Consider the following 101,566-nt stretch of genomic DNA (forward strand, 5'->3'; position numbering starts at 1 on the left):
GTCTGCTCCTGGAGGAAAAGAGCCAATTGTAGCGACATCCCAAATGAAAAGATCGCAGCCTGCGGCAGCTCCTACAGTGATCGTATTCACATTGCAGAAAAGTCCGCTCGCCGGTGAGGGCGAGCGGCGGTCTTACTGTGCAGCTTTCATTTTTTCAGCGATCTTGGCATCTACCGCAGCACGGATCTGGTCGATGCTGAAGCTCGCCGGTTTCTGGCTTGGCGGGTATTCGATGAACGTCTGCAGGAACCCGGCCGCTTTTTGTACGGCTTGGGCGGCCAGGTAGACGTTTTTGGTCTGCCAATCGTAATACTGATCGGAAACCACGTCGGCCCGTTCATACGGGTCCATCCTCAGGTTGAAGATTTTCGGTACGCGCAGGCACACGAACGGTTCGCTCCAGACTTTAAAACCGCCGGGCTCGCGTTGTTCGCAGAACACCACTTTCCAGTTACCGAAGCGCATCGACACCAGCACGCCGTCGTCGTTGAAGTAGTAGAACTCCTTGCGCTCGCCTTTAGGCTGTTGGCCGGTCAGGTAGGGCAGTTGGTTGAAACCGTCCAGGTGCACTTTGAAGTTGTTGCCACCCGAGGTCGGTGCCCAACCCTTGAGCAGCTTTTCCTTCACGTCGGTTTCGCCCGCGGCTGCCAGCAAGGTCGGGAACCAGTCCATGCCCGAGAATAGCTCGTTGGAGACTTCACCGGCCTTGATCTTGCCCGGCCAGCGCACAATGGCTGGCACGCGGTAGGCGCCTTCCCAGTTGGAGTTCTTCTCGTTACGGAACGGCGTGGTCGCCGCGTCCGGCCAGGAGAACTGGTTCGGGCCGTTGTCGGTGGTGTAGACGACGATGGTGTTGTCGGCGATTTTCAGGTCGTCGAGGGTCTTCAGCAGTTTGCCGACATCGCCGTCGTGTTCGAGCATGCCATCGGCGTAATCGTTGCCGGGCATGCCGCTCTGGCCCTTCATCGACTCGCGCACGTGGGTGAACAAGTGCATGCGCGTGGTGTTCATCCAGACGAAGAACGGTTTGTCGGCCTTCGCTTGTTTCTCGATGAACGCCTGCGCCGCCGCCGTGGTTTCGTCGTCGATGGTTTCCATGCGCTTGGTGGTCAGCGCGCCGGTGTCTTCGATCTTGCCGTCGGCGAAGCTGTGGATCACGCCACGCGGGGTGTTGGCCTTGACGAACTCGGCATCGTCTTTTGGCCAGTACGGACGCTCAGGTTCTTCTTCGGCGTTGAGGTGGTACAGGTTGCCGAAGAACTCGTCGAAACCGTGGTTGGTCGGCAGGTATTCATCCTTGTCGCCCAGGTGGTTCTTGCCGAACTGGCCGGTGGCGTAGCCCTGGGACTTGAGCGCCTGGGCGATGGTGATGTCACGCTTTTGCAGGCCCACCGGTGCGCCCGGGATGCCGACTTTCGACAGACCGGTACGCAAAGGCGTCTGGCCGGTGATGAACGACGAACGCCCGGCGGTGCAGCTGTTCTCCGCGTAATAGTCGGTGAACATCATGCCTTCTTTGGCAATGCGGTCGATGTTGGGCGTCTTGTAGCCGACCACGCCCATGGAATAGGCGCTGATGTTGGTCTGGCCAATATCGTCGCCGAAGATCACCAGAATGTTGGGTTTATCAGCGGCTCCGGCCGTTGCCGAAATCGCCATCACCGAGGCTGCCACCAGGGCGAGTTTCGGTAGCCACTTACCTATGCGAGTCATCTGACTGGCTCCTTTTCACTACGTCGCTGAATGCGACAAACGTTTATTGCGGTCCTGCATTACGTCTTTTTATTGCACTTGCTCGGGTGTGGCGGCGTCGTACGGATAGATCCGGCGCCATTCGGCCGCCATGTCGACGACCGTCCAGCCACGTTTGTTCGCTTCGTCCAGGGCCTTGTCCAGGCGACCGATCTGCGACTGTCGGTCGTAAGCCCATTCGCGTTTGGCGTCGGTGTGGTGCACCAACCCCATGAATCGTTTGCCGGGACCGGCGGCGGTCCACTGGAGCATTTGCAGGTCACCGTCGGAGTTGCCGAACGCTAGGATCGGTCGTTTGCCGATCACGGCATTGATGCTTTCCGGTTTGCCCGGGCCATCGTCGTTGTGGGCCAGTTTCGGCGTACGCAGGATCGACGCCTGGCCGTCCTTGTACTGGAACGCGGTGACGAAGGTGGTGCCGATCACCTGCTCCGGTGGAATGCCGTAGACCTTCTCGGCAAAGGCGCGCATGAACCCGGTGTCGCCACCGGAGACGATGTAGGTCTTGAAGGCGTTACCGCGCAGGTAGTCGAGCATCTCCAGCATCGGCTGGAAGATCATTTCGGTGTACAGCTTGCCGGTTTTCGGATGCCTGGCCTGACTCAGCCAGGACTTGGCGTAGTCATCGAACGCTTCGCTGGTCATGCCGGTGTGGGTCGCACCGAAGATCTTCATCATGCCTTCCAGGCCGCTGGCGGCCAGGGCCTTGTGATCGTTTTCCAGCACGGCCTGGAACGGCTGGGTGGTTTTCCATTCCGGGTGCTGCGCCGCGGTGCGCTTGACTTCTTCGAGGGCGAACAGCAATTCGAAGTACATCGGCTGCTCGCTCCACAAGGTGCCGTCGTTATCGAACACGGCAATGCGGTCTTCGGGTTTGACGAAGTCCTTGCTGTTTTGATCGGTCACGGCCTGCACGAACTCGATGATCTGCTTTTTCGACGGCCCATCGTTCCACGAGGGCAGGGGTTCGGCTGCCTGGACCAGCAGCGGCAGGCTCAAGGCCAGGGTCAGCAGGAAGCTGAATACGCGATGATGGTGCAACGATTTCGAATTGGTCATGGGAAACCCTTCTTGTGAACGGGGTTGAGCGGATGAAGAGCAGGAGAGACTGATTCTCTGTTGCACTCGGCCTGACTATGCAGCGTAGACAAGGATTCCCCGATTTGGCGCAGGGCCTGCTCTTTGTCCGTTTCGCGGCCGTAACAGGCCCGCAGGAAGCTTTGCAGGCGCGGGCCGAGACCGGTCAATTTCAGGCCCCGGTGGCTGCGCCGGGTCCACAGGTACAGGGCGCTCAATTGCGTCGGTTTGCTCTGCAGTTGTGCCGGAATCTGCTGCCACGCGTAGTCGGCGGACTCGAGCCAGGCGGCGTGTCGGGCGCGGCGGCGCGCCTGCCAGTTGAGGTGCGCGCGGCATACGAGCGGGCGACTGAACCAGCCCAGGGCGACCACCGCCAACGCCAGAGCCAAGAGTCCGAACCAGTGCCCGGAAAGGTGCAGGCGATTGTGCTGACCGAGTTTTTTCAGGTCTTCGGTGATTGAAAACACCGGCTTGTAGGCGCTGTTGGCCGCGGCGTCGAAGGTCACGCCAGGCACTGTGGCCGTGCGGGTTTGCCGGCTGCTGGCATCCCACCATTTCAGTTCGACGGCTGGCAGGCTGTAGTGGCCTTCGGTGTCGATTCGATACGTCACGCTGTCGATGCGCTGGCCGCCAATGAAGTTGCCGCGACCGTCATCCAGATTGCGGATTTGTGGGGCTTTCGGGTAGCGGCTCAGGCCCTTGATGGCGTCCAGCGTCGGTGTCGGCAGTGACATGGCCAGGGCACCGTCGGCCTGTAGCGTCAGTTCCCGGGTGATGCTGTCGCCGACCTTCAGCGGCGTGGCCGAATGGATGGTCTTTTGGGTAAACCGCAGCCCTTGAGCCACCAGCACCGCCTCCCCGGGCTGGAATCCCGGCGGCTGTGCGGCATTGAAGTGCAATGGCTGACTTTGGGCGCTGAGTTCGTGGCTGGCCTGGCCCGGTGTGGCTTGTACCGTCAGTGCCGGAATGTCGAAGCCTTGGGCCAGGTTCGGGGTGATCAGGTAGCTGTAGCGCATGCCGCTGAAGGATTTGCCGTCGATCGTCTGGTTCAGGTGTTCGGCATGGCCGTCCGGTGGCATCACCAGTGCGCCGGGCAGTTTCAGGTCGGGCAGGGTGGGGGCGCTGGTGAACCAGGTGTCGGTGAAGACATCGAGTTGCAGTTCGACCAGGCTGCCGACCATGACGGGGTCGGTGGGTTGCAGGGTGGCCTGGACTTTCAGTTGAGGGTCGGCGGCGAATGTGTTGAGGCTGATCAGACCGATGAGCAGGGCTCCGAGATTTGTGGTGAGTGGTCGGGCCCTTTCGCGAGCAGGCTCGCTCCCACAGGGGATTTGAGGTGCGCCTGGATCAAATGTGGGAGCGAGCCTGCTCGCGAAGGCTGCGACTCGGTCTTGAAGGCAGCTCATGGCTTGGCCCCCGCCTGATCCTGCAGGCTGAATTTCTGCTTGAGAAACTTCGCCGGCGATGTGGTCAGGTTCTGCAACCATTGCTCATCCGAGGCCGCTTGTTGGGTTTCCATCTTTTTGCTTTGCCCTTTACCCGGCGCCTTGTCCATCTTGATTTCGTCGGGTTTGACCTCTGGCGTGTTCTTCTCGGCGCTTTCGGTGTCTTTCTGCAAGGCGATGGCCAGGGCCAGGTTGGCCGTGGCTTCCGGGAACTGCGGTTGCAACTTCAGCGCCTGGTTATAGGCAGCGATGGCCTGATCGAACTTGAACCGGCGCACGTAGATATTGCCCAGGTAGAAATAGGCCTGCGGTGTATCGAGCCGCGCGAAGCTGGCCAGTGCCAGGTCGAAATCGGCCGCGTTGTAGGCGGCCACGCCTTTCCAGTACGGATCGACGAACAGCGCCGCCGCCTGAGGATAGTGCTGGTGTTCGAAGGCCCAGCGGCCTTGCTGGTCGCGGGTGAAAAAGGCGTCGGTCAGGGCGTTGGCCTTTGCCGGCGCCGGTTGCAGGCCCAGGCCCGCCGCCAGCAGCAGTCCAGCCATCCAGTTCACGCTCCAGCCCCTGCGTACGCTGAAGAAGGCGAACAGCAGCAGCGGCCAGCACAACCAGTAGCCGGCGTCTTTCCAGTGCAATTCACGCTGTTCGTCGCTGGCGGACTGGTAGTGCTGCTCGGCGTGCAGTTCGATCCAGTCCAGGTCGTCATCGTTGAGGGTCAGGCTGCCCAGCGGGGCATCCAGCGTTGAGGCAAGCTGCTTGAGGGCGTCCGGGTCGAAACTGCCGAGTTGCGGGCGACCATTGCTGTCGATGCGTGGCTGGCCGCTGGCATCGCGGATGATCCCGCCGTCGCTGCTGCCGGCCGCCAGAATCAGCACTTGCAATGCACTGTCCGCCAGTCGTTTGTCCAGCCCGGCCAATGTCGAGGTGTCGGCGCCATCGGTGATCAGCAGCAGGGTACCGGGTGTTTTCTCGGCGGTGAGCAGGCGCTTGGCCTGATCGATGACCGCGCCGACATCTTTCCCCGGTTTGTTGATCAGGTCGGTGCTCAGGGCCTGGATGAAGGTATCGAGCAGGGCCGGGTCGTCGGTGGCGGGCAACACCAGATGCGCGCTGCCGGCGTAGGCAATCAAGGCGTTGCGCGAACCGGCGCGGCGCTGGACCAGGTCGTGAAGCTTGTGCTTGACCGCTTCCAGGCGACTGGGTGGAACGTCGCTGGCGTCCATGGACGGCGACAGGTCGACGGCGATGATCAGCGGCGCGCGGTTTTCCAGAAAGTCCGGGCGATCCTGTTCCCAGGTCGGCCCGGCGGCGGCGAGGGCGCCCAGTACCAACAGCGCACACAGCAGATGCACGGGGCGCAGGCGGTGCCGGTCTTGCGGGGTGATGAGCAGATGCGGCAGCAGGTGCGCCGTGATATTGCTGCGCCAGCGCCGTTGCAAATCCTGGCTATGTCGCCACAGCACTGGCAGCAGTGCACCGAACACGGCGAGCAACAGCCACACAGGACGCAGGAAGTGGAAGTCGCCGAGGTTGATGTCCATCTCAGGTCTCCTGCCGTTGACGGGCGAGCATCAGCCGTGGAAGCAGCAGGGCGCCCAGGTGATACATCGCCAACAGCGCAATGGCCGCGCCCAGCGGCCACCAGAACAGATCGCGTTTGGGCTGGTGGCTGAGGGTTTTCACCTGATGTGGGGTGAGTTTGTCCAGGGTGCTGTAGACCTGATCCAGGGCGTTGCGGTCTTCGGCACGGAAGAAGCGTCCGCCGGTGGCCTGGGCAATGTCCTGCAGGCCTTGCAGGTTGACCTTGGCTTCGCCTTCGGCGTTCGGGTCGCCGATGCCGATGGTGTGGATCACCACCCCTTTGGCGGCCGCCATGGCGGCCGCATGATCCGGGGTGATGGCGCTGCTGGTGTCGTTGCCGTCGGTGAGCAGGATCAGCACTTTTTCCTGCTCATGGGCCTGATCCAGCAGTTTCAGGCTCAGGCCGATGGCGTCGCCGATGGCCGTGTTGGGGCCGGCCATGCCGATGCCGGTGTCGTCCAGCAGCAGTGACAGGCTGGCGTGATCGAGGGTCAAGGGTGCCTGCGGATAGGCGCCGGTGCCGAACACGATCAGTCCGATTCGATCATCCTTGCGCTTGTCGATGAACCCGTGCACCACGTCCTTGACCGCGGCCAGGCGATTGATTTTCTGGCCGTTGGCGTCGGTGAAGTCGGTGGTTTCCATCGACTGGGATATGTCGATGGCCAGCATCAGGTCACGCACCGGCTGCTGGCGCTCGATGGGCTTTTCCACCCACACCGGCCGGCTCGCCGCCACCAGCAACAGTGTCCAGACCAGCAGGTTCAGCAGCAGCTGCCAGCCGTTGCTGCGGGTACCGGCCTGGCTGGGTGCCTGGCCGACAGCACGGCTCATGGCGCCGAAAAACGGTACGCGCACGGCACTGCGCGCCTCGCGGTAATCGGGCAGGTAGCGATAACCCAACCATGGCAATGGCAGCAGGATCAGCAACCAGGGGTAATCAAGCTGCCACATGATGACGCTCCACCCAGGTTTTGCAGGTATTGAATAGTTGCTGTCGCTGTTCGCTGGGCATGTCGCGCAAGGCGGCATCCGGCGCATAGGCAAGCCGCGCCAGTTGCTGGCTGAAATCGGCCGGTAAGGGCTGTTTACTATGCCGCTGCAAAAACGCCTGCCATTCCTCTTTCCCCAACGCCGCAACCGTCCCCCTGTAGGAGCTGCCGAAGGCTGCGATCTTTTGATCTTCAGCGGTCTCGACGCCGCTAAAAGATCGCAGCCTTCGGCAGCTCCTACAGGGGGCATGGGGGCTAGGCATGGAGAGGGCCACGCGTTTGAGCAGCTCCGGAAGTTCGCGCAATGCATTCAGGTCATTGCTGCGTTGCTGCAACTCCGCCAACCGTGCCAGCGCCTCGCGCCGATAGCGATCACGCCGCCATTGCCAGTAACGTCGGGCACTGACCAGTAACAGGCTGAGCACCAACAATGTCAGCAACGCCCACCAACCCCACGTCTGCGGCGCATAGCTGACCGGTGCCGGCAAGGCCATTTCCTTGAGTTGGTCGATGCTCGGGATAGCGGGGTTCATCGGCGTCTCCCGGCGAGCTTGCCCAGTTCGGCGCGCAGTTGTTCGTGGGCTTCGGTGGCGGTGCTGAACATCATCAACGGCACCTGGCTACGGCGCAGCAAAGTGGCGACGTCCTTGAGCCGACCGCTGAGAAAATCCCCCAAGGGCTGATGCACCTGTTGCCGATCCACCGCCAATTCCACCTGCAATTGCCCCTGGGTGATCAGCACGCGGCCGTTTTTCGGCAGGTTCAGCGCCAGCGGGTCATAGATCTGCATGGCGATCACATCGTTATGGGCCGCCAGTTGCCGCATGAGCTGCAAGGTGCGTTCGCCAGCCCCGGCAAAATCACTGACGATGCAGATCAGGTGATCGTGACCGGCAACGGCCAGGCAATGCTGCAGGACCTTGTCGAGCTGGTCTGCGCCCTCGGAATCCGGGTTGCCCGCATTGAGTGCCTGGTTCTGCTTGGCAATGCGGCTGCACAGCGCCTCGATGCGTTTACGGCTGCGCAGCGGGGCGATGCTGTCGATGCGTTGATCGTTGAATACCAGCCCGCCGACGCGGTCGCCGGCGTTGAACACCATCCACGCCGCCAGGGCGCCGAGTTCGGCGGCGACGGCGGATTTGAAGCTGCGTTGCGAACCGAAGAACATCGACATGCGCTGGTCGACGAGGATCAGCGCCGGGCGATCGCGCTCTTCGGTGAATGTGCGTACCACCGGTTTGCCGGTGCGCAGGGAGGCGCGCCAGTCGAGATGACGCAAATCGTCCCCCGGCTGATAACGGCGCAGCTCATCGAAGTTCAGGCCGCGGCCACGCAAGCGTGACGCGTGATTGCCCGCGAGGATGCTGCCTTGAGGTTGGCGAGCGACAAAACTCAGGTCACGGGCCTTGAACTCCAGGGCCATCAACTGCGCCAGAGAGACATACACCAGGCCGTCGACGCTGTTCATGGGCATCAGGCCGGAATCGCCACTTTATCGAGCAGACGGTCGAGCACCTGGTCGGCGCTCACGCCATCGGCCACCGCGTCGTAGCTCAGTTGCAGGCGATGGCGCAGCACCGGGTGGACCACGGCGCGGACGTTGTCCGGAGACACGAAATCCTGGCCCTGCAACCAGGCGTCGGCCCGGGCACAACGGTCCAGGCCGATGCCGCCACGGGGGCTGGCGCCGATGCTGATCCAGCGCCCGAGATCGGCGTCGTAGTCGGCCGGATGGCGCGTGGCATTGATCAGGTCGATCAGGTAACGGTCGATGGCCGGGGACACGTGCACCGCACTGACTTCCCGGCGCGCGGCAAAGATCACGTCCTGGGCCAGGGCGAACCCCTGCACCGCAGCCGTTTTGGCGCCGAGTGCCTGTTCTTCTTCGCGCAGCAGACGCAGCACCTGGCTTTCGTTTTCCGCGCTCGGGTAGTCCAGCAGCACTTTCATCAGGAAGCGGTCCATCTGCGCTTCCGGCAGCGGGTACGTGCCTTCCTGTTCAATCGGGTTCTGGGTCGCCACCACGATGAACAGCTCCGGCAGCGCATGGCTGTTGCCGGCCACGGTGATTTGCCGTTCTTCCATGGCTTCGAGCAACGCGGCCTGGACCTTGGCCGGCGCACGGTTGATTTCGTCGGCCAGGATCAGGTTGCCGAACAGCGGGCCGGGCTGGAAGCGTATTTCGTTCTTGCCTTCGACCTGATGCAGCACCTCGGCGCCGGTGATGTCCGACGGCAGCAAGTCCGGGGTGAACTGGATGCGGCTCATCTTCGCGTCCAGGTGTTTGGCCAGTGCTTTCACCGTGCGGGTCTTGGCCAGGCCGGGCAGGCTTTCGAGCAGCAGATGCCCGTTGGCCAGCAGGCCGACGAGGATTTGCCGGATCACCTGGTCCTGACCGAGTACCGCTTCGGCGATACTGGCTTGCAGGGCGTTGAGGTCGTTGAGTGCGGTCATGAAAGGATCCTCGCTCAAAGCATGAAGGTCGGAATGACCGGAATGAATGACAGTCGGAAATTCCAGCGACTGCTGATGAGGTCGTCGGGGTGAATCGCCGAATACTGGATCTCCCCGGAAATGCGCACCGGCAGCTTGCCGAAGTTGAATATCCGCCCGGCGCCGAGGCCGACAGGGAAGGTCACTTTGTTGCCGCCTTCGGCTTTCCAGTTCACGGTGACGTTGGGTGTCATGCCGATCCGCCATTGCTCGGGGCCAGGAATGGCGCGCTGGATGAAGTACTGAATGTTGGTCAGGCTCACATCCTTGCGCTGGCTGTCGCCACCGACCGACCACCAGTGTTGCGGGAACAGGCCCAGGGTCCAGTCTTCGCCCAGGTACGCGGCGACGAACGCCGGGCCCAGGGAATATTTGCCGGTGCCCAGGACGTCTTTTTCCGCAGTGGGGAACATCGCGGTCGGGCCGAAGCCCCAGACCAGCTTGCCGCCCCCGGCGAAGCGCACCGGCTCCTTGGGCGAGAACACACCGACATAGGCCAGGTCGCCAAAACCGCTGGTGCGGTCGAACGGGTCTTGCACGACCGAGGCAAAGTCGCCACGGTCGCTGAGGATATCGCTGGGGCCCATGCCGATCAGATTGCCGGCCCGGTGGTTGATCGGGGCGCTGACGTAGCTAATGGGCAGGCGGTTGATCAGGTTCCAGTCTTCGCTGATGGAAATCGGGAAGGTCGGCATGAAGCTGTACTTGCCCAGCATGCGTGTGCCGTTGCTGTGCGGACCCTTGAGTGCGGTGTAGTCGAACTGGTTGAACAGCAACACCAGATTGCCCACCGGGTTATCCATCAACCTGGCGATTTGCTCGGTCGACGGATCGCAGCCGGCCGCCACGACTTTTTTCAGGTCAATGTCGAAGTCCTGTTGCAGCCGATGACAAGTCTCGGGGTCACCTTTGGCGGCGGCTTGAGCCGGCGTGCCAACAAGCGTGGGCAGGTCACCACTGGCGCAGGCGAAGCCGCTGAACAGGACACTGCAAAAGGTCAAGCGGACAATGATGGCCATCCCTGGCTACCTCCTAGAAAAATGCCAGGGTCAGGTTGACGCTGATGCCATTGCCTTCGGGCCGGTTCTTGGTGTCGAACTCCGGGACCCAACGGGCACTGATGTTGGCCTGGGCGTCGGCGAACTTGCCGCTCCAGCCTACCGTCGGGCCCGCACCCACCGAGCGCCCGCGAAAACCGCTGGTTGCGCCGGATCCGGAATCATCGGTGACCTGCTGGATATAACCTGCCACCAAGCCTGCGTTCCAGCCGTTGCCGAAGCCGTGGGTCCACAGGGCGTCGAGGGTGAAAATGTTGCCATTGCGATAATCCGTGGCGTCGTTCTCGGTGTAGAACTCCAGGCCGCTCGACAGGGTGAATTCGCCGCCCTTGCCGTCCAGGTGAGTGAACGCCACCGTCGGCATGAAGGTGTAAGTGTTCTGCCCGGGGTTGGCCAGGCGGTCGTCGTTGTAGGCACCGGTCGGCACGTAGATCGGCAGCGAGAACGCGATGTGGTTGAGTTCGTCGAAGTGATAGCCGGCGGCAATCGGCGTCACCAACATGTCGGCGAACTGGGTGCCAGTGTCCTCGGTACCCAGGGTCCTGCCGCGAGGGCCGGTGATGCTCGCGGTAATGTCGGTGTACTGCACCGGCACACCGATGGCCGAGGCGTAGTTCCAGCGACCCTTGCCGGTGTCCCAGACGTGAGTGAAGTTGGCCATGGTGTAAGACACTTTCATGTCCAGCCCGGTACTCAGGGCGCCCACGATCGGCACCTGGGCGCTGCCCTTGAGGTCGCCGTCGTACCAGATGCTGGTCAGGGACATGACCCATCCCGGCTCCGGGGGCACGATCCCGGCATCGGAAAACACTTGTTGCCCGGTGATCGGACGACCGACACCCCCTTCGGCCGCCAGGCTCAATGGACTGACGCTGACCATGCACAGCGCCAACAAGGGGCGCACTACCAAAGGCCTGATCATGAACGACTCCGCTTATTGTTGTGTGGTGGCTGGCGTCAGCAGCGGCAGTTTCCACTGGCCGTTGTTGACTTCCGGTTTTGGCAGGTACAGGCGCAGCACGCCGTAGAACGGACCATTCGGGGCCGGCAGCCAGTTGCTTTGCAATGCTTTGGCCGGCGCCTTGTGTTGCACGTAAAGGGTCAGGCCGCCATCGGCATCGAGCTTGAGGTCGGGCAACATCCGCGAATTGATCAAATAGCGATTGAGCGGGTTGGCCACCAGCAATTTGTTTTTGCCGTCGTACATGGTCAGGGACCAGAACGCATCGACCGGGGGCAGGGCGTCCTTGTCAAAATGCAGGGTGTAGTCGGTTTCCGATGCGTCGACCGGCTTTCCGTCCTTGTCGACGAAATAGCCGAAGTAGTTCGCCTCTTCGGCAGAGTTGCCGAAAATCCCCATGTTGGCGCCTGCATAGCGGTACAGGTAGTTGCCCTTGAGGTGGTCGCGACTGCCGAACAGGTCACCGCTGCTGACCTCGTGGGTGTCGACTTTGGTTTTCTTGAATTCGGCGAACTCGGCCCTGGCGTCACTGATGCCGTCTTCCAGTGCCTTGCGTTGTTCGGCGCTGAGGTCGCTGAGCTTGAACGGTTTGCCGGCCCCGACGCCGATTTTTGCGAAGCGCGCCAGCAGGTCTTTTTCCACATCCTGGGCCGGGGTGAATGCCAGCATGAAATTCAGGTAGCGAAACAGGTCCGGGGTCTCGCTCATGGTCGGCGTCGGTTTCGGCCAGTCGATTTTCGGCGCGGCAGCCGGGGCCTTCTGTTTGACGTAGTGACTCAGGGGGTCGACCTTGTAGCCCTTCTGGATCTGCTTGACCTTGGCCAGGTCTTTTTCATCGAACAATTGCGTGCGGTACAGCGCGTAAGCGATGTTGCTTTCACTGCGGACCATGCGGTCGATGTCGACCGGTTGCTGACCCTGCCAGTTCGGGCCGGCAATCATGTAGTGCCCCCCGTTGTTGCCCGTGCTGCGAGTACCCAGATAGCCAAAGTTCTGGGTATAGGCGTCGATCAGTTGCACCGAGTAGTAACGGTGTTCTTCGATGGGCGGCAGGGTCAGCACCAACGGCTCGGCGCGCAAATCCATCCAGACAAAGGAGTAGGGCGTGTCGGAATTCGGGGTGACGAACGCCGTGTCCTTCGCGGTAAACGCCTTGGCGGTATTGCCGATCTGGTTGAACGGTGCCTTGAAATTCGGGCTCTTCCTGTCCACGGCCTGGGTGTAGAGGGTCTTGTACATCTCCACCACCGGGAAACCGTACAGATAGGCCTCCTTGGCGATGGCCCGGGCTTCGTCCGGGGTGGCGGTGAAGTCGACACTGGCCCCTGCACCACAACTGACGAACATTGTCATCAGGCTGAAACCGGCTGCGCGAAGTGCACCGTGCATATAAAGGTCCTTATTTACCGAAGGTGACATTGATCCCGGCGAACACTGTGAATTGCGGCAAGCCATCGCCTTTTCGGTCAACAGTCCACTGTGGCTCGATAAAGGCATTGAGGATATTGGACCCGGACTTCCAGGCTTTGCCGCCCCCCAAACCGAGTGGGATGTAGTGAGTGTTGTTCTTCAGGTCGAACGTCCAGATGCCGGTCGAGCGCAGGTACCAGCCTTTTTCCAGGTTGTGGATGATGAACGGCTGGAAGGTGGCGGACTCGACGTGAGGGCGGTCGTGATCACCGGCGAACGAGCTCTGGTACTGCACCAGTGCGCCGAGGAGTCCGCGGGGCGAGGAGTCGATGGCGATGGCGGACAGTCCAGCCTGCCATTTGCCGGTCCCCAACTCATCTTGCTCGGCGGTCGGCGCAGTGATTTGCGGACCGACGCCCAACTGCACGCCTTCGGTCTTGAGCAGGAAAATATCGAACAGGTTCAGGTCACCGATGCCGGTGCTGTAGCCGTTGTGGGGATCCGGGCGGGTGCTGACGGGAAGGGTGACGCGCAACAGTTGCGGGACACCAATGAAATCATTCGGCGCCATGGGCAACGCGCCACGCAGCAGCGCGTCATTGGTATGAGCGTTGGTGTCGAACAATTTGGGTGTGTAGTAGTCCTGAAGGTTGACGCCGGGCGCCAGGTTCAGCGGGTTGTTGCTTTTGTTGGCCGTCTCGGCGTTATCGGCGTGAGCACAAAAAACAGGCGCCAGCGAAGTCACCCAGACGAAGGCGTACTTCCCCAATTTCTTTGACATCATTCCCCCGATTCCCTGGTGGCTGATTGGGCAGACGGTCTATAAGTCTGGCCGTAACTGCGTAATCCCTTTCCGATCAAGCCTGTAGGACTTATCGGATGAAGTTAGCAGTTAACCACGGGTTGGCCAATCCTATGGATTAATTCTTTCGTTTTGTGTGTGGATTCTCCTTATTTTTGTGTACTAAAAAGTTAATACGAAACAACAAGTTGGGAGTATTAACTGAAGGAGCCGTTGCGTTGAAAGTGGTTGCAAGCCATCAGATGGCTCATTGATCCCGTAGACCGACCGCATCCCATAAATATGTACCGCACCTGATCGCTGCGACGTAGACAAGCTGTGCCCTACAGACAAGGAGAGACTGTATGGCACAACGAACATTGCACGATGGATCAACAGGGGATGTGGTCATCAGGCCGGGGCCGCCGGCTACGGGTGGCGGCGGGGGTGGCGGCGGTTCGGGCGGTAACCGCGTCGGTGCGTCAGGGGCCTTTGGCGGTGTCAGTCAACGTACAAAAGACGCCAGAAGACGGGTCAAGCAAGAGTTTCTTGCCGCAGAGGCTCGCAAGCGCGCCGAGGCTGCAGCCGAGGCAGAACGGGCTCGGGAGCAGGCTCGCGTGCAAACGCGACAGCAATTGCTCGCAGGCTGGATACCTCGATACAACAGCGTCAGAGCAGCTATCGACCAACGCTTTTCTGCAAAAAACCTGCAACTGGCGCCCTCGCTTGAACAAGAAATCCTCGCGGCTCGACAGCGACTTGACAGTGGTTCGAGCAGCGAGCGTTGGCAGCTGTATTTAATCAGCAAAGAAAAAAGCGAAATAGACGGGCTGATCGCCCGCAAAGCAGCAGAACTGATTGAAAGGAACGCGGCTGCCCATTCATTCGATAGTCACGATGCGCTTTCGCGTTCGACGGATGATTACCTGGCGCGGCTGGATCAGTTTGGCGACGGGCTCGAGAGTGGTCATCAGATCTGGGAAAACGCCTACAACGCCGCCCACGAAGCGAGGTTGTTGTCGGCACAAATCAATGCGCTCTCGGAAAAGTCCAGCGTCCTGTCCAGGTACCATGCTGAACAGAGCATTGTCTGGCGGGAAAGGGAAGCCCTCTGGGAGCGTCAGCGTCAGTACGCCGAACTGCGTGAGGCGCGCGTTCGGTTCAAGCAGCAGGCTGATGCCGATGCACGGGTAGAGCGGGTCAATCAGGCTAATACCTTGCGGTTGCCGGCTACGGCGTCGATGACTGCTGCTTCGGTGCTGTTCAACCCCAATGGGGTATGGATTGCTGGAGCGGCTGATGCCTTGGCACTGGCGGTAACGCGGTCAACAGCTGCATTGGGCGGTGTCCTGGGGACGCTCACCGTTGGGCAAGTTGGCCTATTTATCGGGGGAATGGCCTACCCATCCGAGTTAGGGAATGGGGAGTTAACCCCCGAACAGCGGACTCGTTTGTTTCACGCCATCGCCGTTCCGGCGCAGGCTCTGGATCTGCACGATAGTCACGAGTTGCAAGCGGTGGCTGACGCGGGCGGCTCGGTAGAGGCGGAGTACCGGTTAAAGCCCGTACCGGTACCGGAAGGCACCGCGGTTATCGTCGTCGGCACCGGAGGCGAGATAGATCCTCGGGTTCCGGTGGTGAATGCGGAACTGGATCCCCTGACCGGTCAATACAGCGCAGAAATCCCCGGATCACCCACCAGGCACCTGCAGTTCGCGCCCGAGGCCATGCCTCAGGCAGCGACGGCCAATCCGGCTCGATTGGCAGTGACGGAGCCGCAGGTCCAGGACATTCCGGCGGGTGTCGATCTACGCATTCAGGATTGTATTGTCTGTGTGCCTGGCCTGGAGCCAATTTATCTGTCCTTCAGCGTGCCACCCATGGGTAGGGGCGTGGTCACCGGGACAGGGCAAGCGGCGCCGGTCGACTGGTGGAAAGCAGCCAGCCTGGCCAACGGTGTTGGCATCCCGACACAAGTCGGCGAGCAGTTCCGCGGGCGCGAATTCAAGTCGTTCGAGGCTTTCGACGAAGCGTTGTGGCGAACGATAGGAGAGCATCACCAACTTGTCTCGCCCTTCGATGAGGTGAATCAAAAGCGCATCGAACAAGGTTTCGCCCCCTACGCGCCGAAAAGCACGTGGGTGGGTGAAAACCGAGCGTTCGAACTGCGTTATCAGGAGCGGCCGGAGTTCTGGTCTGATCCTTTCAACCTCGACAACATCAGCATCAAGACGCCGCACGCTGCCGAAGGATGGCTCGGGATCGTCCCGGCGGTTGTTCCTTGGCCGATTCCTCCGGCCAGTAGCTGGAAACCCGTGGTGCCGCCAGGCAGCGAACACATCGGGTCGACGACATCGCCGATCACACCGACCGACCCGTTGATTTATCCCGGTAGCCCGGCCATCCCCGTCCTACCGGAAAACGAGACATTTCCTGCTGTTGATGAAGGGGAAATTGGTGCGAGTATTCCGGGGTATCCGGGGGATATGGATTTACCGTCATCAGGACTGGTTTTCGTTGGCCCGCCGGTTGTGCCGTTGGAGGTTGGGCCGTACAACGAGCTAAGTGGCCGGAGTAGGGGAGATGGGTTGGATATTGACCATATTCCTTCCAGGAAGGCGCTAGAGGTGTATATCCATCTCAATTTTCCAGAGATCGACTGGCATGAGCGGAGAATGATTTTGAGGAGGGCTCCAAGCATTGCAATACCGTCAGAGGTTCATCGCAAATTTAGCGAAACTTATGGCGGACGGAACCATCTATCCAAAAAAATGAAAGATGCGGCTGATTTGCGATTAGCAGTGGATAGTAATTTTGATGCGGTCAAAGCGGGTTTGCTCGAGCTCGGGGTTGGTGAATCTGACATCGAGAGAGCTCGCTCGAATTTACACGAACTACACACTGAACAAGGATGGTACCAATGAACGCGGAAAAAATCGAAAGCTGGATCAAGAAATTGGGTTTTAACTATGATGAATTAATCTCCCAAGGTGTTGTTTTTGATAATGTCCTGGAGGCACTTTATCCTGATGCTGACCTGCTGGATATGGATTTAGAAACGGGTGTCAGTCTCTCATTTTGGGCGGAAACCAAAAAGCTCGAAACGTTGTTCGTAACCCTGAAAAAGACGATGCCTGAAGTAATCGAATACACAGGAGCTCTACCACTACCTTTCGCCTTGGAAATGACGCAGTCTGAAGTCCATGCGATTTTTGGCGAGCCAGTGGAATCAAGAGGCCCAATCAGAATGCCTGAGCCAATGGGGCAGACGGGCGGATGGGAATCCTATCTGTTGGATTCTGCTGTTTATCCAGGCAAGAAAGTTACTTTTCAATATACCTCAGCAATGGAGGTGAAAACTTTGGTTTTTACCTTGATTGATAAGGGACACGACTAAGCTTGAAATTTAGAGCCTATGCTATAGGCGCAGTTGTTCATAGCCGGTAACTGCAAATTTGGTTGCCTTTTAAAGTCGTTCCTCGCAGGTCGGTCGGTTCGTTCGAGCTCTAGAGAGATGTTTCTGGCTGTTGATGAAGGGGATATGGAACTTCCCTCGCCTGACGCTTTGTTTCGTGACCGGCGGGACGATCCGGGGTTGCAACCGGGGTGGGGCAGGTGGTTTCGGGGGTATGGTTGGGTGAAGCTGCGCGAGGAGAGGGGGCGCCTATACCTTCGCGTATTGCGGATCGGTTGAGAGGGGTTGAGTTTGCCAATTTTCACCGGTTCAGGGAGGCGTTTTGGAAGGCTGTTGCGGCGGACGTATTACTTAGTGAGCAATTTAATAAAGGTAACCTCGAAAGAATGCGAAATGGTTCGGCTCCATTTCCCAAGGGGACTGATCAAGTCGGGGGGCGTAAGGCGTTCGAACTTCATCATCGAATTGAAATAGCAAAGGGTGGTGCTGTTTACGGCTTGGATGACTTGTTTGTAATGACCCCGAAGCGTCATATTCAACTGCATAAGGGACAACATTATGATTTTTTTTAAAGAGAAACTAGAGGACTACACCGAGGCGGAATTTCTGTCTTTTTTGGGTGAGTTCTTTAATCACCCAAGCGGTTTAAAAGGACGGGCGCTCGAAGAGTATTGGGACAGGCTCTTAGAGCATTTTGAGGCAGTCACTGAGCACCCGGGACGCTCAGACGTCATCTTTTACCCAAAGGAAGGCCAGGAAGACAGTCCGGAAGGCATCCTGAAAGAAGTCAAAGAATGGCGCGCAGCCAATAACAAGCCCGGCTTCAAACCAGAATAATCTTCTATCAACACTTGCCGGCACTTGCCCTGATCGAGCAAGTGCCCTTGTCTACGACAGCTTGCCCCAAGGGCTCAAGGAAGAACCAGGATGGAACTTAAGGCCACACTCAAGGATTACACCGAATCGGAATTTCAGGCGCTGGTCAACAAGATCTGGGCTGTGGATTTATCCAAGCAGGATCATGACAGGCTTATCAACCATTTCGACCAGATTGTCGGTCATCCCAAGGGGGCTGACCTGCTATTTTACCCGAATGAAAAATTCAACTCGAACAGCCCCGAATCGGTGGTGGATTACGTCAAGGACTGGCATCGCAATCAAGGAGGTACTGCGTTCAAAGAAGAATCAGTTTTCGTACCCGCACCATCGCCAGTGATGACACCTCTTGCACGCAGCTTTGCGCAAGTGCAAAAAATTGCTGCAGATGTGGCAGCGTCGGAAGTAGCCGTTGAAAAAACGTTTGGTCTGTTCGGGCAGGGTATCCAGCAACTGCGCGACCCGCTAAATGGCAGCAAGACGGTTTCTGATCAAGAAGCAGATATCCGCGCACTGGAACATGTTCAACATTCAGTGGTGATCGCGGTCAGGAAGTTCGAATTCTGGAAAATGACGGTGCAGTTCGCCAAAAATGATGCCCAGCGTAACCTGACCTATGCGCGGACCGAACAGGCGCAGTGGCAAAGTCTCGCTCAGCAGATCAACGCATTGCAGGATCGCTACGCCGGGCAATTGGCGGCTTTTAGCCAGCGTCATCGGTCTTTGCATGATGAGGCCGAGGCGTTGTTGATCAAGGCACAGGACCAATTGATTCGTTCCCGTCGGCTGGCCAGGGCCGAACCTGGTCAGCCGGGCTACATGATCACTGCTTCATTGGCCTTTGCCCACAAGCGCCCCGAGGTTTTACTGGAGGGTGGCCCATCCGGTTTGCAGTTGAGCCAACAGATTGACTTGCAGAAAGCCATTCGTTCGGTGGTTGCTGAATTTACCTGGAGGAACACTTCAGGCGAACCGAGCGATGAGAAACTGTGCGCCGCCGTGATGCAATTTGAGTTTTCCAGCCGCGCGGATACTCAGGTCTACGGGCTCTGTGTTCCGTTGGTCGAACTGACGCCGCTCGAGGGTCAGGATTGGCTTTCGTTGGCGATGAAAGAGTCCGAGTTTGATCTTCCTTTCCGAATCGGGACGACTACAGTGCCCGCAAGACCCGGAACGATGTTTCAGGGCTTGCGCGAGGTGAAAACACTGGCGCAGGTTTATATCACTCCGACCCCAAGCGCTAACGTGTCGGCCAAGGTCAGAGTGCGGGCGGCGCAGTTTGATCAGCAACGGGGCGCCTTTGGTTTCACCATTGATGGCACCCCTCCCGTCACTGTTTGCTGGTCTACCCCGGTCCCCCTTGAACGACAGACTCCCGCAGCACAGCCCCCCATGCGTCGCTTGGGATTTGTGCAATCTTTGACCGTACCGCATGTCGAGCCCATCACAGCCGAAGGAGCAACAGCCCGGTTCGCCGATTACATCGTGGTTTTCCCGGATGATTCAGGGTTTGATCCGCTGTACGTCATGCTCAGCACTTCTTGATTTGCCCGAGCAACCGCTCTTCCTGCTCACGTAGCTCGGGCGTGAGTTGCGCACCGAAGTCGTCCAGTTCGAACACCTGGCGAATCTCGATCTCGGCCTCGGTGCCCGGCATCGGGTTGGGGCAGCGCTTGACCCACTCGATGGCCTCTTCTTTGGACTTCACTTGCCACAACCAGAAACCGGCAATCAGTTCCTTGGTTTCGATGAAGGGGCCGTCGATCACCGTGCGTTGGTCACCTGAAAACTTTACACGAGCGCCCTTGCTGCTCGGGTGCAGGCCTTCGCCCGCGAGCATGATGCCGGCCTTGACCAGTTCTTCGTTGTAGTTGCCCATGGCGGTCAGCAGTTCCTGGCTGGGCATGACGCCGGCTTCGGAATCCTGGCTGGCCTTGATGATGATCATGAATCGCATGGTGTCGTCTCCGTTGCAGTTGAGTAGCTCGATTTATAGTCGAACGACGGTGGAGCAATTCGACAGAGCGTTAACAAAAGTTTTCGTCGATGTGCTGTCGCGTACCTTTCGTCATGTACATCGGGTAGCGGCGGGTGAGAGCGTACTCTGTACTTTTACCGATTTGTTTGGCTAACAAGCGAACCCTGTGGGAGCGAGCCTGCTCGCGATGGCGTCAGTTCGGTCACCCGTGAAGTTGCATGGCATTGCGCTTTCGTCGGAGCGCCGCCCGGAGCAAGCCCGCTCCCACAGGGTTATGGGTTGTATCCAGTTTTGTGTCCTGTTACATGACAATTTATGTTTGGCCATAGGTCACAGGACAATTTCGTGGTTAACTTCGGCCTCGTCAAAATTCTCCACCACAACGTTCAGAAGGACTCCGTTCATGGCTCAAGTCACTCTTAAAGGCAACCCGGTTCAAGTCAACGGCCAACTGCCACAAGCCGGTTCCAAGGCGCCAGCCTTTTCCCTGGTTGCCGGCAATCTGTCCGACGTTACCCTCAAAGACTTTGCCGGCAAGCGCAAAGTGCTGAACATCTTCCCAAGCGTTGATACCCCGACCTGCGCCACCTCGGTGCGCCAGTTCAACGCCAAGGCCAGCGACGTGGCCAACACCGTTGTGCTGTGCATCTCCGCTGACCTGCCGTTCGCCCAGGCCCGCTTCTGCGGCGCCGAAGGCCTGGAAAACGTACAGAACCTGTCGACCCTGCGCGGTGCCGAGTTCATCCAGAACTACGGCGTGGCCATCGCCGACGGTCCGCTGAAAGGCCTGACCGCCCGTGCCGTGGTGGTGCTGGACGAAAACGACAACGTGCTGCACAGCGAACTGGTTGGTGAAATCGCTGACGAGCCGAACTACGAAGCGGCACTTGCTGTTCTGAAATAAGCGTACCTTTACAATGTTTAACGGCCTGGCCCTGTCCAGGCCGTTTTCATTTGTGTTTCAGTGTCTTGGATAAAACTCCTGTTACGTAAGCCGAAAGTAAATTGCCGGTAAAGGCGCTTTGCTTAAAACCCGCCAGTGCTTATCGTTCAGCCTCATGTAAAAAAGCCCACGCGCCCAATGGTTGATCACTCAATGCAATCCTCCGCTTCCCGTAGTCCCCGTCGCTGGCTGTTCGGCCTGCTTGTCCTGTTGGTCATCGCCGCCCTGTGCTGGAAATTCTGGCCGGGCAGCGCTGCACCCAAAGAGGCGGCGGGGCAGAAAGCCGTTGCCGGGCATACCGGGCGATCGGGGGGCATGCGTCCGGGGTTCGGCGGTGCGTCAGGGCCGGTACCGGTGCGCGTGGCTGCGGCCGTCACCGGTGACTTCCCGCTGTATTTCAAGGCGCTGGGCACGGTCACGGCGCTGAACACCATCAACGTCCGCAGCCGCGTCGGCGGTGAGCTGGTCAAGATCTATTTCGAAGAAGGGCAGATGGTCAAGGCCGGCGACCTGCTGGCCGAAATCGACCCGCGCCCTTACCAGAACGCCTTGCTTCAGGCCGAAGGCACTTTGCTGCAGAATCAGGCGCAACTGAAAAACGCCCAGGTCGATGTCGAGCGCTATCGCGGCCTGTACCGCGAAGACAGTATTGCCAAGCAGACCCTGGACACCGCCGAAGCGCTGGTCGGTCAGTTCCAGGGCACGGTCAAGACCAATCAGGCAGCGGTCAACGATGCCAAACTCAACCTTGAATTCACCCGGATCCGCGCACCCATCACCGGTCGCGTGGGCCTGCGTCAACTGGACGTCGGCAATCTGGTGGCGGCCAACGACACCACCGCCTTGGCGATCATCACCCAGACCCAACCGATCAGCGTGGCCTTCACCCTCCCGGAAAACAGCCTCGACACCGTGCTCGCCCGTTATCGCAGCGGTGCGCAATTGCCGGCTGAAGCCTGGGATCGCGGCGATACCAAATTGCAGGCCACTGGCGTGCTGCAGAGCCTGGACAACCAGATCGACGTCACCACCGGCACCCTGAAATTCAAGGCCCGTTACGAGAACCGCGATCAGTCACTGTTCCCCAACCAGTTCGTCAATGTGCGCCTGCTGGCCGACACCCTCAAAAACGTGGTGCTCGCACCGTCCGCCGCGATCCAGTTCGGCACCAACGGCACGTTCGCCTATGTCCTGGACGGTGACAAGAAGGTCAAGATCCGTCAGTTGAAAGTCGGCGCCAGTGACGGCCTGAACACCGTGGTCACCGAAGGCCTGTCCGCGGGCGACCGGGTCGTACTGGAAGGCACTGACCGCCTGAAGGACGGCAGCGACGTGGAGGTGGTCAACGACAGCCAGGACGTGCCGACCACGCCAACCGAACACCTGCAGGGCAAGTCGGCAGTCAATGCGGCTGAGCCCGCGACCACCGACAAGGCGAAAAAGGGCGGCGCATGAATCTCTCGCGGCTGTTCATCCTTCGCCCGGTAGCCACCACGCTGAGCATGCTGGCGATTATCCTGGCCGGCGTGATTGCCTATCGGTTGCTGCCAGTGTCGGCGCTGCCCCAGGTCGATTACCCGACCATTCGCGTCATGACCCTGTACCCCGGCGCCAGCCCGGATGTCATGACCAGTGCGGTGACCGCGCCGCTGGAGCGGCAGTTCGGGCAAATGCCCGGCCTGACACAAATGGCCTCCACCAGTTCCGGCGGCGCGTCGGTACTGACGTTGCGGTTCAGCCTCGACATCAACATGGACGTGGCCGAGCAACAGGTGCAGGCAGCAATCAACGCCGCCACCAACCTGCTGCCCAAGGACTTGCCGGCACCGCCGGTGTACAACAAGGTCAACCCGGCCGACACGCCGGTGCTGACCCTGGCCATCACCTCCAAAACCATGTTGCTGCCCAAGCTCAACGATCTGGTCGATACGCGCATGGCGCAGAAAATCGCCCAGATCAGCGGCGTCGGCATGGTCAGCATTGCCGGTGGGCAACGCCAGGCCGTGCGGATCAAGGTCAACCCGGAGGCCCTGGCCGCCAACGGCTTGAACCTGTCGGACGTGCGCACCCTGATTGGCGCCTCCAACGTCAACCAGCCCAAGGGCAACTTCGACGGCCCGACCCGGGTCTCGATGCTCGATGCCAACGATCAACTGACCTCGCCCAAGGACTACGCCAACCTGATTCTGGCCTATGCCAACGGCGCGCCGCTGCGGCTCAAGGACGTCGCTGAAATCGTCGACGGCGCCGAGAACGAGCGTCTGGCCGCATGGGCCAACGAGAACCAGTCCGTGCTGCTGAACATCCAGCGTCAGCCCGGCGCCAACGTGATCGAGGTGGTAGACCGGATCAAGGCGCTGCTGCCGAGTATCACCGACAACCTGCCGGCCGGCCTCGACGTGGTGGTGCTGACCGACCGCACCCAGACCATCCGCGCCTCGGTCAAGGACGTGCAGCACGAATTGCTGATCGCCATCGCCCTGGTGGTCATGGTCACCTTCCTGTTCCTGCGTCGCGCCAGCGCCACGATCATTCCGTCGGTGGCCGTGCCGCTGTCGCTGATCGGCACGTTCGGCGTGATGTACCTGGCCGGGTTCTCGGTCAACAACCTGACCCTGATGGCCCTGACCATCGCCACCGGTTTCGTGGTGGACGATGCGATCGTCATGCTGGAGAACATTTCGCGCTTCATCGAGGAGGGCGACAGCCCGCTGAACGCGGCGCTCAAGGGCGCCAAGCAGATCGGTTTCACCCTGATCTCGCTGACGTTGTCGCTGATCGCCGTGCTGATCCCGCTGCTGTTCATGGCGGACGTGGTCGGACGGCTGTTCCGCGAGTTCGCCATTACGCTGGCGGTGGCGATCCTGATTTCCCTGGTGGTTTCCCTGACGCTGACGCCGATGATGTGCGCGCGACTGCTCAAGCGCGAACCCAAGGAAGCCGAGCAGGGGCGTTTCTATCGCGCCAGCGGTGCGTTCATCGACTGGATGATCGCCGCTTACGGGCGCAAGTTACAGTGGGTGCTCAAGCATCAGCCCCTGACCTTGATGGTGGCCATTGGCACTCTGGCGCTCACGGTATTCCTGTACATGGTGGTGCCCAAGGGCTTCTTCCCGGTGCAGGACACCGGGGTTATCCAGGGTATTTCCGAAGCGCCGCAATCGATTTCCTTCGCCGCCATGAGCGAGCGTCAGCAGGAGCTGGCCAAGGTGATTCTGGCCGACCCGGCGGTCGAGAGCCTGTCCTCCTACATCGGCGTGGACGGCGACAACTCGACCCTCAACAGCGGCCGTTTGCTGATCAACCTCAAGTCGCACCACGACCGTGACCTGAGTGCAACGCAAGTGATTGCCCGCCTGCAACCGGAGCTGGACAAGCTGGTCGGCATCCGCCTGTTCATGCAGCCGGTGCAGGACCTGACCATCGAGGACCGGGTCAGCCGCACGCAGTACCAGTTCAGCATGTCGTCACCGGATTCGGAACTGCTGAGCCTGTGGAGCGGGCGCCTGGTCGAAGCCTTGGCCGACCGCCCGGAATTGACCGACGTGGCCAGCGATCTGCAGGACAAGGGCTTGCAGGTCTATCTGGTAATCGACCGCGATGCGGCGTCGCGGGTCGGGGTGTCGGTGTCGAACATCACCGATGCGCTGTACGACGCCTTCGGTCAGCGGCAGATTTCCACGATCTACACCCAGGCGAGCCAGTACCGTGTGGTCCTGCAATCGCAGTCCGGCGAGAAGATCGGTCCGGATGCGTTGAACCAGATTCACGTCAAGACCACCGATGGCGGTCAGGTACGCCTGTCCAGCCTGGCGCATATCGAGGAGCGCCAGGCGCAACTGGCGATCACCCACATCGGCCAGTTCCCGGCGGTGATGATGTCCTTCAATCTCGCGCCCGGCGTGGCGCTGGGGCATGCGGTCGAGATCATCGAGCAGGTGCAGAAGGACATCGGCATGCCGATTGGCGTGCAGACCCAGTTCCAGGGCGCGGCGGAGGCTTTCCAGGCCTCGTTGTCGAGCACCTTGCTGCTGATCCTGGCGGCGGTGGTGACCATGTACATCGTGCTGGGCGTGCTCTATGAGAGCTACATCCACCCGATCACCATACTCTCGACCTTGCCGTCGGCGGCGGTGGGCGCCTTGCTGGCGTTGATCCTCAGCGGCAACGACCTGGGCATGATCGCGATCATCGGCATCATTCTGCTGATCGGCATCGTCAAGAAGAACGCGATCATGATGATCGACTTCGCCCTCGACGCCGAGCGCAACCAGGGCATGGACCCGCAAACGGCGATCTATCAGGCCGCCTTGCTGCGTTTTCGGCCGATCCTGATGACGACCCTGGCCGCGCTCTTCGGTGCCGTGCCGTTGATGCTGGCCACCGGTTCCGGCGCGGAACTGCGCCAGCCGCTGGGCCTGGTGATGGTCGGCGGCCTGTTGCTGAGCCAGGTTTTGACCCTGTTCACTACGCCTGTGATCTACCTGTATTTCGATCGGTTGGGACGCCGCTTTGGCAAGACCGGCGCTCAGGAGACGGCGGTATGAAGGCCTGCACAACCTGTGGGAGCGAGCCTGCTCGCGAAGAGGCCCGTACGTTCAACATCATTGCTGGTCGATACACCGCTATCGCGAGCAAGCCCGCTCCCACAGGGGGGCAGCAGGGCTCGTGGTTTGGTGCCGGGAGCAGTCATCGATGAATCTCTCGGGACCGTTCATCAAACGCCCCGTGGCAACCATGCTGCTTTCACTGGCCATCATGCTGCTGGGTGGCGTGAGCTTCGGTTTGCTGCCCGTGTCGCCGCTTCCGCAAATGGACTTTCCGGTGATCGTGGTCCAGGCCAGCCTGCCCGGCGCCAGCCCCGAGGTCATGGCGTCGACGGTGGCCACGCCGCTGGAGCGTTCTTTCGGCGCGATTGCCGGGGTCAATACCATGAGCAGCCGCTCCAGCCAGGGATCGACCCGGGTGATCCTGCAATTCGACCTCGACCGCGACATCAACGGTGCGGCGCGGGAAGTGCAAGCGGCCATCAACGCCTCGCGCAACCTGCTGCCCAGCGGGATGCGCAGCATGCCGACCTACAAGAAGGTCAACCCGTCCCAGGCGCCGATCATGGTGCTGTCGCTGACATCCGATGTGCTGGAAAAAGGCCAGCTCTATGACCTGGCCTCGACGATCCTGTCCCAGAGCCTGTCCCAGGTGCAGGGCGTCGGCGAGGTGCAGATCGGCGGCAGTTCGCTGCCGGCGGTGCGTATCGAACTCGAACCGCAGGCGCTGAACCAGTACGGCGTGGCCCTGGACGATGTGCGCAACACCATCGCCAATGCCAACGTGCGCCGGCCCAAGGGCTCGGTGGAAGACGATCAGCGGCTGTGGCAGGTCCAGGCCAACGACCAGTTGGAAAAGGCCAAGGACTACGAGTCGCTGATCATTCACTACAACGGCGGCGCGGCCCTGCGCCTGAAAGACGTGGCCAAGGTCAGCGACGGCGTCGAAGACCGCTACAACAGCGGTTTCTTCAACGACGACGCGGCGGTGCTGCTGGTGATCAACCGGCAGGCCGGCGCCAACATCATCGAGACGGTCAACGAGATCAAGGCGCAGTTGCCGGCGCTGCAGGCGGTGTTGCCGGCCAGCGTCAAGCTGAACCTGGCCATGGACCGCTCGCCGGTGATCAAGGCCACGCTGCATGAGGCGGAAATGACCCTGCTGATCGCCGTGGCGCTGGTGATCCTGGTGGTGTTCCTGTTCCTCGGTAACTTCCGCGCCTCGCTGATCCCGACCCTGGCGGTGCCGGTGTCGCTGGTCGGTACCTTTGCCGTGATGTACCTCTACGGGTTTTCGCTGAACAACCTGTCGCTGATGGCGCTGATCCTGGCCACCGGGCTGGTGGTGGACGATGCCATCGTGGTGCTGGAGAACATTTCCCGGCACATCGACGAAGGCGTGCGGCCGATGAAGGCGGCCTACCTCGGCGCCCAGGAAGTCGGCTTTACCTTGCTGTCGATGAACGTGTCGCTGGTGGCGGTGTTCCTGTCGATCCAGTTCATGGGCGGGATCATTGAAAGCCTGTTCCGCGAATTCTCCATCACCCTGGCGGCGGCCATCGTGGTTTCGCTGCTGGTGTCGTTGACCCTGACCCCGATGCTCTGCGCCCGCTGGCTCAAGCCGCACACGCCGGGGCAGGAGAACCGCCTGCAACGCTGGAGCCGGCGGGCCAACGACTGGATGGTCGGCAAATACGCCACCAGCCTCGACTGGGTGCTGCGCTACAAACGCCTGACGTTGCTCAGTCTGTTCGTGACAATCGGAGTGAACATTGCGCTGTATGTTGTTGTTCCTAAAACATTTTTACCTCAACAGGATACCGGTCAGCTGATCGGTTTCGTGCGCGGCGACGACGGCCTGTCCTTCAGCGTGATGCAGCCGAAGATGGAGATTTTTCGCCGTGCGGTGCTCAAGGATGAAGCGGTAGAAAGCGTCGCCGGTTTCATCGGCGGCAGTAACGGCACCAACAACGCCTTCATGCTGGTGCGCCTGAAACCGATCAAGGAGCGCAACATTTCCGCGCAGAAAGTCATCGAGCGTCTGCGCAAGGAAATGCCCAAGGTGCCCGGCGCACAGCTGATGCTCATGGCCGACCAGGACCTGCAGTTCGGCGGCGGCCGTGAGCAGACCACCTCGCAATACTCCTACATCCTGCAAAGCGGGGATCTCGGGGCGTTACGCGAGTGGTATCCGAAAGTCGTCACCGCGCTCAAGGCCTTGCCGGAACTGACGGCCATCGATGCGCGGGAAGGCCGGGGCGCCCGGCAAGTGACCCTGATCGTCGACCGCGACCAGGCCAAGCGCCTGGGTGTCGACATGGAGATGGTCACGGCGGTGCTGAACAACGCCTACAGCCAGCGGCAGATTTCGACCATCTACGACAGCCTCAACCAGTATCAGGTGGTGATGGAGGTCAACCCGAAATACGCCCAGGACCCGGTCACCCTCAAGCAGGTCCAGGTCATCACCGCCGATGGCGCGCGGATCCCGCTGTCGACCATCGCCCATTACGAAAACAGCCTGGAAAACGACCGGGTCAGCCACGAAGGCCAGTTCGCCTCGGAAAGCATTGCCTTCGACATGGCCGAAGGCGTGACCGTGGAGCAGGGTGGTGCCGCCATCGAGCGGGCGATTGCCAAGCTCGGGCTGCCGGAAGAGGTGATCGCGAAAATGGCCGGCACAGCCGACGCTTTCGCGGCGACCCAAAAGAGTCAGCCGTGGATGATTCTGGGGGCGTTGGTGGCGGTGTATCTGGTCTTGGGTGTGCTGTACGAAAGCTACATTCATCCGCTGACCATCCTGTCCACCCTGCCGTCCGCCGGGGTTGGCGCGTTGCTGTCGATCTATGCGCTGGGCGGCGAGTTCAGCCTGATTTCGTTGCTGGGGCTGTTTCTGCTGATCGGCGTGGTCAAGAAAAACGCGATTTTGATGATCGACCTGGCGTTGCAGCTGGAGCGGCATCAGGGCATGGCACCGCTGGAATCGATTCGCAGTGCCTGCCTGCAACGTTTGCGACCGATCCTGATGACCACCCTGGCGGCGATCCTCGGTGCCTTGCCATTGCTGCTGAGCCGCGCCGAAGGGGCGGAAATGCGCCAGCCACTGGGCCTGACCATCATCGGCGGGCTGATCTTCAGCCAGGTGTTGACGCTTTACACCACACCAGTGGTTTACCTCTATCTCGACAAACTGCGCCATCGCTTCAACAAATGGCGTGGAGTGCGTACCGATGCTGCTCTGGAAACTCCGCTATGACTGAACGTTCGCTTTTCAACCTGGCTGCACCGCTGATCACGGCTCGAGGCTCGCGTCTGCTGAGCCTGTCACTGTGCGTGGCGATGCTCAGCGCCTGCGCCGTCGGCCCGGATTACCAGCGCCCGCAAACCGCGGAACCTGCGCAGTACAAGGCCGCAGAAGGCTGGCGCCAGGCCAACCCGAGCGATGCCCTGGCGCGCGGCGCATGGTGGGAGCTGTATGGCGATCAACAGCTCAATGGCCTGATCGAGCAGCTCAACAGCGCCAACCAGACCGTCGCCCAGTCCGAAGCCCAGTACCGTCAGGCCCAGGCCTTGGTGCGCAGTGCACGCGGGGCGTTTTTCCCGACGGTCGACCTGAACGTCAGCAAGAACCGTTCAAGCCAGGGCACCGGCAGCAGCAACTCCAGCCTGAGCAGTTCGTCCAGCGGTATTCGCGACACGTATTCGGCCCAGGCGGGCGTCAGTTGGGAGGCGGATGTGTGGGGCAAGCTGCGCCGTGGCCTGGAAGCCGACACCGCGAATGCCCAGGCAAGCTTTGCCGATCTGGCGGCCATGCGCCTGAGCCAGCAGTCGGAACTGGTGCAGAATTACCTGCAATTACGCGTGATCGATGGCCAGAAGCGCCTGCTCCAGGACACGGTCGAGGCCTATCAGCGCTCCCTGAAGATGACCGAGAACCAGTACCGCGCGGGCGTATCCGGCAAGGACGCCGTGGCCCAGGCCCAGACGCAGCTCAAGAGCACTGAAGCGGACATGATCGATCTGATCTGGCAACGCGCGCAGTTCGAGAACGCCATCGCTGTGCTGATCGGCCTGCCGCCGGCGGAGTTCAGCCTGGCGGAAAGCCAGGACATTCCACAGTTGCCGCAAGTACCGCCAGCCCTGCCTTCGCAGCTGCTGGAGCGTCGCCCGGACATCGCATCCGCCGAACGCTCGGTAATGGCTGCCAACGCCAACATCGGTGTGGCCAAGGCTGCCTATTACCCGGACCTGACCCTGAGCTTGAACGGTGGTTACAGCAGCAGTACCTCGAAAGACTTGTTCAGCCTGCCGAACCGCTTCTGGTCGGTCGGGCCGCAATTGGCCATGACCCTGTTCGACGGCGGCCAGCGCTCGGCGGAAGTCGACCGCAGTGAAGCGGCCTATGACGAAACAGTGGCCAAGTACCGCCAGACCGTACTGGACGGGTTCCGCGAAGTGGAAAATTTCCTGGTGCAGCTCAAGGTGCTGCAGGATGAAGCCGTCGTGCGCCAACAGGCGCTGGACGCCGCCCGTGAATCGTTGCGCCTGACCCAGAACCAGTACAAGGCCGGCTTGATCGCGTACATCGATGTGGTGGTGACCCAGGCGGCGGCGCTGAGCAATGAGCGCAGTAACCTGGACCTGTTGCAAAGCCGCCTGATCGCCAGCGTGCAGTTGATTGCGGCATTGGGGGGTGGCTGGGATGGACAGCTTGAAGTGAGCGACAGCCAATAGCGCAATCTAACGGACACTGCAATCCCTGTGGGAGCGAGCTTGCTCGCGATAGCGGTGGTTCAGGCAACATTCATGCTGAATGTGACGCAGCCATCGCGAGCAAGCTCGCTCCCACAGGTTTTGTGGTGCCAGCAGCTTGACGCGAGTTAATGTAAAACCTTAAAACAGACGTTTCATCGGACTGATGGCCCTTTGCTAATTTTGTGAGTGCGTTCTCATTCGGAATCAGTACAATCGCCGCATTTTCCCCCGGCGAGAATCAATACCATTAACGGGGGCATTCGCGAGAAGTTCCCATGCTCATCGGTAGCTATTCCCCCACCCTGGTTATCATTTCGCTCTGTGTCGCGATTCTCGCCTCATATACCGCACTCGACCTGACCGGACGCATTGCCACTGCCAAAGGCCGCGCCGTGCATTTGTGGACCGCCGGCGGGGCCATTGCCATGGGCATCGGCATCTGGTCGATGCACTTTATCGGCATGCTCGCGTTCAAGCTGCCGATCGATCTGGGTTATGACGGCGCAATCACCCTGTTGTCGCTGTTGATCGGCGTGCTCTCCAGCGGTTTTGCGCTGTGGCTGGTCAGCCAGCCGCAACTGCCGGCCTGGCAACTGGCCTTTGGCGCACTGGTCATGGGCGCCGGCATCAGTGCGATGCACTACACCGGCATGGCCGCCATGCGCATGCAACCCGGCATCGACTATGACCCGACGCTGTTCGGCGCTTCGCTGATGATCGCAGTCGGTGCCTCGGGCGCGGCATTGTGGATCGCTTTCCGTTTGCGCCAACACACGCCGTATGTCCGTCTGATCCGTGGTGGTGCCGCCGTGATCATGGGCATCGCCATCGTCGGCATGCACTACACCGGGATGGCCGCTGCACGCTTTGCCGATGGCAGCTTTTGCGGGGCGGCGGTCGATGGGTTGAGCGGCAAGGGCCTGGACAACCTGGTGCTGATCACCACGCTGGCGGTGCTGAGCATCGCCTTGCTGACCTCGATCCTCGATGCACGTCTGGAGGCCCGCACCGCGAGCCTGGCCCAGTCGCTGACCGAAGCCAACCGTGAACTGACCCAACTGGCCCTGCATGACACTCTCACCGGGTTGCCGAACCGGACGTTGCTCGCCGACCGAATCGATCAGGCCATGTCGCGGGTTCGTGAAGAGGGTGGTTGCTTTGCCCTGATGTTCATCGACCTGGACGGCTTCAAACCCGTCAACGATGCTTTCGGCCACCACATGGGCGACTTGCTGTTGCGCGAAGTGGCCCTGCGCCTGCGCGAAGACTTGCGCAGCCAGGACACCCTGGCGCGGATCGGCGGCGATGAGTTCGTGTTGCTGGTGCAATTGAGCGAACAGAACGATGCCTTGAACCTCGCGGCCCGCCAGGTCGGGTTGATCGCGCAGGCGTTCCGGGTTGCCGAACATGATTTGCACATTTCCGCCAGTGTCGGCATCGCGCTCTATCCGGGTAACGGGCAGTCCGCCCACGAATTGCTGATGAACGCCGACGCGGCGATGTACCACGCCAAGGGCGCGGGTAAAAACGGCTACAGCTTTTTCGACGCCTCGATGAACAACAACGCGCGCAAGCAACTGCAATTGCTGCAGGACTTGCGCAATGCCTTGGAACATCAGCAATTCAGCCTGCATTACCAGCCCAAGTTCGATGCCGCCAATGGCCGACCGGTGGGCGCCGAGGCCCTGTTGCGCTGGGAGCATCCGACGCAGGGGTTGCTGTTGCCGGACAAATTCATCGAACTGGCGGAAAAAACCGGGCTGATCATTCCGATCGGCGAGTGGGTGCTCAACGAAGCGTGCCGCCAGATGCGCGAGTGGTACGTGCTGGGCTACACCGATTGGCGCATCGCCGTGAACCTGTCGGCCATCCAGTTTTGCCATGCCGGGCTGGTCCAGAGCGTCGCCAAGGCGCTGGCGACTCACCATCTGCCGGCCAACAGCCTGACCCTGGAAATCACTGAAACCACCGCCATGAGCGATGCCGACGCGAGCATGACGGTGCTTCAGGAACTCTCGGCAATGGGCGTCGACCTGTCCATCGACGATTTTGGCACCGGTTATTCGAGTTTGATGTACCTCAAGCGCCTGCCGGCCAACGAGCTGAAGATCGACCGCGGCTTTGTCCGCGACCTGGAGCGCGACAGCGATGACGCCGCCATCGTTTCGGCCATCGTGGCGCTCGGCCAGGCGCTGGGGTTGCGCATCGTTGCCGAAGGTGTGGAAACGGACTCGCAGCAGGACTTCCTGACGCAACTCGGCTGCGACTCGTTGCAGGGTTACCTGCTGGGGCATCCGCTGCCGGCCGCCGGCTTCATGGTGGAAATCCATCGCGGCGAGGCACTGGTTGCCAGTTGACCCGTTGCGAAGGAGCTTGTTGTGGCGAGGGAGCTTGCTCCCGCCGGGGCGCGAAGCGGCCCCCGATTTTCAGCCTATTGAGTCACCTGAAATCGCGACTGCTTCGCAGCCGAACGGGAGCAAGCTCCCTCGCCACAAAGCGCTGCCGAATTCATGCAAAAACCGCCAATGGCGGTTATTCTTGCCCCCGACCGCTTAAGCTTTGATTGGGGGAAGGCTCGCATGGACAAAGTCATCGTCATCACCGGCGGCAGCCGCGGCATTGGTGCCGCCACCGCACTGTTGGCCGCCGCGCAGGGCTATCGGATCTGCATCAACTACCAGGCTGATGAACAGGCTGCACTCGGCGTGCTCGAGCAAGTCCGCGCCCTCGGTGCGCAAGCCATTGCGGTACGGGCCGACGTCAGCATCGAAGACGAAGTCATCGCGTTGTTCCATCGGGTCGACAATGAACTGGGCCGGGTCACGGCGCTGGTCAACAACGCCGGCACCGTGGGGCAAAAGTCCCGTGTCGACGAAATGTCCGAATTCCGCATCCTCAAGATCATGAAAACCAACGTCCTGGCGCCGATCCTCTGCGCCAAGCACGCGATCCTGCGCATGTCGCCCAAGCACGGCGGGCAGGGCGGCAGCATCGTCAACGTGTCCTCGGTGGCCGCACGCTTGGGCGCGCCCAACGAATACGTCGATTACGCGGCGTCAAAAGGTGCGCTCGACACCTTCACCATCGGCCTGTCCAAGGAAGTGGCGGGAGAGGGGATTCGCGTCAACGCCGTGCGCCCGGGCTACATCTACACCGATTTCCATGCCTTGAGCGGCGATCCGGACCGGGTCAGCAAGCTTGAGTCGGCGATCCCGATGGCACGGGGCGGGCGTCCGGATGAAGTGGCGGAGGCGATTGTCTGGTTGCTGTCGGACAAGGCTTCCTATGCGACGGGGACATTTGTCGATCTCGGCGGTGGGCGTTAACACTTCAGTTTTGTGTTGTTGAATATGGCCTCTTCGCGAGCAGGCTCGCTCCCACAAGGGTTTATCGGTGTACACACTATATGTGAACACCGATAAACCCTTGTGGGAGCGAGCCTGCTCGCGAAGGCGATAGTACGGGCAACATCCAGCCATCAGAACGACCGCACAATCCGCCCCAACGTCTCCATCGCCTTCTCCGCCGCCTCATCCCACGGGCTCCCATAATTCAACCTAATACAATTCCTGAACCGCTGCGTCGGCGAAAAAATCGGCCCCGGCGCAATGCTGATCCCCTGCGCCAGCGCCATCTGAAACAACTTCAACGAATCCATCTGCTCCGGCAATTCCAGCCACAAAAAGTACCCGCCCGCCGGTTGGCTCACCCGGGTCTGCGCCGGGAAATAGCGGGCGATGGCGGCGAGCATGGCGGCTTGCTGGTCTTCCAGTGCATGGCGCAATTTACGCAGGTGCCGGTCGTAGCCGCCGTGCTGCAGGTAGTCGGCGATCGCCGCCTGTGCAGGCATGGACGCGCACAGCGAGGTCATGAGTTTCAGGCGTTCGATTTTCTGCGCGTAGCGCCCGGCGGCGACCCAGCCGATGCGGTAACCGGGGGCCAGGCTTTTGGCGAACGAGCCGCAATGCATCACCAGGCCTTCGGTATCGAATGCCTTGGCCGGTTTCGGCGCTTGTTGACCGTAATACAGTTCGGCGTAGACATCGTCTTCGATCAGCGGCACCTGGTGGCGGCGCAGCAGTTCCACGAGCTGCTGTTTCTTGGCCTCGGGCACGGTGGCGCCCATGGGGTTCTGGAAGCTGGTCATGCACCAGCAGGCCTTGATCGGATGGCGTTCAAGCGTTTGTTCGAGCACGCCGAGGTCGATGCCGTCGCGCGGATGCACGGGGATTTCCACGGCTTTGAGTTTCAGGCGTTCGAGCACTTGCAGACAGGCGTAGAACGCCGGGGCTTCGATGGCCACCAGGTCGCCAGGTTGCGTCACCGCTTGCAGGCACAGGTTGAGGGCTTCCAGGGCGCCGTTGGTGATCAGCAGTTCTTCCATGGGCAGCATCAGTCCGCCGACCATATAGCGCAGGGCGATTTGCCGGCGCAGCTGCGGGTTGCCCGGCGACATGTCGGTGACCACCATGCGCGGATCCATCTCGCGGGTGGCGCTGGCCAGGGAGCGGGACAAGCGTTGCAGGGGGAACAGCGTCGGGCTGGGGAATGCCGAGCCGAAGGCCACGGTGTTCGGGTCCTTGATCGAGTCGAGTACCGAAAACACCAGTTCGCTGACGTCGACTTCCGTGGATTCGTTGACCTGGCTGCTGATCACCGGCTCGGAAAACGGTCGCGGCGCATGGGCATTGACGAAATAGCCGGAGCGCGGACGGGCGCGGATCAGTCCACGACGTTCCAGCAGGTAGTAGGCCTGGAACACCGTCGACGGGCTGACGCCGTAGGTCTGGCTGGCGTAGCGCACTGACGGTACACGCTGGCCGGGTCCAAGGACGCCGGAGCGGATCAGTTCTGCGATGTCGTCGGCGAATTTTTCGTAGCGTTTCATCAAAATGCCCGGTTGGGTGTCTTTTGGAGAGGTGGACGGTGGTACCGCCAAGATCGCAGCCTTCGGCAGCTCCTACAATGGATCGGCTTGCGTGTGTAGGAGCTGCCGAAGGCTGCGATCTTCAAAGCTCTGCATCTTAAAGGCTCAGCGATTCAATGGCGCAACAAACCGGCTCTTCGCCACGCTGTAGACGCCAGGCTCATCGCTGTCGACCACTTCGAAGCTGATGCTCTGCGAACTGCTGGCCGGGCGCTCCGTGAGCATTGCCACCGACACCGGCACGTCGACAATCTCGCCCGGCGCCAGGTTCAACACGGTCTTGCCCTGCAACTCGAAATCATCGGCATCGACCAGGCGCAATTGGTAGTCCTGACGCTGCTGGGTCTTGTTGATCACCTTCAGGCTGTAGATGTTTTCGATCTGCCCCCGGCTGTTTTCGCGAAACAGACCCCGGTCCTTGCTGACGTCGAGCGAGACCATCGGCCGTTCCACCAATGCCACCACCAGCGCGGCGATCATCACCAGCAGCACGGCGGTGTAACCGATCAGGCGCGGGCGCAGCAGGTGCGTCTTGCCACCTTGCAACTGATGCTCGGAGGTATAGCTGATCAAACCCCGGGCGTAGCCCATTTTGTCCATGATCGAATCGCAGGCGTCGATGCACGCGGCGCAACCGATGCATTCCATCTGCAAGCCATCGCGGATGTCGATGCCGGTCGGGCAAACCTGTACGCAGAGCTGGCAATCGATGCAATCGCCCAAACCGACCTCGGCGGGTTTGACCTCGCGTTTGCGCGGGCCACGGTTTTCGCCACGGGCCACGTCGTAGGAAATGGTCAGGGTGTCTTTGTCGAACATCACGCTCTGGAACCGCGCGTAAGGGCACATGTGCATGCACACCGCTTCACGCAGCCAGCCGGCATTGATGTAGGTGGCACCGGTGAAAAACAGCACCCAGAACAGGCTGACGCCGCTCATTTGCAAAGTCAGCAGTTCTTCGGCCAGTGGCCGGATCGGGGTGAAGTAGCCGACGAAGGTCAGGCCGGTCAGCAGGCTGATGGCCAGCCACAAGGTGTGTTTGGCCGAGCGACGCATCAGTTTGTTGACGCCCCACGGCGCGGCTTGCAGCTTGATCCGTTGGTTGCGCTCACCCTCGGTGACTTTCTCGCACCACATGAAGATCCAGGTCCACGAGCTTTGTGGGCAGGTGTAGCCGCACCAGACCCGGCCGGCAAACACGGTGATCGCGAACAGGCCGAACGCGGCGATGATCAACAGCGCCGACAGCAGGATGAAGTCCTGCGGCCAGAAAGTCGCGCCGAAGATATGGAATTTACTTTCGGAAAGATCCCAGAGCACCGCCTGGCGGCCGCCCCAGTTCAACCACACGGTGCCGAAAAACAGCAAAAACAGAAAACCCGCGCCGCTGATGCGCAGGTTGCGGAACAGCCCGCTGAAGCTGCGGGTGTGGATCAGGTTGTCGCTGGTTCCGGCCTTCGTCTTTGGACGCGGAGGCTCGAATGTTTCTACGGTTCGGACGGGGATTCTATCGCTCATGGTCTTTCGCTCATCAGCCTCCATCAGGCATGAGCACTATGAGCGGCGATCTGTTTGCATAACAGACTCAGGTATTGCATTAAAAAGCGGATCAGATGGCCGTGTTCGCCCGGCCTGCGACAACTTGAAGCAGCCGTCGCACCAAGGTGCAACCGCCTAAGCACAACAGCTGCGACGGCTGTTGATCAACGTCAGTCAAATCACCGAATCACTGTCGCTGGCTTTCAGGTGCCGGCGTCCATCCACGGCGCCTGCGACGGTCAAGGCGTCGGCTTCCGCTTCGGTGATGTAGATGCGCTGGCCTTCGATGTCCACCGCCGACATGGCTTTGCGACCATCGGTGACGATGGTCACATCAGGACACAGACGAATCTGTTCGCCATTTTCGGTGGTGAAAAAGCAGGTCTGGTTCTCGATGCGCACGGTCATGGCGGAATCCTTTTTCAGGGGTATCTGAAGTTTCAGGCCGCAACCGCCGGTCATCGTTCTGTGCAACCGATTAATGGTCGCTGCGGTCCACTCTCCATGGCTCCTCACAAGGACAACACCATGAACGCCTGGTGGCACGAAGTCTGGGTGACCCTGCAAGCCGAGTTCGCCGATATCACCGATGCGTCGCAATTGACGCGGATGACCGTGCGTTTGTTGATGGCCGCCGTGCTGGGCGGAATTCTCGGGTTCGAACGTGAGCACCAGGGCAAGGCCGCTGGCGTGCGCACCCACATGCTGGTGGCGATGGGGGCGGCGCTGTTCGTGCTGGTGCCGCAGATGTCCGGTTCACAGGCCGATGCCATGAGTCGGGTCGTGCAGGGCGTGATTGCCGGTATCGGCTTTCTCGGGGCCGGCACCATCCTGAAAAACCGCGACGGCGACGAAAGCGACGTCAAGGGCCTGACCACCGCCGCCGGCCTGTGGATGACCGCCGCCATCGGCGTCGCCACCGGGCTGGGACGGGAGGCGACGGCAGTGCTCAGCACGCTGTTGGCGTTGGGGGTGTTCAGTGTGATGCCGAGGATTGTGAAGCTGATTGACAAGGATCAACCCTGAGTTCGTTCCCTGCCTGCATGCCCTGACTGTATGCCCTGATTGTATGGGAACGATCAACTGTCTTCATTCAGGATTCACAATCACCGGCGGCATCGTCGCTGGGGGTTCTTCCCTTGGCGGCGGGGTCGTGCCGGGCGGGTCCTGTTCGGGCACCGGTTGTGGTTCGCTGGGGGGGATCACCGGGTTGTCAATGTTTGGATCGGGGGTTTCAGCCGGGAATGGATTGTTCATTGGTCAGGCCTCCGGTGGCACATGGCGTGAGTCGTGCTTAAGTAGGTTGACTGCTGCGCGAACGATTTGATTCCGCAAATTGCTGATGAACTTTTCCCGGCAGCCATCGCTCGGAACCTAAGTGAGTCCGTCCCGGGGCGGATGGCCCAACGGGATGGCGACCCGACACAAGCGCGTCCATGGGGCGTAAGGAGAGAGGCTCGATGACGGCTGAAAAACCGACTGAGTTGAGCTACAACCCGCACATGCCGCTGTCGCAGGCGCTGTTGCTGCCGCGCATTGTCATGGAAAACATCATGCCGACCCTTGAAGGCGGGCAGTTCGCGGTCAAGGCGGTGGTTGGGCAGGATGTGGTGGTCACGGCCAAGGTCTTTGCCGACGGGCATGACAAGCTGGCGGTTCGCGTGCGCTGGCGGGCCGAGGACGAGGACGTCTGGCAAAGCGCTGTCATGCACGATCTGGGCAACAACGGTTGGCAGGGGCAGTTCCGGGTGAACAGTCAGGGCCGTTATCTTTACTGTATCGAAGCCTGGATCGATCAGTTCGCCAGTTTTCGCTACGAACTGGAAAAGAAGCATGTGGCAGCGGTGCCCGTCAGCCTCGAATTGCAGGAGGGGCGGATCCAGGTGCAGCAAGCGGCCGAGCGCAGTGAGGGGCAACTCAGCGAGCAATTGGCGGCATTGCACCATGAACTGGCAGGACTGCTCGAAACCGAGCAGGTCGCACTGTTTTTGCACCCGCGTAGCGCCGACCTCATGGCCCGTGTCGATCATCGTGCCTACCTGAGCCTGAGCCCGGAGTACCCGGTGGATGTGGAGCGCGAGCTGGCGCAGTTCGCCAGTTGGTATGAATTGTTTCCGCGTTCGATCACCGACAGTCCGGAACGCCACGGTACTTTCAACGACGTGCATTCGCGGCTGGCGATGATCCACGACATGGGCTTCGATGTGCTGTATTTCCCGCCGATCCACCCGATCGGGCGCAGCTACCGCAAAGGCCCGAACAACTCACTGACGGCAGGCCCCGATGATCCGGGCAGTCCCTATGCGATCGGTAGCGAGGAGGGCGGGCACGAGGCGATTCACAAACAGTTGGGGACTCGCGAAGACTTCCGCCGACTGGTGTCGGCCGCTGCGGCCCACGGCCTGGAAATCGCCCTCGACTTCGCCATCCAGTGCTCCCAGGACCACCCATGGCTCAAGCAGCACCCCGGCTGGTTCAATTGGCGGCCCGACGGCTCGATCAAATACGCGGAGAACCCGCCGAAGAAATACCAGGACATCGTCAACGTCGACTTCTATGCCCCCGAGGCGATTCCGAGCCTGTGGGTGGAGCTGCGCGACATCGTGGTGGGCTGGGTCGAGGAGGGCGTGAAGATCTTTCGCGTCGATAACCCGCACACCAAGCCGTTGCCGTTCTGGCAATGGCTGATCGCTGATGTACGGGCGCTGTACCCCGAAGTGATCTTCCTGGCCGAGGCCTTTACTACCCCGGCGATGATGGCGCGCCTGGGCAAGGTCGGTTACTCCCAGAGCTACACCTATTTCACCTGGCGCAACACCAAGGACGAACTGGCGACTTACTTCACTGAACTCAACGAATCGCCGTGGCGCGAGTGTTACCGGCCGAATTTCTTCGTCAATACCCCGGACATCAACCCGGCGTTCCTGCATGAGTCCGGGCGTCCCGGGTTCCTCATCCGCGCCGTGCTGGCGACCATGGGTTCGGGCCTGTGGGGCATGTATTCGGGTTTCGAGTTGTGCGAGTCGGCACCGGTGCCGGGCAAGGAGGAGTATCTCGACTCCGAGAAGTACGAGATCCGCCCCAGGGACTTCAATGCGCCGGGCAACATCATTGCCGAGATTGCCCAGCTCAACCGCATCCGTCGGCAGAACCCGGCGCTGCACACGCATCTGGGCCTGAAGGTCTACAACGCCTGGAACGACAATATCCTGTACTTCGGCAAACGCAGCTTTGACGGCAGCAACTTTATTCTGGTGGCGGTCAGTCTCGATCCGCACAACGTGCAGGAGGCGAATTTCGAGTTGCCGCTGTGGGAAATGGGCCTGCCCGACAACGCCAGCACCCAGGGCGAAGACCTGATGAATGGCCATCGCTGGACCTGGCATGGCAAGCATCAGTTCATGCGGATCGACCCGGCCTACCAGCCGTTCGGGATCTGGCGCATCACCGCCTCTTGAATGCGCCGCCCCCCCCTGTAGGAGCTGCCGAAGGCTGCGATCTTTTGCTTTAAAGAAAGCGAAGATCAAAAGATCGCAGCCTGCGGCAGCTCCTACAGGGGGCGTCTGAGAGCGGCCTTTATGAATTCACCAGGAGTTTCACATGGCGAAGAAACCCAAGGCAGCCACGTTCATCAAGGACCCGCTCTGGTACAAGGATGCGGTGATCTATCAAGTACACGTCAAATCGTATTTCGACTCCAACAACGATGGGATCGGCGACTTTCCCGGCCTCATCGCCAAGCTCGACTACATTGCCGACCTGGGCGTCAACACCATCTGGCTGTTGCCCTTCTATCCCTCGCCACGGCGCGACGACGGTTATGACATCGCCGAGTACCGCGGCGTGCACAGTGACTACGGGACCATGGCCGATGCCAGGCGATTCATTGCCGAGGCGCACAAACGCGGCCTGCGGGTGATCACCGAACTGGTCATCAACCACACCTCCGACCAGCACCCCTGGTTCCAGCGCGCACGCAAGGCCAAACCCGGATCGGCGGCGCGGGACTTCTACGTGTGGTCCGACGACGATCAGAAATACGACGGCACCCGCATCATCTTTCTCGACACCGAAAAGTCCAACTGGACCTGGGACCCGGTCGCCGGCCAATACTTCTGGCACCGTTTCTACTCCCACCAGCCGGACCTGAATTTCGATAACCCGCAGGTCATGAAAGCGGTGCTCTCGGTGATGCGTTACTGGCTCGACATGGGAATCGACGGCTTGCGCCTGGATGCGATTCCCTACTTGATCGAGCGCGACGGCACCAACAACGAAAACCTGCCCGAAACCCACGACGTCCTGAAACAGATCCGCGCCGAAATCGACGCCAATTACCCCGACCGCATGCTGCTGGCGGAGGCCAATCAGTGGCCGGAGGACACCCAACTGTACTTCGGCGACACCGACAAGAAGGGCCTGAACGGCGACGAATGCCACATGGCCTTTCACTTCCCGTTGATGCCGCGTATGTACATGGCGCTGGCCCAGGAAGATCGCTTCCCGATCACCGACATTCTGCGTCAGACCCCGGATATTCCCGCCAACTGCCAATGGGCGATCTTCCTGCGCAACCACGATGAACTGACCCTGGAGATGGTCACCGACAAGGAACGCGATTACCTGTGGAATTACTACGCCGCCGACCGTCGCGCGCGGATCAACCTGGGGATTCGCCGGCGCCTGGCGCCGCTGGTGGAGCGTGACCGACGCCGGGTCGAACTGCTCAACAGCCTGCTGCTGTCGATGCCCGGCACGCCGACCCTGTATTACGGCGACGAGATCGGCATGGGCGACAATATCTACCTCGGCGACCGCGATGGCGTGCGCACGCCGATGCAATGGTCCATCGACCGCAACGGCGGTTTCTCCCGCGCCGACCCGGCCAGCCTGGTACTGCCGCCGATCATGGACCCGCAATACGGCTATCTGTCGGTCAACGTCGAAACCCAGGCCGGCGACCCGCATTCACTGTTGAACTGGACCCGGCGCATGCTTGCCGTGCGTAAGCAATCCAAGGCCTTCGGGCGCGGTACATTGAAGATGCTGTCGCCGAGCAACCGGCGGATTCTGGCCTACACCCGTGAATACACCGGGGCGGACGGCAAACACGAAGTCATCCTGTGTGTGGCCAACGTGTCGCGCAGCGCCCAGGCCGCCGAGCTCGATCTGTCGGCCTACGTCGGCATGGTGCCGGTGGAGATGCTCGGGGGAAACGCGTTCCCGCCCATCGGCCAGCTGAATTTCCTCCTGACCCTCGCGCCCTACGGCTTTTACTGGTTCGGCCTCGCCGCGGAAAACCAGATGCCCAGTTGGCACGTGGAGCCGGCACAGAGCCTGCCGGACTTCACCACGCTGGTGCTGAAAAAACGCATGGAGGAACTGCTCGAAGCGCCGTCACGCCACACCCTTGAGCAAAGCATCCTGCCCAGCTGGTTACAGAATCGTCGCTGGTTCGCCGGCAAGGACGCCGCCATCGAGCAGGTCGATCTGGCCTACGGCGTACGCTTCGGCGATGCGCAACATCCGGTGCTGTTCAGTGAGATCAATGTCACCAGCGGTGGCCAGAGCAGTCGCTATCAGTTGCCGTTCGGCTTTATCTCCGAGGATCAGGTCGGTACGCCGCTACCACAGCAGCTGGCGCTGTCGCGGGTACGGCGCGGACGCCAGGTCGGCCTGATCACCGATGCCTTCAGCCTGGAATCCTTCGTGCATGCCGTATTGCAAGGGATTCAGGCCGGTACCGTATTGCCCTCCAGCGATGGCGACATTCGCTTCGAGTCCACCGCCGAACTGGAAAAACTCGGCCTCAATGCCGATTCGCCGGTGCGCTACCTGTCGGCGGAACAGTCCAACAGCTCGGTGGTGATCGGCAACAGCATGGTGCTCAAGCTGATCCGCAAGGTCGCCAGCGGCGTGCATCCTGAACTGGAAATGAGCGCCTGTCTGACCGCAGCCGGGTTCAGCAATATCTCGCCACTGCTGGGGGCCGTGGTGCGCCGGGACGGGGCGGGTGAAGACAACCTGCTGATGATCGCGCAGGGCTACCTGAACAATCAGGGCGATGCCTGGGAATGGACGCAAAACAACCTCGAACGGGCGTTGCGCGATGAACTGGCCGACGCCATGTCCGAGCAGGAGCAACACTACAACGCGCTCGGCGAACTGAAAGATTTTGCCGGTATGCTGGGCCGGCGCCTGGGGGAAATGCATCAAGTGCTGGCAGCGCCCAATGCCAATCCGGACTTCTTGCCGCAGGTCACCACGCAGAAGGACGCGCTGGCCTCGGCCAGGGATGTCGCAACGCAAATCGAGCACGCGCTGAACTTGCTCAAGCAGCATCAAAATCAACTGACCCCGGCGGACCAGACCCTGGTCAGCCGTTTACTGGACAACAAAAAAGCCATTCTCGGACATGTGCAAGCGTTGGGCAAAAAGACTGCGGGCGGCTTGCGCATTCGTGTGCATGGCGACCTGCATCTGGGCCAGGTGCTGGTGATCAAGGGCGATGCGTACTTGATCGACTTCGAGGGGGAACCGGCGCGGCCCTTGCATGAACGTCGGGGCAAACACAGCCCGTACAAGGATGTCAGTGGCGTGCTGCGTTCCTTCGACTATGCGGCGGCAATGGCGATCAACGTGCACAACGTCGATAACACGGCGGCGGCCGATGCCGCGCGTGTGCGGGTCACCGAGCGCTACTTGAGTGAAGCGCGAACAGCATTTGTCGACGCCTATCGGCTGGCGGCAGCTAGTCTTGCCCATGCATGGCAAGATCCCGAAGGCGAGGACGCTGCGCTTGCGTTGTTCGGTCTGGAGAAGGCGGCGTATGAAGTGGCCTATGAGGCGGAAAATCGCCCCACCTGGTTGCCCGTGCCGTTGCACGGTTTATATGGATTATTGAGTGGGCTTAAACCCTTTTCCGATCTTGGTGGAGAGTAGTCATGAGTGTCTCGAACAAGGAACAGGGTCATCACAAAGAAGCGCTGCTGCCCGGCGCACGGGATATCGATGCCTTGGTGCGTGCCGAGCATATCGATCCCTTTGCCATACTTGGCCCCCACGGTGATGGTGCCGGTGGACAGTTCATCCGCGCCTATCTGCCAGGCGCCCTGAGTGTAGAAGTTCTAGCCCGGGACTCGGGCGAAGCGCTTGGGAGTCTTCAAGCCACAGAGACGCCGGGGTTGTTTGTCGGGCATTTCGACCGCGCGCAAGCGTATCTGCTGCGCACCCGTTGGGCCGGCGGCGAACAGACGGCTGAAGACCCTTACAGCTTCGGCCCGTTGCTGGGCGACATGGATTTGTACCTGTTTGCCGAAGGCAATCACCGCGACCTCAGTGCGTGCCTCGGTGCCCAGCTCAAGACCGTGGACGGCGTCGACGGTGTGCGTTTCGCGGTGTGGGCGCCCAATGCCCGACGGGTGTCGGTGGTGGGTGATTTCAACGTCTGGGACGGGCGCCGCCATCCGATGCGCCTGCGGCATCCCACCGGTGTCTGGGAGTTGTTCATACCGCGCCTGCAAGCGGGGGACGCCTACAAGTACGAAATTCTCGGTGCCCACGGCATCCTGCCGCTGAAGGCCGACCCGATGGCGCTGGCCACCAGTCTGCCGCCGGACACCGCCTCGAAAGTCGCCTCACCTTTGAAAGTCGACTGGCAGGATCAGGACTGGATGCTGTCCCGTGGCGACCACCAGCGGGTGACGGCGCCCTTGTCGATCTACGAATTGCACGCCGGTTCGTGGCAATGCGAGCTGGACGACCTGGGTGAAGTGGCCCGCCAGTACATCTGGCCGGAACTGACCGAACGGCTGATTCCCTATGTCAAAGACCTGGGCTTCACCCACATCGAACTGATGCCGATCATGGAGCACCCGTTCGGCGGTTCGTGGGGTTATCAGTTGCTGTCGCAATTTGCGCCGAGTGCGCGTTATGGCACGCCGGACCAGTTCGCTGCGTTCGTCAACGCCTGCCACCAGGCCGGCATCGGGGTGATCCTCGACTGGGTGCCGGCGCATTTTCCGACCGATACCCACGGCCTCGCCCAGTTCGACGGCACGGCCCTGTACGAGTACGGCAACCCGCAGGAAGGTTTCCACCAGGATTGGGACACGCTGATCTACAACCTGGGGCGCACCGAAGTGCACGGCTACATGCTGGCGTCGGCGTTGCACTGGCTCAAGCATTTCCACGTCGATGGCCTGCGCGTCGATGCGGTGGCCTCGATGCTGTACCGCGACTACTCGCGCAAGGCCGGCGAATGGGTGCCGAACCGCCACGGCGGGCGCGAGAACCTGGAAGCCATCGACTTCCTGCGCCACCTCAACGATGTGGTCGCCCTGGAAGCACCCGGTGCGCTGGTGATCGCCGAGGAATCCACCGCATGGCCGGGCGTCAGCCAGGGCACCCAACAGGGCGGCCTGGGCTTTGCCTACAAATGGAACATGGGCTGGATGCACGATTCGCTGCATTACATCCAGCAGGACCCGGTGTACCGCGCCCATCACCACAACGAGCTGAGTTTTGGCCTGGTGTACGCCTGGTCCGAGCGCTTCATCCTGCCGATCTCCCACGACGAAGTGGTACACGGCAAACACTCGCTGATCGACAAAATGCCCGGCGACCGCTGGCAGAAATTCGCCAACCTGCGGGCCTACCTGAGTTTCATGTGGGCGCATCCGGGCAAGAAGCTGCTGTTCATGGGCTGCGAGTTCGGCCAATGGCGCGAGTGGAACCACGACCAGCAACTGGACTGGTACTTGCTGCAGTACTCCGAGCACAAGGGCGTACAGAAACTGGTCGGCGACCTCAATCGCCTGTACCGCGAAGAGCCGGCCCTGCATGAGCAGGACGATGTGCCGCAGGGTTTCCAGTGGCTGATCGGCGATGACGCGATCAACAGCGTTTATGCCTGGCTACGCTGGAGCAAGGACGGCCGGCCTGTGCTGGTGGTGGCCAACTTTACGCCGGTACCCCGTGAGGCGTATCGCGTCGGGGTGCCGTTTGCCGGGCAGTGGAACGAGGTGCTCAACAGCGATTCGTCGATCTATGCGGGGTCCAATTACGGCAACAGTGGCGGGGCGATGGCCGAGGAAACGCCGAGCCATGGGCAGGCGTTGTCGCTGGTGTTGAATTTGCCGCCGTTGGCGGTGTTGATGTTGCGGCCGGAGGGGTGATCCGGGACCGCATCGCTGCCTTCGCGAGCAGGCTCGCTCCCACAGGTTTCTTGTGATCCTGTGGGAGGCTCCATTTTGCAGGGAAATCCTGCAACCTCAAACTCGGCTGGTATTCACCTTTGTTTTCCTGAATCCTTAATGCGGCAACGGGCTTCGGGGACCTGTGTACCCCCGTTTTTCGTGAAGATGGATAATTCGGTTTGCCTTATCAACTTTTATAACATCAAAGTCTGCGTGTGGTGTAAATACAGATCCTTTTACTGCTGATGCAGAAGTTGCGCCGTTCATATTTGCGGCGCTAAAACCTTTAATTTTAAAGATGCCGCCTTCTGAGTCGGATCTGAACTCTTCCGCAACTGATTGATGAGTGGATGCTGAGAGAAAACTCATGGAATAAAGTACGGAGCCACTTTCTTTGGCAGCTTCGTAAGCATCCAATGCCTTGTCGGTTAATCTGCTTCCTCGAAAATAAGTTCGCGGTTCGGTGTTTTCTTGATGATATAGTTGGTAGCTTACACTTTTGGCATCCTCTAGATCGAAGACGCTAGCCGCTATTTCGATACGCTGTTTTAATTCTTTTCCGCTGCGTCCTTCAAATAGCTGGTCACCATGTCGATCTCGTATTTCGCGTATTACCTTTTTTTCACTTATTTTTATTTTTGATCCTTTTCTCATTGCATTGTTGATCGTGTCTGACCCATGGGTTGTTGTGTATATCGCGATAAAATTTTTTATATCATATTTGTTTTTTGGGGGGGTGATGTTTTTTTTAGAGGCGGTGATTGCCAATCTGCTTGTCTGTGGCGCTTCGGTTGTAGCGGTTGCTGCAAAGCCAAGTCCTGACATGATTGTTTCAGCATATTGTTTTGGGTCAGCACCTTTACTCTGCAAGTATTGATTAACAATATCAAGGACATCCTCTTGAGGAAGGTCGCCCATGTCTCGCTTAATGGTCTTTGTTATACTGTTGACTTGAGCAGTTGTCAGCTCTTCCCCTGCATGCCCTTCCAGATCTCCAAGATTGATGGGTCTGTTGCTCACCATCGCATACAAATTCATCCCATCCACATACCCCGAAGGATCCGGATTGATCCACCGCTGCAACCACGGCGCGTAATACCTGAAGCCATAGTAATAAAGCCCCGTCGCATCCCGTTCCTTGCCCGAATAACGCACTGTCTTGTACTTGGCTTCGGTGGCCGAACGGGCCGCGAAACACGCGGTGCCACCAAAGGGGTAATACCATTCCTGGCTGATCAGGTCGGCGTTTTGGTCCAGTTCCAGAGCGCTGGACAGCAAGTGGTCGTTGAGGCTGTATCGCACTTGATTGTTGGCGATGCCCTCGGGCTGTCCGGCGACCCAATGCAGCACCTGCAGGCTATTGCTGCCGGCGCTGGCAGTAATCACGTGAAGGATTTCACCCGTGCCGCCGTGACTGCGGATTTCCACACCGGGCAGGTAGCGCACTTCACTGATCAACGTACGGGCCTTGGTCTGGTTCGCGCGGAGCTTGCGCACGCGTTGTCCGCCGCCGTCATAGACATAGCGTTCGTAGTCGTCCTCAGCCTCTTCGCGCACCACCGGGCGCACGACGGTGAGTTGATTGCGCAAGTCCCATTCCATCGCCTGGCCGGCTTGCAGTTCCCGTAGATTGCCATTGGCATCGAAGCCGGCAGCGATTTCCGCTTCCGTCGGTGGCCGGCCGTTGCGCTCGGGCAGACAGCGGTTGCTGTATTTGGCGCGAGTCAAAATGCGGCCGTGGGCCTGGGCGCCGACGTGTACCAGGTTCAGCAGGTTGCCGCCGGCGTCGTAGTGGTAGGTCTGGGTGTAGTTGGCTACTTGGCTGGGGTCGAGGGGCAGGGGTTGCAGGTCGGGCAGGGCGGGGCCGCCGTGGCCGGTTTTGGCTTCCCAGCCGCTGGCTTCGATCAGTTGATCGAGGGTGTCGTAGCAGTAGCTCTTGATCGGTACGATGCGCTGGTTGTTGAAGTAGCGGATCGGTTGGGCGGCGTCTTCGAGACTTAGCACGTTGCCGCTGGCGTCGTAGCGGTAGCACAAGTCTTGAAGGGGTGTGCCATCGGCTTTGTGCGCGCTCAAGCCAATGAGGCGTCCGTCCGCGAGGTCGTATTGGTGGCGGGTGATGACGCGGTTGCCGGCGGTTTCCGATTCGATCTGGCCGGAGGCGTTGTAACGGAGATCGCTGACCAGCGTCATCTCGTCCTCACCGACCAAGGTCAACCGAGTGTCTTTCAATTCGCCGGCGACGGTGTAGGCAAAGCGCTGGCGGTTGCCCAACGCATCCGTTTGCTGGAGGGGTTCGGCGCCTGGCGAGTAGACATGGGAAGTGGTGGCGCCATCGCCGGTTTCGAGCAAGGCGTCGCGGGCGGCTTCGCTCGCAGGCCAATCCGGTGTATCGGCATCGCGCAAGAAGTGCCGGGTCTGTTGCAGCACCGCACCACCGAGCCCCAATTCCTTCAGGTGCAGCGTGCCGGCCGGATCGTCATGGCGAATCAACTGGCCGCACAGGTTGTGCTCAACGACGTCGTCATCAGTCCCCGCATAGGTAAACCGCTCAACGACCCGTTCCGCGCCAATGCCACCACGCTCTCGCACAGCCACGGGGCGCAACAGTGCATCGAACTCAGCCAGCGTGCGGCTACCACGACCGTCCCAGTGCTCAACGATTTGCCCGGCAGCACCCGGCAACGCGACCCGCCACCCGGCGTCAACGCTGTCACTCGCCAACGGCACGCCGGACAAACTGAACACTTGGCTGAGGTTGACCGGGACCGACACATCGGTCTGCGCCAAGGCGAACAGATGCGGATCACGACTGGCCACCGGTCGCCCGGCGGCGTCGAAGCGTTGATGCGTGACCCGCACGTCAACCGGATCGACCGCTTGCCGCCGGTGGTATTGAATGGCCCTGACCGCCAGCCCGCGCGAGTCAGAAACCGCAAGGGTGGGCGTGCCGTGATGCGCATGGTCCACAGACATCCGTGCCGGCCTCGATCAGGGTGACTTGCCCATTACAATGCACCGCCGCCAATGCTGTGGATACTGTAAGAAATACCAGTTTTACCAACGCATTCGCACACCCAGGCTGCCAATCAACCCATTCAAATCATTGTCGTCCACGTCGCTGCTGTAGTCGGCACTGACGTACAGGCTCACGGTCGGGGTGACCCTGGCGACCAGACCCAGGCCCAGTTCGACGGTCGAGGACTTGCGGCTGCTGCTGATCTTGTCGACCTGATCGAGGGTCACGGTATTGCCGGTGTACACGGTGTGCCACAAGTTGGTCCGCACGTAGGGTTCGACCGGCATTCCGCTGATGTCGTAACTGCCTTTCAAGTGCGCACCGACCCGTCCGCTCCACGACGTCAGGTCACTGGAAGACGCGTTGCCCGAGCCGGCATACGGGGTGTCCAGGGTGATGCGCTGATTGATCAATTGCGCCTGGGGTTCAATCACCCAGTTTTCACCCAGACCGATAGGGAAGCCGCCTTCCACCGACAGCGTCATCGCTCTGCCCTCGGTGGCTCTTCGCGTCCCTTGCTCATTGCGGCTGACGCCGCTGACCCGGCCACCGCTGGCGGTCAGGTCGACGTGCCAGCCTTGTGGGCCGGTCAGGCTCCAATAGGCGCCGAGGCTTTGCCCCTGGAGGTTCAGCGCGTCGTGGTCGGGGTTGGACATGGCCGGGGTGATCTGCGCGCCCTTGTTGTTGAGCTGGTACTGACTCGTGCCGCCGACCAGACCGACCCTTTGCGTATGGCCGCTGGCACTTTGCAGGGTGAGGATCGCCGGGCCTTTGAGTTCGTGGGTGCCGGGAACGGCCGGTCCCTGGGAAAGGTAATCGGCTTGTGCCTGGCGGGAGGGCTGGCCATAGAGTTGGTCCCAGGCCGTGGGCGCGGCGTCTTCGGTGGTCAGGCTGGAACTGCGCAGATCGGGATGAGCGCTGAATTGACCGGGCCAGGTGGCTGCAAGGGGACCGAGTGTCGGGATGTCCTGGCGATACCATGACGTTGTTTCCTGCTCGGCAGTGGCGGCGAGCAATTCAATGGAGGAACACAGCAGAAGTGAACTCGATACAGTGCAAAAAGTGACTTTGATTTCTTGCGAGGTGAGGGGGATGTTCATGGAGGCCTACCTTGCAGTTGCATGTGGTATCTCGCTCTGGCGTCTCTCCTACCCCGAATGAGGGGCGACCGAATGGATTAGGGCTCGCTATGGGCTGCCCGTTTTTACGGGGGGCTTGAGGCTGGTCCTGATGGTGATTCCGGGGGTAGTACGGTGAAGTCAAGAAGACCGAAACGGTCGCGTCAAGAAGATGATCGATAAGTGGTAACGGTCAAGTGATTGATTTATGGCGTGTCTATAAGTTGTTGTTTTCTCACAGAAACGTGAAAAAAGACCTCGGGGCAGGGCGCTTGTTCTCCGTCACCACTTCACCCGAACCCCCACGTTGCCAAACGTTCCCCGTTGTTGGTTGCTGTCGATATTGCTGGTGTAGTCAATTCCGGCGTACACGCTGACCGAGGCTGCAACGCTCAGCACCATCCCGATACCGAGGTCGGCAGACGAGGTTCGTTGTTGGGTTTCGATCTGATCGACATGGTCAAAGGTGACCGTATCGGTACCGGTGAAGGTGTGCCAGATATTGGCCCGCAGATAGGGTTCCAGTGGTCGGCCACTGACTTCATAGCGACCCTTGAGGCGTGCGCCGACGCGGCCGGTCCAGGCGCTGTCGGAGTCGAACGAGACATGGGAGATGCCGTCGTCCTGGCTGTCGAGTTTGACCTTCTGATAAATCGCCTGGGCCTGGGGTTCTACCACCCAGTTGCCAGCCACGGCGATCGGGTATCCGATTTCTGCCGACAACGTCGTGACGTGGCCGTCATTGTCGATCTTCAGTCCACTGTCGGAATGGTTGTCGCCGTTGAGCCGGGTGTACATGGCCACGGTATCGAAATAGGCGCCGGCAGGATCGGTGAGGGTCCAGTACACGCCAAGATTGTCACCTTTCAAATCCACCTTGCCAGAGCGATTGCCTTCAAAGCCCTGATTGAAACCGTCGACATCGCCTTGCAAGCGGCTGTGGCCGATAAAGAAGCCGCTGCGTTGAGTTTGCCCACTCGCTAGCTGCGAACCGTACAGGTCAGTGCCGACCTGAAAGCCATTGAGCGAGCCGTCCAGCCTTGGCGTGACGGTGCCGGCCCAGGTCTGCTCGAGGTTCTTGCCGTAGACCCGTCCCCAACCGGCACTCAAGGCACCAGTTTCCGTCAGCAGACGCTGATCGCCCTGACGATCATGGAATGTGCCCAATGCCGTCAGGCTCAGTTGCGCGGCGGCGGGTGGCATCACCGACCAGGTGGGAACGGCCTCGCGGTACAAGGGGATCGGTGTCGCGCCGGGTACAGCGGCCGGTAACACTGGGGCTTCGAGCGTCACGACGCCTCCAGGCCCTTGACCCGGTTGATCCGGTTGACTCGGTTGACTCGGTTGACTCGGTTGCCCCGGTTGCCCCGGTTGAACCCCGGTGACCACTACTACGGGCGCGGCGACCGGCACTGCCACGATGGGCACCAGCGTTGGCGGCAAGGCGGGATCAGGGTTGGCGACGGCGACCAATGGCGGTGCCACCACCGAGGAGCGCAAGTACCAACTGTTTTCGCTGCCTGGTGTAATACCGCCTTTGAACAGGCGGTAATCGAAGGCACCGACCGACACCGGGGCTTTGAGGGCGAACGCGGTGTTGTCGCTGGCTGCCGTGCCTTGGGCCTGTACCAGCTGGATGCCGTTTTGCCGGGTCAGGGCACCCGCGCCGCCAACGTTGGTGACGCTGATCAGGGTGCTGCCGGTCAGCGTTCCGTTGTTGACCACCAGCTTGTCGCTGGGGGAGCTGTCATCGCCCACTGCGCTTTGCAGGAGCAGTTGACCGCCGTTACCGACGTAATTGCCTTCAACCGTCAGGGTGTCGTTGGTACGCGAGTTACCGCCGGCGAGGTCGATGACCCCGCCGTTGTTCAAGGTGGCGAGTCGGCCCGTGGTCAATGGTCTGATGCTACCTTGGGCTGACGTCAGCGTACTGCTGCCGTCGATGTTGAATACGCCGGTGCCCGTGGTGCTGTCCCCCAATTGAAGATTGCCATCGAGATCAAGGCGCGAGCCCTTGACCAGATTGATGGTTTCCCAATTGATATACCGGGCAGCGCCCGATGACGTGGTGTGATCGAAGGTCAGGAGGTCATTACCATTGCCGCCATTGATGCTCGGGGCGAGGGCGAGGGTGCTTTCAGTCAGATTGCGCAAGGTGGCGCGGTCGTTGCCTGCCTCCAGCAGGACTTGCGAGCGGATGATCCCGCCGCCGTCCCACACCAACGTGTCATCGCCGTTGCCGGCGCGAATCTCGCCGATGATTTCTCCGCCGGTAATCGTGATGCTGTCGTTGCCGTTGCTGACACTGATGTTGCCGCCGATACGCCCCCCGGAAACGATGATGGTATCGGTGCCCAAACCGGTCACCAGGTTGCCGAGGATCTGCCCGCCCGACATGTCGAACAGGTTATTGTCGAGCTTCATGTCGACCCGGCCAATGGTACCGTCGGTCATCCTGGCCACGTCGCCATCTTCGAAGGCGCCGACGATGGTGCCGCCGGACATCAGGAAGGTATCGCGGCCGTCGCCTTGGGCCAGGGACTGAATGGTTCCGCCGGACATGATGAAGTTGTCGATGCCATTGCCCTGGCTGACCGCCCCGGTGACCTGCCCCGCGCTGACCGTAAAGCTGTCCGCTCCGTCGCCCAGATCCACGGCACCGGCTATGGTGCCCGAATTCATGGTCACGCTGTCAGCGCCGGCACCGAAGGTCACGTTGCCGTTGATCCTGCCGGTACCATTGACGGGGAAGGTCAGGTTGTTGTTACCCGACAAGTCGCTCAGCGGCCCGCTGGTGGCGCTGTCGCAGACAAAATTGTCGTTGCCGGCGGTGGGGGTGAGTGTGCAGGCTGCCTGGATGGAGGGAGACCAGCCAATGAATAACCAGATGGAAACGGCGCTGGCGCCGTAACGAAACCTGGTCCGATCGCTGACGAAGTTCATCCTTGTCTCCTGCGTTTGGATCGGTGCCGAAGCGCCAGTGGAGGTGAGTTGAGTATCTGTATTGTTAATCGAAACGGACGGGAGACACCGTAGCAGTGGGTTAGTCGTTGCGCTACTGTCAGAAATAACAGGTAGGGTGCTCTACAGATGCACTTCCACCGCCAACGGCAAATGGTCGGAAAGGTGCGTCCACGGCTTGTTCCCGAGTATCTGCGGCTCATGGCTGCTGGCATTGCGCAGGTAGACGCGATCCAGGCGCAACAGGGGGAACCGCGCGGGGTAGGTTTTGGCCGGGCGGCCATGGTGGCGCTCGAAGGCTTCGTGCAGGTAGTCGCGCCGGGCAAGGGCGGCGTTGCCTTGCATCTGCCAGTCGTTGAAGTCGCCGGCAATGATCACCGGCGCATCATCCGGCAGTGACTCGAGGAGCTGGCAGAGCAACTGCAATTGCAGCTGACGATGGCTTTCCAGCAGGCTGAGGTGCACGCAGATGGCATGCACTTCGCTGTGCCCAGGCACGTCCAGCACACAGTGCAGCAAGCCGCGGCGTTCCGGGCCGGTAATGGACACATCCAGGTTTCGGTATTCGCGGATCGGGTATTTCGACAGCAGGGCATTGCCATGGTGACCATCGGGATAGACGGCATTGCGTCCATAGGCGAAGTCACTCCACATGCTGTCGGCAAGGAATTCATATTGCGACGTCTGTGGCCAATCGTTGTAGCGGGAGGAATGGCGGTCGTGCTCGCCGACCACTTCCTGCAGAAACACCAGGTCCGCCGACGTACTGCGCACGGCTTCACGCAGCTCGGGGAGGATGAAGCGCCGGTTGAGTGCGGTAAATCCCTTGTGGGTGTTGACCGTCAGCACACGCAGTCGGTGGATGTCCGGGGGAGTACTCAACGGCACCGATTCAGCTGTTTGCCGCTTGGAATGACTGGCCACGTTCGCTCCTATGGTTCGGGGCTGCCTATGCATGCGACTGATGCATGGACGGGCAGTTCAGTTTGCCTTTAACGCCAACGCGCCAGATCTGACACTTTGCGTTTAACATCGGCGACCAATGCCCCCTGTAGGAGCGAGCTTGCTCGCGATAAACAGGAGAACACCGCGGGGCGCCTGCCAACCAGCGTTATCGTTGACGACCATCGCGAGCAAGCTCGCTCCTACAGAAAGCGCAGTGCGCTTAGACGAAGACGATTTCATAAGGCAAACGAATGCGCTCCAGCAGCGTGCGCGGCAGCAACGGCGCAAGGCCGATGGCGGGTTCACCGTCGAGCTGGCTGGCGTAGGCGTGGGTGGCGTGGCTCTTGCGCGCGACGGTCCACGCATCGAGACGCACCTTGCGCGCACGATGCCAAGGGATCAGCTCCCGGTCCCGCGCCGGCCAGTGCCAGGCCCGGAACGGCACGTCGTTGTAGGTGGCGCCAACACTGGCTGCCGCCCTGGCACTGGCGCGGCCGACGGTGTCGTGGTCGACGTTGCCGTCTTCGCACCAGGTGCTGAACACCACATCACCCGGGCGCAGGTAGCGCCCGATGAATTGGGCGATCCGTTCTTCGTGCTCCACCAGGGCGTTGTCGGTAAACCCGCCACGGATCCACTTCAAGCTGTGCATCGGCAACCCGAGTCGGCGGATGGCTTCCACGCTTTCCTGGGGACGAAATACACTGAGGCGTTTTTCCGACCACTGCCGAGAGCCGGGATGGCTGGCGCTGCCGTCGGTGATCGAGATCAATTGCAGCGGGTGGCCCAGGTTGCTGAGCAATTGCAGCAGGCCGCCGCAGGTCACGACTTCATCGCCGGGGTGCGGGGCAATGAGCACTGCGCGTGCACCGGCAGGCACCAGGGATTGGGTGCTGATGACCGCAATGCTGTCCAGTTGCGGGGCACTGTTCCAGATCTGGGAGGGCAGGCTGGCTTCGCTGAGGGAAACGGATTTCATGGGTATTACGTCCTTGTTCTGCTTCGCCTTCAGTCGTGCGCGAGACAAGCCCGGCCGACCCGTGAGGGCTGGTGGATAGCGAGGTGCGACAACCCCAACCCTGGATCGCCGCGAATCGAGTATTGCTCATGCAACGCTATTCGTCGCGTCGCGAACCCGGCCAAAATGATTTTTCCGCTCTGCGGCAGGCGCGCGCGGAGTGTCTGAACCTCGTTGTCACTCCTCTTCCTCATGCTGCAACTCGAACAGCAGCAACGAGCGGCCGGTAACCGAGTACTCGTGGCCGAACTTGAAGCGTTCCTGGCCACGGATCGACGGCTGGTTGGTGTCGATCATGCACGTCCAGAAACCGCCGTCAGGCACTTCCGGCAGGCGGAAATTGACGATGTCGTGATGCGCGTTGACCACCAGCATCAACGTCGCGTCGGCGCCTTTGCGGCGAATACCGGTTTCCTGGGCGCGGCCATCGAGCAGCATGCCCAGACAGCGGTTGTGCGCATCGTGCCAATGCTCGGTGGTCATTTCCGTGCCGTCCGGCGCCAGCCAGGTCACGTCCTTGACGCCGATGTCTTCGTTGTAGTTGCCCACCAGAAAACGCCCGCGGCGCAGGATCGGGTAGGTCAGGCGCAACTTGATCAGGCGTTTGACGAACTTGAGCAGGGCCTTGCCGTCTTCGCTGAGGTCCCAATTGACCCAGCCGATCTCGCTGTCCTGGCAATATGCATTGTTGTTGCCCTCCTGGGTGCGGGCGAACTCGTCGCCGGCCACCAGCATCGGCGTGCCCTGGGCCAGCAGCAGGGTGGCGAAGAAATTGCGCATCTGCCGATGGCGCAGTGCGTTGATCTCGGGATCATCGGTGGGGCCTTCGACGCCGTGGTTCCAGGACAGGTTGTTGTTGCTGCCGTCCTGATTGTTTTCATCATTGGCCTCGTTGTGCTTGTCGTTGTACGACACCAGGTCGTTGAGGGTGAAGCCGTCATGGGCGGTGACGAAGTTCAGCGATGAATAGGGGCGGCGACCCCGTTGATTGAACATTTCGCCCGAAGCAGTCAGACGGCTGGCGAAGTCCGCCAGTTGACCGTCGTCGCCCTTCCAGAACGCGCGCACGGTGTCGCGGAATTTGTCGTTCCACTCGACCCAGCCCGGCGGAAAATTGCCGACCTGATAACCGCCGGGGCCACAGTCCCAAGGTTCGGAGATCAGCTTGACCTGGCGCAGCACCGGGTCCTGGCGGCAGGCGACGAGGAAACTGTGGCGCTCATCGAAACCGTCGTGATAGCGCCCGAGTATGGTCGCCAGGTCGAAGCGGAAACCGTCCACGTGCATTTCCGAAGCCCAGTAGCGCAGGGAGTCGGTGACCATCTGCAGCACGCACGGATGACTCAGGTCCAGGGTGTTGCCGGTGCCGGAGTCGTTGATATAGAAACGCTTGTCATCGGGCTTGAGGCGGTAGTAGGACGCGTTGTCGATGCCGCGCATGGACAGGGTCGGGCCTTGCTCGTTGCCTTCGGCGGTGTGGTTGTAGACCACGTCGAGGATCACTTCCAGATTCGCTTCGTGCAGGTGCGCGACCATTTCCTTGAACTCGGCAATCTTGCCACTGGCCAGGTAACGCGGGTCGGGGGCGAAGAACGCGATGCTGTTGTAGCCCCAGTAGTTGGTCATGCCCTTGTGCAGCAAATGCTGGTCGTTGACGAACGCGTGGATCGGCAGCAACTCCACGGTCGACACGCCGAGCTTGCGGATGTGCTCCAACACGTCATCGACCATCAACCCGGCAAAGGTTCCGCGCAGGTTTTCCGGGACCGAGGGATGACGCATGCTGAAGCCGCGCACATGGGTTTCGTAAATGATCGTCTTGTCCCACGGTACGCTGACGCGGTGGTCGTGGCCCCAGGTGTGCGCCGGGTCGATGACCTTGCACTTGGGCACGAAGGGTGCGCTGTCACGTTCATCGAAGCTGAGGTCGGCGTCGGGGTGGCCGATGGTGTAGCCGAACAGCGCTTCGGACCATTTCAACTTGCCGACCAGTTGTTTGGCGTAGGGATCGATCAGCAGTTTGTTGGGATTGAAGCGATGACCGTTGGCCGGGTCGTACGGACCGTAGACGCGATAGCCGTAAATCAACCCGGGATGAGCGTCGGGCAGGTAGCCGTGGTAGATCTCGTCGGTGTATTCGGGCAGTTCGATGCGTTCGAGCTCCACCTCGCCGCTGTCGTCGAACAGGCACAGTTCAACCCGGGTGGCGTGGGCGGAAAACAGGGCGAAGTTGACTCCCAGTCCGTCCCAGGTGGCACCCAGCGGGAAGGGCAGGCCTTCACGGATTCGCGTGGCTTCAGCGCGGGGGGCTGGCGCGGGGGCATTCTTTGGGCTGGTCATAAGTGCTCCTGCAAACTCGAAATCTATGGCGACTGGCATGCCGTCATCGCGAGCAGGCTCGCTCCCACATTGATCGGGAACGGGCCACAAATTTTTGAACGACACAGATCCCATGTGGGAGCGAGCCTGCTCGCGATGAGGCCAGAAGGCTCAACATTCATGGTGACTCTTCACAAACACTGCCAGGACAGTCTCAAACCGCAGGCGGTTTGCGCGCCGCCCGGGGCTTTTTCTCGACGGCCTTTTCCCCCGGCGGAATCACCTTCGAAGCCGCCGCCGGTTTGGCCTTGGTTTTTGGCGCGGCGACCTTGGCATCACCAGCCTTGCCATTGGCCGTTTTGCTGACCGGGGTTTTGCTCGCCGCTGCTTTGGCAGGTTTCTTTGGTGCCAGGGCTTCGGCTTCCGCCAGTTTGCACGCCATCTCCCAGTGGCGGGCTTCCTGACCTTCGGGTTTTCCTTCGGACTCCCAGATCTGATAGGCGAATTCGCGGATGCGTTTATCGTCGGTACTCATCGCAATGCTCCTGAACTGAACTCAAGTGTGGTTAGTTTGAATAATGAGATTGACCGGGAAATCCCCCAGCGCGGCGCTGATCAGCAGCTCTCTGTGTTGTGTGACTGTGATGCCGGTAAAAAGTCCCTTCAGATGTTCGTCTGCAACGGTGAACGGCAATTTGACCCGGGTATCGCCCCACAGCGGCGCGTGGACCTCGGGGATGGCACTGTTTTCCAGCAGTTCGGCACAGCGTATCGGCACAATCACAATGGCGCGTTCTCCCTCCCGTTCGCGGACAAAAGCCAGCACTCGATGGGCCTCGCTGCCCAGCACCTCCAGGGTCTGGTAAGTGCCACGCCGAAACAGCTCGGCATGTTCGGCGCGCAGGCCCAGGGTACGCGCAACCAGGGCTTGCTTGATGCGCCCGTCCTGCCAGTTCGACAACAGGTCCGGCAGGTCTACCGCGTGCTGCAGTGCCTGCTGGCGGCTGGCGTAATCCACGGGGCGACGGTTATCCGGGTCGACCAGGCTGAAGTCCCAGAAATCGTTGCCCTGATACAAATCCGGCACGCCGGGCACAGTCATGCGCAGCAAGGTTTGCGCCAAACCGTTAAGGGCACCGGGGGCGGCAATCGAACGGGCCGCCCTGGCGAGGGCCGCACGCAGCAGCTCACCTTCGGGGCTGAGCAACAGGCGCTGGATAAAGTCCTCGGTCGCTTGCTCGTAAGCGTCATTGGGCGCGCTCCAGCTGCTTTGCAGCTTGGCTTCGCGCAGGGCCTTGCGCTGCCATTGCCAGAGGCGTTTTGCGTAGTCCTCCAGCGCCGGCGGATTATCGATAGCCAAACCCAGTGGCCAACTGCCGAGGATCGCCTGGTACAGTATCAACTCATCGCCCGCCGACGGCACTTGATCGTCTTGGCGCAAGGGCCGGGCGAGGGCGCGCCACAGGCCGATCTGCTCGCTGTACCAGCCGCTGCGCTCACTCAGTACCGCCAGCCGCGCGCGTGAGTCTTCGCCACGCTTGTGGTCGTGGGTGGCGCTGGCCAGCAGATTGTCCGGGAAGGTTTCCAGGCGCTCGATGCAGGCCCGATGAAAGTCGGCAACCGGCGCACTGAACTGCCCGGTGCTGAACCCCACGTCATTGCGCGAAAGCAGGACGGCCGAACGATAGAACGCGGTGTCTTCCACCGCTTTCGCCGCGGCTGGCGAGGTCAGTTGCTGGAAACGTACGCAGGCGTGCTTGAGGCGTTTGCGCTGGCGACCGGCCGGGCGTTGCCGCCAGGGCTCACCACCGAGCCAGTCGGCCAGGCAATCGAGCACCGGCCAGTCTGCCTCGCCCAGTGTCTGGCGGGCGCCGTCCATGGCCTGCTGGAAAAACACCTCGTCCTGGCTTGTCCGGCCGAGGGGGCTGATGTAGGTGCGGTACACCGGGAAATGCACGATCAGCGCCTGCAACGCCCGGCGAATGGCGCCGAGCGTCAGGTCACGGCTCATGAGATTGTCCCGGGCCACTTGCAGCAAGGCCTGGGCGACGCTTTCGAAATCGCCGGCCAGGGAACCGTTGAGGATTTGCTGGCGGGCCAGCTGTGTTTCCTGGGAGAAGTCAGCGGGCCGCTCACTGTGGCGCTGCCAGAGTTCGGCCAGTGCCTGCGCGCCCCGTGGGTCGTGTTGCAACAGTGACAGCTGGTTCATGAATTCATAACCGGTGGTGCCGTCCACCGACCAGTCGAGGTGCAGAGACTCGCCTTCGCCGAGGATTTTTTCGACAAAGATCGGCAGGTGGCGCCCTTTGGACAGGCTGTCGACCCGACGCCGCAGCTTTCGGCAGTAGCCTCGCGGGTCGGCGAGGCCGTCGATGTGGTCGATGCGCAACCCGTCGATCAGCCCCTCGGCCACCAGTTGGAAGATCTTCGCGTGGGTGGCTTCGAACACCGCGGGGCGCTCGACGCGCAGTCCGCCGAGTTCATTGATATCAAAGAAGCGCCGCCAGTTGATGTCATCGGCGGCCGTGCGCCAGCTGGCGAGGCGATAGCTCTGGCGCTCCAGCAGGTTGTGCAGGCGCTGGAAGCCTTCGTCGGTCAGTGAGTCGTAGTGCTTCAGGTGTTGCTCAATGGCTTGAGCAATAAGCGGATCGCTGACCAGATCGCGCAGTTCCGCCTTCAGCGGTATGGCCAGGCTGTGGGCGTCGGTCTGGTAGCTCAGGGTGCTGAAGCGATCGGCCAGGTTTTTCAGTTGTTCGGCCTGCTCGGTATCGAGCGCTGCATCGGTCTTGAGCAGTTCGCCGTAATCCCAGGGACAAATGGGAAAGCGATGTTCGTAGTGCTCGACATGGAAGCTGCCGTGCCAGGCATCGAAGCGCAGGGGCAGCGTGCCGTCCTGCAACGCCACGCCGTAATCGCTGCCCAGGAACGGCAGGAGCAGCTGGCCTTCCATCAACGGATCGGGAGAGTGCCACTGGATGTCGAAAAACTCGCCGTAGGGACTCAGGCGTCCCCACTCCAACAGGTCCAGCCACCAGGGATTGTCAGCGCCGCCGACCGCCATGTGGTTGGAGACAATGTCGAGGGTCAACCCCATGTCCTGCTCGTGCAAGGCGTTGACCAGGTTGCGCAGCGCCACTTCGCCACCCAGTTCCGGGTTGACCCTGGTCGGGTCCACCACGTCATAGCCATGCATCGATCCGGCTCGGGCACGCAGCAGCGGGGAGGCGTAGACATGGCTGATGCCCAGGCGTGCGAAATACGGCACCAGCGGCACCGCGTCTTCCAGCGTGAAGCCTTTATGAAATTGCAGGCGCAGCGTCGCGCGCAGCGGGCGGGTCGGTTGTGGAGTCATCGGTCACGCTCGGCCGCCTGCAGTCGCGCACAGGCAAGCAGTTCCAGGCGCCGCGCGGCATCCGGTCCATCGAGCAGGGCTTCGCTGTAACCCGGCAGGCGGCGCGACCAGTTCGGGTGGGTGTCGATGGTGCCGGGCAGGTTGGCCTGTTGTTCCACGCCAAGGGCATCTTCCAGCGGCAACAGCACCAAGGGGGCTCGGGTATGACCGAGAAAACGCACGCTGGCGTCGAGCACCTGGTCGGTTTCGTGGGACTCTTCGCGGAAGTTCTGTGGGTCCTGGCTCAATGCCCGGCGCAAGCCCTCGCGCTCGCGCTCGCGATGCTGGCGCCATTCGATCTCACCGCTGGCATCGACCATGCCGAGCCGGGCGTTCCAGTCGATGTCGCGGCCATGCCACCAGCCGTTGAGGGTCGGCAGGTCATGGGTGCTGGTGGTGGCCAGGGCGTTGTCCGGCCAGTCGAGGATCGGCTTGAAGTGCGTGTTGTCCTGCTCGAACAGCAGTACCCGCATGCCGAGCATCGAACGGGCGATGAGTTTTTCCCGCAGGCCGTCCGGCACGGTGCCGAGGTCTTCGCCGAGGACGATGGCCTGGTGCCGATGGGATTCCAGGGTCAACAAGCGCAACAGGTCGTCCACCGGGTAATACAGGTAGGCACCGTCGGCCGGTGGCGAGCCGTTGGGGATCACCCACAGACGCTGCAGTCCCATGACGTGATCGATACGCAAGCCACCGCAATGGGCGAAATTGGCCCGCAGCATTTCGATGAACGCCCGGAAACCATTGCGCACCAGGCCTTCAGGGGAGAACGCGGAAATCCCCCAGCCCTGGCCAGTGCGGTTGAGAATATCCGGTGGCGCACCGACGGTGAGGGACGCGAGCAGTTCGTCCTGACGGCTCCACGCCTGGCTGCCGCCGCCATCGGCACCGACGGCCAGGTCGGCGATCAGGCCGATGCTCATGCCGCTGGCGCGGGCGGCGGTTTGCGCGCGTTCCAGGCAGCGGGTAATCAGCCACTGGCAGAAGGCGAAGAAGCCGATGCGCCCGGCATTCTCTTCGGCGAATGCCGCCAGTTCGGCGCTGCGTGGGTTGCGCCAGGCTTCGGGCCATTGCCGCCAGTCGAGGCCTTCACCCCGGGCGGCGCGTGCTTCCTGTATGGCTTCAAAGCGACAGTGGTTTTCCAGCGCTTCGCCGGCGGCGTGACGAAAACTGCTGAAGTCTTCGTGCAAGGGATGTTCACCCTGGACGAAACCTTCGTACAGCGACTGCAACAGCCGATGCTTGGCTTCGGCGGCGGCCGGCCAGTCAATCAGCGGACGCTCCTCCAGCGCCTTGAGCTCAATGGCCAGCCCGGTGGCATCGATGGCGGTACGCAGGGCGCGCTCGCCGAGAATGGTGCCGGGGGCGCAGTAAAGGCTGTTGAGAAACAGACGGCTGGACGGCGAATACGGGCTGTAGCGTTGGGTGTCATTGGAAAACATCGCATGCAAGGGGCTGATCGCCAGGGCCTCGGCGCCACGTTCACCGGCCACCCGGGCGAGGTCCTCCAGCGCCTGAGTATCACCAAACCCGCCGTCGCCGGGGCGGCGCAAGCCATACAATTGCACGCTCAGGCCCCAGGCACGCGGGATCGGGTTATCCACGGCATCGGCGACGCTGTAACAACGCGATGGGGCCACCGCCAGGGTGAAGGTTTGTCCGTCGATGCTGACCTGTTGATAGCCGACCGGTACCAGCCCCGGCAGCACCGATTTGGCGTCCAGCTTGAGGTTGAGCCGCGAACCGTCTTCAAGGTGGATTTCACAAGGGGTTTGAGGCTCGAAATAACGCGCCAGATCCAGGCCGGTCCCGACATCGGCGGTGATCAATGGCGGCAAGTGATGGGTCTGTTGCACCGCTTGCAATTCCAGCAGGCTGGCGTCGATTTCCTGGGCACTGCCCGCCGGGTGACCCAGGCCGGTCAGCACATTGCGCAACACGGAAGGTGCGACTTTTTGCGGGCGGCCATTGGCGTCGATCCAGTCGACCGCGAGGCCGGCACGGCTGGCCAGAATTTCCAGTTGCGCATCACTCATGGACGCTCTCCATACGAAGTGGCATAGGGGCTGCGGCGGCGAGGCTGACGAGCGCGCAATACGGGGCAAGGGTGCCCTGGTCCAGCAGATCGGCGCTCTTTGGCGGGTATTCGAACAACCGCGCGGCACCGGTCTGTGAGGTGTGGACTACGGGCTTGTCGCTGAGGTTCAGGTCAATGCGCAACTCGCTGCCATCGCCCAGGCGCCAGGCGGCACTGACCGCGCCTTCGCCCAGCTCGTCAGCCCCCAGTGCCTGGGTGCCCGGCAAGCGGGGGATGAGGAGCCGGTGACGGATCTGCAACAGCCGGCAATACAGGTCGTGCATCTCAGTATGGCCGGTCGAAGGCAGGACAGGGCGGGACGCTGCAAATGTCTGCGGATCGTTCGGGTCAGGAATGTGCTCGCGCAGGAGTGGATCGGCAAACACGCTGAATGCCGCGAACTCGTTGCGCCGGCCGTCCCGTACCAACTTGGCCAACTCACCGTGATGGCTGGTGAAAAACAGGAAGGGTTGCTCGACGGCGAACTCTTCGCCCATGAACAGCAGCGGAATCATCGGCGACAACAGCAGCAACACCGTGGCGGCCTGCAGCGCTTGCGGGTGGGCGAGTTGATGCAGGCGCTCGCCGAAGGCCCGGTTGCCGATCTGGTCATGGTTCTGCAGGAACAGGATGAAGGCGCCGGGTGGCAAGTGCCCGCTGGGTTCACCGCGTGCCACGCCATGGCGATTGACATGACCCTGGAACACGAAACCCTGGCTCAGGCAGCGCGCCAGTTGTTCGGTGGGGTTGTGCGCGTAGTCGGCGTAATAGGCCTCGGTTTCGCCGGTCAGTAACACATGCAGGGCATTGTGGCCGTCATCGTTCCACTGCGCGTCGTAACCCTGCTCGAGCAGGCCGGCCTGGTTATGCTCGTTCTCCACCATCAGCCACACATGGCGCGCCGGTCCCGTCTGCTGGCGCACCCGTTGCGCCAGTTCCTGGAGGAAATCCGGATCTTCGATGGCGTGCACCGCGTCCAGACGCAAACCGTCGAAACGGTATTCGAGCAGCCACATCAAGGCGTTTTCGATGAAGAAGTCCCGTACTTCGCGACGGCGGAAGTCGATGGCCGCGCCCCACGGCGTCTGTTTGTCTTCACGAAAGAAGCCCTTGGCATAACGATGCAGGTAATTGCCGTCCGGACCGAAGTGGTTGTAGACCACGTCGAGAATCACCGCCAGGCCATGACCGTGGGCGGTGTCGATCAAGTGTTTGAGCTGCTCGGGTGATCCGTATGAAGCCTGGGGTGCGTAGGGCAGCACGCCGTCATAGCCCCAATTGCGCTCACCGGGAAACTGCGCGATGGGCATCAGTTCGATCGCGGTGACGCCCAGTTCGACCAGGCGCGCCAGATGCTGCTCGACGGCACTGAAGCCACCGAGGGCCCCGACATGCAGTTCGTAGATCACCGCTTCGTTCCACGGCCGTCCCGACCAGGCACTGTGCTGCCAGGCATAGGCCAGCGGATCGACCACCACGCTGTGCCGGTCGATATCGCCGTCCTGAGCACGGGAAGCCGGGTCGGGCACTTCCAGTTCGCCGTCGATGCTGTAGCGGTAACGCGTGCCCGCCGCGCATCGGGTGTTGCTCACGAACCAGCCGTCGGCCTGGGGCAGCAACGGCAAGGACTGTCCATGTTCCAGTTCGACACTGACGTAAAACGCATCTGGCGCCCACAACGCGAATTGCGTGTGCTCTGCGTCCAGCATGATTGCGCCGTGGGGCCAGGTCTCAAGGGTCCGTAACGGCATCTTGAAAGCCTCTTACTGTTTGTTCGATTTCCCCAACGCTTTTGCCACAAGCTGTTCATAGAGTTCGGCGTAGGGTTCGACCGCCTTGCACCAGTTGAACGGCGCTGCCATGGCCCGGCAGCGCATGGCGTGCAGCAGGTCGGGGAAGGCAAATACCTTGAACGCGCGGCTCAGGGCTTCCTGGTAGCTCTGCACAGTGGATTCATCGAACAGGAAGCCGGTCACGCCGTTTTCGATGGTGTCGGCCAGGCCACCGGTATTGCGCGCCACCGGCAATGAGCCGAAGCGCTGGGCGTACATCTGGCTCAGGCCGCAGGGTTCGTAACGCGAAGGCATCAGCAGGAAGTCGCTGCCGGCGAACATGCGCCGGGCATCGGTTTCGTTAAAGCCGATGCGCACGCCGATCTGCCCGGGGAAACGCAGGGCCAGTTCGCGCATCGACTGTTCTTCTTCCGGCTCGCCACGGCCGATGATCGCGATCTGGCCACCGGATTTGACGATGTACTCGGAGACCGCTTCGGTCAGGTCCAGGCCTTTCTGGTAGACCAGGCGCGACACCACGGCGAACAGCGGCCCTTCGGAGTCTTGCAGGCCGAACAGCTCGCGCACATGGGCGGCGTTCACCGCCTTGCCATCCCAGTCGCCGATTTCGAACGGGCAGAACAGGTGCGGGTCAGTGGCTGCATCCCAGCTTTCATCGATGCCGTTGGGAATCCCGCTGAGCAGGCCTTGCTGGGTCTTGGCGGCGAGAAAACCGTCGAGCCCGCAGCCGAAATCCGGGGTGGTGATTTCCTGGGCGTAGGTCGCGCTGACGGTGGTGATGTGGCTCGAATAGGCCATGCCGGCCTTGAGGAACGACATCTTGCCGTAGAATTCCATGCCTTCCTGTTGCAGCGCGTGATGGGGAATGCCCAGTTCGGGGCACGAGCCCAGGCTGGTCACGCCTTGATAGGCCAGGTTGTGAATGGTGAACAGCGTCGGCGTGCGCTGCCCACGCCAGTGCATGTAGGCCGGGGCCAGGCCGGCCGGCCAGTCGTGGGCGTGCACCAGGTCCGGGCACCAGTGGATTTGTGCGAGGTTGGCGGCGATATCGGCCGCCGCCAGGCCCAGGCGGGCGAAACGGATATGGTTGTCCGGCCAGTCGCGGCCGTTGTTGGCGCCGTAGGGTGAACCTTCGCGCTCGTAGAGTTCGGGGCAGATCAGTACGTAAATGACCAGACCATCGGGCATGTCCATGCGCCCGATCTTGCACGGTGGCAACGCGGCATGACCGCCGAGCTCGCCGATGATATGAATGGGGTTCTCGCTGTGCAGCACCTGCGGGTAACCCGGGATCAACACCCGCACATCGTGCAGATGGGCCATAGCCCGTGGCAGCGCCGCGGAAACGTCGCCCAGGCCACCGGTTTTCACCAGGTCGGCAATTTCCGAGGTCACGAACAACACTTTCTTACGGTTCGGATTCTGCTGGGCTGCCGGGGTCAGCGTCCTGGTGCCGGGCACGCTGACGGGTTGGGTGTTCGCGGCAGTTACGGCGCTCGATTCGCCGACCTGATGAGCACGTTCTCCCTGTATTTCCAAAGCCGTACTGATCATATGAATCTCCCGTGCTGTTGATCTAATTCTTAGGTCTGGCAAACGGTGTTTCATGGCCAATTCCCGTGGCCGGGCGCAAAAGCGCTGCGCATCAGTGAGCAAGCGCTGCCCGATGCTTCGAAGCAAAAGGGGTGAATGAGCCGTTGCAAAGATTGCACCAGTCGCAACGCACCTTCTTGTCAGAGGACCGATCGGGAATGGAAAAAGTTTCGACTGTTTTTCCACTTTGTGACCGACCGGTTTCACTTTGAGAAAATGAGTCTAGGCCAGAACTTAGAGCGGTAAAGGGCCAATGGCAAAATTGTTCGACAATCGGTTTGTAACGGTACGGACGTGCCTGATGAAGGTGCAAACGCCCCGACGAAGTGCATGTTTTTTTGCGTTTTTGCCGCAAAAAGTCACCGGGCGGTCACATGAATGTGCGACGTGATTGAGCGCTCGCGCACCAATAAGGTGCGTGCGCTCAGTCCCGGATTTGGCTGAACCGCTGCCTTACTGCCGGTCGCGATGCCTTGTTATAGTTCGGGCCTCGTTTTCTGCCCGCAAAAGGATCAATGGAATGTCTCAGTACAGCGCGTTCAACGTCGAACTGGTCGATAAAATCGCCCATGTGCAGATCAACCGGCCGGAGAAGATCAACTCGATGAACGCTGCGTTCTGGAGCGAGATCGTCGAGATCTTCCAGTGGATCGACGACACCGATGAAGTGCGCGTGGTGGTCCTCAGCGGTGCAGGCAAGCATTTCTCCTCGGGTATCGACCTGATGATGCTGGCCGGTGTGGCCAATGAGCTGGGCAAGGACGTCGGCCGCAATGCGCGCCTGTTGCGGCGCAAGATCCTTACCCTGCAAGCGTCGTTCAATGCCGTCGACAACTGCCGCAAACCGGTGCTTGCGGCGATTCAGGGCTACTGCCTGGGTGGCGCCATCGACCTGATTGCTGCGTGCGATATGCGTTATGCCGCCGAGGACGCACAGTTCTCGATCAAGGAAATCGACATCGGCATGGCCGCCGACGTGGGCACGCTGCAACGCTTGCCGCGGATCATCGGTGACGGCATGCTGCGCGAACTGGCTTACACTGGACGCACCTTTGGCGCCGACGAAGCGCGGAGCATGGGCCTGGTCAATCGCGTCTACAGCGACAACGACAGTCTGCTCGACGGCGTCATGGGCATTGCCTACGCAATCGCCGGCAAGTCGCCGATCGCCGTCACCGGCACCAAGGAGATGATCAGCTACATGCGTGACCATCGCATCGATGACGGCCTCGAATACATCGCCACCTGGAACGCCGCCATGCTGCAATCCACCGATCTGCGCGTGGCCATGGCCGCCCATATGAGCAAACAGAAACCCGAATTTCTGGATTGATTAACCATGATTCCTCGCTGGACCACCGCAGTACTGGACACCGACCAACCCGGCGGCTGGGCCGTCGCGCGCAGCCCCGAAGGCTTTCTGTTCGATGACAATGGCGCCCTGTTTCCACGGGAATGGTTGAAGCGTCAGGACCTGTCGATTCTCGCCGAACACGGTATCGGTCATCTCGATGGCGAGCCGGTCTATCTGCTGGAGCTGCGCAGTCACAGCGAGGTGCCGGGCTGCAACTGGAAGGGCTTGCGGGCGTTCATGCTCGAAGGCGATCACACGGTCTACAAGGTGCTCGGTTACGCCGCACAGATCGGCACCTGGGCCCGTGAGCACCGCTTTTGCGGTAACTGCGGTCAGGCCATGAACCAGGTACCGCGCGAACGGGCGATGTATTGCCAGCCATGTGATCTGCGCAGCTACCCACGGATTTCGCCGAGCATGATCGTACTGGTCACCCGAGGCGATGAAGTGCTGTTGGCACGCTCACCGCGTTTTGTCAGCGGTGTCTACAGCACATTGGCGGGGTTCGCCGAGCCGGGCGAATCGGCCGAGGACTGCCTGATTCGCGAGGTTCGTGAAGAGGTGAGCATCGAGGTCAGGAACATCCAGTACATGGGCAGCCAGTGCTGGCCGTTCCCGCACTCGATGATGCTCGGCTTTCATGCCGAATACGCCAGTGGCGAGATCGTCTGCCAGGAAGATGAAATCGAGGACGCCCAGTGGTTCAACGTACACGCGCTGCCGCCGTTGCCGGCGTCGCGCTCGATTGCCCGTTACCTGATCGATGTCTACGTGGCGCGGCGCTTAGGCCACGCTGAACCAGTGCTGCCAGGCTAGGCGCACGGTCAGGCCCAGTACCACGGTGATGAACACCGGACGAATGAATTTCGCGCCGCCGCTGATGGCGGTGCGGGCGCCGAAGAAGGCGCCGACCATCAACGACGAGCCCATGCACAGGCCGATGACCCAGTCCACCTGACCGGAAAAGATGAAGATCGACAGCGCCGCCGCGTTACTGACGAAGTTCATGCTGCGCGCCACGCCGCTGGCCTTCACCAGGTCGATGGGGTAGAGCAGCAGGCTGCTCACGGTCCAGAACGCACCCGTGCCGGGACCGGCGACGCCGTCATAGAAACCGAGGCTGAAGCCCTGGGTCGACTGCCACGTTTTTTTGATCGGTGCGTCGCTGTCCAGCGGCGCTTTCGGCGTGCCGCCAATCAATAGATAGACACCGCAGGCGAAGACGATCACCGGCAGCATTTTGTTCAGCCATTCCGCCGGCAGGTAATGCGCGACCACCGCACCGGTCAACGCTCCGACCAGGGTACCGACGATGGCGTGCACCCATTGCGCGGGGTGGAACAGCTTGCGTCGGTAGAAGGTGAAACTGGCAATCGCCGAGCCGAAGGTCGAACTGAGCTTGTTGGTGCCCAGCACCAGGTGCGGCGGCAGGCCGGCGGTCAACAGGGCCGGGGTGGTCAACAGCCCACCGCCACCGGCGATGGCGTCGATGAAACCGGCAACAAAAGCGACAAGGGCCAGGATGGCCAGGGTGGAGAGGTCAACACTGAGTTCGAAAGGCATGAGATCGGCTTATTCGGCGGGTGCAGAAAGAGGCTGCGGGGAAGGGCAGCATCTTAACCACCTGCACAACACAAAACCATTGTGGGAGCGAGCTTGCTCGCGAAGAGGCCGTCAGATCCAGCATAAATGTTGGCTGACACACCGCTATCGCGAGCAAGCTCGCTCCCACAGGTGATTAGTGTGGATTTAAATTACAGGCCCAGATCCGACAGGCTCGGATGATCGTCAGGACGACGTCCCAGCGGCCAGTGGAACTTGCGCTCGCTTTCCTTGATCGGCATGTCGTTGATGCAAGCGAAGCGACGGGCCATCAGGCCGTCCTCGTTGAACTCCCAGTTTTCGTTGCCGTAGGAGCGGAACCAGTTGCCCGAGTCGTCGTGCCATTCATAGGCATAACGCACGGCAATGCGGTTGTCGGTAAAGGCCCAGAGTTCCTTGATCAGTCGATAATCCAGCTCCTTGGCCCATTTGCGGGTCAGGAAGCCTTTGGCTTCTTCGCGGTTATAGGCGAACTCGGCGCGGTTTCGCCACCGGGTGTCCAGGGTGTAGGCCAGGGACACGCGCTCCGCATCACGGGAGTTCCAGCCATCCTCAGCCAGGCGAACTTTTTCAATGGCCGATTCACGGGTGAAAGGGGGCAATGGCGGACGAACTTCGGCATTAGACATTTCAAGTCTCCGTATCAAGTTAAAGTTAAAACAATTGTCGAGCTTGATCAGGTTGCTACAGGTCCAATAACTTCCGCGCCATGCATTGCGCATTATCGGCGGCACTGTGATCACCCGTTACAAGCGCCACGGTAATGGCACCATCGATCAGGATCAGCAGCTGTCTGGCCAGCCCCTGCGGATCCTCGGCACCATGTTCGGTACACAGCTCGCACACGTAGTCGAGCAGTTTCTGTTTATGTTCTTTGGCGACCAGTCGCACCGGGTCTTGCGGGTCGCCGGTTTCGCCACTGGTGTTGATGAAAGCGCAGCCACGGAAGCCTTCGGAGGCGAACCACGACTTGAGTACGGTAAACAAGTTGAGCAGCCGCCCGGCCGGGGTCTGGGCCTGGCCGACTTCGCTGCGGTACCAGTGCATCCAGCGCTGATCGCGGCGTTGCAGGGCGGCCACGACCAGTTCGTCCTTGTTGGCGAAGTAGCGGTAGATGCTTTTTCTCGAGACACCGGCGGTTTTCACCAGGAGATCCATGCCAGTGGCGGCAATGCCACTTTTGTAGATCAACTTTTCGGTGACATCCAGAATGATGTCGCGTGTGTCATTGCTATTGATTTCGTTCATGTGGCTAACAGTAGAACGATCGTTCTCCATGGTCAATCTATATTTTTGCGGTGCCTGAGAAATGGTTTTCGCGAGCAGGCTCGCTCCCACAGGGGAATGCATTTCAATGTGGGAGCGAGCCTGCTCGCGAAGGGGACATTACAGACGGTAACAAGACCCGAACCTTTGCATGGTGTAAGCTCTCAGGTTCTTCGGATTCGACCCATTGCGAGCCCTATGCCGTCGCTTTTCAAACGCTCCCTGCTGCCCAAGCTGCGCAGTTTTCCGCTGACGGCCGATGCCGTCGGCATCCTCTCCGGCGCTGCCGAATTCCGTCGTTGCCTGCTTGAGCAAATCGCCAGCGCGACCCGGCGCATTTACATCGTTGCGCTGTACCTGCAACAGGATGAAGCCGGCCAGGAAATTCTCGATGCCTTGCACGCGGCCAAACTGGCCCGTCCGGAACTGGACCTGGTGGTGGTCGTCGACTGGCTGCGCGCCCAGCGCGGCCTGATCGGTGCCGGCAAGCAACCGGGCAACTCGGCCTGGTACCAGGAGATGACCCGCACCCACGAAAGCGTTGTGCCGATCTATGGCGTCCCGGTACAAACCCGCGAACTGTTCGGTGTGTTGCACCTCAAAGGCTTCGTGATCGATGACTGCGTGATCTACAGCGGCGCGAGCCTGAACAACGTCTACCTGCACAAATTCGACAAGTACCGCTACGACCGCTATCACGTGCTGCACAATCGCGAACTGGCTGATTCGATGCAGCACCTGGTGCAGCACGGCCTGGTGGCCTCCAAAGCGGTGCACCGCCTCGACCTGCCGAACCTGCCGACCACCCGCAGCCTGCGCAATGACATCGGCGACCTGCGCAGCCGGCTCAAGCACGCGGCGTACGACACCACGCGAGGCTCTACCGACCGGACCGGTCTGTCCGTCAGCCCGTTGCTCGGCGTCGGCAAGAACAATCCGCTGAACCGGGTGATCTGCGAGCTGATCGCCAGCGCCCAGCAGCAACTGACCATTTGCACGCCGTACTTCAACCTGCCGCTGGCGATCATCCGCGAGATCAACCGCGCGCTGGCCCGTGGGGTGAAAATCGACATCGTGGTCGGCGACAAGACGGCCAATGACTTCTACATTCCGCCGAGCGAACCGTTCCGGGTCATTTCGGCGCTGCCGTACCTGTACGAAATCAGCTTGCGCCGGTTTGCCAAGCGTCATCAGCGCAATATCGACAGCGGTCAGTTGAACCTGCACCTGTGGCGTGATGGTGACAACACCTATCACCTCAAGGGCATGTGGATCGACCGGCGCTATACCTTGCTGACCGGCAACAACCTCAACCCGCGGGCGTTCCGGCTCGATCTGGAAAACGCCTTGTTGATCGATGATCCGCACGGTGAATGGCTGGAGCCGCGCCGTCAGGAACTGGCGGAGATCTTCCAGCACACCCGGCGAATCGAGCACTTCCAGAACCTGGAAACCCTCGCCGAATACCCGATGGGCGTGGCCAAGTTCCTCAAGCGCGTGAGTCGTGTGCGGATCGAGCGGCTGCTGTACCGGATTCTTTAAAGATTAAAATCAAAAGATCGCAGCCTGCGGCAGCTCCTACAGGGATTTTGTCCGTCCACGATATTGGCGGTGTACCCGGTCAATGTAGGAGCTGCCGCAGGCTGCGATCCTTTGATCTTGCTCGTTTGGCTTTTGATCTTCCTGCCCCCCCTCGAGAGGCTTCGTTTCGGTTCGGCATGGATGCCGGGTAAGCCGCCGCCGGCCATGGATGGCCGCGGGCTCTGTAGGAGCGAGCTTGCTCGCGAAAAACCAGAGGGCACCGCGGGGTGTCAGGCTCCCCGCATCATCGTTCACCTCCATCGCGAGCAAGCTCGCTCCTACAGGGGATCTGCGTTCAATGGGCGGTTTCAGCTAATATGCCCCCCACTCGAACAAGAACAGGGCTTGCCGCAATCCATGTCGGAAAAAGACACCATCTCCATCCAACTGGTGCGTGAAGCACTGTTGCAAAGCTGCGCGCCAGGCATCGACAAGGACGAGGTGTTGATCAAGGTTGGCATCGACCCGCAGCTGTTGGGCAATTCCGGCGGCCGGGTTCCAGCCACCGCTTATGCGCGCCTGTGGCGGCTGCTGGCACGGCGCGGGGACGATGAGTTTTTTGGCATGGACCCACGCAAACTCAAATCCGGCAGCTTCGCATTCCTGTGTCGCAGCGCCATGCTCCAACCCAACGTGGCGGCGGGGCTGGCTGGCGGCCTGGCGTTTCTGTCGTTGATCCTCGAACACCTGCCGGCGCAGTTGGTGCGTCAGCAAAGCCTGGCGGAAATCGTCCTGCTCGAAGACGATAAAGAGCCACGGCGGGCCTTCACCTATTTCACCTACTGGATGATCGTCCACGGCGTCGCCTGCTGGCTGGCAGGGCGGCGGATTCCGATTCTGGCCATTGAACTGCGCTGTTCGAAGCCGGATTTCTGCGATGACTATCAGGTGATGTTTTCCGAGAACCTGCGTTTCGACCGACCGCGTACGCGGATGATTTTCTCCGCCGATTGCCTGGATTTGCCGATCAAGCGCAGCCCCGAGGAACTCAAGCGATTCCTGGCCCACGCGCCGGCGAACATCCTGGTGAAATACCGTGATCCGCAGAGCCTGGCCAGTCGTATCAAGCACGATCTGCGTCACCTGCCGGCCGAGCAATGGCCGGAAACCGAGGCTCTGGCGCAACGCCTGTGCATGTCGGCATCGACCTTGCGCCGCCGGCTGGCCGAAGAAGGGCAAACCTATCAAGGACTCAAGGACAGCGTGCGCAAGGAGCTGGCGATCGTCTGGCTGGCCGAGCCGGCGATCAGCTTCAGTGAAATCGCCACGCGGCTCGGGTTTGCTGACGTCAGTTCGTTCTACAAGGCCTTTCGCAAGTGGTCGGGGTCAAATCCGGGGCATTACCGCAGCCTGATTCTCAATGACGTCGAGTAGATTCAGCGCCAGCCTGACCCTCTCTCGCTAGCGACTGCCAGTGGTCGACCCCGGCAGATTGAGGGTGCCGCTGTCGACGAAACGCATCGTGTTGAACAGCCCGCCCGAGAGCTTGCCGCGCAGGATATAAGGCATGTTGTTGAGGGTTTTCATCTGGCTGATGCCATAGGTCTGGCGGATGAACGAAAATGCCGAAACGCTGACCGGCACGCTCACGACCGTGTCGGAAAAACGCCCGATCTCGCCTCTCTCATCGGTGACGCCAGAGGCGAATGGCTGGCCGTTGATGTCCAGGTCCAGGGCGACGCCGCTGTAGGTGAGGTTGTAGTCATTGGGGTTCTGCACGCGGATTGTCACGGCAAAGCGTACTTCCATGCCCTCGCCTTGCAGGGGCTCGATACCCACGACGTTGATTTTCAGCGGGTCTCGATTGGGCAGCGAGGAGCAGGCGCCCAGGCAGAGCAGGAGGGAAATCAGGACCGCGTGAACGCTGCGCATGGACGTGCTCTCATCTGAAAAGGGCTGTGCCGCCACCGGCTCAGCCCCTGAGCCCGTCCGGCGGTTTTACGGTGCGACCACCGCAGCCTTTGCGGGTTCATCCCTGGTGGTCACATCGGGGTTCTGCATCACCTGAAGCACGGAGGCCTCCGGATCGAATTCGTCCTCTTCCAGCTCGATGAACTCCTCAGGCAGGAAGATATTAAGAACGATAGCGCACAGCGCGCCGACGGTGATGGGCGATTCGAAAATGTTGTGCAGGGCCTTGGGCAGTTCGCGCAAGACTTCCGGCACGGCGGCCACCCCCAGGCCCATGCCGATGGAAATCGCCACGATCAGCATGTTGCGCCGATGCAGGCCGGCCTCGGCGAGAATCTTGATCCCGGCCACGGCGACGGTGCCGAACATCACCAGCTCCGCGCCGCCCAGTACCGGTTTGGGCATCAATTGCAGTACCGCGCCGATCATCGGGAACAGGCCTAGCACCACCAGCAAACCGGCAATGAAAAACGCCACGTAGCGACTGGCCACGCCCGTGAGCTGGATCACCCCGTTGTTCTGGGCGAAGGTGACCATCGGCATGCTATTGAACACCGCCGCCATGGCCGAGTTGAGGCCATCGGCGAGCAGGCCGGACTTGATCCGGCGTATGTATACCGGGCCTTTGACCGGTTGCCGGGAAATCATCGAGTTGGCCGTGAGGTCACCGGCGGCCTCCAATGGCGAAACGAGGAAGATCACCGCCACCGGAATGAACGCCACCCAGTCAAAGGAAAAACCGTACTTGAAAGGCACCGGTACGCTCATCAGCGGGACGTCGGGCAGGCCATTGAAATCCACCTGGCCCATGAGCCAGGCCACCCCGTAACCGAGGGTCAGGCCGATGACAATCGCCCCCAGGCGCAGAAACGGCACGTCTACCCGGTTCAACACCACGATGGTTCCCAGCACCAGCGCCGCCAGGGCCAGGTGACTGGCAGCCCCCAGGTCCTGGGCGCCGAAACCGCCGGCGATGTCGGTCATGGCCACCTTGATCAGCGACAAACCCATCAGCGTGATGATCGTCCCGGTCACTACCGGGGTGATCAGCATGCGCAGTTTGCCGATGAACTGGCTCAACACCACTTCAATGAACGCGGCAAAAAAACACACGCCGAAGATGGTCGAGAGAATCTCGTCGGTGCCGCCGCCCCGGGCCTTGACCATGAAGCCGGCGCTGAGAATCACACTGATGAACGAGAAACTGGTGCCCTGCAGGCACAACAGGCCCGAGCCCACCGGGCCAAAGCGTCGCGCCTGGACGAAGGTACCCAGGCCCGAGACGAACAGCGCCATGCTGATCAGATAGGGAATTTCACTTTGCAGGCCCAGGGCGCTGCCCATGATCAGCGTCGGGGTGATGATGCCGACGAAACTCGCCAGCACGTGTTGCAGGGCGGCGAAGACGGTGGCGGTCAGGTGCGGACGGTCATCGAGGCCGTAGATCAGGTCATTGTTAGGTGGCGCGGGGGCTTTTTCGGAGGCGGTCATGGTGGTTTGCGTGCCAGAAGGCGGGCCGGGTCAGAAAATGGAGGCGCAGGATGCCAGAACCGCCCGGCCACGGCAAAAGATCCTCCAGAACAGTAATGCTGTTCACTTAAGGACGAACACTGTATCCGTGGCGAGGGAGCTTGTCGGATCGCCGCACCGTCCCGCTGGGGCGCGAAGCGGCCCTAAAAATGGGACTGCTGCGCAGTCCAGCGGGAGCAAGCTCCCTCGCCACAGCTTGGTTATTGTTCGCTCTATCTCTTAAGTGAACAGCATTGCACCAGATCAGGGGCTTACGGACGCGGGGCGAACACCTCGGCGACGCTGCGGCGTTTGGCGTGCAATTGGCTGGCCTGGATCAGCTGTTCGAGGTCCTCGGGCGTGACGTCATAGAAGGCTTCCATGTCCGCCAGCGCCAGTTTCAGGTCTTCGGCGGTGATGGCCTGACTGTCGACGGGCGGGTGATCGGCCGGGATCATGACGACCGGTTCGCTGCTGCCCTTGGGGTAACGAACGCGGGTCAGATTGTTGTAGGCAAGGGCGCACAGCAGCATCGTCGCTGCGCTGAGCATGACCGGCTCAATGGCTTTCCAGTCCATGGCAATGGTCACCGGGTCGGCCAGCACCAAGGTCAGGGCCAATGCCCCGGCCGGTGGATGCAGGCAGCGCAAGCAACACATCAGCAACACCGCCATGCCTGCCGCCAGACAGGCGCTCCCCAGGGTTCGGCCCAACACATGGGCCACCAGCAGCGCAATCACCCCGGCGCACAAGTAGCCACCCAGAATCGACCAGGGCTGTGCGAGCGCTCCCGAAGACACGGCAAACAACAGTACCGCCGAGGCCCCCAGCGGACCGATCAGGTGCTGGGCCACCTCAATGCCAAACACCTGGCTACAGAGCCAGACGCTGAGCAGCGTGCCCAGGGCCATGCCGATGGCGGCGCGGCTCCATTCGGTGGGGCGGGTGTTGATGGCAACGGGCAACCAGCGGGCAAGCATTCCGAGAAAACTCCGGCAGAAAAAATCGAGGTAAAAAAAGTTTTTCACGCAATCGCGGGAACTGTAGGAGCCAGCTTGCTGGCGATGGATTCAAGTGCGCCGCGTTTATCCAGTTCACACGCGTTATCGTTAACGACCATCGCTGGCAAGCTGGCTCCTACAAGGGACCGTGTGACAAGCCAGTGAAGAGCCTAAAAAAAGGGCTTAGCTGGGAAACCCAGAAAGCCCTTGAAGGTATTCCAACTGTTGGGGGAGGAACAGGCACAGTGTGCCGTTCAATCCAGCCACTGACAAATTCATATTAATGAGCTTTCAGTGCATTAATTTTGCTTTTAATTACCCCGTCGGCCACTCATGTAGCAGAGCAGGCCGCCCAGCGCTGCGAGTGCACTCAAGGCATAAAACATCGTCGGCGCCGGGGTGTGCATCAGCATGAAGCCGCAAATCACCGGGCTCACCGCGCCGCCAAGTGCCGCAAGGTTTTGCGCGCCGTAGTAACTGCCGCGCAGTTCTTCCGGAGCCAGGGTGTCGACAAAGAGAAACTCGGCCGGGTAAATGATGATTTCACCCAGTGTGAAGATGAACATTGCCACGCACCAGCTCACCAGGCTGTCCGCCAGGCTGAAACCGATCAGGCCGAGGATGAACAGGCCGGTGCCGGCCACAATCCACTGGCGCAATTGTTCACGTTTGAGAAAACGTCCGACCTGGTATTGCAACAGGATCACGCTGATGGCGTTGCAGGCGAGCAGGGCGGCCATGATTTCCATGGTGTGTTGGGGATTACTGGTCACCAGCAGGTATTGTGACAGGTAGAAGGTAAATCGCCCGTGCACCACGGTGCTGAGCAGGCAACCGGCGGTGAACATGATCAGGGTGCGGTCGTTTTTCAGGGTGATCAGGGTTTTCAGAAAACTCTGTGCCTGACCGGCAAGAGGCACCTTGGCCGGATCCGCGGGAATGCCGGTCATCAGGAAAATACTGAAAAAAGCGATGGCCGCCGCGATCAGGAATGGCGCACTGGCAAAGGCACCGGCAATCAGCACGCCAAGCATCGGCCCGACAGCGTAGCCAATGTTGGTCAGCGTATAGCTCAAGGAAAACGCCTTGGCCCGCTGGCCCACGGGCAGGTTGTCGCTGAGGATCGCTTTCGAACCGATCAGGAACAGCGCCGAGGCGGTTTCGGTGACGATCAGGGTGATCGTGGTCAGGTAGAGGTTTTCGGCAAAGGTCAGCAACACCAGGCCGACCGCGCTGGACGCCATCGACAGCACAAGCAAGCGGCGTTTTTCGAAGCGATCGATGATGTAGCCGCCGTAGAGGGAGAGCAGGGTGGCGACGAACACCGCAATGCCGAGCAGCAGACCAACGTCCTGTTGGTCGAGGCCAAGCTTGTCGCTGACGAACAGCGTGAGTAACGGGCTGGTGATGGCGCGGCTGACGACGATGGTCAGCGAGCAGATCAGCAGGCGGCGGATGAGGGGGGAGTAACGGGTCACGGTGTGAATGTCCTTATTCGATCGGGCCGGCATCAGTCCAATGGCCAGCGTTACTCTAGCAGTCGGACACCCGGTCGTTGCTACGGGATTTACTGGCGGTGCAGCAACACCCGGTCATTCCCGTCGAACCGCCCGCTACGCAGTATTGCAGCAAGCGCAAGGCCGGCCCGGCTTCCCGTGAGCCTGACAACGCAACGGCGCCAGGCACCGGCAGCGCCGATGCCAGCAATCGGAAGTCAAACAGCCGGGAACATGAGGTTTAAGCGACCACTGATTCGGCCAGCCATTGCTGGTAAGGCATCGGCAACTTGTGCGACTCACCCCGACCGATCGGGAAGTAGGTAAATCCGATGCGTGCCAGTCGGTCCGCGTCGTACAGGTTGCGGCCGTCGAAGATCACCGGTGCGTTGAGGCGTTGGCGGATAAACTCGAAGTCCGGTGCCTTGAACTGTTGCCATTCGGTGCAGATGATCAATGCATCGGCGCCGGACAAGACCGACTCGGGCGTCCCCATGAGCATCAGTTTCGATTCATCCGGATACAGCTTCTGGGTTTCCTGCATGGCTTCCGGATCGAACGCGCGGACATTCGCCCCGGCGGCCCACAACGATTCGAGCAACACCCGGCTCGGTGCATCGCGCATGTCGTCGGTATTGGGTTTGAAGGCCAGGCCCCAGACGGCAAAGGTCTTGCCACGCAAGTCGCCCTTGTAGAACGCGTTGATGCGCTCGAACAGCTTGTGCTTTTGCCGCTCGTTGATGGCTTCCACCGCTTGCAGCAGGTCACTCGAGCAATGGGCCTCTTCGGCGCTGTGGATCAGGGCGCGCATGTCCTTGGGGAAGCACGAGCCACCGTAGCCGCAACCGGGATAGATGAAGTGGTAGCCAATGCGCGAGTCGGCGCCAATGCCCAGGCGTACCGATTCGATATCGGCACCCAGGTGTTCGGCCAGTTCGGCGATCTGGTTGATGAAGCTGATCTTGGTCGCCAGCATGCAGTTGGCGGCGTATTTGGTCAGTTCGGCGCTACGCAGGTCCATGAACATGATGCGTTCGTGGTTGCGGTTGAAGGGTGAGTACAGGTCACGCATTACGTCACGCACCTCATCGCGTTCACAGCCGATGACGATACGGTCCGGGCGCCGGCAGTCGGCCACGGCCGAACCTTCTTTCAAGAACTCCGGGTTGGAGACGATATCGAACTGCAATACCCGTCCGACACTGAGCAGGCATTTGTCGATGTGTGCACGCAAGGCGTCGCCGGTGCCGACCGGGACGGTGGATTTCTCCACCAGGATCGCCGGTTGCTCGCGATGACGCGCCACGGCTTCGCCCACCGACATCACGTAGCGCAAGTCCGCCGAGCCGTCGTCCCGGGAGGGAGTACCGACTGCGATGAACAGGACCTGGCCGTGCTGGACGGCAAATTTTTCGTCGCAGGTGAACTGCAACCGCTTGGCGTCGAGGCCTTCGCGCACCAGGCTGGCCAGGCCGGGTTCGAAAATGCTCACGTGGCCCTGTTGGAGCAGTTCGACTTTTTTTTCGTCAACGTCCATGCAGATCACGTCGTGGCCGACTTCCGCCAGTACCGCGGCCTGCACCAGGCCAACATAACCGCTACCAAACACACTGATTTTCATGGGGCACTCCTTTGTTCGGGCGCACGAGCAGGTCGGGAATTGATGGTGATGACGCCGAGGATGACCAATGCCACGCCAAGGCTTTTTGTAAGGCTGAGCGCTTCGCTGAACAGCGGCAGGCTGGCGGCCAGCAGGTACACCAGCGCGTAGCTGATGCTCAGCAACGAGTAGGCACGACCCAGGGGCAGGTCCCGCAGGGCGGCGAGCCAGCAGAGCATCGACAAGGCGTAGGCGAGGATGGCCACGAGCACCACGGCAACGGCAGTCAGGTCGATGTGCGCGCCGAGCCACTGTTCTGGCGCTGGCAGGTGGCTCATGCTCCAGCGCATGCCCAATTGGGCGGCACTGACCAGCAACACACTGCCCAGTGCGAAAGTGATACCGCGCCTGCAGTTCATGCGTGTTGCCCCAACAGAGCCACGCCACCGATCACCAATGCCACACCGACCCAGTGGCGGCGGTCGATGGTTTCGTGGAACACGAAACGCGCAACAAGGGTGATCAGCACGAAGTTCAGGCTCAGCATCGGATAGGCAATCCCGACTTCCAGGCGTTGCAGCACCAGCAGCCATACCAGCAGGCCCAGGCCCAACGCAGCCAGAGCCAGCCAAAGCCAGGGCGAGCGCAGTTTGTCCATCCACCCGGAAGGTTTGCCGCGCCAGCTTTCCACCGCATACTTCTGGGCGACCTGGCCCAGGCAGGTCAGCAGGCAGGCGATCAGCAGCAATAGCAGGCTCATGGTGCCGCCTGAGGGATAATCAAAATCACCAGGTTGCCTTGTTCATAGCGCTTGCCCTCTTTGGGCAGCTGTTCGAGTTCACGCAGCTCTTCCTCACCCTTGACCCGCATGACCACACCGACCGAGCCTTGCTGGCGGGCATCGTGCATCCACTGCTGCACCTGGTCCGGGTTGACACGCTGCTCAAGCGAATCAGGATAGGCAAGGCCATATTTCAATTCGCCTATCGTGTTGAAAAAAGCCACGTGCGGCCGTTTCATCCGCCAGGACAGCGCCGAAGCGGCGCCCAGGTCGTTGCTCAGCAACCTGGCGCTCTGGCCGAGTTCCTGGGCGTGATCGAGGATGAACTGGTCGGGCGTTTTGTTGGCGACTACGGAATTGGGCAGGCCGGCAGGCATCAGACCGGCGAACAGCAGGCTGCCAAAGGCCGGGGCGGCCCAGCACTGTAATGGGCGGAAAGCTTGCAGCAGATTGGCCATGATCCAGCCGATCAAGCCGATGAACACCAACACCAGGTTGTGCAGCTCATGATCGTAGATCGGTTTTTTCAGTTGCACGTAAACCAGGGCCAGCAGGGTGACCACGCCCACCACCAGGTTCAGCAGGCCATTGATGCCAAGCACGCGGCCTTGTTCGAGCTTCAACCGGTCAGCCAGCGCATGGCCGAGCAACAAGGCCAGGGGTAACAGGCACGGCAGGATGTAGGCCGGCAGTTTGCCTTTGCTCAGGCTGAAGAAGACCAACGGCATCCATAGCCACAGCAGCAGGAACCCGATACCGGACTGGCGTCGGGTCTGCCAGGCTTGCTTGAGTGCGGGCGGCAGCAAGGCGACCCACGGCATGCTGAAAGCCACCAGCAACGGCAGGTAATACCACCAGGGCGCGTTATGCTGGGCGTCGTCCCCGGCAAAACGGCGGATGTGTTCGTGCCAGAAGAAGAACCGCCAGTAGTCGGGCTCCTGGGCGTGCACGGCGAGTGCCCACGGCAGGCTGACGGCGATGGCGACCACGACCGCCACCGGGCCGTAGACCAGTAATTCACGCCAGCGCTTTTGCCAGATCACCCAGGGCAGGGCGACCAACACGGGCAGCAACCAGGCCAGGAAGCCCTTGGTCAGGAAGCCCATGCCACAGGCCAGACCCAGCACCGCCCACGCTACCAGCCGTTGACGGCGACTGACGCTGTCCAGCGCAAACCACAAGGCGACCAGGCTGAGGTTGACCCAGAAGGTGAATTGCGGATCGAGGTTGGCGTACCCGGCCTGCCCGGCGATGACCGTAAAGCTCATGTAGAGCAAGGCGCAGGCAAAACTCTTGCGCGGTTCGTTCCACAGGCGGCGGGCGATCAGGTAGCACAGCAGCACGCTCAAACCGGTGCTAAGGGCCGAGGCGAAGCGCACCCCGAAAAGGTTCTGGCCGAACAGCGCCTGCCCGATGGCAATCATCCAGTAGCCGGCCGCCGGTTTTTCGAAATAGCGTACGTCCATGAAATGCGGCGATACCCAGTTGCCGCTCAGGAGCATGCCCTGGCTGATCTGGGCGTAGCGGCTTTCGTCGGGAATCCACAAGCCATGACTACCCAGTGGCAGCAGGTACGCCAGCGCCATCATGGCCAGCAATATCGGCAAAGCCCAGCGTTTACTCATGCGCCTTGCACTCCCAGCCAGCCTTCGCGACCTTCGAGTGCACCGCGTACCACACGGCCGATCGGCAGACTGTCAGGGGTTTCGGGCAACAAGTCGCCCAAGGGTTGAAAACAGATGTCCCGCTGACGCGCATCACTCAGCAGTTGACGGAAATCGTTGGCCATCAGAATCCCTTCTACCTCGGCATGGATCGTGTAGACGTTGAGTGTTTCCGGAGTGAACCGGTCCAGGATGAACCTGTTGAAGTCCTTGGCGGCGACGCTGGGGCCGACCACTTCGTCGAAGGTCGGCAGGTCCACCGGAATTTGTGGTGCGCCCAGGCAACCATTGGCCAATCGAGGCTGGAACAGGCTCTGGCCACGGCAATCGCTGTTGTAGCGAAAGCCGAACCCTTGCTTGGCCTCGATCACACGCTCGTCGGCACGCCAGCCGGCGGACGCCGAGCAGGTGATCTTTTCCCCGAGAATGTCGCTGAGGGTGTCCACGCCACGGCGTATCTGCTCGACCAGTCGTGCGTCACTCCAACGCCCGGCATTGGCTTGCCAGCCATGGTGGTCCCAGGCGTGCAGGCCGACTTCATGCCCCGCATCCCGGGCCTGACGCATCAAGTGCCCCAGGTCGCGGCCGATCGGTTTTCCAGGCCATGCGGTGCCGGCCAGCAGAATGTCCCAGCCATACAGGCCGGCTGCATTGGAACGGAGCATTTTCCAGAGAAACTGTGGACGGATGAGGCGCCACAAGTGGCGCCCCATGTTGTCCGGCCCGACACTGAAGAAGAACGTCGCCTTGATCTGTGCTTCGTCAAGGATTTCCAGCAACCTGGGCACCCCTTCACGGGTGCCTCGATAGGTGTCGACATCGATCCGCAGTCCTGCCTGCATCAGTGCTTGTCCGCGATTTCGAGCATGGCTTCACGCAGGAAGAAATCCAGGGTGTTGCCGATGGTTTCGCTCATCTCGACGGTCGGCGTCCAGTCCAGCAGGCGCTTGGCGTTGGCGATGCTCGGCTTGCGATGGGACACGTCCTGGTACCCGCTGCCGTAGAACGCCTTGCTCTCGATATCGCGGAAACCGGCGAACGGAGGGAAGTTGTGACGCAACGGGTGAGCCTCGAACTGGCGCAGCAGCTCTTCGCCCAACTGACGGATGCTGGCCTCGTTTTCCGGGTTGCCGATGTTGATGATCTGGCCGTTGCAGACGTCGTTGTCGTTGTCGATGATTCGTGCCAGGGCTTCAACGCCGTCGGCGATGTCGGTGAAGCAGCGTTTTTGCTCGCCACCGTCGAACAGGCGAATCGGCGTACCTTCCACCAGGTTCAGGATCAACTGGGTAATCGCCCGGGAGCTGCCGATACGGGCCGAATCCAGACGGTCGAGGCGCGGCCCCATCCAGTTGAACGGACGGAACAGGGTGAAGTTCAGGCCTTTCTGGCCGTAGGCCCAGATCACCCGGTCCAGCAGTTGCTTGGAGACCGAGTAGATCCAGCGCTGCTTGTTGATCGGACCGACCACCAGGTTGGAGTTGTCTTCGTCGAAGTTGTTGTCCTGGCACATGCCATAGACTTCCGACGTCGACGGGAAGATCACGCGTTTGTTGTACTTGACGCAGTAGCGAACCAGTTTCAGGTTCTCTTCGAAGTCCAGTTCGAATACGCGCAGCGGGTTGCGGGTGTATTCGATTGGCGTGGCGATGGCCACCAGCGGCAGCACCACGTCGCACTTCTTGATGTGGTATTCGATCCACTCGGAGTGGATGCTGATATCGCCTTCGACGAAGTGGAAGTACGGGTGGCTGCGCAGGCGCTCGATGGCGTCCGAACCGATATCCAGACCGTAGACTTCGTAGCGGTCGTCACGCAGCAGGCGCTCGGACAAGTGGTTGCCGATGAAGCCGTTGACGCCGAGGATCAGCACGCGGGTGCGACGCGGGGCACGACCGGATTCGGCACCGCGCAGCACGGAACCGTCCACCAGGCCCAGTTCGTTGGCCAGTTGCGGGCCGCTCAGGTACAGGCCGTTGTCGTTGCGCTGGCCGGCGTTGATGATCAGCGAGTCTTCACCGCAGGCGATGCGCAGCGGATCGACGCTGATCACGCGGCCCGGCGCCTGGCCTTCGTTGCCCTTGGCGACTTCGGCGCTCCAGACAATCAGCTTGTGCTCGCCCACCGCGCAGAAGGCGCCCGGGTACGGCTGGGTCACGGCGCGAACCAGGTTGAACAGTTCTTCGGCCGGCTTGGCCCAGACCAGTTTGCCGTCAGCCGGCGTGCGACGGCCAAACACCGTGGCCTTGGATTCGTCCTGGGGTGTTTCGCTGGTTTTGCCTTGCAGCAGGGCCGGCAAGGTATCGCGCAGCAGATCAGCGGCCGCCGTGCGCAGTTTGCCGTGCAGGCTCAGCGCGGTGTCACTGCGCTCGATCGCGACTTTCTGCTGGGCAACGATAGCGCCGGCATCGGCACGCTTGACCATGCGGTGCAGGGTCACGCCGGTTTCCGTTTCGCCGTTGACCAGCACCCAGTTGGCCGGTGCGCGACCACGGTAGCGCGGCAGCAGCGAACCGTGCAGATTGAACGCGCCTTTGCGCGCGGTGGCCAGCAGCGGCTCGCTCAGCAGGTTGCGGTAGTAGAACGAGAAAATGTAGTCGGGATCGAGCTTGGCGATACGTTCGATCCACAACGGATGGTTGGCGTCCTCCGGTGCATGCACGGCAATGCCGTGGCGAGCGCACAGCTGCGCGACGGAGCCGTAGAAGGCGTTCTCCTTCGGATCGTCGGCGTGGGTGAACACCGCAGCGATCTCGAAACCGCAGGAGAGCAGGGATTCGATGCCGGCACAGCCAATATCGTGATAGGCGAAGACAACAGCTTTTGCACTCATGAAGGAACCTGATCAGAAGACGTGGAAGTAAGGCCGTCGACGGTGACAACGGAAGCGGGGGAGGCGGGCTGGCTACGCAGAACCTTCTCGACGAAAAAGCGCGGACGTGCACGCACGTCGCTGTACATGCGGCCCAGGTATTCACCCAACAGGCCCATGCCGATGAATTGCCCACCGGTGAAGACGAACAGCACGGCGAACAGGACGAAGGTGCCGCCACCGGCCCAACCGGCCCCGAACACCAGGCGCAGCATGATCAAGGCGATGGCGAACAGCATGCCAAGGGCCGCCATGCCGACACCGACGATGCTCAGCAGTCGCAGAGGCGTGGTGGTCATGCAGGTGACCAGGTCGAACATCAGGTTGATCAGGCGCATCGGGCTGTACTTGGAGTCGCCGTGTTCACGCTCGGCGTGGGTCACGAGGATTTCCGTGGTGTGGCGGGCAAAACTGTTGGCCAGGATCGGAATGAAGGTGCTGCGTTCACGGCAGGCGAGCATGGCGTCGACGATGGTGCGTCGGTAGGCGCGCAGCATGCAGCCGTAGTCGCTCATGGCCACGCCGGTGGAGCGTTGCACGGCGAGGTTGATCAGCTTCGATGGCCAGCGGCGCAAGGCCGAGTCCTGGCGGTTGTTGCGCACGGTTGCGACCACGTCATAACCCAGCTCGGCCTGTTCGATCAGCCGCGGGATTTCTTCGGGCGGGTTTTGCAGGTCGGCATCGAGGGTGATGACGACATCGCCCTTGCATTGTTCGAAACCGGCCATGATCGCCGCATGCTGGCCGTAATTGCGGTTGAGGATGACGGCCACCACCGGGCTGCCTTCACGGGACGCGGCGTCCTCCAGAATCTGTGCGGAGTCATCGCGGCTGCCGTCGTCGACCAGCACGATTTCGTAGGCATGGTGCAACTGCTGGCAAGCCGCTTCGGTACGCCGGAGTAATTCAGGCAGGCTTTCCTGTTCGTTGTAGACCGGAATGACGATCGACACGAAGTTGATTGGGTAAGGTCTCAAAGGCTTCTATCCATGCAGTTTTCAATGGCACCGACGACGCGCTCGACATCATCGGTGGTCATGTCGGGGAATAACGGTATCGAACACAGCCGTGCCGAATTCCATTCGGTGTTGGGCAGGTACAGGTTGGGGTAACGCTGGCGGTAGTAGGTGTGCAGGTGCGTGGCAATGAAGTGAATGCCGGTGCCGATATTCTGCTCCTGCAGGGTTTTCATGAACGCTTCGCGATCCAGCCCACACTGCTCGGCATCGATACGCAGGATGAACAGATGCCAGGCGTGTTGCTGCGAATAAGCGGGGATGGCCAACGGTTGCACCGGCAAACCTTCCAGACGCTGCAAGTAGGTCTGGGCCAGTTGAGTTCGTTTGACGTTGATCTCGTCCAGGCGTTCCAGTTGCACCAGGGCGATGGCCGCGTTGATATCGGCCAGATTGTACTTGAAACCGGGTTCGACCACTTGCGCCTGTGGCTTGCGACCGTGGGTCATACGGTCGTAGGCATCGACCCCCAGCCCGTGAAACTTGAGCATGCGTACCCGCGAGGCCAGTGCCTCATCGTCGCTGACGAACATTGCACCTTCGGCGCAGGTCATGTTCTTGATCGCGTGGAACGAGAAGATCGCCGTGCCTTTGGCGCCGACGTGACGACCTTTGTAGCGCGTGCCCGCGGCGTGGGCGGCGTCTTCGACCACGGCAATGCCATGTTTGTCGGCGAGGGTGTAAAGCGGATCGAGATCGAAAGCCGCCCCGGCGTAATGCACCGGGATGATGGCTTTGGTGCGCGGCGTGATCGCAGCTTCGATTGTGCTCACATCGGTCATCAACGTGTTGCGGTCAACGTCGACGAACACGGGCGTGGCACCCAGCAGGGTGATCATGTTGGCGGTGGAAACCCAGGTCTGCGACGGCGTTATCACTTCATCGCCGGGACCGATGCCCAATGCCAGCAGGGTGATATGCATGCCGCCGGTGGCCGAGGAAAGTGCGACGGCATGTCGGCAACCGACGTAGTTGGCAAAGTGTTCTTCCAGTGCCTGGTTCTTCGGCCCGGTAGTGATCCACCCGGAACGCAATACTTGCTCGACGGCGGCGATTTCTTCGTCACCGATACCGGGACGGGAGAAAGGGAGAAACGCCTGACTCATGGGCACCTCAGGGGCTGTCAACGTAAATAGCCTTTGAGGCTAAAGGGATCCAGAAATCAGCTTAGACGCTAAATCAGAACCTGCATCAAATCAAATAGTTACCGGTCGGCGGTAAAAAACTGCATCGGTTGACTTTTTCCGCCATGGGCGGCAGGTTGGACGTCCATTCGGGTTGCGCCGACTTTATAGAAGGTTATGCCCGATTTTGTGAAAGGAACATGAAAAAACGGTTGGGGAATCGTTTTATCTGAAGGCTATTAAGCTGCTGTTCAGACTTCCCGCGTTTATGGCGTTTTTAGGAAAAGTCCTACAGGGCTAATGTCTTTTATATGATCGTTATTTCACTTCTTAGTTGCTTCATTGAACTGTTTACATTCAAGGCCGTTTCGTTTGATTGACTTACCTGTAACTGATGCTCGCATGCCCCTGACCAATCCGCTGACCCTGTATCTGGCGCGACTGGCACCCTCCAGCCAGCTGACCATGCGCTATGTGCTGCAGGACGCCGCCGACCGCCTGGGCTTCGAAGACTGCGATATCGAGGAGATACCCTGGCACAACCTGCAGCCTGAAGACGTAATCGCACTGGTGGCCGCATTGCGTTCAGACGGCTATGCGCCGAACACCTCTTCACTGTATGTCAACGCGGTGCGCGGGGTGATGAACGAAGCGTGGCGCATGAGCCTGATCTCGCAGGAGCACCTGTTGAAGATGCGCTCGGTGAAGGGCATCGCCGGTACACGGCTGTCCCAGGGACGCAACCTCAGGCGTACGCTGATCCAGGAACTGATGGCGGTCTGCGCCGCCGATCCACGGCCACAAGGCTTGCGGGATGCGGCGATCATCGGGATTTTGTACGGCTCGGGAATGCGCAAGTCCGAATCGGTGAACCTGGAGCTTAACCAGGTCGACTTCACCCAGCGCAGCCTGCAGGTGACCGCCAAGGGCAACAAACAGTTGATCAAGTACGCGCCGGCCTGGGCCTTCGCCAAACTGCAAGCCTGGCTTGAACTGCGCCGTTCCTTGCTCAAGGAAGGCGAACCGGACGATCCGTTCCTTTTCAACCGCATCCGCCGTGGCAGCCACATCACCCGTGAGCGCATCACCAAACATGCGATCTACTACATCGCCCGGCAGCGGGGCGCGCAGGTCGGGGTGAAAATCATGCCCCACGACTTCCGGCGTTCATTCATTACCCGGGTGATCGAGGAGCATGACTTGTCGATTGCGCAGAAACTGGCACACCACAGCAACATCCAGACCACGGCCAACTACGATGTGCGCGACGACAACGAGCGGCGTCGGGCAGTGGATCGTTTCGACCTGTGAACGATTACAGCTCGCTCAAGACGTGGGCGTGGCCAATGGTCGAGACCTGAACCGCGCTGCCGGCGGGTGGTGCGTACATGCCGGAACTGCGCACCAGCAGTGATCGGCCCGGTTGCTCGTGGCTGGTCGATGACTGGAGTTCGACTGTCAGCGTGCAAGTGTTGCCGCTGAAATCCCGATCGGTGACCACGGCCCGGCAACCACCGGCTTCCGGGTCGCTGGGGTGGACACTGGCCAATTGCAGCTGTTCGGGGCGCAGCATGATCTGCGCCGAATTGTTGTTGCGGTGGTTGTTGACCGGGATCCGCCCCAGGTCGCAATGGGCCCAACCGGCCTCGATACGTGCCGGCATCACCACCGCATCCCCCAGGAACAGGGCGGTCTGTTCGTCTTCGGGATAGCGGTAAAGGTCCAGCGGATGCCCTGACTGCACCAGTCGGCCATGGCGCATCACCGCCAACTGGTCGGCGAACGACAGCGCTTCACTCTGGTCATGGGTGACCAGAATGGTGGTGACGCCCGCGTCTTCCAGCAGCCGCGCGACCATCTTGCGCATCGCGGCGCGCAATCCGGTATCGAGCGCCGAGAACGGCTCGTCCAGCAGCATCAGCCGTGGCTGTTGCGCCAATGCCCGGGCCAGGGCCACGCGCTGTTGCTGGCCGCCGGACAATTCGTGAGGCCAGCGCTCGGCCATCTTCGCGTCCAGCGCCACGCTGTCCATCAGTTCGGCGACGCGCTGTTGTTTTTCAGCGCCCTTGGTCGACAAGCCGAAGCCGATGTTCGCCGCCACGGTCATGTGCGGAAACAGCGCGCCGTCCTGCGGCACGTAGCCGATCAGGCGTTGATGGGCCGGCACTTCGTGGGTGCCGTCGACCAGGGTCTGGCCATTGAGCGAAAGACGTCCGGAATCGGGGAATTCGAAGCCGGCAATCATTCGCAGCAAGGTGGTTTTGCCGGAGCCGGACGGGCCGACGATGACCGTGCGACTGCCGCTTGGCACCGACAGGCTGACGTTGTCCAGCGCGCAATGGGCGCCATAGGACTTGTAGAGGGCATTCAGTTCAAGAGTGTTCATCGGCCAGCCGTTTTTTTCGATTGGTGATAAAGAAGTCCGGTCAGCGGCAGCGACAGCACAACCATCAATAAGGCGTAGGGCGCCGCGGCGGCGTAATCGATTTCGCTGGTCATGGCCCAGAATCCGGTGGCCAGGGTGCGCGTGCCGTTCGGGGCCAGCAGCAGGGTGGCGGTCAATTCGTTGGTGATCGCCAGGAACACCAGCGCCGCGCCGGCGGCGGCTCCGGGGGCGGCCAGGCGCAAGGTGATCAGCCACAGTGCCCGGGCCGGCGAACGACCAAGGCTGCGGGCGATGTTCTCCAGTTCCACCGGCGCCTGGGCGATGCCGGCGCGCAGGCTGACCAGCGCGCGGGGCAGGAACATCAGCAGGTACGCCAGCAACACGGTGAAGGTGGTCTGGTAAATCGGCCGGGCAAAATGGATCGTGACGGTGACCAGGGCCAACGCCACGATAATTCCGGGCAAGGAACTGGTGATGTAGTTGCAGCTTTCCAGCACGCGTTGCATTCGGCCGGGGTATCGGATCGACAGCCAGGCAATCGGGATCGCCGCTAACGTTGTCAGCGCCGCACCGGCGACGCCGAGCAACAGGGTTTGCTCCAGGGCAGGCAACAACTCGGCCATGTCCCAGACTTCCACGCCGCCGGCGATCAGCCATTTGCCCAAGGTGATCAAGGGCACGCCCAGGGCCAGGGCACAGGTCACGATTTGCAGCGTCAACGAAAAGAGGGTGGATGCCGGTTTCAGGCACACGATCCGTTGCTCCCGGGCGCTCCCCGAACCGACGCGAGCGTAGCGTGCCGAACCCCTAGCGGCGGACTCGGCCGTCAACATGGCCAGGCAACACAGTGCCAGCACACTGGCCAGCATGTGCGCCGCTGCGCCGTTGAAGGTCGATTTGAACTGATCGAAGATCGCGGTGGTAAAGGTGTCGAAACGGATCATGGCGTACAGGCCATATTCGGCCAGCAGGTGCAGGCCGACCAACAACGCGCCGCCGCAGATCGCCAGGCGCAATTGCGGCAACACCACGCGGAAAAACACTTTCCAGGGTTTGAGCCCCATGGACTCGGCGACGTCTTCGATGGCCGGGTCGAGCCGGCGCAACGTGGCCGCCACCGGCAAATACAGGAACGGGAAGTAGGCGATGACCGAGACCAGGACACCGGCAAACAAGCCGTGAATCGGTGGCACCAGGCTGACCCAGGCGTAGCTGTGAACGAACGCAGGCACCGCCAGCGGTGCAGTGGCCAGCAACGACCACCAGCGCCGCCCCGGCAGATTCGTGCGTTCGGTCAGCCATGCCAGTGTCACCCCCAGTGCCACGCACAAGGGAATCGTCAGCAGCACCAGCAACACGGTGTTGACCAGCAGTTCACCGACCCGAGGGCGGAACACCAGGGTCACGACGGTTGACCAGCCTGTCTGCAGGGACACGCCAATAACGTAAGCGATCGGCAGCAGTGCCAGTAATGAAACCAGCACCGACAAACCGATCACCCATACACCGCCACGCCCGGCGAATATTCCGCGGGATCGTCGACGCAATTGTGCGGGAGTCGCCTCGGCGACTCCCGCAGGCAGGGTTTCAGGCATCAATTAGAGCAGTCCGGCCTGTGTCATCAGCTCCACGGCTTTTTTGCTGTCGAGTTTTGACGCATCGACAGTCGGCGCATCGAGCTGATTCAGAGGCACCAGTTTAGGGTTGGATTCAGCGCCTTTACCCACGGCGTACTCAAACGACTTGCCGTTCTTCAGCACAGCCTGGCCGTCCTTGCCGGTAATGTACTTGAGGAACGCCTGGGCTTGTTCCTTGTGTTGGCTGGAAGCGAGGACACCGCCGCCGGAGATGCTGACAAAAGCGCCCGGATCCTTGTGCTTGAAATAGTGCAGGGCGGTGTTCTTGCTGTTTTCCCCGGTCTTGGACTGATCCACCAGGCTGTAATAGTGGTAGATCACACCGCTTTCGATCTGCCCGGCATTCACCGCCTTGAGTACCGCGCTGTTGCCACGGTAGCTGGTGTAGTTGGTTTTCATCGCCTTGAGCCAGTCCAGCGTGGCGGCTTCGCCCTTTTGTTGCAGGATGGCCGCGACGATGGCCTGGAAGTCAGCACCGCCTGGCGACGCGGCCCAGCGGCCTTTCCAGCTTGGGTCGGCCAGGTCCATGATCGATTTCGGCAGGTTGGTTTCCGAGAGTTTGCTCGGGTTGTACACAAACACCGTGGAGCGTGCGGCGATCCCGACCCATTTGCCGTGGGCCGGACGGTAGGCCGGGTCAACCTGCTCCAGCGTGGCTTTATCGACAGGCGCGAACAGCCCGGCGTTGTCGACCAGCACCATGGCCGGGGAGTTTTCGGTCAGGAATACATCGGCCGGAGAGGCCGCGCCTTCCTGCACGATCTGATTGCCCATTTCGGTGTCATCGCCATTGCGCAAGGTGACCGGGATACCGGTTTCCTGGGTAAAGCCCTCGACCCAGGCCTTGGTCAGGCCTTCGTGTTGCGCGTTGTACACCACAAGGCCGACGGAGTCAGCGGCATAGGCCTGGCCAGCGCTCAGCAAAGCGGTGGCCAGCAGGGCTTTTTTCAAGAACGAAGGGATTTTGGGAATCATTCTGCGGGCTGCTCCTGGTGCATTTTTTGAAAGTCATGTGCATTGAAACGCCAGTTAACCAATGCGAATCATTTGCATATCTGGAATTGCAGGGAATGTAGAGATCCAAATGAGAAAATAACGTCAAAAAAACCGTTAATACATGTAATTTTCATTCAGATTAGCAGCAGTGTGCCCACTGTGGCTCGACTCGTCGATCAAACGATATCGTCGATGAGAATGTGACGCTGCCCCGACGGCCTTTTTTCACTCCCCTGAAGCCAGTTGCTGCTGGCTCCGCGTGGCGTTCATCGGGGTTGCGAAAGGATAGCTCGGTGATTGCCGGTGTGCCGGGGAACGGGGCCACCCGCTTCAACTCTTCGTCAACGGCCCAACCGGGGGGGCGTAGGGCGCAGGCCTTGTGGTGCTTTTTCTGGCCTGCCTGTCAGGGCTGGATTGGCGGGAAGATCAGGACCTGCAGGTTGCCACGCTGATAACGCGTGCCGTCGGCAGGTAGCGCCTCGACCTCCTGGACCTCATCGACGCTGTTGACCCGCATCACCACCCCGACCGAGCCTCTCTTGCGCGCCTCGGTCATCCATCGCCCGACATCTTGCAGGGTCACCTTGCGTTCGGCGACAGCGGGATCCTGCAGGCCGTATTTCATTTCACCGACGACGTTGTAGAGCGCAATCTCCGGTCGGCCGGTCAGCCACGACAGGGCCGAGGCTGCCCCCAGGTCGTTGCTCAGCAGCGTGGTGGTCTGGTTCAGGCTGTCCAGGTGTTCGGAGATAAACTGGTCGGGCATCTTGCTGTCGACGATCTGGCCCGGCATGGCGGCGGGTAGCAGTGCCACCAGCAGCCAGATGCCGAGGGCCGGCATCGCCCATAACGTCAATGGCCGCAGGATTTGCAGGGCATTGGCGATGATCCAGCCCAGCAGCACGATGAACGCCAGGGATAGACTGAACATCTCGGTGTTTTCGAATATTTCTTTGCTCAGTTGCAGGTACAGCAAGGCGATCAGGGCCGCGGTGGCAATGATGACGTTGAGCGATCCGTTGAAAACAATGGCCCGCGGTTTGGATTGTTCCAACAGGCTGGTCAGTGCATGGCCCATCAGCAGTGCCAGCGGCAACAGGCACGGCATGATGTAGGTTGGCAACTTGCCGCTGCTCATGCTGAAAATCGCCAATGGCAACAACAACCAGAGCAGGAGAAAACCACCGACAGGCTGGCGTTTGTTGTTCCAGGCCTGGATGAATGTTGTCGGCAACAACACAGCCCAGGGCAGGGCGGAAACAACCAGCATCGGCAGGTAGAACCACAACGGACGGGCGTGTTGCGCGTTGTCGGCGGCGAAGCGGCGTACGTGTTCGTTCCAGAAAAAGAAATTCCAGAAGTCCGGTTCTTGATGGTGGATGGCCAATGCCCAGGGCAGGCAGACAGCCGCGGCGACCACGACAGCCAGTGGCCCGTAACGTAACAGCTCGCCAATACGACGCTGCCAGAGCATGTAGGGCAGGGCGATCACCGCCGGCAGCAGCCAGGCAAGGAAGCCCTTGGTCATGAAGCCCATGCCGCAGGCGATGCCCAGGACCGCCCAGGCACCCATCCGGGCACGCGTGGTGCGGCTGTCGATGGCAAACCACAGGGAGACCAGGCTCAGGTTGACCCACAGGGTGAATTGCGGGTCGAGGTTGGCGTACCCGGCCTGACCGGCAATCAGCCCGAAGCTCATGTAAAACAGTGCGCAGGCAAAGCTTTTACGCGGATCGTCCCAGAACCGGCGGGCAATCAGCCAGGTCAGCCACACGCTCAGCCCGGTGCTCAGCGCCGACGCGATGCGCACCCCGAACAAGTTGTCGCCAAACACCGCCTGACCGATGGCAATCATCCAGTATCCGGCGATTGGTTTTTCGAAATAACGAAGGCCCATGAAGTGTGGCGAGATCCAGTTCCCGCTCTGCAGCATTTCCTGACTGATCTGCGCATAACGGGTTTCGTCGGGAATCCACAGGCCGTGGCTCATCAGCGGCAGCAAGTAGAACGTTATGAACGCCAGGAACAACGCGAACAGCATCCAGCGCTCATTGGCAGGTGTCGTTGGTGCGAGCAGGCGGGAAGGATGGCCGATAAAATCCGGCAGTGGCTGATTTGACGTCATGTCTCGACCTTGGCGCAGAAAGGGCTGATTGAACAAAGATATGCAAGTTGCAAGAGAGATAAACGGGATGATATTGAACGGCGAGAAGTTCATTCATGTTTCTCGCCGTTTGTTCAGCTGATATTCAGTCAACTTTGAAGTAACTTGTTGCCAAAGTTTTCGCTGAGTGATGACTCAGTCTTTTTCTTGGCGCAGAGTATTCCAGTCTTCGGTATTCACAATACCGAGCACTTGCAGTTGCCCATTACCATCGATGTGGACAAACAACGAGCTGCCGTACTCGGCGTCCTTCGCCGCATGCTTGAGGCCGGTCTGCTGTTCAAAGTCCGCGATGCAACCGCTGTGGGTCACCAGCACCAGGTTGCGATGGGCCACCTTGTGCGCCACGACATCGTTACGCAGGGTCGTGCCGCAGGTGGCCAGCCATTCCTGGGTCCGAGGGTCGCTGTTGAACATGTAATGCGCGGTCTGCACGGTGCGTGTAACGGGGCTGGTCAGGATGTCGGTCTGCGACAGGCCCAGGTGTGCCAGCCCTTGCCCGACAACGGCGGCCGCTTCACTGCCGACACGGGTAATGCCGTCAGCCGGGCCCAGGCAAGGATTGCTGGAACGGTCGCACCGCTCGGTATGGCGAACCAGCACCGCGATCTCGCCGGCATTCCATTGTTGCAGCAGTTGGGCCCGGGCTGGCGCACCTTCCTCGGCCAGATTGGTCGGGGATTTCGGCCACAGGACAAAGCCGGTGACCAGCGCGATGATAGTCAGAGCACCCAGGGCGACGAGTGATTTGGACAGGCGCGAAAACCGTTTACGCATGACAGAGTTGAACAAGTTTTTCCACCCGTTGGTGCGCCAGGGAATATGCGGTTAAACAAAACTTGAAACGGCACAATGAAAATTCGCCGAAGTCTGGTTCGGTGAATTAGTTGCATGCCAAGTTAAAGGTGCGCAGGTGTCGGAACGGTGAACGGAATGTGAAAGAATTGCAGAGGTGGTTGTGGCGGGTAATTACTCAACTACTGGGAATTATTATCTTTTGCTCTTGCGTCGGATGGCAGCGCTCAAATGAGGTTCTTCACGCAACCCCGGGAAACACCAATAACGCAACACCTGTAGGAGCCAGCTTGCTGGCGATGGACTCCAGTGCGCCGCGTTTATCCAGTTAACACGCGTAATCGTTAACGACCATCGCTGGCAAGCCAGCTCAAGGTATCGGGTGTGTTTGTAGGAGATGCCGCAGGCTGCGATCTTTTGATCTCAAGCCATTCCGAAACCGCCAAAAGATCGCAGGCTGCGCCAGCTCCTACAGGGTATCGGGTGTGTTTGTAGGAGATGCCGCAGGCTGCGATCCTTTGATCTCAAGCGATTCCGAAACCGCCAAAAGATCGCAGGCTGCGCCAGCTCCAAGGGGCCATGCCCACGCTGAACTGTAGGAGCCCGCTTGCTGGCGATGGATGGCCTTCAGGACGAAGGGCAACTCGCCTGGTGTCGGGTAGCCGCCTGGCTGATCAGCGCGGCCAGGCGTTTGATGTTGTTTTGGTGGGCAAGTACCAGTTCATCGACACTTGTGCCTGACGGCGTTTGCAAGGTGCTGCGGCAAATCACCTGTGTCTTGTCGCCTGGCTCGGCACTGCGCAGACGCCATATCACGTCCATCAGCGCGTATTGACCGGGAACAGAATCAAAACGCTGCACATCGACCCGCACCGAATACCTGCCCTGTACGGGACTGTTGCCCAGTTGATCGGCCAGCGCACTGCTCAATTCGTCCACGAGGGTTGCGCCCCACCAATGGGTTTCGAGGATCGCCAGGCCACTGTTGCCCTCGCGAATGACGATCTGCGCACGATCGACCTGGGGCGGCAAGCTTAGCGTCTCGATCTGAATCACCCCGACGGTGGTCCTGGAATGATCGCCCACCTGGGGCGGGGTCAGGGTGTGGAACTGAATCGGGTCACTGCGGCAAGCGGCGAGCAGCAACAACGCGGTGAACACTGTGAACTTCAGCGGAAAAGCCATGGGTGTTGCTCCTGTGCTCAATTGCGCGGTGGCCCTTGCAGATCCATGGGCGGGGCATTGTTCGGGCGGCCGCGAAGCAGCGATTCCGGATGCCGTCCCAGGTAATCCGACAGATCACGCAAGGATCTCGACGTGCGTCCCAGTTCATCCAGGGTCTGATCCAGTTTTTCCCGTTGCGGCGAGTCGGCGGCCAAGGTCGAACCGGCGGATTGCAAGGTCGTATTGGCGGTTTCCATCGTCTTGCTGAAGTCCGACAGAGTGGTTTGCACGCCAGGCAGGATCTTGCCGTTGAATTGCATCATGCCCTTGCGCAGCTCGACGAGATTGCCATCGAGATTGCCGGCGATTCGCTCGATCGGCAGTTTGTTGATCTTGTCGACCATGGCTTCGAGTTTTTCCTGCAATTGCTCGAGGCTGCCAGCAATGGTTGGAATCATGACCGGGCGCGCCGTTGCATCGAAAGCGACTTTTTCTGCCTTGGGGTAGAAGTCCAGGGCGATGTACAACTGGCCGGTCAGGAAGTTGCCCGTGCGCGCCTGGGCACGCAGGCCGTTGTCGATAAAGGTGCCGATCAGACGTACGCCACCCGCTTCGTCATTGGGGTCATGATTGAGCGCCTTGAGCATCTTGTCGTGCGCCCTGCCCAGGCGTTGCGGGTAAATCACGATGCCGACGTTGACCGGAAAGGAACGAAGCTTCTCGTCGTAATCCAGATTGACCGACACCACCTTGCCGATTTCCACACCGAGGAACTCCACCGGCGCATCGACCTTGAGCCCGCGCATTGCCTGGTCGAAGCGCATGGCCAGGTACTGCGGCTTGCCGTTTGGCGGGGCGAGGGCGGTTTGCTGGTCGTCAAACAGTTCGTAGGCGTACTCCGCAGCGGCCGGTTTATCGCCTGGGCTGTAGTCGGGAGCGCGGAAGGCAATGCCGCCCACCAGCAGGGAGGACAACGATTCGGTCTTGACCGCAAAGCCGTTGGCGCCGACGTTCACGTCAATGCCACTGGCATTCCAGAAACGCGTGTTTTCGGTAACGTACTTGTCGTTGGGGGCGTGGATGAACAGCTCAATGTTCACGCCTTTGCCATCCGGGTCCAGCGCGTAGGCCACCACCTGACCCACCGGGATCTTGCGGTAGTAGACCGGGGAGCCGATATCCAGTGACCCCAGGTCCTGGGTGAACAGGGTGAAACGCTTGCCCGGCTCGCCGTAGGTGATGGGCGGCGGGTTTTCCAGCCCCGTGAAGCGTTTTGCCCGGCCGTTGGCCTGGCCGATATCGGCACCGATGTAATCGCCCGACAACAGCGTATCGATACCGGACACGCCACCCGCGCCAATGCGCGGACGCACGACCCAGAACTGCGAATCCTCGCGGGTAAAGCTTTCGGCCTGCTTGGCCAGCTTGATGGTGGCGTTGACACTCTTCTGGTCATCGCTCAGTTCCACATCCGAGACTTGGCCAATCACCACATTACGGTACTTGACCTCGGTTTTATTCGCCGTCAGGCCGCTCCCTGTCTTGAAGGTGACAACGATGGTCGGGCCTTGCTGCAGAATGCTGTGAACCACCAGCGAAATACCCACCAGCACCGCGACGATCGGTACGATCCAGACCAGCGAAACGCTGAAACGGCGGGTCTTGATCGGTGCCTGCCCAGGGGCTTGCGGCCCGTCAGTGGCTTGCGACTTCATCCGTGACCTCCTCATTGTGTGGGTTTTCCCGCTCTTTATCCCAGATCATGCGTGGATCGAAACTCATTGCCGAAAGCATGGTGAACACCACAACCAGACCGAAAAACAGAATGCCCGGGCGCGGCTCGATGTCGGCCAGGGCCTGGAATTTCACCAGCGAGGCCACCAGGGCCACGACTATCACATCGAGCATCGACCAGTAGCCGATGACCTCGACGAAGCGGTACAGCGTCGAACGCTCTTTGCGTGCCCACTCGCTGTCGCGTTGCACGGTGATCAGCAGCAAGGTGATGGCGACGAACTTGATGCCCGGCACCGCGATACTGGCAATGAAAATGATCAGGGCGATATCCCAGGCCCCGGCCTCCCAGAACTCCAGCACGCCGCTCATGATCGTGCTGTCGGCACCATGGCCGACCATTTCGGTGTTCATCACCGGCAACAGGTTGGCCGGGATGTAAAACACCAGGGCCGCGATCATGTAGGCCCAGGTGCGGGTCAGCGAATTGGTTTTGCGCCGGTGCAGCGGTGCCCCGCAACGCTCGCATTCGTGAGGTTCGTCAGTCATGTCGCAAGCCAGGCCGCAGGTGTGACACAGGCACAGGTTGAGCTCGTCGGCGTACGGAGGCGTGCTCATACAATGTCCCATAGTTCGCGGATGTCGCGCCCGGCGATGCGGATCATCATCAGGCTCAACACGGCCAGGGCAAACAACCCGATACCGGGCAGCACATCAAGCAGTCCGGCGAGTTTGATCACGGCGACCATGGCCCCCAGCAGGCAGACTTCGAGCATGCTCCAGGGCCTCAGGGTTTCCAGCCAGCGCATGCAGAATTTGAAGCCGGGTGAACGTTGTCCGGAAAGTGCGAAGCCCAACACCCAGATCAGCAGCAACAACTGGAAGATCGGCGCGACGATCATGGCGATCGCCGCCACCATGGCGATGAAGGTGATAGGCCCCAGGCTCAGGGCCAGCACCGAGTCCCAGAGGGTGGCGCTGTGCTTCGAGCCTTTGAGGCTGATGCTCATCACGGGATAGAAATTGGCGAAAATCCACAGCATCAACGCGGTGAAGGTCAATGCCAGACGCTGTTCCACTGTCAGGCCGTTATAGCGCTGCAGCACGCCGCCGCAGCGCGTACACAGGGTTTTCTGATGTTTGGCGAGCGTGACTTTCTGGTAAACGCTGTCGCAGTGCTCGCAGATGATCAGCTGATCGGTAGTTGCCATGGGTCAAGCTCAACAAGAGGCAGGAAATTCAGAGCACCCCCTCAATATAGAAGTGCCTCGCGATTGAGCAAATCGAAAGTCGAAACAAGGGGATGGAGGGCGTACCGGATGTTGCCCAAAGCATTGTGGGAGCGAGCCTGCTCGCGAAAGCGGTGTGTCAGGTAGCCCATTCTCTGGATGCCAAACAGTCTTCGCGAGCAGGCTCGCTCCCACAGGGTGAATCTGCCTTTCAGGAGAATTGTTTCAGCCCAGCATTTCCCGCATCCGATACCAGAACATGCCCAGAGCCAGCAGTGGCGAGCGCAGGGCGCGTCCGCCGGGGAAGGTCATGTGCGGCACCGCGCTGAACACGTCGAAGCCTTTGCTGTGCCCGGCATGGATCGCTTCGCCCAACAACTTCGCGCACCAGTGGGTCACGTTCAGGCCATGGCCGGAGTAGCCCTGGGCGTAGAACACGTTCGGGTGCTGGCTCAGGCGTCCGACCTGCGGGAAGCGGTTGGCCGAGATGCCGATCATGCCGCCCCACTGATAGTCAATGCGCGTTTTGGCCAGTTGCGGGAACACCTTGAGCATCTGCGGGCGCATGTAGGCCGCGATGTCCGCCGGGTCGCGCCCGGAGTAATGACAGGCACCGCCGAACAACAGACGCCGGTCAGCCGAGAGCCGGTAGTAATCCAGTCCGACTTTTTGGTCGCACAGCGCGACATTGTGCGGGATCAGTTGCCTGGCGGCGTCTTCCGACAAGGGTTCGGTGGCGATGATGTAGCTGCCCGCCGGGAGCACCTTGCCGCTGAGCTTCGGTTCCAGCTCTTCCAGGTGGGCATTGCAAGCCAGCACCAGCGTGGCCGCACGCACGGTGCCACCGGCACAGCGCACCTGCACGGTGCTGCCGTGGATCAACTCCAGCACCGGGCTTTGCTCGAAGATCTGCACGCCACGGGACTCGGCGACTTGCGCTTCGCCCAGTGCCAGGTTCAGCGGATGCAGGTGGCCCGAGCCCATGTCGACCAGGCCGCCGGCGTAAACGCCGGAGTCCACCACGTGCTCGCGGATCTGGCCAGGTTCGATGAGGCGCGTTTCATGGGCGTAACCGGACTCGAGCAATTCGGCGTGTTCGGCCTTCAGCCCGGCAAAATGCGCCGGGGTGTTGGCCAGTTCACAGAAGCCCCAGCGCAGGTCGCAATCAATGCCGTGTTCGCGGATACGTTGGGCCACGACTTGCACCGATTCGACCCCGGCCTGTTCCAGGTACTGCACGCCTTCGGCGCCCACATGTCTGGCAAAGCCGCTGACGTCATGGCCGATGCCGCGTATCAACTGGCCGCCGTTGCGCCCGCTGGCGCCCCAGCCAATCCGCCGGGCCTCCAGCAAAACCACCGAGAGTCCACGCTGGGCCAGCTCGATGGCGGTGTTGATGCCGGTGAAACCCGCGCCGACCACACAGACATCGGCCACCAGGTCCGAGGTCAGCGCGGGACGCTGCCTCATGCCCCTGGCGGACGCCGCGTAATAGGAGTGGGTATGTTCCTGGGTGTACTGATTCATTTGTTGGACTTCACTTTGCTCCACGAACGGGTCATCAGGCGCATGATCGACTGTGGCGGCGTGGTGGAGATGTAGAGTTTGTCGAGGACCTCCTGGGGCGGATACACCTCGGGGTTGCTGACCAGTTCAGGGTCCATGTACTGCTTGGCGGCCGGGTTCGGGTTGGCGTAGCCGACCGACGCGCTGACCTTGGCAATCACTTGCGGGTCCAGCAGGTAGTTGATGAAGGCGTGGGCTTCTTTCGGATTGCTGGCGTCGGCGGGGATGGCCAGCAGGTCGAACCACAGGTTGGCGCCTTCCTTGGGAATGGCGTAGGCGATGTTCACGCCGTTGTTGGCTTCCTTGGCGCGGTTGGCGGCCTGGAACACGTCGCCCGAGTAACCGAACGCCACGCAGATGTCGCCGTTGGCCAGGTCCGACACATACTTGGAGGAGTGGAAGTAGGTGATGTAGGGACGGATTTGCAGCAGCTTGGCTTCGGCCTTCTTGAAGTCCTCAGGGTTTTCGCTGCGCGGGTCCATGCCCATGTAGTTGAGGACCGCCGGGAACACTTCGTCCGCGGAGTCCATCATCGACACGCCGCAGGCACTGAGCTTCTTGATGTTTTCCGGTTCGAACAGCACGGCCCAGGAGTCGATCTTGTCGATGCCCAGCACAGCCTTGACCTTGTCGACGTTGTAGCCGATGCCGTTGGTGCCCCACAGGTAGGGCACCGAGTGGGCATTGCCGGGATCGTTTTTCTCCAGCAGCGCCAGCAGTTTCGGGTCAAGGTTCTTGAAGTTCGGCAACTGCTCGCGATCCAGTTTGAGGAACGCGCCGGCCTTTACCTGGCGGGCGAGGAAGTGGTTCGACGGCACGACCACGTCATACCCGGTGCGACCGGCGAGCAGTTTGCCTTCCAGGGTTTCGTTGGAATCGAAAACGTCGTAGATCACCTTGATCCCGGTCTTGGCCTGGAAGTCGGCGAGGGTGGTTTCGCCGATGTAGTCGGTCCAGTTGTAGACACTGACCTGGGGTTGAGCCTGGGCAATGGCGCTGAACAGAACCGCCAGTGCGGCCGGGACCACGGATTTCAATAGACGCATATCGATACCTTCTTGGAATTATTGGATTCTTCAGGCGATTTTTTGGTGTTTGAGCGGCCGTCTTCGCGAGCAGGCTCGCTCCCACAGGGGAATGCATTCCAATTGTGGGAGCGAGCC

The 101,566-nt window shown here is 60.8% G+C and carries 75 protein-coding genes; 21 read left to right on the forward strand and 54 right to left on the reverse strand.

Features of this window, described 5'->3' with window-relative positions; genetic code table 11:
- Positions 1–132: 132 nt before the first annotated feature.
- The 12 genes from AC3WJW_RS24755 to AC3WJW_RS24810 form a co-directional block, all read right to left on the reverse strand.
- Positions 133–1,713, reverse strand: a complete 1,581-nt coding sequence (locus AC3WJW_RS24755) for an arylsulfatase (protein WP_493727773.1) — start codon at positions 1,711–1,713, stop codon at positions 133–135.
- A 69-nt stretch (positions 1,714–1,782) separates the two neighbouring features.
- The gene (locus AC3WJW_RS24760; protein WP_493727774.1) at positions 1,783–2,811 is read right to left on the reverse strand and encodes an HAD family hydrolase; all 1,029 of its coding nucleotides are present in this window, start codon (positions 2,809–2,811) and stop codon (positions 1,783–1,785) included.
- Positions 2,808–4,235 carry a BatD family protein gene (locus AC3WJW_RS24765; RefSeq protein ID WP_493727775.1) on the reverse strand — a complete coding sequence of 476 codons (1,428 nt, stop codon included), beginning with the start codon at positions 4,233–4,235 and terminating at the stop codon, positions 2,808–2,810. The genes AC3WJW_RS24760 and AC3WJW_RS24765 overlap by 4 nt, the downstream gene beginning before the upstream one ends.
- Positions 4,232–5,812 (reverse strand): VWA domain-containing protein, encoded by a 1,581-nt coding sequence (locus tag AC3WJW_RS24770; protein WP_493727776.1) that lies wholly within the window; start codon positions 5,810–5,812, stop codon positions 4,232–4,234. The genes AC3WJW_RS24765 and AC3WJW_RS24770 overlap by 4 nt, the downstream gene beginning before the upstream one ends.
- 1 nt (position 5,813) lies before the next feature.
- Positions 5,814–6,806: a vWA domain-containing protein gene (locus tag AC3WJW_RS24775; protein ID WP_493727777.1), complete on the reverse strand. Its 993-nt coding sequence runs from the start codon at positions 6,804–6,806 to the stop codon at positions 5,814–5,816.
- Positions 6,793–7,377 carry a DUF4381 domain-containing protein gene (locus AC3WJW_RS24780; RefSeq protein WP_493727778.1) on the reverse strand — a complete coding sequence of 195 codons (585 nt, stop codon included), beginning with the start codon at positions 7,375–7,377 and terminating at the stop codon, positions 6,793–6,795. The genes AC3WJW_RS24775 and AC3WJW_RS24780 overlap by 14 nt, the downstream gene beginning before the upstream one ends.
- Entirely contained in the window at positions 7,374–8,318 is a 945-nt protein-coding gene (locus AC3WJW_RS24785; RefSeq protein WP_493727779.1) for a DUF58 domain-containing protein, read from the reverse strand. The genes AC3WJW_RS24780 and AC3WJW_RS24785 overlap by 4 nt, the downstream gene beginning before the upstream one ends.
- Positions 8,318–9,298, reverse strand: a complete 981-nt coding sequence (locus AC3WJW_RS24790; protein ID WP_102673574.1) for an AAA family ATPase — start codon at positions 9,296–9,298, stop codon at positions 8,318–8,320. The genes AC3WJW_RS24785 and AC3WJW_RS24790 overlap by 1 nt, the downstream gene beginning before the upstream one ends.
- A gap of 14 nt (positions 9,299–9,312) precedes the next feature.
- The gene (locus tag AC3WJW_RS24795; protein WP_493727780.1) at positions 9,313–10,356 is read right to left on the reverse strand and encodes a hypothetical protein; all 1,044 of its coding nucleotides are present in this window, start codon (positions 10,354–10,356) and stop codon (positions 9,313–9,315) included.
- 13 nt (positions 10,357–10,369) lie between these two features.
- The gene (locus AC3WJW_RS24800) at positions 10,370–11,317 is read right to left on the reverse strand and encodes a SphA family protein (protein WP_493727781.1); all 948 of its coding nucleotides are present in this window, start codon (positions 11,315–11,317) and stop codon (positions 10,370–10,372) included.
- A gap of 12 nt (positions 11,318–11,329) precedes the next feature.
- Positions 11,330–12,745, reverse strand: a complete 1,416-nt coding sequence (locus AC3WJW_RS24805) for a DUF1254 domain-containing protein (RefSeq protein ID WP_493727782.1) — start codon at positions 12,743–12,745, stop codon at positions 11,330–11,332.
- A 10-nt stretch (positions 12,746–12,755) separates the two neighbouring features.
- On the reverse strand, positions 12,756–13,547 hold the full coding sequence (locus AC3WJW_RS24810; RefSeq protein WP_493727867.1) for a hypothetical protein: 792 nt from the start codon (positions 13,545–13,547) through the stop codon (positions 12,756–12,758).
- Between the two features lie 365 nt (positions 13,548–13,912).
- Here AC3WJW_RS24810 and AC3WJW_RS24815 point away from each other — a divergent pair, with 365 nt between their 5' ends.
- From AC3WJW_RS24815 to AC3WJW_RS24835, 5 genes are all read left to right on the forward strand, one after another.
- The gene (locus AC3WJW_RS24815) at positions 13,913–16,471 is read left to right on the forward strand and encodes a pyocin-S2/colicin E7-DNase domain-containing protein (protein WP_493727783.1); all 2,559 of its coding nucleotides are present in this window, start codon (positions 13,913–13,915) and stop codon (positions 16,469–16,471) included.
- Positions 16,468–16,944 carry a DUF6392 family protein gene (locus tag AC3WJW_RS24820; RefSeq protein WP_493727784.1) on the forward strand — a complete coding sequence of 159 codons (477 nt, stop codon included), beginning with the start codon at positions 16,468–16,470 and terminating at the stop codon, positions 16,942–16,944. Before AC3WJW_RS24815 ends, AC3WJW_RS24820 begins: the two co-directional genes overlap by 4 nt.
- 218 nt (positions 16,945–17,162) lie before the next feature.
- A complete protein-coding gene (locus AC3WJW_RS24825; RefSeq protein ID WP_493727868.1) occupies positions 17,163–17,534 on the forward strand; it encodes an HNH endonuclease signature motif containing protein in 372 nt (123 codons plus the stop codon).
- Entirely contained in the window at positions 17,524–17,799 is a 276-nt protein-coding gene (locus AC3WJW_RS24830; RefSeq protein ID WP_493727869.1) for a bacteriocin immunity protein, read from the forward strand. Before AC3WJW_RS24825 ends, AC3WJW_RS24830 begins: the two co-directional genes overlap by 11 nt.
- 90 nt (positions 17,800–17,889) lie before the next feature.
- A complete protein-coding gene (locus tag AC3WJW_RS24835; protein ID WP_493727785.1) occupies positions 17,890–19,383 on the forward strand; it encodes a bacteriocin immunity protein in 1,494 nt (497 codons plus the stop codon).
- Here the strand turns inward: AC3WJW_RS24835 and AC3WJW_RS24840 are convergent.
- Complete coding sequence (locus tag AC3WJW_RS24840) at positions 19,370–19,795, reverse strand: YciI family protein (RefSeq protein ID WP_493727786.1); 426 nt, start codon at positions 19,793–19,795, stop codon at positions 19,370–19,372. The two genes, AC3WJW_RS24835 and AC3WJW_RS24840, sit on opposite strands and share 14 nt — an antisense overlap.
- Before the next feature lie 424 nt (positions 19,796–20,219).
- Between AC3WJW_RS24840 and tpx the strand changes: the two genes are divergently transcribed.
- The 7 genes from tpx to AC3WJW_RS24875 all read left to right on the forward strand — a co-directional run bounded on the left by tpx (position 20,220) and on the right by AC3WJW_RS24875 (position 33,387).
- A complete protein-coding gene (tpx, locus tag AC3WJW_RS24845; RefSeq protein ID WP_103393591.1) occupies positions 20,220–20,720 on the forward strand; it encodes a thiol peroxidase in 501 nt (166 codons plus the stop codon).
- Positions 20,721–20,897: 177 nt separating this feature from the next.
- Positions 20,898–22,214 (forward strand): MdtA/MuxA family multidrug efflux RND transporter periplasmic adaptor subunit, encoded by a 1,317-nt coding sequence (locus AC3WJW_RS24850; protein WP_493727787.1) that lies wholly within the window; start codon positions 20,898–20,900, stop codon positions 22,212–22,214.
- Positions 22,211–25,306 carry an MdtB/MuxB family multidrug efflux RND transporter permease subunit gene (locus AC3WJW_RS24855; protein WP_493727788.1) on the forward strand — a complete coding sequence of 1,032 codons (3,096 nt, stop codon included), beginning with the start codon at positions 22,211–22,213 and terminating at the stop codon, positions 25,304–25,306. Before AC3WJW_RS24850 ends, AC3WJW_RS24855 begins: the two co-directional genes overlap by 4 nt.
- Before the next feature lie 148 nt (positions 25,307–25,454).
- Positions 25,455–28,562 carry an efflux RND transporter permease subunit gene (locus tag AC3WJW_RS24860; protein WP_493727789.1) on the forward strand — a complete coding sequence of 1,036 codons (3,108 nt, stop codon included), beginning with the start codon at positions 25,455–25,457 and terminating at the stop codon, positions 28,560–28,562.
- On the forward strand, positions 28,559–30,040 hold the full coding sequence (locus tag AC3WJW_RS24865; RefSeq protein WP_429382266.1) for an efflux transporter outer membrane subunit: 1,482 nt from the start codon (positions 28,559–28,561) through the stop codon (positions 30,038–30,040). Before AC3WJW_RS24860 ends, AC3WJW_RS24865 begins: the two co-directional genes overlap by 4 nt.
- Before the next feature lie 296 nt (positions 30,041–30,336).
- On the forward strand, positions 30,337–32,418 hold the full coding sequence (locus tag AC3WJW_RS24870; RefSeq protein WP_493727790.1) for a putative bifunctional diguanylate cyclase/phosphodiesterase: 2,082 nt from the start codon (positions 30,337–30,339) through the stop codon (positions 32,416–32,418).
- A 222-nt stretch (positions 32,419–32,640) separates the two neighbouring features.
- The gene (locus tag AC3WJW_RS24875) at positions 32,641–33,387 is read left to right on the forward strand and encodes an SDR family oxidoreductase (RefSeq protein ID WP_493727791.1); all 747 of its coding nucleotides are present in this window, start codon (positions 32,641–32,643) and stop codon (positions 33,385–33,387) included.
- A gap of 152 nt (positions 33,388–33,539) precedes the next feature.
- Here the strand turns inward: AC3WJW_RS24875 and mapR are convergent, their stop codons facing one another.
- The 3 genes from mapR to AC3WJW_RS24890 form a co-directional block, all read right to left on the reverse strand.
- The gene (mapR, locus tag AC3WJW_RS24880; RefSeq protein ID WP_102700036.1) at positions 33,540–34,949 is read right to left on the reverse strand and encodes a GntR family transcriptional regulator MpaR; all 1,410 of its coding nucleotides are present in this window, start codon (positions 34,947–34,949) and stop codon (positions 33,540–33,542) included.
- Between the two features lie 144 nt (positions 34,950–35,093).
- Positions 35,094–36,506, reverse strand: a complete 1,413-nt coding sequence (ccoG, locus tag AC3WJW_RS24885) for a cytochrome c oxidase accessory protein CcoG (RefSeq protein WP_493727792.1) — start codon at positions 36,504–36,506, stop codon at positions 35,094–35,096.
- Between the two features lie 195 nt (positions 36,507–36,701).
- Positions 36,702–36,935, reverse strand: a complete 234-nt coding sequence (locus AC3WJW_RS24890; protein ID WP_015095303.1) for a DUF3203 family protein — start codon at positions 36,933–36,935, stop codon at positions 36,702–36,704.
- Between the two features lie 120 nt (positions 36,936–37,055).
- On the opposite strand from AC3WJW_RS24890, the gene AC3WJW_RS24895 reads away from it, so the two are divergent.
- Positions 37,056–37,553 (forward strand): MgtC/SapB family protein, encoded by a 498-nt coding sequence (locus AC3WJW_RS24895; RefSeq protein WP_493727793.1) that lies wholly within the window; start codon positions 37,056–37,058, stop codon positions 37,551–37,553.
- A 63-nt stretch (positions 37,554–37,616) separates the two neighbouring features.
- Here the strand turns inward: AC3WJW_RS24895 and AC3WJW_RS24900 are convergent, their stop codons facing one another.
- Positions 37,617–37,784 carry a hypothetical protein gene (locus tag AC3WJW_RS24900; RefSeq protein WP_167399503.1) on the reverse strand — a complete coding sequence of 56 codons (168 nt, stop codon included), beginning with the start codon at positions 37,782–37,784 and terminating at the stop codon, positions 37,617–37,619.
- 203 nt (positions 37,785–37,987) lie between these two features.
- On the opposite strand from AC3WJW_RS24900, the gene AC3WJW_RS24905 reads away from it, so the two are divergent.
- The 3 genes from AC3WJW_RS24905 (at position 37,988) to glgB (ending at position 45,703) form a co-directional block, all read left to right on the forward strand.
- Positions 37,988–39,985 (forward strand): alpha-1,4-glucan--maltose-1-phosphate maltosyltransferase, encoded by a 1,998-nt coding sequence (locus tag AC3WJW_RS24905; RefSeq protein WP_493727794.1) that lies wholly within the window; start codon positions 37,988–37,990, stop codon positions 39,983–39,985.
- 142 nt (positions 39,986–40,127) lie between these two features.
- Entirely contained in the window at positions 40,128–43,469 is a 3,342-nt protein-coding gene (treS, locus tag AC3WJW_RS24910; RefSeq protein WP_493727795.1) for a maltose alpha-D-glucosyltransferase, read from the forward strand.
- Between the two features lie 2 nt (positions 43,470–43,471).
- A complete protein-coding gene (gene glgB, locus AC3WJW_RS24915; protein WP_493727796.1) occupies positions 43,472–45,703 on the forward strand; it encodes a 1,4-alpha-glucan branching protein GlgB in 2,232 nt (743 codons plus the stop codon).
- Positions 45,704–45,838: 135 nt separating this feature from the next.
- Here the strand turns inward: glgB and AC3WJW_RS24920 are convergent, their stop codons facing one another.
- The 11 genes from AC3WJW_RS24920 to glgA all read right to left on the reverse strand — a co-directional run bounded on the left by AC3WJW_RS24920 (position 45,839) and on the right by glgA (position 65,916).
- Positions 45,839–48,697 (reverse strand): RHS repeat-associated core domain-containing protein, encoded by a 2,859-nt coding sequence (locus AC3WJW_RS24920; RefSeq protein WP_493727797.1) that lies wholly within the window; start codon positions 48,695–48,697, stop codon positions 45,839–45,841.
- 81 nt (positions 48,698–48,778) lie between these two features.
- The gene (locus tag AC3WJW_RS24925; RefSeq protein ID WP_493727798.1) at positions 48,779–49,840 is read right to left on the reverse strand and encodes an autotransporter domain-containing protein; all 1,062 of its coding nucleotides are present in this window, start codon (positions 49,838–49,840) and stop codon (positions 48,779–48,781) included.
- Between the two features lie 300 nt (positions 49,841–50,140).
- Positions 50,141–52,801 (reverse strand): autotransporter family protein, encoded by a 2,661-nt coding sequence (locus AC3WJW_RS24930; RefSeq protein ID WP_493727799.1) that lies wholly within the window; start codon positions 52,799–52,801, stop codon positions 50,141–50,143.
- A gap of 141 nt (positions 52,802–52,942) precedes the next feature.
- Positions 52,943–53,743 (reverse strand): endonuclease/exonuclease/phosphatase family protein, encoded by an 801-nt coding sequence (locus tag AC3WJW_RS24935; protein WP_407801625.1) that lies wholly within the window; start codon positions 53,741–53,743, stop codon positions 52,943–52,945.
- 241 nt (positions 53,744–53,984) lie between these two features.
- Positions 53,985–54,743: a PIG-L deacetylase family protein gene (locus AC3WJW_RS24940; RefSeq protein WP_493727800.1), complete on the reverse strand. Its 759-nt coding sequence runs from the start codon at positions 54,741–54,743 to the stop codon at positions 53,985–53,987.
- 216 nt (positions 54,744–54,959) lie between these two features.
- The gene (gene glgX / locus AC3WJW_RS24945) at positions 54,960–57,122 is read right to left on the reverse strand and encodes a glycogen debranching protein GlgX (protein ID WP_493727801.1); all 2,163 of its coding nucleotides are present in this window, start codon (positions 57,120–57,122) and stop codon (positions 54,960–54,962) included.
- Positions 57,123–57,315: 193 nt separating this feature from the next.
- On the reverse strand, positions 57,316–57,636 hold the full coding sequence (locus AC3WJW_RS24950) for a DUF2934 domain-containing protein (protein WP_493727802.1): 321 nt from the start codon (positions 57,634–57,636) through the stop codon (positions 57,316–57,318).
- A 21-nt stretch (positions 57,637–57,657) separates the two neighbouring features.
- A complete protein-coding gene (locus AC3WJW_RS24955; protein WP_493727803.1) occupies positions 57,658–60,453 on the reverse strand; it encodes a malto-oligosyltrehalose synthase in 2,796 nt (931 codons plus the stop codon).
- A complete protein-coding gene (gene malQ, locus AC3WJW_RS24960; RefSeq protein WP_493727804.1) occupies positions 60,450–62,528 on the reverse strand; it encodes a 4-alpha-glucanotransferase in 2,079 nt (692 codons plus the stop codon). Before malQ ends, AC3WJW_RS24955 begins: the two co-directional genes overlap by 4 nt.
- Complete coding sequence (gene treZ / locus AC3WJW_RS24965) at positions 62,521–64,320, reverse strand: malto-oligosyltrehalose trehalohydrolase (RefSeq protein ID WP_493727805.1); 1,800 nt, start codon at positions 64,318–64,320, stop codon at positions 62,521–62,523. The genes malQ and treZ overlap by 8 nt, the downstream gene beginning before the upstream one ends.
- A 12-nt stretch (positions 64,321–64,332) precedes the next feature.
- On the reverse strand, positions 64,333–65,916 hold the full coding sequence (gene glgA / locus AC3WJW_RS24970; RefSeq protein WP_095967073.1) for a glycogen synthase GlgA: 1,584 nt from the start codon (positions 65,914–65,916) through the stop codon (positions 64,333–64,335).
- A 559-nt stretch (positions 65,917–66,475) separates the two neighbouring features.
- Here glgA and AC3WJW_RS24975 point away from each other — a divergent pair.
- Entirely contained in the window at positions 66,476–67,288 is an 813-nt protein-coding gene (locus tag AC3WJW_RS24975) for a crotonase/enoyl-CoA hydratase family protein (RefSeq protein WP_493727806.1), read from the forward strand.
- A gap of 6 nt (positions 67,289–67,294) precedes the next feature.
- Positions 67,295–68,125, forward strand: a complete 831-nt coding sequence (gene nudC / locus AC3WJW_RS24980; protein WP_493727807.1) for an NAD(+) diphosphatase — start codon at positions 67,295–67,297, stop codon at positions 68,123–68,125.
- On the opposite strand, the gene AC3WJW_RS24985 is transcribed toward nudC, so the two are convergent.
- The 3 genes from AC3WJW_RS24985 to AC3WJW_RS24995 form a co-directional block, all read right to left on the reverse strand.
- On the reverse strand, positions 68,093–68,872 hold the full coding sequence (locus AC3WJW_RS24985) for a TSUP family transporter (protein ID WP_493727808.1): 780 nt from the start codon (positions 68,870–68,872) through the stop codon (positions 68,093–68,095). The two genes, nudC and AC3WJW_RS24985, sit on opposite strands and share 33 nt — an antisense overlap.
- A 191-nt stretch (positions 68,873–69,063) precedes the next feature.
- Positions 69,064–69,540, reverse strand: coding sequence for a nuclear transport factor 2 family protein (locus AC3WJW_RS24990; RefSeq protein ID WP_493727809.1), 477 nt, complete (start codon positions 69,538–69,540; stop codon positions 69,064–69,066).
- Between the two features lie 55 nt (positions 69,541–69,595).
- The gene (locus AC3WJW_RS24995; protein ID WP_493727810.1) at positions 69,596–70,159 is read right to left on the reverse strand and encodes a TetR/AcrR family transcriptional regulator; all 564 of its coding nucleotides are present in this window, start codon (positions 70,157–70,159) and stop codon (positions 69,596–69,598) included.
- Between the two features lie 216 nt (positions 70,160–70,375).
- Here AC3WJW_RS24995 and pssA point away from each other — a divergent pair, with 216 nt between their 5' ends.
- Complete coding sequence (gene pssA / locus AC3WJW_RS25000; RefSeq protein WP_493727811.1) at positions 70,376–71,719, forward strand: CDP-diacylglycerol--serine O-phosphatidyltransferase; 1,344 nt, start codon at positions 70,376–70,378, stop codon at positions 71,717–71,719.
- 396 nt (positions 71,720–72,115) lie between these two features.
- Entirely contained in the window at positions 72,116–73,132 is a 1,017-nt protein-coding gene (locus AC3WJW_RS25005; RefSeq protein ID WP_493727870.1) for an AraC family transcriptional regulator, read from the forward strand.
- Between the two features lie 27 nt (positions 73,133–73,159).
- Here AC3WJW_RS25005 and AC3WJW_RS25010 read toward each other — a convergent pair whose 3' ends face one another.
- The 12 genes from AC3WJW_RS25010 to arnB form a co-directional block, all read right to left on the reverse strand.
- Positions 73,160–73,630 carry an LEA/WHy family protein gene (locus AC3WJW_RS25010; RefSeq protein ID WP_116579330.1) on the reverse strand — a complete coding sequence of 157 codons (471 nt, stop codon included), beginning with the start codon at positions 73,628–73,630 and terminating at the stop codon, positions 73,160–73,162.
- A gap of 66 nt (positions 73,631–73,696) precedes the next feature.
- Positions 73,697–75,160: a nucleobase:cation symporter-2 family protein gene (locus AC3WJW_RS25015; protein WP_493727812.1), complete on the reverse strand. Its 1,464-nt coding sequence runs from the start codon at positions 75,158–75,160 to the stop codon at positions 73,697–73,699.
- A 290-nt stretch (positions 75,161–75,450) separates the two neighbouring features.
- Complete coding sequence (locus AC3WJW_RS25020) at positions 75,451–76,158, reverse strand: HPP family protein (RefSeq protein ID WP_493727813.1); 708 nt, start codon at positions 76,156–76,158, stop codon at positions 75,451–75,453.
- Positions 76,159–76,490: 332 nt separating this feature from the next.
- Positions 76,491–77,690 (reverse strand): MFS transporter, encoded by a 1,200-nt coding sequence (locus tag AC3WJW_RS25025; protein WP_493727814.1) that lies wholly within the window; start codon positions 77,688–77,690, stop codon positions 76,491–76,493.
- A gap of 226 nt (positions 77,691–77,916) precedes the next feature.
- A complete protein-coding gene (locus AC3WJW_RS25030) occupies positions 77,917–79,296 on the reverse strand; it encodes a UDP-glucose dehydrogenase family protein (protein ID WP_493727815.1) in 1,380 nt (459 codons plus the stop codon).
- Positions 79,293–79,694: a 4-amino-4-deoxy-L-arabinose-phosphoundecaprenol flippase subunit ArnF gene (gene arnF, locus AC3WJW_RS25035; RefSeq protein ID WP_493727816.1), complete on the reverse strand. Its 402-nt coding sequence runs from the start codon at positions 79,692–79,694 to the stop codon at positions 79,293–79,295. The genes AC3WJW_RS25030 and arnF overlap by 4 nt, the downstream gene beginning before the upstream one ends.
- The gene (gene arnE, locus AC3WJW_RS25040) at positions 79,691–80,035 is read right to left on the reverse strand and encodes a 4-amino-4-deoxy-L-arabinose-phosphoundecaprenol flippase subunit ArnE (protein ID WP_493727817.1); all 345 of its coding nucleotides are present in this window, start codon (positions 80,033–80,035) and stop codon (positions 79,691–79,693) included. Before arnE ends, arnF begins: the two co-directional genes overlap by 4 nt.
- Positions 80,032–81,681, reverse strand: a complete 1,650-nt coding sequence (arnT, locus tag AC3WJW_RS25045) for a lipid IV(A) 4-amino-4-deoxy-L-arabinosyltransferase (RefSeq protein WP_493727818.1) — start codon at positions 81,679–81,681, stop codon at positions 80,032–80,034. Before arnT (AC3WJW_RS25045) ends, arnE begins: the two co-directional genes overlap by 4 nt.
- On the reverse strand, positions 81,678–82,562 hold the full coding sequence (arnD, locus tag AC3WJW_RS25050) for a 4-deoxy-4-formamido-L-arabinose-phosphoundecaprenol deformylase (RefSeq protein ID WP_493727819.1): 885 nt from the start codon (positions 82,560–82,562) through the stop codon (positions 81,678–81,680). The genes arnT (AC3WJW_RS25045) and arnD overlap by 4 nt, the downstream gene beginning before the upstream one ends.
- Positions 82,562–84,553, reverse strand: coding sequence for a bifunctional UDP-4-amino-4-deoxy-L-arabinose formyltransferase/UDP-glucuronic acid oxidase ArnA (gene arnA, locus AC3WJW_RS25055; RefSeq protein ID WP_493727820.1), 1,992 nt, complete (start codon positions 84,551–84,553; stop codon positions 82,562–82,564). Before arnA ends, arnD begins: the two co-directional genes overlap by 1 nt.
- Complete coding sequence (arnC, locus tag AC3WJW_RS25060) at positions 84,550–85,569, reverse strand: undecaprenyl-phosphate 4-deoxy-4-formamido-L-arabinose transferase (RefSeq protein WP_493727821.1); 1,020 nt, start codon at positions 85,567–85,569, stop codon at positions 84,550–84,552. The genes arnA and arnC overlap by 4 nt, the downstream gene beginning before the upstream one ends.
- Complete coding sequence (arnB, locus tag AC3WJW_RS25065; RefSeq protein WP_493727822.1) at positions 85,566–86,714, reverse strand: UDP-4-amino-4-deoxy-L-arabinose aminotransferase; 1,149 nt, start codon at positions 86,712–86,714, stop codon at positions 85,566–85,568. Before arnB ends, arnC begins: the two co-directional genes overlap by 4 nt.
- A gap of 390 nt (positions 86,715–87,104) precedes the next feature.
- Between arnB and AC3WJW_RS25070 the strand changes: the two genes are divergently transcribed.
- Entirely contained in the window at positions 87,105–88,043 is a 939-nt protein-coding gene (locus AC3WJW_RS25070; protein ID WP_493727823.1) for a site-specific integrase, read from the forward strand.
- A gap of 4 nt (positions 88,044–88,047) precedes the next feature.
- On the opposite strand, the gene AC3WJW_RS25075 is transcribed toward AC3WJW_RS25070, so the two are convergent.
- The 11 genes from AC3WJW_RS25075 to AC3WJW_RS25125 all read right to left on the reverse strand — a co-directional run bounded on the left by AC3WJW_RS25075 (position 88,048) and on the right by AC3WJW_RS25125 (position 101,449).
- Complete coding sequence (locus AC3WJW_RS25075) at positions 88,048–89,118, reverse strand: ABC transporter ATP-binding protein (protein WP_493727824.1); 1,071 nt, start codon at positions 89,116–89,118, stop codon at positions 88,048–88,050.
- Positions 89,115–90,713, reverse strand: a complete 1,599-nt coding sequence (locus AC3WJW_RS25080) for an ABC transporter permease (RefSeq protein ID WP_493727825.1) — start codon at positions 90,711–90,713, stop codon at positions 89,115–89,117. Before AC3WJW_RS25080 ends, AC3WJW_RS25075 begins: the two co-directional genes overlap by 4 nt.
- Before the next feature lie 3 nt (positions 90,714–90,716).
- Positions 90,717–91,730, reverse strand: coding sequence for an iron ABC transporter substrate-binding protein (locus AC3WJW_RS25085; RefSeq protein ID WP_493727826.1), 1,014 nt, complete (start codon positions 91,728–91,730; stop codon positions 90,717–90,719).
- A 424-nt stretch (positions 91,731–92,154) separates the two neighbouring features.
- Complete coding sequence (arnT, locus tag AC3WJW_RS25090) at positions 92,155–93,876, reverse strand: lipid IV(A) 4-amino-4-deoxy-L-arabinosyltransferase (RefSeq protein ID WP_493727827.1); 1,722 nt, start codon at positions 93,874–93,876, stop codon at positions 92,155–92,157.
- A gap of 174 nt (positions 93,877–94,050) precedes the next feature.
- On the reverse strand, positions 94,051–94,707 hold the full coding sequence (pmrG, locus tag AC3WJW_RS25095) for a lipopolysaccharide core heptose(II)-phosphate phosphatase PmrG (RefSeq protein WP_493727828.1): 657 nt from the start codon (positions 94,705–94,707) through the stop codon (positions 94,051–94,053).
- Between the two features lie 630 nt (positions 94,708–95,337).
- Positions 95,338–95,895 carry a PqiC family protein gene (locus tag AC3WJW_RS25100; protein ID WP_493727829.1) on the reverse strand — a complete coding sequence of 186 codons (558 nt, stop codon included), beginning with the start codon at positions 95,893–95,895 and terminating at the stop codon, positions 95,338–95,340.
- 17 nt (positions 95,896–95,912) lie between these two features.
- Positions 95,913–97,589 carry a PqiB family protein gene (locus tag AC3WJW_RS25105; protein ID WP_493727830.1) on the reverse strand — a complete coding sequence of 559 codons (1,677 nt, stop codon included), beginning with the start codon at positions 97,587–97,589 and terminating at the stop codon, positions 95,913–95,915.
- Entirely contained in the window at positions 97,570–98,226 is a 657-nt protein-coding gene (locus AC3WJW_RS25110) for a paraquat-inducible protein A (protein WP_095967088.1), read from the reverse strand. The genes AC3WJW_RS25105 and AC3WJW_RS25110 overlap by 20 nt, the downstream gene beginning before the upstream one ends.
- Positions 98,223–98,819: a paraquat-inducible protein A gene (locus tag AC3WJW_RS25115; RefSeq protein WP_493727831.1), complete on the reverse strand. Its 597-nt coding sequence runs from the start codon at positions 98,817–98,819 to the stop codon at positions 98,223–98,225. Before AC3WJW_RS25115 ends, AC3WJW_RS25110 begins: the two co-directional genes overlap by 4 nt.
- 243 nt (positions 98,820–99,062) lie before the next feature.
- Positions 99,063–100,364, reverse strand: coding sequence for an NAD(P)/FAD-dependent oxidoreductase (locus tag AC3WJW_RS25120; RefSeq protein ID WP_493727832.1), 1,302 nt, complete (start codon positions 100,362–100,364; stop codon positions 99,063–99,065).
- On the reverse strand, positions 100,361–101,449 hold the full coding sequence (locus AC3WJW_RS25125) for a polyamine ABC transporter substrate-binding protein (RefSeq protein WP_102700075.1): 1,089 nt from the start codon (positions 101,447–101,449) through the stop codon (positions 100,361–100,363). Before AC3WJW_RS25125 ends, AC3WJW_RS25120 begins: the two co-directional genes overlap by 4 nt.
- Between the last annotated feature and the right edge of the window lie 117 nt (positions 101,450–101,566).

It is taken from the genome of Pseudomonas sp. GW821-FHT07G06 (assembly GCF_058986625.1).

What these genes read in the sequence shown, in the direction of transcription:
- AC3WJW_RS24755 (WP_493727773.1), bottom strand. Translation starts at nt 1,713, where the DNA reads ATGACTCGCATAGGTAAGTGGCTACCGAAACTCGCCCTGGTGGCAGCC.
- AC3WJW_RS24760 (WP_493727774.1), bottom strand. Translation starts at nt 2,811, where the DNA reads ATGACCAATTCGAAATCGTTGCACCATCATCGCGTATTCAGCTTCCTG.
- AC3WJW_RS24765 (WP_493727775.1), bottom strand. Translation starts at nt 4,235, where the DNA reads ATGAGCTGCCTTCAAGACCGAGTCGCAGCCTTCGCGAGCAGGCTCGCT.
- AC3WJW_RS24770 (WP_493727776.1), bottom strand. Translation starts at nt 5,812, where the DNA reads ATGGACATCAACCTCGGCGACTTCCACTTCCTGCGTCCTGTGTGGCTG.
- AC3WJW_RS24775 (WP_493727777.1), bottom strand. Translation starts at nt 6,806, where the DNA reads ATGTGGCAGCTTGATTACCCCTGGTTGCTGATCCTGCTGCCATTGCCA.
- AC3WJW_RS24780 (WP_493727778.1), bottom strand. Translation starts at nt 7,377, where the DNA reads ATGAACCCCGCTATCCCGAGCATCGACCAACTCAAGGAAATGGCCTTG.
- AC3WJW_RS24785 (WP_493727779.1), bottom strand. Translation starts at nt 8,318, where the DNA reads ATGCCCATGAACAGCGTCGACGGCCTGGTGTATGTCTCTCTGGCGCAG.
- AC3WJW_RS24790 (WP_102673574.1), bottom strand. Translation starts at nt 9,298, where the DNA reads ATGACCGCACTCAACGACCTCAACGCCCTGCAAGCCAGTATCGCCGAA.
- AC3WJW_RS24795 (WP_493727780.1), bottom strand. Translation starts at nt 10,356, where the DNA reads ATGGCCATCATTGTCCGCTTGACCTTTTGCAGTGTCCTGTTCAGCGGC.
- AC3WJW_RS24800 (WP_493727781.1), bottom strand. Translation starts at nt 11,317, where the DNA reads ATGATCAGGCCTTTGGTAGTGCGCCCCTTGTTGGCGCTGTGCATGGTC.
- AC3WJW_RS24805 (WP_493727782.1), bottom strand. Translation starts at nt 12,745, where the DNA reads ATGCACGGTGCACTTCGCGCAGCCGGTTTCAGCCTGATGACAATGTTC.
- AC3WJW_RS24810 (WP_493727867.1), bottom strand. Translation starts at nt 13,547, where the DNA reads ATGTCAAAGAAATTGGGGAAGTACGCCTTCGTCTGGGTGACTTCGCTG.
- AC3WJW_RS24815 (WP_493727783.1), top strand. Translation starts at nt 13,913, where the DNA reads ATGGCACAACGAACATTGCACGATGGATCAACAGGGGATGTGGTCATC.
- AC3WJW_RS24820 (WP_493727784.1), top strand. Translation starts at nt 16,468, where the DNA reads ATGAACGCGGAAAAAATCGAAAGCTGGATCAAGAAATTGGGTTTTAAC.
- AC3WJW_RS24835 (WP_493727785.1), top strand. Translation starts at nt 17,890, where the DNA reads ATGGAACTTAAGGCCACACTCAAGGATTACACCGAATCGGAATTTCAG.
- AC3WJW_RS24840 (WP_493727786.1), bottom strand. Translation starts at nt 19,795, where the DNA reads ATGCGATTCATGATCATCATCAAGGCCAGCCAGGATTCCGAAGCCGGC.
- tpx (WP_103393591.1), top strand. Translation starts at nt 20,220, where the DNA reads ATGGCTCAAGTCACTCTTAAAGGCAACCCGGTTCAAGTCAACGGCCAA.
- AC3WJW_RS24850 (WP_493727787.1), top strand. Translation starts at nt 20,898, where the DNA reads ATGGTTGATCACTCAATGCAATCCTCCGCTTCCCGTAGTCCCCGTCGC.
- AC3WJW_RS24855 (WP_493727788.1), top strand. Translation starts at nt 22,211, where the DNA reads ATGAATCTCTCGCGGCTGTTCATCCTTCGCCCGGTAGCCACCACGCTG.
- AC3WJW_RS24860 (WP_493727789.1), top strand. Translation starts at nt 25,455, where the DNA reads ATGAATCTCTCGGGACCGTTCATCAAACGCCCCGTGGCAACCATGCTG.
- AC3WJW_RS24865 (WP_429382266.1), top strand. Translation starts at nt 28,559, where the DNA reads ATGACTGAACGTTCGCTTTTCAACCTGGCTGCACCGCTGATCACGGCT.
- AC3WJW_RS24870 (WP_493727790.1), top strand. Translation starts at nt 30,337, where the DNA reads ATGCTCATCGGTAGCTATTCCCCCACCCTGGTTATCATTTCGCTCTGT.
- AC3WJW_RS24875 (WP_493727791.1), top strand. Translation starts at nt 32,641, where the DNA reads ATGGACAAAGTCATCGTCATCACCGGCGGCAGCCGCGGCATTGGTGCC.
- mapR (WP_102700036.1), bottom strand. Translation starts at nt 34,949, where the DNA reads ATGAAACGCTACGAAAAATTCGCCGACGACATCGCAGAACTGATCCGC.
- ccoG (WP_493727792.1), bottom strand. Translation starts at nt 36,506, where the DNA reads ATGAGCGATAGAATCCCCGTCCGAACCGTAGAAACATTCGAGCCTCCG.
- AC3WJW_RS24890 (WP_015095303.1), bottom strand. Translation starts at nt 36,935, where the DNA reads ATGACCGTGCGCATCGAGAACCAGACCTGCTTTTTCACCACCGAAAAT.
- AC3WJW_RS24895 (WP_493727793.1), top strand. Translation starts at nt 37,056, where the DNA reads ATGAACGCCTGGTGGCACGAAGTCTGGGTGACCCTGCAAGCCGAGTTC.
- AC3WJW_RS24900 (WP_167399503.1), bottom strand. Translation starts at nt 37,784, where the DNA reads ATGAACAATCCATTCCCGGCTGAAACCCCCGATCCAAACATTGACAAC.
- AC3WJW_RS24905 (WP_493727794.1), top strand. Translation starts at nt 37,988, where the DNA reads ATGACGGCTGAAAAACCGACTGAGTTGAGCTACAACCCGCACATGCCG.
- treS (WP_493727795.1), top strand. Translation starts at nt 40,128, where the DNA reads ATGGCGAAGAAACCCAAGGCAGCCACGTTCATCAAGGACCCGCTCTGG.
- glgB (WP_493727796.1), top strand. Translation starts at nt 43,472, where the DNA reads ATGAGTGTCTCGAACAAGGAACAGGGTCATCACAAAGAAGCGCTGCTG.
- AC3WJW_RS24920 (WP_493727797.1), bottom strand. Translation starts at nt 48,697, where the DNA reads ATGTCTGTGGACCATGCGCATCACGGCACGCCCACCCTTGCGGTTTCT.
- AC3WJW_RS24925 (WP_493727798.1), bottom strand. Translation starts at nt 49,840, where the DNA reads ATGAACATCCCCCTCACCTCGCAAGAAATCAAAGTCACTTTTTGCACT.
- AC3WJW_RS24930 (WP_493727799.1), bottom strand. Translation starts at nt 52,801, where the DNA reads ATGAACTTCGTCAGCGATCGGACCAGGTTTCGTTACGGCGCCAGCGCC.
- AC3WJW_RS24940 (WP_493727800.1), bottom strand. Translation starts at nt 54,743, where the DNA reads ATGAAATCCGTTTCCCTCAGCGAAGCCAGCCTGCCCTCCCAGATCTGG.
- glgX (WP_493727801.1), bottom strand. Translation starts at nt 57,122, where the DNA reads ATGACCAGCCCAAAGAATGCCCCCGCGCCAGCCCCCCGCGCTGAAGCC.
- AC3WJW_RS24950 (WP_493727802.1), bottom strand. Translation starts at nt 57,636, where the DNA reads ATGAGTACCGACGATAAACGCATCCGCGAATTCGCCTATCAGATCTGG.
- AC3WJW_RS24955 (WP_493727803.1), bottom strand. Translation starts at nt 60,453, where the DNA reads ATGACTCCACAACCGACCCGCCCGCTGCGCGCGACGCTGCGCCTGCAA.
- malQ (WP_493727804.1), bottom strand. Translation starts at nt 62,528, where the DNA reads ATGAGTGATGCGCAACTGGAAATTCTGGCCAGCCGTGCCGGCCTCGCG.
- treZ (WP_493727805.1), bottom strand. Translation starts at nt 64,320, where the DNA reads ATGCCGTTACGGACCCTTGAGACCTGGCCCCACGGCGCAATCATGCTG.
- glgA (WP_095967073.1), bottom strand. Translation starts at nt 65,916, where the DNA reads ATGATCAGTACGGCTTTGGAAATACAGGGAGAACGTGCTCATCAGGTC.
- AC3WJW_RS24975 (WP_493727806.1), top strand. Translation starts at nt 66,476, where the DNA reads ATGTCTCAGTACAGCGCGTTCAACGTCGAACTGGTCGATAAAATCGCC.
- nudC (WP_493727807.1), top strand. Translation starts at nt 67,295, where the DNA reads ATGATTCCTCGCTGGACCACCGCAGTACTGGACACCGACCAACCCGGC.
- AC3WJW_RS24985 (WP_493727808.1), bottom strand. Translation starts at nt 68,872, where the DNA reads ATGCCTTTCGAACTCAGTGTTGACCTCTCCACCCTGGCCATCCTGGCC.
- AC3WJW_RS24990 (WP_493727809.1), bottom strand. Translation starts at nt 69,540, where the DNA reads ATGTCTAATGCCGAAGTTCGTCCGCCATTGCCCCCTTTCACCCGTGAA.
- AC3WJW_RS24995 (WP_493727810.1), bottom strand. Translation starts at nt 70,159, where the DNA reads ATGAACGAAATCAATAGCAATGACACACGCGACATCATTCTGGATGTC.
- pssA (WP_493727811.1), top strand. Translation starts at nt 70,376, where the DNA reads ATGCCGTCGCTTTTCAAACGCTCCCTGCTGCCCAAGCTGCGCAGTTTT.
- AC3WJW_RS25005 (WP_493727870.1), top strand. Translation starts at nt 72,116, where the DNA reads ATGTCGGAAAAAGACACCATCTCCATCCAACTGGTGCGTGAAGCACTG.
- AC3WJW_RS25010 (WP_116579330.1), bottom strand. Translation starts at nt 73,630, where the DNA reads ATGCGCAGCGTTCACGCGGTCCTGATTTCCCTCCTGCTCTGCCTGGGC.
- AC3WJW_RS25015 (WP_493727812.1), bottom strand. Translation starts at nt 75,160, where the DNA reads ATGACCGCCTCCGAAAAAGCCCCCGCGCCACCTAACAATGACCTGATC.
- AC3WJW_RS25020 (WP_493727813.1), bottom strand. Translation starts at nt 76,158, where the DNA reads ATGCTTGCCCGCTGGTTGCCCGTTGCCATCAACACCCGCCCCACCGAA.
- AC3WJW_RS25025 (WP_493727814.1), bottom strand. Translation starts at nt 77,690, where the DNA reads ATGCCGGCCCGATCGAATAAGGACATTCACACCGTGACCCGTTACTCC.
- AC3WJW_RS25030 (WP_493727815.1), bottom strand. Translation starts at nt 79,296, where the DNA reads ATGAAAATCAGTGTGTTTGGTAGCGGTTATGTTGGCCTGGTGCAGGCC.
- arnF (WP_493727816.1), bottom strand. Translation starts at nt 79,694, where the DNA reads ATGAACTGCAGGCGCGGTATCACTTTCGCACTGGGCAGTGTGTTGCTG.
- arnE (WP_493727817.1), bottom strand. Translation starts at nt 80,035, where the DNA reads ATGAGCCTGCTATTGCTGCTGATCGCCTGCCTGCTGACCTGCCTGGGC.
- arnT (WP_493727818.1), bottom strand. Translation starts at nt 81,681, where the DNA reads ATGAGTAAACGCTGGGCTTTGCCGATATTGCTGGCCATGATGGCGCTG.
- arnD (WP_493727819.1), bottom strand. Translation starts at nt 82,562, where the DNA reads ATGCAGGCAGGACTGCGGATCGATGTCGACACCTATCGAGGCACCCGT.
- arnA (WP_493727820.1), bottom strand. Translation starts at nt 84,553, where the DNA reads ATGAGTGCAAAAGCTGTTGTCTTCGCCTATCACGATATTGGCTGTGCC.
- arnB (WP_493727822.1), bottom strand. Translation starts at nt 86,714, where the DNA reads ATGAGTCAGGCGTTTCTCCCTTTCTCCCGTCCCGGTATCGGTGACGAA.
- AC3WJW_RS25075 (WP_493727824.1), bottom strand. Translation starts at nt 89,118, where the DNA reads ATGAACACTCTTGAACTGAATGCCCTCTACAAGTCCTATGGCGCCCAT.
- AC3WJW_RS25080 (WP_493727825.1), bottom strand. Translation starts at nt 90,713, where the DNA reads ATGCCTGAAACCCTGCCTGCGGGAGTCGCCGAGGCGACTCCCGCACAA.
- AC3WJW_RS25085 (WP_493727826.1), bottom strand. Translation starts at nt 91,730, where the DNA reads ATGATTCCCAAAATCCCTTCGTTCTTGAAAAAAGCCCTGCTGGCCACC.
- arnT (WP_493727827.1), bottom strand. Translation starts at nt 93,876, where the DNA reads ATGACGTCAAATCAGCCACTGCCGGATTTTATCGGCCATCCTTCCCGC.
- AC3WJW_RS25100 (WP_493727829.1), bottom strand. Translation starts at nt 95,895, where the DNA reads ATGGCTTTTCCGCTGAAGTTCACAGTGTTCACCGCGTTGTTGCTGCTC.
- AC3WJW_RS25105 (WP_493727830.1), bottom strand. Translation starts at nt 97,589, where the DNA reads ATGAAGTCGCAAGCCACTGACGGGCCGCAAGCCCCTGGGCAGGCACCG.
- AC3WJW_RS25110 (WP_095967088.1), bottom strand. Translation starts at nt 98,226, where the DNA reads ATGAGCACGCCTCCGTACGCCGACGAGCTCAACCTGTGCCTGTGTCAC.
- AC3WJW_RS25115 (WP_493727831.1), bottom strand. Translation starts at nt 98,819, where the DNA reads ATGGCAACTACCGATCAGCTGATCATCTGCGAGCACTGCGACAGCGTT.
- AC3WJW_RS25120 (WP_493727832.1), bottom strand. Translation starts at nt 100,364, where the DNA reads ATGAATCAGTACACCCAGGAACATACCCACTCCTATTACGCGGCGTCC.
- AC3WJW_RS25125 (WP_102700075.1), bottom strand. Translation starts at nt 101,449, where the DNA reads ATGCGTCTATTGAAATCCGTGGTCCCGGCCGCACTGGCGGTTCTGTTC.